Raw genomic sequence first — 113078 nt, forward strand, 5'->3', positions numbered from 1 at the left:
GAAAACACCAAATCAAGTGCATAAAAAAGACCTGGCGCTTTCGCACCAAGTCTTTCATTAAAACCGTCAACCTATTTCAGGATGGGACAAAATAACTAATTAATTATTTACGTTTAGTCGGCTTAACACGCTGATTGTGTTTTTTAACTGCTTTACGAATTTGGTTGATTTTAGCGCGTTTATCTTTGCGTTTTTCAGGCATAACAGAAAGCTTAGTTTGTGTTTCGCGGCCTAATTTAACGGTTTTACGCAAGTAGTTTACTGTTTCTAAATCATACTCCATCCAACCACCTTGTGGCACGCGCTTATCAAGCTCTAGTTTACCGTAACGAATACGAATAAGACGAGATACTTCCGCATCTTGAGACTGCCATAAACGACGAACTTCACGGTTACGTCCTTCATTTAACGTTACGTTAAACCATCGGTTAACGCCTTCACCACCCATAGGGGTTACAGTCGTGAATTTGGCTGGACCATCTTCAAGCTCAACACCGCGTAGTAAGTTTTTAACCGTTTCATTGGTTACTTCACCAAATACACGCGCAGAGTATTCACGCTCGACTTCATAGCTTGGGTGCATTAATCGGTTTGCCAGTTCACCATCGTTTGTAAAGAGCATCAAACCTGATGTATTAACGTCTAGTCGACCAACCGCAATCCAGCGATCGCCATCAATACGCGGAAGTCGGTCAAATACAGTACGACGTCCTTCAGGATCTTTACGTGTACTTAACTCACCTTCTGGTTTGTTATACATAATCACACGACAGATTCGGTCTGCTTTTTCTTCAATTTTTACACTGTGTCCGTCCACACGAATCAAATCGGTTTCTTCAACACGGTCACCTAACTTTGCCACTTTACCGTTTACACTAACGCGGTTTGCATCAATGTATTTTTCCATTTCACGGCGTGAGCCTACGCCTGCACGGGCTAAGACTTTTTGTAACTTTTCACCTTGTATAATACTCATTCGGATGGTTCTCTCACAGAAGGATCGCTCAATAACTGGTTAATTTTACTTTGCTGCTCTGTTGGCAACGCAGGTAAATTTTCAAGCCCAGTTAACGAAAAATAATCTAAAAATTGCTTAGTAGTTGCATATAAAGCCGGCTTACCCGGAACCTCTTTATGCCCTACCACTTTAACCCACTCTCTTTCGAGTAAGGTTTTAATAATATTCGAACCCGTAGTAACACCTCTTACTTGCTCAATTTCGCCGCGTGTAATGGGCTGCCTGTATGCAATAAGTGATAATGTTTCCAGTAAAGCACGCGAGTATTTTGGTGCACGTTCTTGCCACAAGTTATTTAACCAAGGGCTTAAACTACTGCATGCCTGAAACCGATACCCACTACCAACCTCAACTAAGCGAATACCACGAGTTTGAAAATGTTCTTGTATTGTATCTATTGCGTCATTTATTCGTGCCATAGAAATAGCTAAATCTATTAATACGATGTCTTTAAGGTGGCGTTTACTAACAGGCTTATCTGCAACAAAAATAGCTGCTTCAATGATCTCAACTAGTTGTTCATCACTAATTCGTCGACCCGCCATACACACTCTTAACAAATAAAAATACACAGCCATCTATTATGACAGAACAACACCAAACTAGGAAAATATATCTATCAAATAACTAAATTTAAAACACAAAAAAGCCAGTGACTAGCACTGGCTTCTTTGTTGCTTATTAAAATGACAACTATTAGCTGTGTTTAATGGCTTCTAATGCATCATCTTCAGCTACTGCGTTACCGTATTTTTTAATGTAACCCATAAACTCGCTTTTACTGATCCGCTTATCTTGGTTTTTATCCATATAACCAAAATGATTTGAAATATCATCATCGTTACCTTCAACTACCGAGATATAGCCATTGCTGTCGTTATCTAGACTTGCAAAGCTGCTTTCAATTTTATCGAATTTAGCAATTTCAGCTTTAAATGCCGACTCACTTACTTCAGAATCAGTAGCTACTTTACCATTGTTTAACTTCATGTAAGTGTTAAATTCTTTGCGGCTAATTTCGTTATCCATATTGGTATCAATATTTGAAAAATGACCCCAAATGCTATCGTCATCAGCTTCAACTTTTGAGATGTAGCCATCGCTGTCATTATCTAAACTTGCAAAGTCACTATCTATTCTTTCAAGACCTTGATTAGATGAACAAGCCGCTAGGCTTAATGATGCTAAAATAGTGGCTGCTAATGTTAACTTTTTCATAAGACGTATCCTTCGTAATTAATTAAATGTCACTTTAACTAATACAAATCTAATGCCAATAATAGTTAACTTATAATAATCAATAACTTAATCTCATTCGGTATATTTATTAAGCAGTTTCAATAAGTTAAGCTTGCAAGCTTTGCAAACTACCTTGTAATTTTTGCAAAAAAATACCCGGTAAAAACCAGGTATTTCAATTTTACTTATATAGTTAAGCTAACAATTAGATTGCTGCGTTTTGGTAGCGCTTAACAAACTCAGTAACGTTTTGACCATTACATTTTAATGAGTTCAGGTTACCAATTTTTTGACGAACAGGTGCTAAACCTTGTTTTAAAGCCGTCATACATAGTTGAGTTTCTTGTTGAGCGTCTTTTGCAAATACTTCTACTTTCTCAACTGATGCGTTGCTTAATGTCGTTTTTTTAGCAATATCACGAATATCTTCGCCATTACATAAAATGCTTTTAGAAAAACGAGATAGGTAAATACCGTGCTGGGCAGCTTCTTTACGAGCAACGCTAAAGCCTTCGTTTGCACTTAGTACGCATAACTTAGACTCAATTTTGTTATCTTGGCTAAAGTAAGTATTGCTTTGTGCTGACGCAGTTGCAGATGCTAGTAAAGCAGTGGCTAAAAGTAGTTGTGTTTTCATGAGAGATCCTATTTGAACGAGCTAAACAAGTGAATTTCGCGCATTATATATTCAATAAAGTTAAGTTCAATTGAATTTTTTATTTATTTAAATAATTAATATTGTATTCACAATGTTTAAACTTTACCCATCATTTGATCAACATTTACGCAGCTATTATCTCAATTCAGTCATGTTATGTACGCGTATTTACTGATACAATTTAATCTATTAAATAGAACCAATTTTAAGGTAAATTTTATGAAAGTGATTTCTTTCAATATCAATGGTCTGCGTGCTCGTCTTCACCAATTACAAGTAATTATCGACAAACATCAACCAGACGTTATTGGCTTGCAAGAGATTAAAGTTCACGACGAAGCATTCCCATTAGAAGATGTACAAAAAATGGGATATCACGTCTACTTTCATGGTCAAAAAGCGCATTATGGCGTAGCTATGTTATGCAAAAAAGAGCCTAAATCGGTCTTAAAAGGTTTTGCCACCGATACAGATGAATCGCAAAAACGCATGATAAGCGTCACTATTGAACAAGAAAACGGTCGCGACCTTACTGTCATGAATGGCTATTTCCCACAAGGTGATAATATTAATCACGAAACTAAATTCCCTTATAAACGTCAATTTTATAAAGATTTAATGACACACCTTGAAACCAACCACACACCCGATCAAGATGTAATTGTCATGGGTGATATCAACATATCACCCACCGATTTAGATATTGGTATTGGCGAAGTAAATGCTAAACGTTGGTTAAAAACAGGTAAATGTTCTTTCCAACCGGTAGAGCGTGAATGGCTTGCAACACTACTTAATTGGGGTTTTAAAGACACCTTTAGAGAGCAAAACCCCGAAATAGACGATCAATACTCGTGGTTTGACTATCGCTCTAAAGGGTTTGTAGATAATCGAGGACTTCGTATAGATGTCGTCCTTGCAACCAATGAACTTGCAGCACGTTGCATAGATACCGGTATTGATTACGAACTTCGCGGTATTGAAAAACCGTCAGACCATGCCCCTATATGGTCAACATTTAAGTAATTATTATGCTCAGCCTAACAATGCAGGGACTGCTTTGGTCCCTTGTAATTATCATTGCTATTTTAAGCTTTGATAAAAAAACATATAAAACATTACTTAATACGCCAGTCCGTCAAACTGGCGTGCTTGCGTGTGCGTTAGTGTTTGCAATGCTTTGGCGAATAAAGGCAGGAATTTTAACGGGCCTTGATTTGCACATACTAGGTGTTACGGCCGCGACATTAATTTTAGGCTGGCGATTGACTATTTTAAGTAGCCTACTTGCCACAGCACTGCTCGCTGCCTTTGGTCAAATTGAACTTGAGCTGTTACCAGTACAACTGCTTATTGGTGCGTTTATTCCTATTTTATTGAGCTATCTTGGCTTTATAATTAGTTACCAATATTTACCTCGTCATTTTTTTGTTTATATATTTGTTTGTGCGTTTATAACCGCGGGATTTATAGCCTGTATAAAAATAAGCCTAGGTGCTTTATTTTACTTAGCTATAGGGCAATACAATTGGCAAGAACTTGCAGATAACTACGTTTATCTAAGTGCCATAATCTGGTTTCCTGAAGCAATGCTCAACGGCATGGCTATAACGATTATGATCACCTATCGCCCGCATTGGGTAAAAACTTTTTACGATAAGGACTACCTAGGCTCATGAGTCTACAATATCAATGCCCGCTGTGTACCCTAGCACTTTTAAAAGCTGATTCAACACTTCGTTGTGCTAATAACCATAGCTTTGATTTTGCCAAAGAAGGTTATGTTAATTTACTGCCTGTGCAACAAAAAAACTCAAAACAACCGGGTGACTCACTTGAAATGGTACAAGCCAGACGCGCATTTTTAGAGCGTGGTTATTATGGCTTCTTGCAACGAAATCTTAGCGACATAGTTAGTAATATAAGTGCAAATACAGTAATTGACTTAGGATGCGGCGAAGGATTTTATACCCAAGCAATAGCAAGTAAAACAAATGCTATAGTATATGGTGTCGATATTTCAAAATCAGCGGTTAAATATGCAGCAAAGCGCTACCTTAATTGCCATTTTAGTGTGGCATCAATCAGCCAAGCGCCCTTTAAAAGCCAATTTGCCGATGTACTTTTTAGCGTATTTGCACCTTTGTTTGAGCAAGAGCTCGAACGCCTTGCAAATCAAAACGCAACACTAGTGGTTGCAAGCCCAGGCCCTTGTCATTTAAAAGAGCTAAAATCGTATATATATTCAGAAGTAAACGAACATACTGAAATATCCACTCCAAAAGGGTTTCAAAAATCGGAACAGATCCTTTTAACAGAGCATGTAGCACTTAGCTTTACTGATATTAAAAACTTAATAATGATGACACCATTTGCATGGAAATTTAGACCCGAGCACTGGACAGCACTCGAAGAAAAAGGTGAACACACTGTCACCTTATCATTTTATATTACTCAGTTTACCAAAATAGATAATGGTATAACTCTCTAAAACTGCTCTTTAGTAAATGCCCTGTCCATTTTTTCAAACATATCTTTAAGTAAATTGGCAAGCTCCATATAACGGGGCTTGTTTTCACTTAACTGCGCTTGATATCCATTAGCTGCCATTTTAGTGTACAGCTCGTTATACCATTTTTGCATCGCAGGCTCTAAAGGCGTTTGCGCTCGCTTACCTAACCAAAATAGACCTTGTAATGGTAGAGATATAAAAAATAACGCACTCGCAATGGCTTGTGGTAAAAAATCAGAGCCTAAGTAATTTAGCTGAAAAAACAATGTTAGCATGGCTAAGATTGGCATTACTGTAATGGCAAGCTCAGTCGCTCTGATCACTCTAAACTCTAAAAACAAAGGCGCAAGCTCTCTGCGCATTGGCCATTTTTTACCATACAAACGGCCTGTTTGTAGTTGTGACATCACACTTTTTTGCATCATGACTCCTCACAGATACTGCTTTTAAATACAATAGAAAAACGAGCTATACCCAAAGTGTAACACAAAATGAAGGAGTTACACTTTCTCAGTAAAAGAGCTTAAATTTACCCTTTAATGGCGAACTATCCTAACTTAAACATCTTAAATAAGGTAAAGTATTTAACATTGCGTTAACTACTTTGCAATTGAACATTCAATTGTTTTAGCTTTATTTAATACCGTAAGTGTAACGATTACGTATTAACGTTTACTTACTAAATTTGTTTATGGAAATTGAATCTATGCCAACAACCTCCCCTAAAGCCCAACATGTTTTAGTTTTAAACTGTGGTAGCTCTAGTTTAAAGTTTGCCATTATTGATGCAAACGACGGTCACGAAATTATCTCAGGCCTTGCTGAGCGCTTAGGCGCCAAAGCACCCTCTATTAAATACAAATTTAATGGTGCTAAAACAGTTATCGACTTAGCGCCTAACCAAGCACATGCTGAGGCTATAAATACGCTTGTAAGCTTAATAAAAGATCACAAACTTGATGAGCAACTTATCGCAGTAGGCCATCGTGTTGTGCATGGCGGCGAGCACTTTACGCAATCTGTATTGATTGACGAAAAAGTAATTGCAGGCATTACGCAGTCAGCAACGCTTGCACCGCTTCATGGGCACGCTAATTTACTAGGTATATCATCGGCGCAGGCATCGTTTAAAGGTTTGCCACAAGTCGCGGTGTTTGATACTGCATTTCATCAAACTATGAGCGAAGTTGCCTTTCTTTACGCTCTTCCATATAAGTTGTACACCGAGTTTGGTGTTAGGCGTTATGGTTTTCATGGCACAAGTCATTTTTATGTTGCAGAGCAAACAGCAAAGTTACTAGAGCAACCTATCGAGCAGAGTAATTTTATTAGTGCCCACTTAGGCAACGGTTGTTCTGTATGCGCGATTAAAAATGGTAAGAGTGTTGATACCAGCATGGGACTAACGCCTCTAGAGGGGCTGATAATGGGCACACGTAGCGGCGATATTGACCCTGGTTTATTTAACTTTTTAACCACCCAACTTGATTACACAGCCCAGCAAATAGATAACCTACTAAACCAAAAAAGTGGCTTGTTAGGTATTAGCGAGCTTTCTAACGATTGCCGTACTATTGAAGAAGCCGCTATAGCCGGGAATAAAAAAGCGATACTCGCAATTGACATGTTTTGCTACCGCCTTTCAAAACAAATTGCAGCGTATATGGTCCCATTACAGCGCCTTGATGCTGTGATTTTTACGGGTGGTATTGGTGAAAACTCAGATATTATTCGTGAAAAAGTAATTACGCAACTTGCCTTTTTAAGCATTAAGTGTAATCCGCAAGCCAACCTTAATGCGCGCTTTGGTCAAGGCGGTGTTATTAGCTGTAAAAATTCACACGTCAAAGCAGTTGTAATGCCAACTAATGAAGAATGGGTCATTGCCCTTGATGCTGCAAATATCGTGAAGGAGCTTTAATATGGCACGTCGTATTATGTTAATTCCTGTTTCTACCGGTGTTGGTTTAACGTCGGTATCAGTTGGTTTAGTGCGTGCACTTGAACAAAAAACAGTTAAAGTTAACTTTTTTAAACCCATCGCTCAGCCACGTTCAGGTGAAACAGGCCCTGAAAAATCAACACAAATAGTCACTCAAGGCTCACCTATTAACTCACCAATGCCTTTTGCACTTGATTATGCAGAGCAAATGATTGGCGACGGTAAAGGTGATGATCTACTAGAGGAAATTGTTGAACGCTTTGAAAGTAAAATAAACGACGACGAAGTCGCTATTATTGAAGGTATGGTACCTACTCGTCGCCAACCTTATGCTGGGCGTGTAAACCGCGAAATTGCGCAAACACTCGGCGCCGAAATTGTATTTGTACTTACCCCTGGTAATTACACCATTACTCAAATAGAAGACCGCCTTGAAATTGCAGCAGGTAACTACGGTGGTATCGATCATCCTCGCGTACTGGGCTGTATTTTTAATAAAGTAAACGCGCCACTTGATGAAGAAGGTCGTGCACGCGCCGATTTAGTAGACTCATACAAACCTGAAGAGCTTGAAAACGAGTTAAATCGTTTAGCCTCCCTGCCTATTTTTAAAAATAATCCGTTCATGTTACTTGGCGCAATCCCGTGGGATTTTGACTTAGTAGCGCCGCGCGTAAAAGACTTAAGTGCGTATTTAAAAGCAACAATAATTAACGAAGGCGATATGCTTCATCGTCGCCTGCGACGTATTACTTTTTGTGCTCGTACGGTTTCAAATATTTTAAACTATTTTACGCCAGGCGCTTTATTAGTAACACCGGGCGATCGCTCTGACATACTTGTTGCTGCATGTTTATCAGCTATGAATGGCACCAAACTTGGCGCCATATTGCTTACCGGTGGTTTTGAGCCAGAGCCACGTATTATGGCCTTGTGTGAGCAAGCCATGCAAACCGGTTTACCAATACTTGCAACCGATGCAGACACATGGCGTACATCATTATTACTGCATAACTTCAATATGGAAGTACCAAACGATGATGACCAACGTATTGAAAAAGTAAAAGATCACAACGCAGAGCATATCAATTCAAGCTGGCTAGATACTCTAGCTAAAAGTGTAGGTAAAACTCGCAAGTTATCACCGCCCGCATTTCGTTACTTACTTACCACTAAAGCGCGTAAAGCAGGTAAAACAGTTGTTCTGCCAGAAGGCAATGAACCTCGTACAATTAAAGCGGCTGCTATTTGTGGACAACGCGGGATTGCTAAAACTATATTACTGGGCGATCGCGAAGAAATAATGCGTATTGCGCAACAGCAAGGTATTGAGCTAAACGAACATGTAACTATTATCGAGCCAAAAAGTATTATTAATGATTATATTGCGCCTATGGTCGAAATTCGTAAAAGCAAAGGCCTAACTGCCGTAGTAGCACAAGAGCAACTACAAGATAACGTCGTACTGGGTACAATGATGCTTGAGCAAAGTAAAGTGGACGGTTTAGTATCGGGCGCGGTAAACACTACGGCAAATACAATTCGCCCACCACTGCAATTAATTAAGACAGCGCCAGGGTCATCGCTAGTATCATCTGTATTTTTTATGCTACTACCTGACCAAGTGTTAGTTTACGGTGACTGTGCGATTAACCCAGACCCTAATGCTGAACAGCTTGCAGATATAGCGATTCAATCTGCCGACTCTGCAGCTGCATTTGGTATAGAGCCACGTGTTGCCATGATCAGCTACAGCACGGGCACTTCTGGTACCGGTGCCGATGTTGAAAAAGTACGTGAAGCCACAAAAATTGCAAAACAAAAACGTCCTGATTTAATTATCGACGGTCCACTACAATACGATGCCGCTATAATGGAAAACGTAGCTCTTAAAAAAGCACCTAACAGCCCTGTAGCCGGTAAAGCGACTGTATTTATATTCCCAGATTTAAATACGGGTAATACTACATATAAAGCAGTGCAGAGAAGTGCCGACTTAATAAGTATTGGCCCTATGCTGCAAGGTATGCGCAAACCTGTAAACGATTTAAGCCGTGGTGCATTAGTTGATGATATTGTGTATACAATAGCTTTAACTGCAATTCAGGCAGCACAAGCAGAAGCGCAAATTACTCAATAAACGCAACGTGTATTTTTTATAGCCTAGCTATTATTTATTTAATAATTAACTAGTTAGGCTATTTATACCCTGCAACCCCCATACTTATCCACAGAAATTGTGGGTAAGTTTGTAATCTCTATTAAAACCTACTCCCAAATGCCTATTTTAGTCTCGGTTACACCTTTAACTTGAAGGCAATAATCTATACTATTAAGCTATCAATAATGCTGTATCGCAGGCGTTTAATGTCAAAACAAACATTACAATTACACAGCACAATTTTATCTATACATAGTTTAGATGTAGATGCCGACATACCTGCGGCACTTTTAAAGCAATCTTTATTTTTTATTTCTAAAACCCATGATGAACTTTCAATTGTATGCCCAAGCGATTTTGAAGTAAAAAGCCTGGATACCGAACCAGACTGGCAAGCTTTAGAGGTTGTAGGTCCACTTGGCTTTTCGTTAACCGGAATTATGGCTAATATTTCAGGCGTATTAGCGCGAGCTAAAATTTCTATCTTTTCAATCTCAACCTACGATACTGATTATATTCTCATAAAAAAACACACTGCAGACAATGCTATTTCAGCTTTAAGAAAAGAGGGTTATAACGTGGTGGAAAATTAACTTATGAAAGCTCAAAAAATTGACTATTTAGCTCAAAATAAAACGCCTCTTAACGCAATAAATATTACCAGCCCATTTACAGGTAAAGTAATTGAACTGAAAGAGCACCCAGAACCTTTTTTTCGTTTTGGCACTCTGGGCCCTGGTATTATGGTGCAACTAACAAGTCATAAAATTTTAGCACCGTTTGATGGAACTTTATTACAAGTAAAAAATGCAGGCACTGAGTTTATTCTACAAGCTAATAATGGTCTAAAAGCCTTGATTAACTTAACTATCCCTGATTCGCAATCAATTACGCATACCCATATTGCACAACTCAATGGTAGCAAAATATGCAAAGGTCAACGCCTTGCTTATTTTGATTTACGAGAACTTGATACTCCAATGCTTGCTAGTTTAATTTTACTAAACGGCCATAATCTTGGCACATTTCATTACTCACATTCGCATGTAAATGCGGGCGAAGACACCCTATTAACTATTATTAAGAAGAACTAGATTTATGATCACTCTATACGGTATTAGCAATTGCGACACGATAAAAAAAGCAAAAAAATACTTAGCCGACAACAACATCGAATTTACGTTTCATGATTACCGCAAAGATGGCGTAAATGAGCAAATGGTAAGTGATTTTGCAGATAAACTCGATTGGGAGCAACTCGTCAATAAACGTGGCACAACTTATCGCGCACTAACTGATGAGCAGAAACAGAGTTTGACTAAAGAAAGTGCTATCCCATTGTTAGTTGAACAACCTGCAATGATCAAACGCCCAGTACTGGTAAACAATGGCACTTACCATTTAGGTTTTAAAGCAGCCCAATACGACGAGATTTTTAATAATGACTAATGATGTAATTAAACTCGCCCAAGCACTAATCCAACGTGAATCAGTAACGCCCGAAGATGCTGGCTGCCAACAAATGATGAACGATCGCCTTGCTGCGATTGGCTTTAATATAGAGTCATTATTTTTTACCGACACACTTAATACTTGGGCTCGAAAAGGCACACAATCGCCACATTTTTGTTTTGCAGGTCACACTGATGTTGTACCAACAGGTCCTGAAAAAAATTGGCAACATCCGCCGTTTTCAGGATTAATAAAAGATGGCCTATTACATGGGCGTGGTGCTGCCGATATGAAGGGCTCATTAGCTGCAATGCTTGTGGCAACCGAGCGCTTTGTTACTAAACATCCAGATCATAAAGGCTCAATTTCTTTTTTAATCACCTCAGACGAAGAAGGTCCATTTGTAAACGGGACTACTCGCGTAATTGATACATTAGAAGCACGCGGTGAAAAAATTGATATGTGTCTTGTAGGCGAGCCCTCATCACGCGATGTACTCGGTGATGTGGTTAAAAATGGTCGCAGAGGTTCACTTACCGCTTTTTTAACCGTTAAGGGTATACAAGGTCATGTGGCCTACCCGCATTTAGCACAAAACCCAATTCACTTAGCGACGCCAGCACTTACTGAACTTAGTCAAACGGTGTGGGATAACGGCAACGAATACTTCCCCGCCACCAGCTTTCAAATTTCTAATATTAATGGTGGCACGGGTGCGGGTAATGTTATTCCGGGTGAGCTCGAAGTACAGTTTAACTTTAGATTTAGCACGCAAGTAACGTATGAGCAATTACAGCAACGTGTAAATGACATTCTACAAAAGCATGACTTAAATTATGAATTAAGCTGGATAGTAAATGGCTTACCTTTTATTACCGAGCACGGCCCGCTTGTTGATGCCACAGTTAAAGCGATTAAATCAGTAACCGGTTTAACCACGAATCTAGAAACCACGGGTGGTACATCTGACGGTCGCTTTATTGCTCAAACTGGCGCTAAAGTAATTGAACTTGGTCCACGTAACGCCACTATTCATAAAGTGGATGAATGCGTAAGTACCGATGATTTAATTGCCCTTACCGACATTTACGAGCAAATATTAGAGCAACTTTTAGCATAATGGATGTAACTAAACCAACACCAATGATGTGTATCACAGGGCAAAGTGATACACATTTAACTGATATACAAAATCATCGCTTGCACAGCGCTATTATTAACGACTTTTTAGCGCTGCAAAGTGCAGCACAAAAAGCAGGATTTGAGCTTACTATTGCCTCAAGTTTTCGCGACTTTAATCGTCAATCAATTATTTGGAATAATAAGTTTTTAGGTATTCGACCTGTTTATAATAAACAGCAAAAGGTTGTAGATTTAACTAAATTAAATGATGTAGATAAATGCATAGCAATAATGCTCTACTCTGCATTACCTGGGGCAAGCAGGCACCATTTAGGCACCGATTTAGATGTGTTTGATAAAGCTGCGGTAAGTGATGATTATAAACTACAGCTAACACCTGATGAATACCTGCAAGGTGGGCCGTTTGCGCCTTTAAGTAATTGGCTTGATACTAACTTAGATAAATTTGGCTTTTATCGCCCTTACCAACATGATTTAGGCGGCGTCGCACCTGAGCTTTGGCATATAAGCCATATCAAGCAATCACAATTGTTAGTGAATACGCTTAGCGAGCAAGTACTTTTTGAATGCATAAAAAATAGTGAACTACAGGGTAAGCAGGCAATACTTGATAACTTACCTGCTATTTATAAACGCTTTGTAACAAACGTGAGTCCACCATAAAAGAAGGTTAACTTAAATGATATTAAACCTTCTTTTTATTTAAAATAAATACCAGCACAGCGCCTAATATTAACGAGCTTGCTACTATAAATTCCATTGTTACCTGCTCTGATAAAAACAAGACCCCGGCAACGGCTGCAAGTACAGGTACACAAAGCTGCACAACAGCAGCTTGGGTACTTTTAAGCAGTGGCATAGCCACATACCAAACACTGTAACCAATTCCAGACGCTATCGCACCCGAGGCACATGCAAGCAAAACCCCTTCAATACTCATATTTTTTAAATAACTCATACCAACAAGTAATAAAACAGGGATAGCCACTAAGCTTCTTATAAAGTTAAACCCCGTAGTACGTAGTGGCGATACGCACACTTTACCGCGAATACTGTAAATACCCCATGCCACACCACTGAGTGCCATAAGTGATGCACCTAATAATGAAGGTACAGCAGCAGATGGCAGCATTAAATATACAAACCCACCTAGCGCCACTATAAACGCGCACCACTGAAGCACACTCAACTGCTCTTTTTGATATATACCCCAGCCAATCATAGTGAGTTGCACGGCTGAAAACAAAATAAGTGCACCGGTTCCTGTATCTAGCTCAAGGTATGCAATCGAAAAACAAAGCGCGTAAATAAGAAGACTAATACTGCTTCGCCAGCTTCCTTTATCACTTAAAATAGCGGGGTTAAATGTACCTTTTCGTTTTAAATTATGGGTATAAATAGCCATTATAATGCCCAAACATGCAGCTCCGCTTAGTAAACGAATAACAGTAAAATTCCAAGCATCTATATAGCCTTCGGCTAAAGCCATTCTGCAAAAAAGAGAGTTTGCGGCAAACGCGATTAAGGCAATAATTGTATACAATGTAGCTTTCAAAAAAATTCCTTAGCAATCAAAAACGAGTCACAGCATTGTTTAAATTAATAATCTAATTAACCCTCTAAGCTTAAAGTGTAACTATAAAAGCCTACAAACGCTTTACTGAGCGACACATTTAAACAGGATTGATACAACTGTGCAAAGGGAGTGTTGTATTTAATAGACCACCTCATCTGTATAAGCATTTCACTTAACAAGAAAAGTTCACGCTTTGTTCACCAATGTCATTTTATATTTCCTTATTGACAGGCAGTTTTACTCTACGATTTTTTACAATATTTCACACATTCAAATAAAAATAATATGTTAATGTATGCAAGTAAATTAAGAGGAGTGCGCAGTGCGCCTAAGTATAATTTTAAGCTTTTGTTGTATTTTAAGTGGGTGTAGCACAATGGGCTTTAATGACCTATTTAATGACTATGCCACGCAAATGACACCAATAAGAAATGCGATCGAGAAAAACAATATCGAAGAAGCGCAATCCCTTATTGCCAATAATAGCACCATGCACAGCAGCTACTTACTCAACCAACTTGAGCAAGCTCGCTTAAACGACTTAGCCAATACGCCACAAGAGGCACAAAGTAAATTTGAGAACGTGTATACGCAAATGCAAAAAAAACGCGAAGCCGCCAAAATACAAGTAAGTGCGGGGCTTGAGCAAAGCAATGCGTTATTTACTAACGACTCAGCAATTACTTATGTACCACCGGCTTACGAAATGAGTATGCTTCATAGTTATAAAGCACTTAACTACGTGTATAAAAACGATGTAGAAGGCGCTTTGGTCGAAATTCGCCGTGCTAATAAAGTACAAGTTGATGCACTAAGCGAAAATAAAACAGATGGCGACTCAACAGTTAAGGAAGCGCAGCAGCACTACCCTAGCATGGGCAATGTAACCAGAGATGTAAAAAATGGCTTTCAAAATGCCTACACATTTTATTTATCTGCTTTGCTTTACCAAAGTGCTAAACAGTATGACGATGCTTATATTGATTATAAAAAAGCACTGGCTATACAACCTAACAATATTTATTTACAGCAGGACGTAATGCGCCTTGCTAAAAAACAAGGGTTTGACCAAGACCTAAGCGAATTAAAAAAACGTTTTAGTGATGCACCCACTATTTCTGCAACACAAGGCGAAGTAATTGTTTTATTTGAACAAGGCTTAGTACCAAAACAAGATGAATTTAAACTGCGCTTACCCATTTATTCATCACGCGGCGATGCACGCTTTTACAGCCTTGCAATGCCAGTATATAAAGATAATGCCTATGTACGCCGCCTTAATAATATAAACATAGATGCACAAAGCTTAGAGCTGAGCCCATTAGTACACATTGAAGCACTTGCAGCAAAAACATTAGAAGATCAAATACCTGCAAAAGTAGCTCGCCAAGTACTTAGATTAGTAGCTAAAGAGAAAGTGCGTGCAGAACTTGCTCGCAGTGCCGGTGATGTAGGTAACATACTTGCTAATATTTATAATTTGGCTTCTGAGCAAGCTGATACACGCAGTTGGCTTACACTTCCAAATCAAATAAGTGTTGCAAGGCAAAGCCTAAATACAGGTGAGCATTCTCTGCATATAGGCACACAAGCACCTATAAATTTTACCGTTAGTAAGCAAGGGTTAACGTTAATTTACTTAACCTCCGTTAATAACTACTTTAATTACCACGTAGTTCAACTTTAGGAGCCATCATGAAATACATAGCGCCATTATTAGCAGTCTTAATGCTCAGTGCATGTTCCAGCAAACCGGTTACATCGGGTATTTCTGTTGAACAAAATAAAAATCAGTTTAATGAGCAATTACGTGTAGATAACCCAGAGCTCGGTAAAAAGCTGGCAATTACTGATGTGAAAACACGTCAAACCAACCAGTTAACCGATGTAGTAGTGACACTCTCGAGCCAGTATAAAAAATCACAGTATTTGCAGTATCAATTTAATTGGTTTGATAAAGACGGCTTTGTTATTAAAGGCAATCATTCACCTTGGCAAGCACTCACCTTATTTGGTTTTGCAAAAACACAATTACCGGGCTTAGCACCTAGCTCTGATGCGGTTACCTTTTCTTTAGCAGTAAGAGAAGTGTCTACCGAATCACAAGAATTTAAAGATTAAAGGAAACAACTATGATCATCAGTAACAAATTTAAAACAGTATCAACTTACGCTCTAGTTGGCTTGAGCGCTTTAGTGTTAAGTGGCTGTGCTAATAAAGCCGTAGTAAGTTATGGCGATGCACAAGCAGTAGAAACGACAGATATTAATTTTGGTTCTACCGACTTACAAAAAGTAGCGAGTCAAATGACCGACTCATTACTCAGCTCACCTGTTGTTGGCACAATGACCGCCAATAAACGCCCTGTAGTATTTGTTGAGCGTATTAAAAATAAAACCAGCGAGCACATTGATACAGAATCAATCACCGATTCAATCTCAACACAAATGCTACGCAGCGGTAAGTTTCGTTTTGTAGATATGACCCGTGTTGAGTCAGTACGTGAGCAATTAACGTTTCAAAACGAAGATGCCCTTGTTAACCCTGCAACAGCCGTTGCATTTGGTAAACAAATTGGCGCGCAATATATGTTATATGGAAACTTATCAAGCATCGTTAAATCAAATGCCGATAAATCAGACGTATACTATAAATTTACAATGCGTTTAATGGATATGGAAAGCGGCCTAGTTGAATGGGCTGATGAAACTGAAATTCGTAAAACTAAAGAAAAATCAACCTTTGGCTGGTAGCTAATACCAATCTGCTTATATATGGGGTCTATTTAACGTTAAGAAAATTACGCTAGTACTAGGCAAAAATTTTTGTATCTAGTTGTTCTAAATAAAAAATTTTTAACGACGTTATAGCGCAATTTAATTCGTTAAATTGATCAAAGATTTATGCAGGTTGGTATAAAAGGAGCAAGTTATGAAAGCAATTACTGTAATTATGTGCGCTTTACTTACAATAAGCGCGCCTACGTTTGCTAAATACGAGCGCAATAAAGCAGTCCCTGTGCAGCAAGTTTTATTTGGTGACGTAAAATCGGTACGCAATATTACCGAGCAAGAAATCATTCAAGACAAAAACAACGGCTGGAAAACCTTCGGCGGCGCATTACTCGGTGGTGTAGTAGGCAACCAGTTTGGTGGCGGTAGCGGCCGCACAGTAGCAACAATATTGGGCTCGGTAATTGGCGGCAGTGTTGCACATAATAGGCAGCAGCAAAGCCATTATCAGCAAAATCACTTTGTAGAGTTATTAATACAAGTTGAAAATGGCGACCAGTTTATGGTTGTTCAAGATCAAGACCAATCAATGCGTTTTAGTAAAGGCGATAACGTAAGATTAGTGTATTTGAACGACAACACAGTGCGTGTAGATAAAGCGTACTAGGACGTGCTGAACTTTGGTGGTTGAATTTGCAGCAGAATGTTTGGTATTTAGACAAGGCAGAGCCTATGAACTGTGGTTGTTCCCTATAAATAGGCGATAACGCAGCATAAATGCCAAACATGCGCTGCCCGAAGGGTTCTGCCTAGCGGCAATTAACTCTTTGTTGCTCGGTTTTTACTTAGCCCACTAGGTTACAAACCTCGCGTCGCGATTTAATCCCCCCTAGATTGAACAAATTTCAATCCACAAAGTGCAACACGCCCTGCTAATATATTCATGACTAAAGTAAAAAAGGAGCCAAATTTGGCTCCTTTTTTATTATTTTTTTAATAACTATACTTGGCGATAGTCTTTAAAAAAGCGCTTCATTTTTAACATCGCATCGGATAAATCATCTTTGCTTGGTAAAAATACCAATCTAAAATGATCCGGCTCAGGCCAATTAAACGCCCTACCATGCACAAGTAATATTTTTTCTGCTTTTAGCAAATCGTACATCATTTTTTCATCATCTTTGACGTTAAAAAGTGCTGTATCTACTTTGGCAAACGCATAGAGCGCGCCTTTAGGTTTTTTACAACTAATGCCTTCAATATCATTTAATCCGCGCCACGCAATATCACGCTGCTCATACAAGCGCCCACCTGGGTTTATTAGACTATCAATTGATTGCACGCCGCCCAACGCCTGTTGAATTGCATATTGTGCAGGTACATTAGCGCACAAACGCATAGATGAAAGTATTTCTAGGCCTTTGCGTAAATCATCCATTACCGAAGTACGACCGCTTAACACCATCCACCCCATTCTGAGCCCCGCTGCACGGTATGTTTTTGCTAAACCATTAAAAGTAATGATTGGTACATCATCACAAAGTGAGCCGATTGAAGTATGCGTTATATCATCGTATAAAATCTTTTCGTAAATTTCATCGCTCAGTAATAGCAGTTTATGTTCACGCGCTATATCAATTAATTGCATTAACAAATCATCACTGTAAACCGCACCAGTGGGATTATTAGGATTAATTAATACCAGCGCTTTAGTTTTAGATGTTATTTTACTTTTTATATCTGCAATGTCCGGAAACCAATCTTGCTCTTCATCACATAAATAATGCACCGGATTACCACCCGATAACGTGACCGAAGCAGTCCAAAGTGGATAATCTGGAGCAGGAATAAGCACTTCATCGCCATTATTTAATAGCGCTTGGGTGATCATCTGAATAAGTTCGCTTACGCCATTACCAATATAGATACTATCTACATCTAAATTATGTAATCCACGTTGTTGGTAATGCTGATAAATAGCCACGCGGGCTGAATAGAGGCCTTTAGAGTCACAGTAACCTTGGGCTGAATATAAGTTGCGGATAATATCGCGGTGCATGTCTTCTGGCATATCAAAACCAAAGGCGGCCGGATTACCTATATTCAATTTTAATACTTTTTGACCTTCGTCTTCCATTTTTTTAGCTTGCGCTAAAACCGGCCCACGAATGTCATAACATACACCTTCTAATTTGTGACTCTTTTTAATATCAGACATTTTTACCTCTTTAGGGCGTATTGACTTTATGGATTAAATTTGTTCAACCTAGGGGCGATTTAATCGCGGCGCGAGATTTGTAACCTAGTGGGCTAAGTAAAAATTGAGTAACAAAGAGAAAATAGCCCCTAGAAAGAACCCTCTGGGCAATGCGTGTTTGGATTTTATGTGTTGTTATCGCCTATTTATGTGGAAAAACCACACTGCATAGGCTCTGCCTAACCTAAAAACCAGACACTCGTTGCAAATTCAATCCCGAAAGATCAACACGCCCTAGTGAATCTTTAGACTAACCTAGTAAAGGCGTAAAATGCCAGTGTATTTAAGCGCTTAATACTGAAATAAATTCACGTTTGGCTTATATCTTTAACGAGATGCTAACCATTCATTTAGCTTAGTTTGAGAGCCTGTTACTTGAGCCATTAAACTATCAGATGCGTCGATGGCTTCAGCTAAGTTATCTAGGTTTAAATTTTGTTCAATAACGCGAGACACTTCAGCAAGGCTTGAAGCACCAAACTGCGCAGCGTTAGATTTTAAGCTATGAGAATGACGAATAGCCGCTTCTCTATCTTTTCCAATGGTTGCTAACACTTCAGAGCCTAAACGTTCAAACTCCGAGCAGCAAAAATCAAGTGTGTCAGCAAACTGCTCACCCAATAATGATTCCATACTCTCTAATGCTGATGTATCTATATTTATTTCGGTCATATTTTAAGCCCTTAAAACAATCCATGTAAATTACAGTTTAATAGTACTACTTTATATTGATGCATAAAAAAAACCAACTTAATTACCTTATAAATGTATAATTATGAGGATCATACTGGCAACAAAAAGTTTATTAAATGGCACGCACACTTTGTAATCATTGTAACTTTGCACTTAACACCTGTATTTGCAGCGCAACTACAAATATAAATAACAAAGTTACGGTTATTATTCTACAACACCCAAGCGAAGAAAAAATAGCAAAAAATACCGCTAAGCTATTGAATTTATGCCTAACTGATTGCCAAATAATCAAAGGTGAAAATAATGATGACTTTGCCATACTAAAAACACTGCCAATCAGCTCAACTGTTTTGCTCTACCCTAACGAAAATGCTATAAATTTAGACGATAGCGTTGAGCAACCAAGTATAAAAAACATCACTCATTTAATAGTGGTTGATGGCACATGGAAAAAAGCCTATAAAATTTTACAGCTCACCACATTGCTAAATCAATTCAAAACGGTCAGTTTTAAACAGTTACCTAAAAATCGTTATGCTATTCGTAAAACACCCCGAGCCGACAGCCTATCCACACTCGAAGCCGTAGCGCATAGTTTATTTTTAATAGAGCAGCTAAATCCTGCACCACTTTATAATGTGCTTGATGAATTAATACAAAAACAAACCCAACATATGCCCGATCACGTAAAAGCACGTTACTTAGATTAAACACGGTGCCATGAATTTAAATGTGTAGTTACCTAAACAGACTAAAACGTGGCTTTACTCGCCAAGGCCCCGACTATCGCTTTGACGACCAAGTCGATTTTAGCGATATAAGAGATACCTTTGGTTTTAGATCAATGGTGGTAGGTAAATGGGTAACCAAAGAAGAGCGCTACATTAGCGCTAATTTAATTTACGATGCGCTGGCCGACCTTGCCCAAATACTGCATTTACCGCCCAAAGCTATTGGCCTGCGCGGGAAGCTTAATTTTGCATTTGGCCATGGTGGTCAAAAAGGCGTGCAAGCGCATTATAATGCGGCCTCTCAAACGCTTGCTCTTGCAAAAAATGCAGGCGGTGGCGCACTCGCTCACGAATGGTTTCATGCGTTTGATCATCACATAAGCGAGCATTTATTTGCAGCAAAACCACGATTTGGTTTTGCCTCAAAACTATGGCTTTCAAACACGCCTAATTTATCGCACCCACTTAATAATGCTTTAAACAATTTTTATAAATATGTATTTTTAAATGAGGATGGTGTGGATGCTAATAGCTTTGTACAAACATGCATAGAACACGATAAAGCACAAAACATGAATTATATGAGCATGCCAGAGGAACTTGCAGCACGTTGTTTTGAAGCGTGTATTGAGCAGCATTCACATATAAAAAATAGCTTTTTGGTGGGAGGCTTACAAAGTAGTAATTTAATATACCCAAACGCTGAGCATATTAATAAAGCAAATGAAGCGCTTAATCAGTATTTTGAACTACTGGGTTACGCGCTTCATAAAATAGACGAGTAAAGCCTATATTTGGTGATTATTTATCGTCACTAATGCGGCTTGCTACCGCACTGCTTTGATCTTTATACTTTGCGTCTTTACGAATGTTGTAAGGGTTTTCGCATGGGCCTGAAAGCATTTCAAAGCTCATTGCACCAATTTTCATCAGGGGGCGAAGTGCCAGTGGTAATTTACCTGAGTTGTAAAACTCTAAAACAATATTACCGCTCCAGCCTGGGTCGATTCTGTGCGCGGTTACATGCACCATTAACCCTAAACGCGCAAGCGATGAGCGTCCATCTAACCACCCTACTATGTCTGCTGGCAACGTTACTTTTTCGTGTGTAATAGCTAATGCAAGTTCACCTGGGTGTAAAAAGAATGCTTCACCTTCATCAAGCACTATTTCTTCACTCATGATTGATTCCATGGCTTTATTTAACTGATCTTTTGGGCCACTTAAATCGACGTATGCTGCATTATGCGCATTAAAAGTTCTAAATTTATTACCCAAGCGCAAATCGGCAGTCACGCCTGAAATCATCTCGCTCGTTGGCGCAGGCTCAATAACAATGCGACCGTCGCTTAGGTATTCATTAATATGTGTGTCTGAAAGTCTCATTATTTACTAATCTTCCGTAATCACAATTTCAATCGCATTGTGATGCTGTTGATAATAGAGCGTGCTGGCTATAAGCCTCGCTGCTGCGCTGTATGTTTTGCTTATTGCCGCGTCGTTATCGTTGGCAATAAGTTTCCCTTGCTCAGAATACTCGCGTACATCTATTGCAAGAGGAATATGGCTAAGTACGGGTACACCGTGCTTGTGTGCAAGCTTTTGTGCGCCGTCTTTACCAAATACGTGGTTAGCTTCACCACAGTGGCTACAAATGTAGTGACTCATGTTTTCTATTAAGCCTAGCACCGGTACGTTTACTTTATTAAACATGGCAATGCCTTTTTGCGCATCGGCTAGCGCTAAGTCTTGCGGTGTCGTTACAATAACAGTGCCGCTCGCGGGAACTTTTTGACTCATTGTAAGCTGAATATCACCGGTACCTGGTGGCATATCCACAATTAAGTAATCAAGCTCGCCCCAATCAGTCTCGTTAAGTAACTGGCTAAGTGCGCCTGACGCCATTGGTCCGCGCCATACAGTGGCGTCATCGCTTGGCACTAAAAAACCGATTGATTGCGCTTTAATGCCGTTTGCATCAAAAGGCTGTAGCTGTTTGTTATCTTTAGTGGCGGGCTCTGCGCCCACCAAGCCTAAAAGCATTGGAATAGACGGGCCATAAATATCAGCATCTAAAATACCCACCTTTGCGCCTTCGTTTTTAAGGGCGCCCGCCAAATTCACAGCGGTAGTCGACTTACCTACTCCGCCTTTGCCTGAGGCAATAAGCACAATATGTTTAATCGCTTTAAACTTAGCTGCTTCTTTAATGATAACCTTGGCGCTAATTGTTACTGGCACATTTAAGCTTTCACTTACGTGTTGCTCAACTAAAGGCATTTCTGATTGCCCAGCAAATGGCAGGATTAATTTAATATGTAGTGATTTATCGTCATTTTGAGTAATAGTATCAATGAAGCTTTCGTCAATACCGACGGCAAAAGCCGCACTACGATATGCCGCTAAGGCAGTAATAATCGGTTGTTTTTGCACCGATTTAGAAGAGAATAGTTTCGACAGTCCAAACATAGCAATTAAATAGCGTTTCTTTGATGAAAAGTGCCACGGAATTATGTAACATTCAGGGCATTAACACCAGTCAATTAATAAAAATCCATAAGCTGTGCACACTCTAAGCAGATAGCTTGTAGATAAATTAATGATAATTGCCGTTTGTATAATAAAAACGGCGTTTTATCCTCAATTCGGAATGATTATGACGCAGCGAAAGATCCTGATTACCAGCGCATTACCTTATGCAAATGGCCCTACTCACTTAGGTCATTTATTGGAATATATTCAAACTGATATTTGGTCACGTTTTCAAAAGTTACAAGGCCATGAAGCTTATTATGTTTGCGCAGACGATGCCCACGGCACGCCAATTATGCTTAATGCGCAAAAGCAAGGGATCACGCCTGAAGAAATGGTAAAACAAGTGAGCATAGAGCGCCAACGCGACTTTGCTGACTTTAATATCAAATTTGATAACTACCACAGCACCCACAGCCAAGAAAACAAAGAATTTAGCGAACTTATCTATAACCGCCTAAACGATGCCGGTCATATTAAAAAGCACACTATTTCGCAATTATTCGATCCAGAAAAAGGTATTTTCTTACCCGATCGTTTCGTAACAGGTACTTGCCCAACATGTAAGTCTGAAAACCAAAACGGCGATAGCTGTGATTCGTGTGGTGCTACATACAGCCCAACCGAACTCATTAATCCGCGCTCTGTCATGTCGGGCGCTGAGCCTGTGCTTAAAGATTCTGAACATTACTTTTTTGACCTGCCAGCATTTGAAGGCATGTTAAAAGAGTGGCTACACTCGGGCACTATTCAGCAAGAAATGGCTAACAAGCTAGACGAATGGTTTACCGATGGCCTGCAACAGTGGGATATTAGCCGTGATGCGCCTTACTTTGGTTTTGAAATTCCAAATGCACCGGGCAAATACTTTTACGTTTGGTTAGATGCACCTATTGGTTACATGGCGAGCTTTAAAAACCTATGTGACAAAAAAGGCATCAACTTTGATGCGTTTTGGGCTGAAGGTTCAAACGCTGAGCTTTATCACTTTATTGGTAAAGACATCATTTATTTCCACAGCTTATTTTGGCCAGCAATGTTAGAAGGCGCTAATTTTAGAAAGCCAACTAACGTATTCGCTCATGGTTTTGTAACTGTAAATGGCGAAAAAATGTCTAAATCGAAGGGCACGTTTATTAAAGCGCGTACTTATTTAGATAACTTAAACCCAGAGTACTTACGTTACTACTACGCAGCAAAATTAAGCAGCGGTATTGTTGATCTGGATTTAAACCTAGAAGACTTTGCACAGCGCGTAAATTCAGACCTAGTAGGTAAAGTAGTCAACATAGCGAGCCGTTGTGCAGGCTTTATTACTAAAAAGTTTGATGGCAAGCTAAGCAGCACTATTATGCAACCAGAGCTGTTAGCAGAATTTCAAGCGGCTGCACCTAGCATTACAACACACTACGAAAACCGCGATTACAGCCGCGCAATTCGCGAAATAATGACGCTTGCCGACAAGGCAAACCAATTTATTGATGGCGCAGCACCTTGGGTATTAATTAAAGACGAAACTAAGCAACAAGAAGCACACGAAGTGTGTTCTCTTGGTCTTAACTTGTTCCGCGTTTTAATTACTTACTTAAAACCTGTGCTACCAGAAATGGCCGACAACGTACAAACGTTTTTAAATGACGACCTTGCATGGGACAGCGTTCAAAATGCGCTAGTAAGCCACCCTATCAATAAATTCAAACCGTTAATGCAACGTGTTGAAATGGATAAAGTAAATAAAATGGTTGAAGAATCTAAGGAAAGCTTAGCACCAAAAGTAACAATTGACCCTAACAGCCCACTTGCAAAAGAGCCTATTAGCGACGAGATTGAGTTCGATGATTTTGCAAAAGTAGACTTACGCGTAGCTAAGATTGCTAAAGCAGAGCACGTAGAAGGCGCAGATAAACTACTTAAGCTAACACTTGATTTAGGCGGCGAAACTCGCCAGGTGTTTGCGGGTATTAAATCGGCTTATGCACCTGAGGATCTTGAAGGCAAGCTAACCGTTATGGTTGCTAACCTTAAGCCTCGTAAAATGCGCTTTGGTATGTCTGAAGGCATGGTATTAGCAGCAGGCCCTGGCGGAAAAGAAATTTATATTCTTAACCCAGATGACGGCTCAGAGCCTGGTATGCGCGTAATGTAATATTACTCATACAATAAAAACCGCTGATACATCAGCGGTTTTTTTATGGGCAAAAGTAATGTTTAGTCATATATTAAGCCTAGCCGTTTATACAAACGCCTTTGCATTAAATAAAGTGAATTGTAATTATGACCCAAGTTTTAGATACCAACAGAACAAAAGTAAGTAGCCAAATAAAGCAACACAAGTTAGTCGCCATACTGCGCTTAAAACAACAAGCCGATGTAGCACCATTAATTGATTGTTTAGGGCCTGTTTATCTTTCGAGGTTAAATTTGCAGCAGACTGTTTGGTGTTTAGGCAAGGCAGAGCCTATGTAGTGTGGTTATTCCCCATAAATAGGCGATAATGCAGCATAAATGCCAAACAGGCGCTGCCCGAAGGGTTCTGCCTAGGGGCAATTTACTCTTTGTTGCTCGGTTTTTACTTAGCCCACTAGGTTACAAACCTCGCGCCGCGATTAAATAGCCCCTAGATTGAACAAATTTTAATCCTGAAAGGTCAACAGGCCCTAATAAATGCGGGCATAAACTCATTAGAGATCACTTCAAACACACCTGGCTTTGAGCAAGAAATAGCAAAAGCGCGTGCAGCGCATAAAAACGCACTTATTGGTGCAGGTACAATAATAAATACCACCCTTGCCCAGCAAGCTATTGATGCTGGCGCGCAGTTTATCGTAACGCCAAATACCAACAAATTGGTTGTCGAACTCGCCCACCGGCACGGGTTACCCGTACTAATGGGCGCGCTAACACCTACCGATGTAGCAAATGCAATTGAATATAACGCTGATATTATTAAAGTATTTCCTGCTGGCAGTATGGGCGTTGGTTACTTTAAAGCATTAACAGGCCCATTTTCAGAGGCACAACTAATGCCTGTTGGCGGTGTTAATTTAGATAACTTATCACAATGGTTTGAAGCAGGCGCTTGTGGTGCTGCAGTAAGTGGCGATTTTTGTAAGATATTAAATACCGAACAAGAACGTAGTGACCTTACCAAGCTTGTAAAAAACTATATAAGTAAACTGCCTAAATAGGCAGTTATACTTTAACTATAAAATTAATCATCTTTTTTAATTGAGCCTTTTCAATACGCGGTCTTTTCTTGGTAGGTAATAGTTATCGTAATCAAGAGACACTATAACGCGTTCTGCTTTTCCTAATAACTCATTACGCGGAATTAAACCTATGACACGCGAGTCAGCGCTATTGTCGCGGTTATCACCCATTGCTAAATAATAATCATCAGGAATTGTAATTGCATCAAACCCCGATAAACGTGAAGGAATATTTGCCACTCTTATCGAATGCTCTAATCCGTTTAAATCTTCGATTTTATCAAGCGAGTCTATGTTGCTTTGCTTATCTGCATAATTAAGTTTTTTACCATTAATAATGAGCTCATTATTTTCAAGCGCAACGGTGTCTCCTGGCACACCAATTACACGTTTAATTAAACGGTTATCGGCAGCTTGTGAGTCAAAAACAATAATATCACCGGTTTGTGGGTCCGCTAGTTTTAGTAATTTTATGTGCGTAAATGGGACGCGAATATCGTAGGCCATTTTATCAGTAAGTATTCTGTCACCTTCTTGAATTGTTGGCTTCATTGAGCCTGTTGGCACTTCGTACCAATCAGCAACAGCGCTTCTAAATACGCTCATCAGTGCAATAAATACGATAAGAGAGCGGTTATTTTTCCAAAACTTATAAACTAATTTCATGCCTATTCCCTTCAATTGAACAAGTCTTTAATTGAGTAACTGTTTATATGACTTTGCTAATTAGCTGCAGTTCAATCAATGATGTAACAAAACATGTTTACTCAAAATATAAATGATCGATTAAATTTAGAGCGTCGTAACATTTAACGAAACCAACGGGTATTAACTTAAAGGAAAATAAAATGTTTAAGAAAATTACTACTGCATTATTGTTTACAACTGCAAGCCTTGGATTTACTTCAGCGGCTTATGCTGATCATCACGGTATGAAAAAAGACGTTGTTGAAGTAGCCGTTGAAAATGGTTCGTTTACTACCCTTGTTGCTGCTGTAAAAGCCGCAGGCTTAGTTGAAACGCTGCAAGGTAAAGGACCCTTTACTATTTTTGCACCAACAGATGCTGCATTTTCTAAATTACCTGAAGGCACTGTTGAAATGCTACTCAAGCCTGAAAACAAAGATAAGCTTACGGCGGTATTAACTTATCACGTATTGTCTGGAAAAGTGATGGCAGCCGATGTAATGAAGGTAGATAGCGCTAAAACACTACAAGGCCAATCAGTTATGGTTAAAGCCGACAGTATGGGCGTAATGATAAATGACGCTAAAGTTGTAAAAGCTGATGTAAAAGCAAGCAATGGCGTAATTCATGTTATCGACACAGTACTACTTCCAAAAGAGTAGTCATAAAAGAATAAGCCAAATAAAAAAGCATAAGTAAGTACTTATGCTTTTTTATTTATTTTTTTCATCACATAACAAATTATTGATTTAGTTTTTCTTTCGCTTCTTTTACTTTTTCAAAATCTAAACCAAGTTCGTCAGTCGCTTCTTTAATAAGGTGCGGTTGAGTCATTACTACTGCCATTAGTTGCTGTAGTTTTTCTGGCGGAATACCAAGCTCTTGAACAAGCGCCATTGCCATCATTGGGTTTTGAGTAAACGCTTCAAACAATGCTTTTACTTTTTCGTCGCTTACATTGTGCTCTTTAAGTATTGCTAGTATTGGATTCATTATTAAACCTTAAGTGTTTTTTGTAGGGCTTAGTATATGGGCTAAACCCTAAAATTAAAGAGTTACTCTACAAGTAAAACCACTTTTCCTGCGTTTTCATTACGCTCTAAAATAGCATGGGCTTCGTTTGCGTCGCTCCAATTCAATGTTTTATACAGGTTAAAGTCGTACTTTTTAGTGGCAATATCATTGTAAAAGCGTGCTACAAAGTCGTCGCGTACTTGGCGTTTAAAATCAATGCTGCGGTTTCTAAGTGTTGATGCATGAAACGAAATACGTTTGCGTAAAAGCGCCGCAAAATCAACCTCTGCAAAACGTCCATCTAAAAATGCAAGCATCACAATTTGGCAATCCATCGCTGCAATAGCGGCATTTTTATTTAAGTAACTCCCCGACACCGGATCTACAATTGCATTTGCTGTTAAGTCATTTGCTTTCATATATTCTACAAAGTCGGTGGTTTTGTAGTTAATTGCATGATCGGCACCGAGTTCTTTTGCGTGTTGGCATTTTTCGTCAGTACCTGCGGTAATAACAACGGTAGCACCTGCGCTTTTAGCCATTTGAATTGCTGCACCGCCCACACCACTAGCACCTGCATGAATAAGCGCTGTTTGCCCTTTTTGCAATTTACCAAGCTCAAATAACGCGCCAAATGCTGTTAGGTACACTTCGCTTATTGCAGCGCCTTCAGCCATTGTTACATCATCGGGTAATTCCATAAGCTGCTTTGCATCAACGGCTACATATTCACTGTAAGCGCCGCCTGAGCACAACGTAAAAATACGTTTGTTTAGCCAAGTGTTATCTACATCTTTACCGAGCTCGGTGACTGTACCCGCACATTCTAAACCTAAAATAGGGCTATCTCCCGCAGGGGCCGGGTACTTACCTTGGCGCTGCATGCTGTCTGCACGGTTTACACCTATTGCTGCAACTTTAACAAGTACTTCATGGCTCTTTAAAACCGGTTTTTCGGTTTCACTAAATGCAAGATTACCATCTTCATGAGAAATATATTTCATTGTTGCTCCAAGTTTAAAAACTGTAATAACATATAGATGGGGATGAACACAGGTTCAAACAACCTCAAAAGCGCCAACTTTGTTTGTAAGGATAAACATCGGGTAGATAACCATTATGTACTTGTTGCTGACAACCTTGCCAAAACGTCGCTAAAAACAAGTTACTGTGCTTATTATTAAAATAATTAAACGCAATCTCGTTGGCGCTAAAAAACACCTTAAATTGGCTCGGAAATATATCGTTTTCAGCTATATCAAAATACGAGTTTCTACTTAGCTCTTCAAGTGCATTTTGGGTTTGTGGCACCTCTCTAAAGTTGCAATCGGTTAGTGGGCAAATTTCGTCAAAGTCATAAAACACAACTCGCCCCCATCGCGTTACGCCAAAGTTTTTCATTAGCATGTCGCCCGGAAATATATTAGCACCCGCTAATTCTTTAATTGCTTTACCGTAGTCATGCATAACTCGTTCTAAGGTTTTGTTATCGCATTGGGTAATATATAAATTAAGCGGAGTCATTTTACGCTCAACATAAACGTGCTTTAAAATAAGTGCCTTGCCAGATATAACCATACTGCTGCCAATTTGGCTTTTCATCTGCTCAAGCAGTTCATCGCTAAAACGGCTTAAATCAAACGCTAAATATCTAAATTCGTGTGTGTCGACCAAACGACCAACCCTATCGGCTTGTTTTACAAAGTTATACTTTTCTTTCACCTGTGCTTTGGTGGCTGTTTTTGGCGCACTAAATTTGTCTTTTATTACTTTATAAACGTAATCTAGCCCTTCAATAGTAAATACCAGCATTACCATACCTGGCGTCCCTGGTGCTGTAACATACTTGAAGTTGGCTGGGCTATTTTTAGTCGTATCAACCTTGTGCCGATAAAACTCAGTTTTGGCGTGCTTTATGAAACCAATGGCGTTAAATAATTCAAAGCGTTGTTTGTGTGGCATTAACACACTTAAGTAATCTACATAACGAGCGGGTTTATCGGTATCAACCATAAAATAGGTGCGTGCAAAACCAAATAATAAACTTAATTGATCGGCGCCCATCATTACAGCATCAATCTTTAGTCCCTCATCGGTATTTAAAATAGCGATAGCAAAAGGCATGTTGTCGCCATTTTTAGCAATGCAGCGCCCAATTAAATAACAGGCTTTGTTTCTAAAAAATAATGAATTGGCGTATTCAATATAACCGTCGTTTAAATTTATAAGTTCGTACACCTGTTTGCATTGCTGCTTAGCGCCTTGCATTAACGTACTTTGTAATGTGGCTACATCGCGTTCTAACTGGCTAAACGGCACTCTAAATACTTGATTAGTGATAAGCGTTTTAACGGCATTATTAAACCCATTATGGAGCGATACCCTGCTCACTAAGCTTTCATAAGAGCGCGGCTCACTACGATACTTTGCTTTTAATACAAACAAATGCACAGTACGAATTTTTTTATCGTCCCAAATTGCGCCAAACGTTGAGTTAAAAAAGGTATGCGCAATAGGTTTATTTTCGTGATTTTGTACCATATCGCCATAAATATTTTTAGCTAATTGCCACGTTTGCGGGCAAGTAAGTTCAGCGTAAGCAATAACTCTCACGGCTTCACTCACGTTTTTTACTTCGCGCTCGTAAACCTGTAAACGTTCACGCATAGCACTTTGCACACTGTGGTACTTTCGTTGTTCAAAACGGCTTTGTGCACCCAGTGTAATATTTAAAAATTGTGAAAACATCGCCTCAAATCCAGCAAAAACAGATCGTGCAAGCTTCCTGGCTACAACATGTTGTAGCGCATTATTCGATTGATTTGTTAACCTATTTTGCATAAATACAGCACTTATATTGATGCCAGTTATGGCGGTTATTTTTTATTAATGGTTTACACCTTAGCAAGCAGGCTTTAATTTAGATAATTAATAAAGCATATAATTTAAATTGATCATATGAATATAAGAAACGTCGATCTCAATCTTTTAGTTTACTTAAATGTACTCATTGATGAAAAAAGTGTGTCGAAAGCTGCAAATAAGCTCGCGCTTACGCAACCTGCTATGAGTAACGCATTAAAACGTTTGCGCGATTTATTTGACGACCCGCTACTTGTGCGTGCCGCAGGCTCTATGACACCAACAGCAAAGGCACTTGCATTAAAGCCTGAAGTTGAGGCGCTCTTAAAAATGGCCGAAGCAATTACGCAGCCTAGTGATCAATTTAACCCTGCAACCGCAGAAGTTACGTTTAGAATAATGGCAAACGACTACATAGAGTCGACCTTAATAGCCCCTTTTATAACCGCGCAGCTTAGTAAAAGTCCTGGTATTAATTTTGATGTATTAAGCCCAAGCGACGTTAACCTGCAAGACATGGAAAAAGGCACTATTGATTTAGCAATAAACCGCTTTAATGGCCTTCCACGCTCGTTTCATCAAGCCAGTGTTTGGCGCGATAATTACTGTTGTTTAACCCATCCTAAAAATACATTTTTACACCAATCAGGGTTAGAAGACTACTTACAAAAAGAACACATTTGGGTAAACCGTGCCGGCTGGGGGCCAGAGGCCGCTGTTACTAATAAATCAGGAAAGCAAAAATTAGGCTGGGTAGACGAAGCGCTTTGGCAGCTAGAACAAACTCGTAAAATTCGTGTGTTCACTCGCCACTATATGGTTGCAAGCCTGCTTTGCCAATCAGAGCAACTTATTGCCACCCTACCACGTCGCCAAGCTAAATTATTGACCTCTCATACTGATTTAGTAATCAGCCCTGTGCCATTTCAAATAGTGCCTATTGAGGTAAAAATGATATGGAGTCCACTGCTACACCATGCGCCAGCACATCAATGGTTAAGGCGTGAGTTGTTAGCATTTGCTAAAACGATTGCAGATAGGTAACTAAATATGAATTGTTTATCCATTTACTTAGGATCTGCTGACCTTTTAAGGTTGAATTTTCAGCAGCCTGTTTGGTATTTAGGCTAGACAAAGCTTAAGTAGTGAGGCTTTCCCCTTAAATAGGCGATAACGTAGCATTAGTGCCAAACAGACGCTGCCCAAAGGGCTCTTCCTAGGGGCTCTTTACTCTTTGTTGCTCAGTTTTTACTTAACCCACTAGGCTACAAATCTCGCGCCGTGATTAAATAGCCCTTAGTTGTTAACACTACAGTTAATCAGTAGAATTAGTAAATAATCTGGGCTCTGATTAAATAGTTTGAAGTTCTGCTTACAGTCATTAAGTCAAACACCGACTCTATATAATAAAAACTTAAGGACGCATTCTTATAAATATTGATTACTCTACTTATTCAGTTAGTGAATTAAACGAAGCACTTGAAAGTATTGATGCGCATAAATATCCAGAAAACTACAAACGACTTAAAGATGAATTAGCTAAACCAAATCGTGACGAGCCGAAAGCTGCGCAACAAATAGTAATAGTTGAAAATAACACTAAGAAAACAAGTAAAGCGCTCCTGTGTATTGTTTTAGGTTTGTTTATCCTTTTACGCAGCTATTTTAACTACGAAAGTGGTGTAATTTATAAGAGATACAATGGGCCGGCAGTGGCATCTTTAGAAAGTAGCCCGAAAAAGTTTTATTTATTTCTTTTTTTCACAATGGGTGGCGGAGGTTTTATTACGGCATATGGTATTCATACTTTATTTTCTAAAAAAAGAAGACAATGATAAACAAACTTAATAATAAGAATAACGATACTGCAAATAAAATTTTTGCTGTATTTCAAAAATCCTATGCTATTGAGGCTAAACTGATCGGCGCGCTTAACTTTCCTCCCCTAGCGCGTAATGTTAAAGGTATAAAAAAGTCAGAAACAACCTTTTATAGCTACAGCGAAAATGAATGCTTAGCAGCAGTTATTGAAGTAGATATAAACAACGAGTGTCTAGATATTTGTAGTTTAACCGTTGACCCTAGCTATTTTAAAAAGGGTATCGCAAGTAAGCTAATAAATTATGTTTTAGCAATGGATGATTTATCTCATGCAATAGTGGAGACTGCGGTTGCTAATACTCCTGCAATAAACTTATATAAAAAGCATGGTTTCGTGGAATTTAAAAGATGGACTCCTTCACATGGTATTGAAAAGCTGGCTATGTCGGTCGTAATTTAAATCAGTATTTCAAAATAGGTAATTTATAAATGGATAGTGCATCAATAATTGCGTGGAGTGTTTTGTTTGGTGGCATAGGTATTGGCTACCTTACTTACGGGCGAAGAAAAAAAGCCGTAGTACCACTTTGTATTGGTTTATCGTTATTAGTGTTTCCGTACTTTATGACCAGTGTAAGTATGTTGCTTATTGTAGGCGCTATTTTAGTTGCCATTCCCTACTTTGTTAAAATTTAACATTACTACTGTTATTGCTAAGGCTAAATAAAATACACGCGAAAAATAAAAAAGCGCCATGGTATTCAACTTTGGGAAAATACCATGGCGCTTTTGGGGTAGTAGAAATAGGAATGTACCTACACTGCATGACTAGCAAGCTTAGTACCAACTTCATGAAACAATTAAAGTTCAATAAAAACAATTAATTAATATATGTTCTCGATACCTCTTTTATTTCCCTTGTTCCAATTTTGTGCACGCTGCCACGAATTTGCACCAAATTAATTGGCATTATTTAAGGTTGTTTCAGCATTCTATTAACCATTAAATCTTATTATTGATAAAATCAATATCAGTTATTGAAAACAACAATTTTATTAATAATACACTTAGCGCTAGAGTGAAGTTAAGCCAACAAACTAAGAGTAATTATTATGACAACAACTTCTTTCACACGCCAAGATGGATTATTCATCGATGCTAACTTGCATCAGTTCATTGAAGAGCAGTTATGCACTAAAGCTAACACCACTGAAACTTACCAAGCATTAGCTACTTTAGTTGATGAGTTTGGTTGTAAATGCCGCAAAACAAAACATCAACCTAATGATGTATTAGAGGTAGATACATTATTAAACGCATACCAACTTAAAAATCATCCACTTTGCCATGTTGATGCACAAACTACGGAAGCCGTTTTAGACGAATATTGCTGCCAGGTTCCTGCAATTATTGTTGTTGCATTAATGGATACGCTTAGTGGTACTCAGTGCGATGAACCTGAGGCACATGAGATTTATCATCGTGCAGCGCAGTTAACCAACCGCCCTTGTATGCACAGAGTAAAAACTGCTTCAGCAGCTTAATAATGGATGTATTTAAAAGTGCTCGATAACCTTCTTTGCAAAGCCAGTACAAGTTAAGGTTGTCGAGTTATGAATTCGTGAGTTATCGGTGTGTTCTTGCGCTAAATCAAAGGTTACTTCACCGCTTTTAAATGTTTGCTCTAACGCATTTTCTATGAGTAGTGCGGCTTCGTTCCACCCCATAAATTTAAGCATTAATACCGCACTTAAAATACTACTGCTGGGGTTTGCTTTATTTTGCCCTGCTATACGTTCAAACGTGCCATGCGTAGGCTCAAAAAATGCGACATCGTTATTTAAATTTGCAGCGGGCATTATGCCAACACCGCCAACTTGTGCACTGAGCATATCCGCTAAAAAGTCACCATTTTGATTAGTCGTCACCACTACATCAAATTGCTCTGGGTGCATTAAACATTGCTGCAGCATGTTATCGGCTATGACTTCTTTAATAATTAAGGGCGCTTGATGTGCTCGCTCTATTTGCAACCAACGCCCATTTTCATGTGCAGTGGCATTAAATTCGTTTTGTGCAAGTGCAAACCCCCAACGCTTGAATGCCCCATCGGTAAATTTAAGTACATTGCCTTTATGCACTAGCGTTAACGATTCACTATCGTTTTTTATTGCATAGTTAATGGCATAACGCACTAATCGCTCAGAGCCTTCTTTGGATATATTTTTAATACCAATTCCGCACTCTTGTGAAAACCTTAACCGGGTTACACCCATTTCCTCACATAAAAAATCGAGCATTTTTTCACTTTCTACACTGCCTGCTTGCCACTCAATACCTGAGTACACGTCTTCGCTGCTATCACGAAGTACTGTTATGTTTGTTAAAAAAGGATTTTTTAAAGGAGAAGGAAGTGCGCTAAAGCCTTTTATAGTGCGCATATTTACAAACAAATCCATTTCTTGCCTGAGTGCAACATTAAGCGATCGAAATCCACCACCCAGTGGTGTGGTTAACGGCCCTTTTATGGCAATTTTACAGGCACGTACTGCGTTAATTGTTTCTTGTGGAAACCAATCACCGTCATACAGCTTTGCGGCCTGCTCGCCATTATAAACTTGCATCCAATGAATTTTCCGTGCGCTTTTATAACAATGCTCAATTGCACTATCAACAACGTGGCGCATTACCGGCATAACATCTAGACCCACGCCATCGCCATCAATAAAAGCTATGATAGGTTCTAACGGTATTTGCCAGTCTCCTTGCGCATTAATAGTGATATTTTGGCCGTGTTCAGGAACTTGAATATGCTGATACGTCATGGCTAAAACCTAACTTAAAATAACGATTAATTGATTAAACCATGCTTAGCTAGGAGTGTCTGTATTTGTACTTTTATAGTTACTATCATTTAAAAAAATAAAGAATTAGGCGTGATTATTTATCCATTTAGTTGGTCTTGTATATTAGGATTTTCGTACCAGTTATTAATTACAGTGGAGCATTTTAATGAAATTCTTTTTTGTACTGCTACTATCAATTAGCTCTTTTAACGCATTAGCCCTTGAAGTAGTCATACATAACCTTAGCTCGCTCTCAAGTAATGCTCAAAACACAGTATCTACATGGGTTAATCAAAGTGTTGAAAAAACACAAAATACACTGGGACCTTTAAAACAAACCACATTGCCTATTTATTTAAAACCACAATATTTTGCTTTTGAGCCTGTGCCTTGGGCTACAGTTAAACGCAATAACCCCGATGGGCTTGAACTACATATAGATCGCTACGCTAGTCTAAATGCATTCACTAAAGATTGGACGCTATACCATGAACTTTCGCATTTATACTTGCCGCTACTTCCCTACTCCGGTTTTTGGCTAAGTGAGGGTTTTGCCAGTTATATGCAAAACGTAATAATGCGTGACAGCGGTATAATTACCCAGCCGCAGTTTGTACAACGTTTAAATGCAGGATTTGATCGTGCCCGCCTGCAAGCCAAAACTAAGACACAGCCACTTAATAAGCTCTCTGCTGATATGTGGAAACAACGTGCCCAACAACGTGTTTATTGGACGGGTGCAGCTTTTTTTGCCCAGGCTGATTTAGAGCTACAAAAACAAGGGTTATCTGTGGCGGGTATAATAAAACAGTATCAAGTATGCTGTAGACCCGCTCGTTCAAATGCTAAAACATTTATAAAAGAGCTAGATAAGCTATCCGGTAGTAGCGTTTTTTCAACGCTATATGCAAAATATAATACTCGTACTGATTTTCCTGATATTAGTGAAGAGCAGCTAAACACGCTTTAAAAGCTGCTCTGTTTTATATAGTTACTATATTCAACAAGCCCTTGCGCGTTAAAGTTGGTTGAGTACTTGTTCATAAAACCATGCAAAAAATTTGTTTTATAACACTTAACATCCGCTTTGGTGCTTAAAGCTTTAATAACTTCATCAACATTAAAGTGACTCTCACTCGTTGGAAATATGAACTCACAGGGTACTTTTGCATCTAACTCTAAATAATTACGAATTTGCGACGGATAAAAGCCAATTAACTTTTTAAGGTGTGTATTGCCTGTTAATAACTGTGCCCGCCATGCTGCACTTGCCCCTGCACTAAAAGCAATACACGTGGTTGGCACTTTTAAACCTTCAAAGCATTTTTGAAGTTTGTCGGTGTATTTATCATGGCCACACTGCTGCATAAAATTATTGTAACTATCTTGTTCACTTTCAATAACTTGAATCTTGTTATTGAAAGGGTCAACAATAACTATATTTGGACTAATTGCCTGTGATAACCTTCTTAAAGCAGGGGTTAAGCCATAAATATCACTCACTATTAGGTAATTCATACTTATCCTTTGGTAACTAAAAATGGCTGTTGTAAGCAGTTGATAAGATTTATTATAAATATTTTTACAAAAATAGCTTGCACACAATTTATATATAAGTTACCTTCCCTCTCTGGTTTAAAGAAACCGCCGCGGTTAACCATTTACCCTGATCCAGTAAGCCCCGCAAAACGTATATTTGAAAGCTAAGTTATTGTACGGCGAGAACCCCTTGAATAATACCGAGATGATTTTTTACTATCATCGCAAAAGTGTCATAAAGATCGTCAACACTGTAATGAAGCTAAACACAACATCGTTAATTTATTAACTGCAATTTGCTATAAAAATATAGCGCAGAATAAATAACAAGAATAAAGTGAGTTTTATTATGTCTTATAAATATAATGGGTCTATGATCCAAATCGCACATCCAGTGCAATCAATTTCAGTAAACAAACATCGTGTAATCTTTAGTGATACGCAAGGTTTAAAAAATGCATTGTTTCAAAAAGCGAGTGATGCGCGCCAGTTTGTTAAGTGGCTAAAAGCTAACTAAACAACACATACCTTTAATTGCCTTTTATTATTGCAATTATCGATAAGATATTATGCCAGCCTCGTTGCTGGCATTTTACTTTTTAGCTCTTTATTGGTTACAATAGTTTTACAATAATAATTACTGGTAGCTGTTGTAATGCTCCGTATATTTTTAACCTTTTTACTCTTTTTTAGTTTGAGCCCAATAAGTAATGCGAGAACCATAAACTGGCTAGCGCATGACTTTGCACCATACTATATTTTAAATGGCCAATATCAACACCAAGGCCGCGACGAAAGCATAATTTCATTACTTGAAAAACAACTGCCTAATATTACCTTTAATCGAATGCTTATTCCCTCAGGTAAAGTAATTCAAGAACTGTCTAATAATTCACACAATGCGTGCGCACTATCGCTTTATAAAAACGATTACAGAAAAAAGCATATTTACTTTACAGACGAGAGCTCAACAACGGGTCTTTCACCTTCAATTGCCATGCACAAGAGATTAGCCAAAGCGCTAAATATAGCGGACTCAAATGAAGTCTCGTTATTGGATTTAATACAAGATAAAAAACTAACTCTTGGAGTCTCTATGAGCCGCTCTTATGGCCAAGAGATAGATACATTAATAAACAGTACGCCCAATATAGATTTAGTAATTAGACCAACCCGCGATAGCCTAGCGAGCCTTACATATATGCTTAACCTAAAACGAATTGATATTTTGCTGGGTTACCCAAGCGAGCATTACTATTTAGCTAAATCAATGCACTTTGCAGAAAATTTAACGCAACGTCCATTAACCGAATCACCCGCGTTAAGTTATGGTTTTATTGGCTGTACTAAAAACGAGCAAGGCGCAGAAGACATTGCCATTCTTAATGAGCAGCTCAAAGTCATTAAAAAAACGCAGGCTTATAACGATTTGCTCATGCGCTGGTTACCTAAGCATTTAAGGCCGCTATTACAGTCACGTATTAATAGCGCAAAATAAGCAAATTCGAAGTCGCTTAATTTGAGTTTCTGTTAAGCAAAAAAAACGCCACAGTAAGTGGCGTTTTTATATTTAATAATGGTATTACTGACGAACGCCTTCTATTGATAAAATAATATCAACATGAGTAGATGCAGGTCCTAAGTTGTAATCTATACCGTAATCGGTAAGTTTAAGGCTGGTTTCGCCCTCAAAACCTACGCGATAGCCGCCCCACGGATCTTTACCTTCGCCCACTTTATCTATTTCAAAGGTAATAGTGTTGGTTACGCCATGCAGCGTAAATTCGCCGGTTACGTCGGCCTCTTCACCATCTTCATCAAATTTAATGCTCGTGCTTTTGAAAGTCGCTTTTGGGTATTTATCCACATTTAAAAAATCTTTACCATGTAAGTGCTTATCACGCTCTGCATGGTTAGAATCAAGGCTTGTGGTATCAATATTTACCATAATCTTTGATGCATCAGGGTTTTTAGCATCATAACTAAATGTGCCGTCAAAAGTATTAAAACGACCATATAACCAGCTGTAACCTAAGTGTTTAATTTTAAAGTTAACAGATGCGTGCCCGCCTTTTGTATCAATTACATAATCAGCTGCATTAGCGGCTGTTGCCGATAACATCATTGCAGCCGAAACGGCCATGCTTACTAATAGTTTTTTCATTTTAATCATCCTTTAATGGTTTGATCATTCTGATTAAGGTTTTATCTTTATCGATAAAGTGATGTTTTAACGCCCCTAGTGCATGAAGTACTGCAAACCCTATTAATGTGCATGCACCATAATAATGTACTTTTCCTGCAATATCGGCTTGGTCATCAAAAGCAAAATCAAGCGCTGATACGTTAAATAAGGTAAACACTTCTATTGGACGTCCGTCTGCGGTTGATATCAAATACCCTGCAACAACAATAACGGCCAAAATAATATACATAACAATATGCGCCGTATGGGCTAAGTGGTTCATGCCTTTACTTTCACCTAATGGTTTAGGTTGTGTAGATAAAGCACGCCATAAAATTCTAAATAAAAATACGGCCACAAGCGTAATACCAATGCTCTTATGTAAATCGAGCGAGCCTTTATACCAGCTATCGTAATAAGTAAGCTCAACCATATATAAACCCAAACCAAACAAGCCAAAAATAGTCAGCGCCATGAGCCAATGTAAAATAATGGCGACAAGCCCGTAAGATAAAGGTGTATTTTTAAACATGTGTGAGTTCCTATAATGCTATGACGTTACAATATAGTGCACATCCGTAAATGAAAATAACATTTACAAACACTTTACGTGCGTATACGCACAGAACTTTGATATTCAAAGTCAGTTTTAAAAGAAGAGGATTAAACAGATAAGTTTATAGGGTTGATTGCTCGCTCAAGCTGACATAAATTAAGCTCTCGGGGCTTACTTGCAAACAGGTAACAAGCCCTTCTTTAATGAGCTCTAGCATAGCAATAAAACTAACGACTACACCACTTCGCCCTTCATTTGGCGTAAAAAGCGTATTAAAAACCACCGCCGAATTTGCTTGCGATAATTGCTGTAATATTTGACTCATTCTCTCTCGCGTTGAGAGCACTTCAGCAGTAATTTGGTGATGCTCAAACGTTTTTGCGCGCGCCATTACATCACTCAACGCCAGCATTAAGTCTTTAAGTTCAAGTTCGGGGAGGTTTTGACTTGTGTCTTCACGTATTGGCATAGCGGCATGCGCTATAAAAATATCACGACCAACACGAGGAATGTCATCGAGATTTTCAGCGGCTTTTTTAAATAGCTCATATTCTTGTAAACGCTTAATAAGCTCAGCGCGAGGATCTTCTTCCTCTTCTAGCTCTTCGTGTACAGGTAATAATAAGCGCGACTTAATTTGTGCAAGTAACGCAGCCATTACTAAATATTCACCAGCAAGTTCGAGTTGAAACTCGGTCATCATTTCAACGTAACTTACGTACTGCTCTGTAATACTAAAAATAGAAAGTTCGAGCACATCAAGCTTATGCTTTTTAATTAAGTACAGCAGTAAATCGAGCGGACCTTCAAAAGTTTCTAATATTATTTCGAGCGCATCGGGCGGAATGTATAAATCTTCGGGTTTGTCTACAACCGCTTTACCATGCAAAAAAGCCAGTGGCAGCTTTTGCTGCACTGGCTTTTCGATATATTTAATATCAGCGGTACTTTCGCTCACGCTTTATTACTCAAACGGGCTTGTATCACCACAGCCAACACGCAATATTTTAACGTCATCTTCCGACAGATCGATTACTGTTGTTGCTTGCTCTGGCAAATAACCACCGTGAATAATTAAATCAACATGCTTATCTAATCGCTCTAAAATTTCATCAGGATCTGACTCTGTAAACTGCTCACCTGGTAAAATTAAAGAACACGACATTAACGGCTCACCAAGTTCGGCAAGTAACGCACAGGCTATTGGGTGCTCAATTACACGCATGCCAATGGTTTTTTTCTTGTCGTTTAATAAACGTTTAGGGACTTCTTTTGTGCCTTTAAAAATAAAGGTATATGGCCCTGGCGTATTATTTTTTATTAACCTAAATAGCTGATTATCTACACGTGCGTAAGTAGATAGCTCCGATAAATCACGACAAACTAGCGTAAAATTATCGTTTTTTTCAATACCACGAATACGCTCTATGCGCTCTTTGGCTTGCTTGTTACCAATATTACAACCGATGGCGTAGCCCGAATCAGTTGGATAAACAACAACGCCGCCTTGTTTAATAATATCAACGGCTTGACTAATCAATCTCGGTTGCGGGTTATCAGGATGAATATGAAATAATTGACTCATGTTAATGCCCCTTCTTCTCCTTCCCAAGCTTGCCAAACACCTTGGCAGTCTTTAGGTAGGTATAAATTTTTGCCAAGCTCTAAATAGCTTGTCGGAAAATGAAAATCAGACCCTTGTGAGCAAAGTAATTCGTACTCACGACTGAGTTCACCTAAAAATTGACGTTCGCTTGGCGCCTGTTGAGGTTGTGCAACTTCCATTGCGTCCCCTCCTACACTTTTAAATTCTACTAATAACTTACGTAGCCACTTATTTGACATTTGATAGCTACTTGGGTGCGCAAGTACCGCAACACCACCAGCGGCATGAATAGCCTCAATGGCAGTTTGCATAGTGCACCAGCAGCTTGGTACGTAGCCTGTTTTGCCACGCCCTAAGTACTTTTTAAAAACACCCGGAAAATTTTTGGCAACGCCGCGCTCTATTAATGCGCGTGCAAAATGGGCACGTGTAATTTGCGCGTCTTTTGCCAGCTCTTTAGCTTGCTCGTATATGCCATCAAAGCCATTTTTTGCAAGGCGAACACCAATCTCTAGCGCTCTATCTTCTCGCTTTTGCTGCTGAGCTGATAATAAAGAGGTAAGGTCAATATTATTAATATCAATATTTAAACCCACAATATGAATTTCAAAACTTTCCCATTTAGTCGACACTTCTGTACCCGTAATTAATGAAAGCGGTAATTTTTCGGCTTCAATAAATTGCTGCGCAGGCTTAATAGCCGCCACAGTGTCATGATCGGTAATAGCAAACACATCAATATTTTTATCAACAGCGCGATGCAATAATTCTTCAACCGTTAAACGCCCGTCTGAATGTGTGGTATGGCTATGTAAATCATATTTTATCAAAAGAAAACTGCTTAAAATTAAGGGTTAATGGTGTTTATGTAAGTATAACAACTTTTTTGACTAAATTGTTTTAAATAAACACTTGACACAAAAGCATAAGATACGTTTTACTGTAGCCACTTTCAGACACATTAAGAATTAACAATAATGATCAATTCAAACTTAAACACTATTTGGTGGTGGCACTCGTAATTATCGGGTGATGAATTGTCATGTCTAACAAAAATTCAAAACCCGCAACTATGCGGGTTTTTTTATAACTAAATTTTACGAAACGTATACGTTAAAAATATTTAATAAATTTTGAGGCAGAAAAACATGAATAACGGTCTTACTCTTACACATCGTTGGTGGTGGCGCCTGATATAGCGGGACGGTAATGATCTGTTTGTAATTTAGATATCGTTATTCAAACCCCGCATTGCTAAAGCATTGCGGGGTTTAATTTTTTGAGGGAATGAGGTTTGATTTTTAGTCATATAACTACCACACCAGGCGAAGTAACAAGCATTACGCAAGTACGCGACTATATTAGTAGTCCTCTTGCATTATACGCGGCACTTGATAAGCCTAACTCACTACTGCTTGAATCGGCTGAGATTGATTCTAAAGACAGTGTAAAAAGTTTAATTTTAGTCGACTGTGCCCTGCGCATTGTATGCCAAGGTAAAACAGTAACCGTTACTGCAAAGTCAAATAACGGGCAGCAACTGCTTAGCTACTTACATGCTAATGTTAAAAGCTGTACAGCCACGCTAAACGATACAACACTAACGCTTGAGTACATGAGTGCAAACAATGATATTGACGAAGCAAGTAAGTTGGTTGCAGACAATGCATTTAGCGCTCTTCGTACGTGTATTAACAGTATTAAAAGCACAACTAACAATCCATTTTCGTTATTTTTAGGCGGTGTATTTGCCTACGATATGGTAGCAAACTTTGAGCAGTTAAGTGATGTGCCTGATGGCGAAAACACATGCCCTGATTACGTATTTTATTTAGCCGAAACGCTAGTTGTTATTGATCATCAAAAACAAACAACTGAACTCATTGGTAATGTGTTTAATGGTCCAGACGTACATGCTAACTGCTTTGAAGTAGGTAAAGAGCTAGAACGATTAAATACACTTTGCGATAACGCAGCTGAATTTAGTGCAGATATGCAAAGCGGCGAGTGCGATGTGAGCGTTGATATAGACGATGCGACTTACTGCGAGCAAGTAGTAAAACTCAAAAAGAATATTGTTGATGGTGATATTTTTCAGGTAGTGCCGTCGCGAACATTTTCACTACCTTGTCCTGATCCCCTTCACGCTTATAGCCAACTTAAAAAGCAAAACCCTAGCCCGTATATGTTTTATATGCGCGATGAAGACTTTGCATTATTTGGCGCGTCTCCTGAGTCGGCCCTTAAGTACGACGTAAGTAATAAGCAAGTAGAAGTATACCCAATTGCGGGGACTCGCCCGCGTGGTAAATTTGCTAATGGGCAAATTAACCCAGACCTAGACAGCCGCATTGAGCTTGAACTAAGAAACGATCAAAAAGAGCGCGCCGAGCATTTAATGCTGGTTGATTTAGCCCGTAACGACGTTGCACGCATTAGCGTTGCAGGTACTCGCTTTGCTAAAGAGCTATTAAAAGTAGACCGCTATTCACAAGTAATGCATTTGGTGTCACGCGTTGTTGGTACACTCAAACCCGAGCTTGATGCACTGCACGCTTACCAAGCATGTATGAACATGGGCACGCTTGTTGGTGCACCAAAGGTTCGTGCTGCTGAGCTTGTTCGTCAAACAGAAGGTAAACGTCGTGGTAGCTATGGCGGCGCAGTAGGTTACTTAACTGGTGATGGCGCAATGGATAGCTGTATTGTTATTCGCTCAGCTTTTGTTAAAAATAACAAAGCGTATGTGCAAGCCGGTGCCGGTGTGGTGTTTGACTCAGATCCTATTTCAGAAGCAAACGAAACTCGCGCTAAAGCACAAGCGGTTATTACCGCCATTAAATCTACGTATAAGGCGGTATAAAATGAGCAAAGTAAATCCTATCAAAATCTATTTTTTAGATAACTTTGACTCATTTACATACAACCTTGTTGATGAGCTGACGATGCTTGGCTGCGAACTGGTTGTTTACAGAAACAACATTAGCGCTGAGGTTATTTTTAACAAAATGCGTCAAGAGCAAGGCCAAGTGCTATTAGTACTTTCGCCAGGTCCTGGCACACCAAGCGATGCAGGCTGTTTAATGGAGCTTATTGAGCTCTCTAAAGGTCACTTCCCAATGCTAGGCATTTGTTTAGGCCAACAAGCATTAACACAAAGTTACGGTGGAGTAATCGGTCACGCGGGTGAAACCGTACATGGTAAGTCTTCAATTATTACTTTAGGCGATCATCCTGTATTTGAAGGTATGGGCAATACAATGCCTGTTGCACGTTATCATTCATTAATGGCAACAAAAGTGCCTGATAATATTAAAGTAATTGCCCAGTACGAAGATATCCCTATGGCTATATATCATCATGATGACAACGCATTGGGTTACCAGTTTCATCCAGAATCAATACTAACGCCAAACGGCGCAATGCTACTTCAGCAAAGTGTCGCTTACTTAACACGCGCTAAATAAAAGAGGACATTATGAGTACACAACCAGAACAACCCATAAATGTTCAACACGCTATTGAGCAATTAATTACGGGGCAATCATTAAGCTACGCAGACGCCAAAGCGTTTTTTGATGAAATAATGCAAGGTAATATGAGTGAAATTGAGCTAACCGCCCTACTTATAAGCCTTAAAATTAAAGGCGAAGTAAGCGACGAAATTGCAGGCGCTGCGGCCTCAATGCGCGAAAACGCCGTTGCTTTTACTACCAGCAGTACGCAACTTGCCGATAGCTGTGGCACTGGTGGCGATGGTTCTAACACAATTAATATAAGTACAACGGCTGCTATTGTAGCCGCTGCTGCCGGTATTAACATGGTAAAACACGGTAATCGCAGTGTATCGAGTAATTCAGGCTCAGCCGATTTACTCAAAGCACTGGGCATTAATATAGATATGAGCCCAGAGCAAGCGGCAAAATGTCTTGAGCAAACCAATTTTACCTTTTTGTTTGCACCGCACTACCACAGTGGCGTACGCCATGCGATGGGCGTGCGTACAGCGCTTAAAACACGCACTATTTTTAATATTTTAGGCCCACTTGCTAACCCAGCGGCACCTGATGTGCAATTGTTAGGTGTATATAACGAAGCGTTGTGTATGCCAATGGCACAAACACTTAAAACCCTTGGCACAAAGCGCGCGATGATAGTTCACGGCTCGGGCACTGACGAAATAGCTCTACACGGCCCAACAACGGTAGTTGAGCTAAATAATGGCGAGATTACACAGTACACACTAAACCCAAGCGACTTTGACCTTGCAAACTATTCACTTGAACAACTCGCTGGTGAAGGCCCACAATACAACGCAAATGCTAGCCTCGCCATCTTGCAAGGCAAAGGCACAGATGCACATAATGCTGCTATTGTGGTTAACGTAGCTGCCCTTTTATACCTAACAGGTAAAGCAGAAACGTTAAAAGAAGGGGCAAAACAAGTACAAACATTATTAAGTTCAGGGCAAGCCATGAACACACTAAGTGCAATTATTGAGGTAAGTAATGGCTAATGTATTAGACAAAATTGTTGCTGATAAAAAATTAGAACTAATTGAAAGAAAAGCCACGCGTCCGCTTGAAAGCTTTATGCATCTTGCAGTGCCTACAAGTCGTAGCTTTTATAAAGCACTTGCAGCACCTGGCATACAGTTTATTTTAGAGTGTAAAAAAGCATCGCCTTCAAAAGGGTTAATTAGAGACCCGTTTGATTTAACTGAAATTACCTCAGTTTATAAAAAATACGCTACCTGCATGAGTGTGTTAACTGATGCTAAATATTTTCAAGGTAGTTTTGATTACCTCGAATTTGTGCGCAGCCAAGTAGAACAACCGCTTATCTGTAAAGATTTTTTTATAGATGAGTACCAAGTGTACATGGCACGTATTTATGGCGGTGACGCTATATTACTGATGCTTTCGGTACTCGATGACGAAAGCTATAAAGCACTGCATGCCGTTGCCGATTCACTTAATATGTCGGTATTAACCGAAGTAAGTAATGAAGAAGAAGTACACCGTGCACTTGCGCTTGATGCACAAATCATTGGCATTAATAACCGCGACTTACGCGATTTAAGCACCGATTTAGCCACTACCGAAAAACTACGAAAGCTTATTCCAGCTGATAAAGTGGTTATTTCGGAATCTGGCATTTACACCCATCAAGACGTGAAACGTTTAGCTCCATTATGCGATGGCTTTTTAATTGGCAGCTCACTTATGGGCGAGCGTGATTTAGAGCAAGCATGTCGCCGTGTGATTTTAGGTGACAATAAAGTATGTGGTTTAACGCGAACTCAAGATGCACAAGCGGCATATAAAAACGGTGCTGTTTATGGTGGTTTAATTTTTCATCCTAAATCGCCACGCTATGTTGATTTAGATTGCGCAAAAGAGCTTAGCCAAAGTGCCCCGCTTAATTTTGTGGGTGTGTTTGTAGATGCCCCAATTGATCAAGTTGCTCAATACGCAAGTGTGCTAAAATTGGTGGCAGTTCAATTACATGGTCAAGAAAGTGACGATTACATCGTTCAATTGCGTACACAGTTACCTACCGGCTGCGAGATTTGGAAAGCCCAAGCAATAAAAGATGCATTGCCAACGCCTGTAAATGGCGTTGACCGACACCTTTACGATACACACAGCGATACACAAGCTGGCGGTACAGGTAAAGCATTTGATTGGTCGGTGCTTCATGATGCAACCACACCGTTTATGCTCGCTGGAGGCTTAAATCAAGACAATATTAAAGATGCGCTTTTTAAAGGTGCCTTAGGCCTTGATTTAAACTCAGGCGTTGAAGAATCTGCGGGTAAAAAGTGCCCTAACAAATTACATAATGCTTTTACAAGCATCAGAAATTATTGAGGTTAAAATGCAAAATCCAGCTTATTTTGGCGAGTTTGGCGGTATGTTTGTACCCGAGTTACTTGTCCCTGCGCTTAAGCAGTTAGAAAACGAATTTAACAAAGCACAAAAAGATCCTGAGTTTCAGGCTGAGCTAAGTAAATTATTAAACGAGTATGCGGGTCGTCCTACCCCACTTACTTTAACGCGCAATTTAGTTAAAAACCCAAAAGTAAAACTGTATCTAAAGCGTGAAGACTTATTACACGGCGGCGCACATAAAACCAACCAAGTACTTGGCCAAGCGTTACTTACTAAGCGCATGGGTAAAAAACAAGTAATTGCTGAAACAGGCGCAGGCCAACACGGCGTTGCAACCGCGCTTGCATGTGCATTACTGGGTTTAAAATGTCGAATTTATATGGGCGCAAAAGACGTTGAACGTCAGCAACCAAACGTATTTAGAATGAAGTTAATGGGCGCAGAGGTTATTCCGGTAACAGCGGGTTCTGGCACATTAAAAGATGCAGTAAATGAAGCCCTGCGTGACTGGTCAGCTAATTATCAAGACGCGCACTACCTACTAGGCACAGCTGCTGGTCCTCACCCATTCCCAACAATTGTACGTGAGTATCAAAAAGTTATTGGTGAAGAAGCTAAACAACAAGTACTTAAAGCCGAAGGTCGTTTACCTGACGCTGTAATTGCCTGTGTTGGTGGTGGTTCAAACGCAATTGGTATGTTCACCGACTTTATTGACGAGCCAGGCGTTAAATTAATTGGTGTTGAGCCTGCTGGGAAAGGGCTTGATACAAATGAGCACGGTGCAACAATTTGTAAAGGCACTAAAGGTATATTACACGGTACTTACACGTACATTATGCAAAACGACGATGGCCAAATTGAAGAGTCTTACTCTGTATCAGCGGGTCTTGATTATCCTGCGGTTGGTCCTCAGCACGCATTTTTACACGAAACCGGTCGAGCGCAATACGTGGGTATCACAGATACAGAAGCGCTTGATGCGTTTCAATCACTTGCTAAAAACGAAGGGATCATTCCGGCGCTTGAATCAAGCCATGCGCTTGCTTATGCACTTAAGTATGCAGAAGAGCAAACCGAGGAAAGCGTTTTAGTTATTAATTTAAGTGGTCGTGGCGATAAAGATTTAGCACACGTTCACAATGTACTATCTGAAAGAGGTCAGCTATGAGCCAAGTAAAAACGGATCGTTACGGCAAAATGTTTGCAGCGCTTAACGAGAAAAAACAAGGTGCGTTTGTACCATTTGTAACAATTGGCGACCCAGGTAAAGAGCAAAGTGTTGCGATTATTAAAAGCCTAATTGACGGCGGCGCTGATGCACTTGAGCTTGGTATTCCGTTTTCTGATCCGATTGCGGATGGCCCTGTAATTCAAAAAGCAAATATTCGCGCACTTGATGTGCACATTAACACGCAAGATTGCTTTGATGTTATTAAAGAGATACGCGAGTATAACGCCGATATTCCAATTGGATTATTGCTTTACTCAAACCTTGTTTTTAAGCGCGGCATAGAAGCATTTTACAAAGATGCAAAAGCGGTAGGTGTAGACTCTATTTTAGTGGCTGACGTGCCTCTGCATGAATCTAAAATATTTAGAAAGTCAGCAATGGATAACGGTGTAGACCCAATTTTTATTGCCACACCTAATGCAGATGACGACACTCTTCGCCAATGCGCCTCTTACGGTCGTGGTTATACGTATTTACTATCGCGCGCTGGTGTTACCGGTACCGATACAAAAGCACAAATGCCAGCGGGTAATATTGTTACTAAATTAAAAGAATACCATGCAGCTCCTGCTCTTTTAGGATTTGGTATTTCAACGCCAGATGATGTAAAAGCGGCACTTAATGCAGGCGCAGCAGGTGCTATTTCAGGCTCTGCTGTAGTTAAAATTATTGAAGCTAACCTTAACGATTTAGACGCAATGACAACGCAGTTAAAAGCATTTGTTAGTGAAATGAAAGCCGCAACCGCATTATAAAAAGTGTAAATTTACGCATTAAAAAAGGGCAATTAAATGCCCTTTTTTGTTTTTTAAAAGCAAATTAGTGAGCTTGGTGTTTACCCTCTAAAATCTCTTCAATAAATTTAGCATTAAATGCTTCTAAATCAGCTGGGCTTCGGCTTGTTACCAAACCTTGGTCTACACATACTTCTTGGTCAACCCAATTAGCACCTGCATTAATTAAATCGCTTTTAATACTAGGAAAAGAAGTAATAGTGCGGTCGCGCAATTTATTAATTTCAGCTAATAACCACGGTGCGTGGCAAATAGCAGCAACGGGTTTGTTTTTTTCTGCGCCAAAAAAGCCATCAATAAATGCTTTAGCATCTTTATCTTGGCGTAAACTGTCTGGATTAAATAAACCACCAGGAAGCATAAGCGCGTCGTAATCAGCAGGATCCGCGTTTGTAACTAGTTTATCTACTGTTACTTTATCGCCCCACTTGTCTTCATCCCAGCCAGTAATTTGGCCTTCTTTAATTGATACTATTTCGATGTTCGCACCAGCATCAAGTAATGCGCTGCGTGGAGATAAAAGCTCACTTTGCTCAAACCCATCAGTGGCTAAAATTGCGATTTTTTTGCCTTGTAAACGTGTGCTTGTTTGTAATGTACTCATTGAGATCTCCTTATTTTCTTAAAAGGTATATTTAAAATACACAATCAAAAAAGCACGATGCGTGCCGATAACAAGCAATTGAAAATAAAGGATTTAATTTAAGTAGGATTTATAATGCCATGTAAATTATTTAGAGATTATGAATAATGTACATAGAGGAGATATAAACACGGCTTTGATACTCGGTGATTTAAATACAGAAGCTTCGCTTCTCGCGTGAGCAAGCTCAACGCCTACAACTAACGCTCGGCATTATGTTTATTTTGTAGACGCACAACTTGTTGGCGTGATGGGCAAAGCCCATAATTTTATGTTTAATAACTCCACGCAAAGCTCAATCAACGACCAAGCTAAGTAATGCTATTTAAAGCAGATCTTTTAACGCCTTAGCTGGTTTAAAAACCGCTTTATTTGCGCCTTCTATTTCAATTGCATCCCCTGTTTGTGGGTTACGCCCAGTACGCGCTGGGTAATAACTTAGCGCAAAGGTACCAAAGCCATTAATTTGAACTTGATCGCCCTCAGAAAGCGATTTAGTAATGACTTTTTGCAAGCTTGAAAGTGCCGCTTGAGAATCTTTTTTTGTTAATTCACTTTTGTGTGCAATGGCAGCAACGAGTTCTGCTTTATTCATTTTAGGCTCCTAAATACACGCCAAATCAGTGTTGGTTAAGCGTGGGAATATGATGATATGAAAAATACCAAACCAAATTGGTAATAAAGCCACGCAGGCTAAGGGTTACAGGGCAACAAGTCAACCTTGTAGTTGCTAAGCTTTATGTGGTAAAAAGCCTTTGACTCTTTTTTGTATAATTTAGGTAGTATATGCACGCATTAATTGAATACATTCCACTCATACTGTTTTTTGCAGTGTTTAAACTCGTCGATATTTATTGGGCTACCGGTTTATTGATGGCCACTACGCTTATTCAGGTTGCTTATAGCTACTTTAAACATGGCAATGTACCTACTCGTCATTGGATATTTTTTGGCATTGCTGCCGTGTTTGGTACGCTAACGCTGGTACTTCATGATGAGCAATACATTAAATGGAAAGCAACACTGATATATGCAGGTTTAAGTTTAACGTTACTTGTTAGCCGTTATGTACTTAATAAAAATCTCGTTAAAAAAGCGCTTAGCTCAATCCTCGAAAACGCTAATGATACAAAGCAAGCCATTGTTGTCCCAGAACCATTATGGGATAAGCTTAACCTAATGTGGGTTGTTATAACTGCTGGTATAGCGGCACTAAACATTTATATTGCATACAATTTTTCGCTCGATTTTTGGGTTAACTTTAAAGTGTTTGGTTTAATGGGTATTACTTTTGTAAGCATTTTTGCCACCATTATTGCCTTGTACAAATACCTCCCTGATGAAGAGGAAACAGCAAAGTAAGCCCCCTCGTCATAAAAGTGTCGTCTTAGCTTGTTAGCTTATTAAAAAAAGCAAGTTGAGACGACCTTGAACGCTAACCAATACCGCTGGTTTGAATTTACCCTCATTTTTATATTACTGCCCTTGTTGGGTTTTGGATTACGCGAGCATTTAGCTAATTGGCTTATCCCTGCGCTTATTATACTTATGAGTGTGTGTTGTATGTTGCTACTAGGCGATCCCCATTTTAAACGGTTTAGACTCACAAGCCTTGGGCAATTTTCTGCTGTTAAAAGGCGTGTGTTTAGCTTCTTTTTTTTAGGTGCGCTGTTCTCAGGCATGTTTTATGGGATTATTCATCAAGGCAACTGGTTTACCCTTCCCCGTAACTCGTTTAATGATTGGCTTTTACTGCTGGTGCTGTATCCAATACTGTCGGTTATTCCTCAAGAATTAATATTCCGAACGTATTTTTTTCATCGTTATAAACGCATCATGCCAAAAAAAGCAGTGCGTATTGCAGTCAGTGCGAGTGTATTTGCGTTGGCGCATATAGTGTATGCAAATTGGATTGCAGTAGCCTTAGCCTTTTTGGGCGGTTTACTGTTTGCGTATACCTACGCACAAAGCCGATCAACGGTCGTGTGTGTTATTGAACACAGCTTATGGGGGCTATGGATGTTTACACTCGGGATTGGCAGCTACCTCGATTCAGGCGCATTTAACTAATATAACAAACATTAAAAAATCCGATACTAGAAAACTAATACCGGATTTCGAATAGTTATAAAAACACTTCACTCATCGCAAAAAGCGCTGAGCTGTAAGGCATATGCTGAGTTTTTAACTATTTAATCTAATGGTTAAAATAACGACTCAAACTCACCATTTGGAAACAAAACACCAGGAATACCACGTACCGCAGTAACATCAGCTAGTTTAGTATCACCAAAATATAAACCGCCACTGTAATTACGGCCCTTTTGCTTTACATCTAACCAACGTCCATTTTCGCCTTTCGCTATTAGATTAATGTTGCCACTAACATCACGAATACGTAAATCTAACGCGCGATTTTGTATGCTAACAAATATATCTGTAGAGGTAAGTTCTGATAGGTTTTCCACATCGCCTACGTACGCAAATTTAAAATCGCTTGCACCACTCAATGGAAAATCTAATTCAAAAGTAAATGCTAAATCGTCATTATCTTCACCAACAAAAGGCGAAGCCTCTACTGCTGTGATATGAAATGCAGTGTTTTGAATGTCGCTTACGTAACCACCATTAAAATCAAAAGTAGATAACGTGGTTGACTCCTCACCTAGTGAATTAACAAAACGATTTAAGTTTACTGATAAATCACCTTCGAGTTTACCTGCGGCTTTATTGATAATTACGTTGGTGGTTACCTGTGTAATACCCGTATCGGCTTCTGGGTTTAATTCACTTTGAGCATCTATGCCATCAAACTCAATCAGCAACTCACTTACATCCACACTTAATACCGTAGTACCATTTGTGACCGTTGCGCTCATTACACCTTCGATTTTATTACCTAATACACCACTTACTCTGAAAGTTGGAATTGATAAATCAATGGTTATAGGTAACTCATCATATGTGCCAGTAATAGCCCAAGTATAAGGTGATTGGTTGTAATCAATATCTAAATCACGAAGCTTATATTGCCCTGATGGTGTAGAGCCATCAGCTAGTGGTGAATAATTTGTGATAACTTCGTTTAAAGCATTACTAAGTGCATCAAGGGTTCTTTGTGTATCTTCATCAAACGCACCTTCAAGCTCAGTAAATTTTGCGTCTAATTCATCTGAATAGCTTTTTTCTTGAAGTCTTGCAACACCAATTATATTTCGCGTATCAACAAGTAACTCTCTTGAGTCTAAGCTTTGCACTTCTGCTGAGCGAGCCTGCCAATTTGCAAATGTAGTTACACTTGCAATCGTTTGCTTAACTTGACCAGCTACATTTTTCAGCAAAGCATTACCTTGGTCGCTAAATAAGTTGTCTGTAACATACTGCGCTGCTAAGTCGCTGTAATCTTGCCATGCTTGCTGGTCAGTCTCCAAGTTAGTAAATGCATTAAAAGCACTTTCAACACTAAACGAACTATCAGCAACACCAGCTAAAATTGCCGCGTAGGTGAAGGCATTTGTCACCATTTCTGCTTCAACACTTGCATTTAAATTACTGTGCGTTAAATGATAAAAAGGCGTGGCTGATAAACTCGCCTGTGTAGCACTAAAGCCTTCTTCTGTAATTGCTTTACTCAATGGCGATAAATAAACCTTATTTACACCCGGTGCACTAAATGCATCCGCTTTGTAATTAAGGGTAACGGTTGTCAATTCTTGGTAGTCAATTAACCGGTTTGCGTTTAAGTCATTTACATCACCACGCACAGTTCTGCCACACCCTGTAAATCGCGGACAAGGTAGAGCTGTATCGCTAGGTATAAACTCAAAACTATTAAAAGTAAGTGGAGTTACACTTACACTCGCAGTATTGATGTTTTCGACTTCAATTGATTCTTGCACCACCCCATCGCTATCTAAAACATTAAGCGTGCCCTGTGGTGATTGCCAATTAGATACATAAAAACTCACAGAAGAAGATGTAGCAATTTCACTCACTGCAACAGATTCTGAACTGTCACTGTCTGATGAAGAACCACAACCTGCCAATGCAATAGCGACCCCTAAAGGTATAATTTGTTTTAACATCTTCATTCCTTAAAACTTAATGTTCACGTACCAATTCACATTCGCATAATAGGCTTTATCTAAATCTAGGCTATCAGTTTGTAAATTAAGACCAAAATATTCGTTTTCTATACCAACTAAAAATGCTTCGCTTTTTGTTTCGTAGCCTGCTTGTACTCGCCAATGATCCCAAAAGTGAATACGGCCTTTTAATTGGCTAAACGTGTCTTTATCGTAACGTTTTAAAGTTAACTGAGTTGAGAATCGGTCGTTTATTCTATAATCGGCAAATGCTTGTAGTCGCATTTCCATTTCGAAATCATGAGATACCGTATTTCCAAATGCAGATGTTTTTAATGAAACTGTTGGCTGAGTAATAATATCGCCGTTATCATCTTCGCTAAATGGAATTTCAGTCGTTTGACCCTTTACAGAGCCGCTGTCTTCGTACTCTGTTTTATACAGCAAATCTTTTACGCTAAAACCAACTTTAAGCTCATCATTTACTTGCCAATCGGCAAAAATATCTAGGCTATAGCCTAGCCCTTCAGGCTTTTGTGAAGGTGTAAATTCTTTAAATAAAATATCTTTTGAAAAGTTGTAATCGACAGTTACAGCACCTTCAACTTCATCACTAAAAATCTCACCATTTACAGTGGCATCTTGATAGTGTGAGCTGGCAAAAACAGAAAGCTTAGGTGTTATTGTTAATGCATTTTTATCTAAAAATTTAAAATCATAAGATACGAATACACCATTAGACGTTGCTTGTTTAGCATCGAGGTAATAGGTATAAAATCTATCTTCAAACTCTAAGTCATTCTTTTCGGTATGAGTATATTTAGCTGTATCAGGATCAAAGTTAAGAACATAGTCATAACGACTTTGTAAACCTACCTTAAAATTACCGTAGCCAACACCCACTTCAAAAATATTATAGGTAAATGCACTGTCACCCGATTTTAATGGTGCATCAAAATCATCTACAAAGGCTTGTACTGGTTGTGCTTCAGTATAAATTTCTGCGTCAAAATGAGTAAATATTTGAAATTGGTTATCTGCGGAAGCAAGAGGAGAAATAAAAGCTGTTGAAAATCCTAACAAGAGAATTTTTTTTTTCATAATTTAATCGCTTTCTATAAAAAAAGGGAAAAGCGCTGCTTTCCCCTTTTATAGTTTAAATATTACTTAGATGAATCAATTAAATCAACATCAGTGTAATCAACTACATCACCATCAATGTAAGTAATTGAAAGACCATTAGTTGTTTTAGCTGCAGTACCAAAAGACATCATCATCTCATTGTACATAGCCATAACGTCACCAGTGTAACCTGCACTTTCATTACCAGTAATAGACAATGTGTAACCCATTGCATTATTTACTGTAATATCTAAAGCACTTGCTTCTTCCATGTCGCTGTCGATGAATGTAGTCATTACTTTAAAGTCTACATCACCAGAAACACCCTCTAATGTAATAGAGCCTGAATCTGTTGCATCATCAGCAGTAAGACTTAACATACCAGTAAAGCCAGAATCGCCATCCATGATTTCAACATGGTTAGTGGTTTCAGTCATTAAGATTTCTGCATCATCTACATTATCAGCATTTACTGCACCGTCAAATGTGAATATTAAACATGAATCAATTTGAGTAGCATCAATTGTGCCTGCAGCAAAATCAACACAATCTTCAAGTGCTTGTGCTTGTGTATCAGCAGTAACAAGTGAAACAGTTGCGTCATTTTCACCCATTAATGTAGCGCCCCAAGCAACAACTAATTGCTCGCCTTGGTATGAAGCTGAAGCACTGATCATTTCACCGGTAGTTTCGTTCTCTAATTCTAAAACTAACGCATCTAAGTCATAGTTATATGACCAATCAGGTTGACGAGTAGAAGTACCTTCACCTGAGTTACCCATTTCAGCTAGTTCATCAATTACGTCAGCAAGAACATCTGCTGCATCGATAACCGCTTGACCGCCAGTGTTAGTAAGCACAGTCATAGTCGATAATGACTCTGATGTAGCTTTAACAGAAGTTAGTACTTCAAGTTTAGCAACCGCCGCTTCAGCAACAAGTTGTAGGTTATAAGCTGTTACAAATTGCTCGCTAGCTAGTTCACCTTGAGCTACAGCAGCTGTTTGCATAGCTGTAAGCGCATCAATCATTGCTTGTGCGCCTTCGCCTTCAAGGTCTAGGTAAGCATTAGCAGCAACAAGTGCTTGCTCAATAGCAATTTCAAGTGCATCAACAGCAGCAGCAAAATCAGACGCAGCAGTAACAGCAGTCATAGCAAGCTCAAGAGCTTCAGTTGCGTTTGCGGCTGTATCTACCATTGCACCTTCTGCGTTAGCAAGTGCGCTTGTAGAAGCTGCTTCAGCTGTGTCTGCTGCTGATTTTTTCTCATCAGCAACGTCTGCAGTGTCTTCAGCAACTAGTTTTGCAGCAGCAAGAGCAATATCAAACGTTTCAATCGCTGCTTCTGCTTCCGCTACTAGTGCAGCTAATGCAGCGTCGTATGCAACGGTGTCAGTTACAGCAACACCTGCATCTGTTTGTAAAGACGTTGCAGAATCAAGAATCTGTTGGTAATCAGAGCTTTGAGTAACTAACGCTTTTGCAGCAGTTACATAACCTTGTGATTTAACAAAAATAGAACCCGCTTTAGCTGTTAAACCAGCAGTAGCAGCTTCATTTTTCAGTAATGTTACAGCGCTTACAAATGCAGCTGCGTTATCAGCTGTAAGAGCATCGCCACCCATTGCTTGAACATCAGCAAGTGAACTTTGAGCTGTTTCAATATCCATTTCTAATGCAGTAAGTGCAGTTTGTGAAGCTGTAACTTCTACTGTTAAAGCAGCTGCTAGAGCTGTATAAAAATCATCTCCAACTGTACACTCTGCACCAGTACAACCAATTACTTCTAGTGCTTTTTTAACTTTTACTGCAGCGGCTGCAAGGCCGGCATCAGTTGCTGCACCATTTTTAACAGCTTTGTCTTTAGCTGCTTTTGCTTTTTTAGCAATACCTACTGAATTAGCGGCAAACGCATCAATTTGTGCTTGTGTTGCATTAGGGTTGTTAATAGAGAATGCCGCTTTTAAAGCGTTTTCAATTGCAGTTTCATCACCCGTTGCTACAGCAACAAAAATGTTTGCAGTATTTGTAATTGCTGTTTGTAACATTGTAGCTATTGCAGCAATGCCAGCGTCAGTATTACCTTTAAACTGGCCTGATTTAATACCAGCTTTAATGCTGCTCATTACATCACCAATTGAAGGTAAACCTTGAATTGAAGATGAAAGCTGTGCAATTGCTAAAATACCGTCAGTAAGTTCTTCTTCGCCATCAACATTGCTTAAATCTACAGCGCCGCCGTTAGATAAATCGCCAATAATAGCAGAAAGTAAAAGTGCTGCGTCTTGACCCATTACTTGTACAACAGTGTTTAAGCTAGCTGTAGCAATAGCGTCTTCATCTACACTTGAACCTGAGTCAAGAAGAAGACCCGCCACTAACGATGTTAAAAAAGTAACATTAGCTTTATAAGAACCTAAAACATTGGCATCGCCAGCTGCACCGCTCGCTCCAGATGTATCTGCTTCAACAGCTGGAATAAACTTAACAACAGAAAGCTCTAGGTCAGTTTTGTACCATTCGCCAAACTCAATATCAGTATCGCCATCATTTTCGTCGTCAACTTCTGGCGCTTCATCGTAAGTGCCACAACCTACGTAAGCATCACAACGTAAAAAGCTATCATCGCCTTCTTCAGACGTTTTAACAGTAATGTAAACAGGTCCAGTAAAATCATCATCTAGGTAGATGCTGTAACGACCGTTTTCATCAGTTAGCACTTCAGGGTTAGCGGCAATTTTACTTGCTTCTACCGCTGCATCTGCAGCATCTTGTGATAGTGCTTCTTCAGAAAAAGACTCAGCCTCTGCTGAAGCAGCTGAGCGAAATGCAACAGGAACGCTTTGACCAGATGCATCTAAAGTCATTACAGTTACTACAGCATTTTTCATTGAACCTTTAACTGCTTTACCTGTTACTTCAATGTTAAATTGTGCATCGCCCGTTGCAGTGAAAGATTCTACAGGTGTAACAGGAATATTTCTGTCGTTATCAGAACCACATGCTGTTAAGCCTAATGTAAGTGCAACTGAAGCTGCAATAGGTGTAAATTTGATCGTACGCTTTACCATTTATTTCTCCTTGATAGCCTGGAATGAGTATCAGAAATTAGTTTAGTTGATAGTGATTTATGTAAGCTTTTATATTCAAAAAGCATCAAAAAAGTACACAATCATAACTTTTGTTACTAGAACATTAAAAATACCATTAAGCTATATAGTTATGCTACATATTTATACGTTTTATAGAAGTATTTATCTTTATTCTATGAGCTACTTCTTTATCAGCATCTCTATTATTCAATAACCTATAGACACTCATAAAGAACCAGCACATATTGATACAATATATTCACTTTATTAAATGAATATTACATATAATCTAGTTTGTTAATTATATTCTTCAAGTAAATGCGGTGGATGAGAGCGAAAAAAGACGATAATTCGAAAAATTAATGAAAAAGGATTATTTCTAACGAGTGTGAGTAGGTTTTACTTTAGCTAAGCAAACGTTTATAAAATTTGTTTGCTTAACTAAAATAAATGTTTAGTTGCGCTTAACTTCACCAGTGATTAGTAAGGGACTCTTACAACCCCTTCCATTAATACACGTGCACTTCGGCTCATACTTGCTTTGGTAACTAGCCAGTTGCCAGCATTATTTTTAGCCTCAGCACCTACTTTTAGCGTGCCCGACGGGTGACCAAAGTTAACTTCACTCAATGCACCGCCACCAGCGGCTATATTTACGAGTGTGCCTTCAATTGCTGCGGCAGTGCCAATAGCTACAGCGGCTGTGCCCATCATGGCATGATGCAGTTTACCCATCGACATTGCGCGCACGAGTAAGTTAATGTTGGCAGCCTCAATAAATTTACCGCTAGATGCAGCGTAATCTAAAGGCGCTGCAACAAACGCAACCTTTGGCGTATGTTGGCGAGCCTGTGCTTCAGTAATGTTAGTGATTAAGCCCATTTTAACGGCGCCATAAGCGCGAATGGTTTCAAGCTTTTCAAGCGCTGCAACATCGTTATTTATATCGTCTTGCAGCTCTGTGCCGGTATAACCAATATCAGCGGCGTTAATAAATACAGTAGGAATACCTGCATTTATCATGGTTGCTTTTAGAGTACCAACACCTGGAACCTCTAAGTCATCAACTACGTTACCTGTTGGAAATAACGCGCCATCGCCATCAGCGGGGTCCATAAATTCAAGTTTTACTTCAGCTGCAGCAAATGTAACGCCATCGAGCTCAAAGTCGCCGGTTTCTTGTACTTCGCCATTGGTCATAGGGACATGCACTAATATGCTTTTTTTAATATTAGCCTGCCACACACGCACAATAGCAACACCGTTATTAGGTACTCGGTTTTTATCGACCAAACCATTACTAATGGCAAAAGCTCCGACTGCTGACGTTAAGTTGCCGCAGTTACCGCTCCAATCCACAAAAGGTTTATCTATAGCCACTTGACCAAACAAGTAATCAACATCGTGATCAGCTTGCTCACTTTTACTTAGGATTACGGTTTTACTGGTGCTTGATGTAGCGCCGCCCATTCCATCCGTTTGTTTGCCGTACGGATCGGGGCTGCCAATAACACGCAGTAATAAATTGTCGCGCGCCTCGCCTGCTACTTGAGCAGGCTTTGGCAAATCAGTTAAATTAAAAAATACACCTTTACTGGTGCCGCCACGCATATAGGTTGCAGGCACTTTAATTTGCGGTTTAAACATAATGCTTGCCCTTATGCAGATTGCGTGGCTTCTAAAAAGTCTTGAGCAAAGCGTTGTAACACACCACCAGCTGCGTAAATAGAAAGCTCTTCTTGGGTATCTATACGACATTTCATAGGCACAGTAAGTACTTCACCGTCTTTGCGGGTAATGCTTAAATTAACTGTGGCGCCTGGTTTTAAATCACCCGTTACATCGTACGTTTCACTGCCATCCAGCTTTAGGGTTTTACGCGTTGTGCCTGCTTTAAATTCAAGCGGTAAAACCCCCATACCAATTAAGTTAGTACGGTGAATACGCTCAAAGCCCTCTGCTGCTATTACTTCAACGCCTGCAAGTCTTACGCCTTTTGCAGCCCAATCGCGCGACGAACCTTGACCGTAATCGGCACCGGCTACGATAATAAGCGGCTGTTTACGCTCCATGTAGGCTTCGATTGCTTCCCACATACGGGTATTAGTGCCTTGTGGCTCTAGGCGAGCGTAAGAACCTTGCTTAACGTCGCCGTTTTCATCAAGCACCATTTCATTAAGTAGTTTTGGGTTTGCAAATGTTGCGCGCTGCGCTGTTAAATGATCGCCCCGGTGCGTTGCGTACGAGTTATAGTCTTCCTCTGGGACGTTCATTTTGGTCAGGTATTCGCCAGCAGCGCTGCTTGCCATAATTGCGTTTGATGGCGATAAATGATCCGTTGTAATGTTATCGCCAAGTACTGCAAGCGCGCGCATACCAGTCATAGTGCGCTCACCCGCAAGTGCACCTTCCCAATAAGGAGGACGACGAATGTAGGTACTTTCTGGGCGCCAATCGTAAAGTGGATCGTTATCTTCACCGTAATCTACGGTTAAATTAAACATAGGCTCGTATACTTTTCTAAATTGCTCTGGCTTAACGCTTTGCTTAATTACCGCATCGATCTCTTCATCTGATGGCCATAAATCTTTAAGCGTAATATCGTTGCCTTGTTGATCTTGCCCTAGTATCCCTTTTTCAATATCAAAGCGAATAGTGCCTGCAATAGCGTACGCAACAACTAAAGGAGGTGACGCTAAAAATGCTTGCTTAGCATAAGGATGAATGCGTCCATCAAAGTTACGATTGCCAGAAAGTACAGCCGTTGCGTATAAATCACGTTCGATTACTTCTTTTTGAATCTCAGGGTCAAGCGCCCCGCTCATACCATTACAGGTAGTACACGCAAAACCAACAATGCCAAAGCCAAGTTGCTCAAGCTCTGTTAGTAGGTTTGCATCTTCAAGGTATGATTGCACTGCTTTTGAGCCCGGTGCTAATGAAGTTTTAACCCAAGGTTTGCGCATTAAACCCTTAGCATTTGCATTACGGGCAAGGAGTGCAGCGGCAATTACATTGCGTGGATTACTCGTATTAGTACAGCTAGTAATCGCGGCAATAATACATGCGCCGTCTGGCATTAAGCCTTCTTCATTTTCAACAACACCCGAAATACCTTCTTTAGCTAAATCGCTTGTCGATACACGGCGGTGTGGATTAGATGGACCCGCAATATTGCGCCCCACGCTTGATAAATCAAACTTAAGCACACGCTCATATTTTGCGGTTTTTAAGCTATCGCTCCAAAGGCCTGCTGTTTTTGCGTAATTTTCTACAAGGGCAATTTGTTCTTCTTCACGCCCTGTTAAACGCAAGTAATCTATTGTTTTATCATCGATATAAAACATGGCGGCAGTTGCGCCAAATTCAGGCGTCATGTTCGAAATGGTTGCTCTGTCGCCAAGTGTAAGCGCATCGGCACCTTCACCGTAAAACTCTAAATAAGTAGAAACAACACGTTGCTCGCGTAAAAATTCAGTAATGGCTAACACAATATCGGTTGCGGTAATACCGGGTTGGCGCTTGCCTGTTAGCTCAACACCAACAATATCAGGCAAGCGAATATATGAAGCACGGCCAAGCATAACGCTTTCAGCTTCAAGCCCGCCTACACCCACAGCAATAACACCCAGCGCATCAACATGAGGCGTGTGGCTGTCGGTGCCAACTAAAGTATCTGGAAATGCAATGCCATCTCGGTTTTGAATAACCGGCGACATTTTTTCAAGATTAATTTGATGCATAATGCCGTTACCCGGTGGAATAACATCAATATTTTTAAACGCAGTTTTTGTCCAGTTTATAAAGTGAAAACGGTCGTCATTTCGTCTATCTTCAATGGCGCGGTTTTTTTCAAATGCGTCAGGATCAAAACCGGCATGCTCTACCGCTAGTGAATGATCCACTATTAACTGCGTAGGTACTACCGGATTCACTTTAGCCGGATCGCCGCCTTTTGCTGCAATTGCATCACGAAGCCCAGCTAAATCAACAAGTGCTGTTTGGCCTAAAATATCGTGGCACACTACGCGCGCCGGATACCACGGAAAATCTAAATCTTGCTTTCGCTCAATTAGCTGGTTAAGTGCATCGGTTAACATGGCAGGGTCGCATCGGCGTACTAGGTTTTCGGCAAATACACGTGATGTATAAGGTAGTGTGGCGTATGCACCTGGCTTAATTGCATCCACGGCTTCTTGCGTATCGTAATAGTCGACGTTTGAGCCCGGTAGAGGTTTACGGTATTGGGTGTTATTAATTATGGTCATGGTAAGGGTTCGCTAATTTGGTGACGGTGTTTGCTCACAGCTAGCGTGTTTAATGAAAAGTTTGAGAAAAACTGCTCGCTAGTGGCTATGTGCAATAAAAAAGTGAGCACATGCGTGCTCACTCATTTTTTAACGTGACTCTATTGGTGTGTAACTGCGTGCGTCAGGCCCAGTGTAATCGGCACTTGGGCGAATAATACGGTTGTTAGCGCGCTGCTCTTTTACATGTGCTGTCCAGCCCGTAACACGGCTCATTACAAATATTGGCGTAAATAATTTAGTTGGAATATCCATAAAGTGATAAGCAGATGCATGAAAAAAATCGGCATTACAAAAAAGTTTTTTCTCGCGCCACATAATCTCTTCACAGCGAACAGACACAGGGTAAAGCACATGGTCACCCACTTCATCGGCTAGTTTTTCAGACCACTTTTTAATAATAACGTTACGCGGATCAGACTCGCGGTAAATAGCATGGCCAAAGCCCATTATTTTGTCTTTGCGTTCAAGCATGCCCATTACTTCTTGCTCAGCATCTTCAACACTTGTAAAACCTTGAATCATATCCATAGCCGCTTCGTTGGCGCCGCCATGTAATGGCCCACGTAACGTACCAATCGCACCGGTTACGCAAGAGTGAATATCAGAGAGTGTTGATGCACACACACGAGCCGTAAACGTAGAGGCGTTAAACTCGTGCTCTGCGTATAAAATTAACGACACATTCATTACTTGAGCAAACAATTCACTTGGGGCTTTATCATGTAACAGCGTTAAAAAATGTGCGCCAACAGAGTCATCGTCAGTTTGCGTTTCGATGCGTACGCCGTCGTGTGTAAAGCGGTACCAGTAACAAATAATACTTGGGAACACAGCAACCATACGGTCGATTGCATCATTGGCTTGGCTAAAATCATTTTCCATTTCAAGGTTACCCAACATAGAGCAACCCGTGCGCATTACATCCATTGGATGCGCGTCTTTAGGAATATTTTCAAGCACGGTTTTAAGTGCATCCGGTAAGCCGCGTAAGCTTTTTAGTTTTGCTTTATATTCTGCCAATTCGCTAGTTGTAGGTAACTCACCACGAGAAAGTAAAAAAGACACTTCTTCAAACTGTGCTTTTTCGGCAAGTTCGCTAATATCGTAACCACAATACGTTAACCCCGAACCGCTTTGCCCAACTGTACATAATGCTGTTTGCCCTGCTACTTGTCCGCGTAAACCAGCGCCGCTCAATGCTTTATCGACCATGATCTTCTCCTATCTATAATTTGTGTGTGTTTTTATTAGTGTTTATTTACTTGTCAGATTTTGATGAAAAAAGGGTGTCGAGTGTGTTCTCGTACGTGTGGTAATCTAAAAAGTCGTATAGCTCTGCACGTGTTTGCATATTTTCTATTTGGCTTTGTTGCGAGCCTTCATTCAAAATAGCTGAATAAACATTTAATGCAGCTTTATTCATTGCTCTAAACGCACTTAATGGGTAAAGCACCATTTTAACGCCCACATCACTTAACTGCTCTTTGGTATAAATAGGCGTTTGACCAAACTCGGTAATATTTGCCAAAATTGGAACGTTAATCGCTTTTGAAAATGCTTGGTAATCGGCAAGGTCGTGTACGGCTTCGGCAAAAATAGCGTCAGCCCCTGCTTCTACACATGCCGCTGCGCGGTCAATTGCTGCGTTTAATCCTTCTTTTTGAAACGCATCGGTACGCGCCATAATATAAAAATCATTATCGGTTTTTGCATCAACCGCCGCTTTAATACGGTCAACCATTTCGTCTTGGCTAACAATTTCTTTATTTGGACGATGACCACAACGCTTCTGTGCTACTTGATCTTCTATATGAAAACCTGCAGCACCGGCTTTGGTCATTTCTTTAACGGTGCGTGCAATATTAAATGCGCCGCCCCAACCTGTATCTGCATCAACTAACAAAGGTAAATCGCTCGCACCGGTAATACGACGAATATCTTCAAGCACATTATCAAGACTGGTCATTCCTAAGTCAGGCATACCAAAAGAAGCGTTGGCCACGCCCGCACCTGAGAGGTAAATTGCTTGGTGACCCATTTTTTCAGCCATCATCGCGGTGTATGCGTTAATAGTCCCTACAACTTGTAAAGGGTGATTATTAGCAATAGCGTGTTTAAACTTTAATCCTGCTGACATTACTTTCTCCTCACTTTGAACGGTTGCTACGTGGAGTAACTTATAGTTTTAATCTGTAATTATGACTGTTTAACTGCTCTGCTTAGCTTTTAGCAGCTTCTTTTTTTGCGACTAATATCAATCTGTATGGGTATGAGGTCTATTTAACGATAAGAAAATCGTTCTGTAACTAGGCAATAATTTTTATGTTTAGTGGTTCTAAATAAAAAATTTTTAACGACGTTACGGAGCGATTTAATCCGTTAAATTGTTCGAATACTCATATTGATTGGTATACATCAAATTTGGTTTGAATATTTGCTTGCGATGCACTTATATGTCGCTTCATAAGCATTTCGGCCAGTTCGCCGTCGTGGTTTTCAATGGCGTTAATAATAGCTAAATGCTCATCAAACGCTTTTGATACACGCGGCCCCACCATGCCCATTTGTACTCGGTACATGCGTATTAATTGATAAAGCTCATTACACAGTAAATGAATTAAATGCGCGTTTTTACTGCCTTGAATAATACGGTAATGAAAATCTAAATCGCCGGCTTCTTGATAATAAGACTCGCCCTCTTTAACACGTTGTGTTTGTAGGTGCTGATTAAGTAATTGCTTTAAGCCTTTTACTTCTTCGGGTTCCATATTGTCGGCAGCAAGCCTACATGCTAAGCCTTCAAGTGAGCTACGAACTTGGTAAACTTCAATCAAGCGCTCAGCGGTAAGGGCAACTACTCGGCAACCTACGTTAGCTTTACGCTCAACAAGGTAGCAACTTTCTAGGCGATTTAACGCCTCTCTAAGCGTTGCACGGCTTACACCATAACGTTTGGCAAGCTCAGGCTCTGATATTTTACTGCCTTGAACTATGCTGCCCTCAACAATCTCACGGCGCATATCTACAAATACTTGATCTGATGCGGTAGTTATAGGCGCTTCGTTTAAAAATGTGTGTGTCATAAGTTATTTTTTAGATTGTCGACAATTAATGTGGTTACTATGGGCTTATTAAAAAATCATGTCAACCCTTAAGCCTATCAAAACGACTAAAAAACACACCCATTGTCGACACTATTGATCTAAAGTCGTATTAAGTACGCTTTAAAATAGGCCGAACCAATAAAGTGTCGACATAGCAATAAATTGGATGTTACGTTTTTAAGCGCTGAAAATGCGTTATATAAATGCTATTATCGCGCTTTATTTTTATAGTATGAGCTAACGCGTGAACGCCAACACTTTTATTCCTGAGCACTTTATTGACGACGTAAAAACCTATTTACCAGCGCATCTAAACTTAGATGACTTTTTAAATGCGTGTCGCAGGCCGCTCAGAAAATCTATCCGCGTTAATACATTAAAAATTAGCATTGAAGAATTTGTTAAACGTGCAACTGAAAAAAATTGGCTACTAACGCCTATCCCATGGTGCAGTGAAGGCTTTTGGCTAGAGCGCCCAAGCAATGAAGAACAAAACCTAGCCCTTGGTAATACCGACTTACATCTAAGTGGTGCTATGTATGTACAAGAAGCAAGTTCAATGCTGCCCCCTATTGCCTTAAAACAAAGCATTAAACTCGCAGACTCTCAAAATAATTTCGTGCTTGATATGGCATCAGCACCGGGGTCTAAAACCTCACAACTAGCTGCGCTTATGAATAACCAAGGCGTGCTTGTTGCAAATGAGCTTTCGTCATCTCGCTTAAAGGTACTTAGCGCAACACTCAAACGTATGGGCGTTGGTAACTGTGCGCTCTCGCACTTTGATGGCGTTATATTTGGCAACTACATGTTTGAATGCTTTGATAGCATATTGCTAGACGCGCCCTGCTCTGGCGAAGGGACTGTACGTAAAGATGCCGACGCTCTTAAAAATTGGTCAATAGAATCAAACATACAAATAGCCCAAGTACAAAAAGACTTAATTAAAAGCGCATTTTACGCATTAAAGCCAGGTGGCACCTTAGTATACTCAACTTGTACACTTACCCCGCTCGAAAACCAACAAGTGTGCGATTATTTACTCAGTGAGTTTGGTGACTACATAGCACCGCAATCCCTAAGCGACTTATTTGAAGGTGCAAGTAAAGCCACTACCGCTGAAGGCTATTTACACGTATGGCCGCAAACATTTGATAGCGAAGGCTTTTTTATTGCTAAATTTAAAAAACACGCAAGTTGCGATAACCCAAATCAAACTGTTAAAAAAGGTGCGTTTCCGTTTAACGAGTTTGATAAAAAACAAAGCGCCTCGTTTATGCAATCGCTTAAAAAGCACTTTGGGTTAACTAACCTGCCTGGCAGCTTAATGCAGCGTGATAAAGAACTGTGGTTATTTCCTGAGGGGTTTGAAGCCGCACAAAACAAAATTAAGTACGCACGCTTAGGTATTCAAATTGGAATTATTCATAAAAACGGCGTAAGGCTGACGCACGAGTTTGCAACCGTATTTGGCAACGAATGCAAAACGAATATATTTGCTTTAAATAACGAGCAAGCAAATGATTATTTTCAAGGTAAAGATATACGCTTAACTGAAGTAACTCAAACTATAGGCGAAGTAGTATTAACACTGTGCGGCTGCCCTATTGGGCTGGGTAAATGGCAAAAAAATAAGATCAAAAATTCACTACCACGAGATTTAGTGCAAAATACGCAGTTAATAAGCTGGGTTTAAACCAAAGTACAAATCACGCATAATTAATCTAATACTTTGTTATCAAATGTAACCAGGTGGCGAAATTAGTTATGCTTTATTGAGTAGCTTTACTATAGTTTTAAGTACTTTCTTCTTCTCCCTAACGAACCAGAAAGTTTTTAGTTAACGCTAGACTCAATTTAGAGTCACTTTATGGCCCAGAGCAAAAATAGCTCTGGGCTTTTTTGATTAATAGAGTGTTTGCTTACCAAAAAAGTAAAAAACACTACACTATTAGAAGTAGTTAAAAATCAATAAGCCTTTTTGCATTAGTATTTTAATAATGCATTTCACCAGTTAAGAACACCAAGCTACTATTTTAGGCATATTTAAAATGGCCTTATTCTAATTGTAAAGCAATTTCTTTTTACAGCTATTAATATGCCCTAATATTAACTCAGAGCTATAGTGTTATGCTGACACCCTATGAGCTGGAAACTATACTAGCTTCCACATAAATCCATCGCTAATTATATTGCCCACAACAAACTATATTTACTGAAGCCTTGTTTCGTGCAGTTGAGAGAGCAACTAAGTTGAAGGACTAATTAAACTGCGAGTATTTATCTAGCTAAACTTAGCAGCCTTGGTAATCTTTCAAAATAGAGGTTTTGATCCTGATTATAGAGCCGACCTGTTGAAGAAGATATACAAACCGACTATCGTCAGTATAGACAATATCTACAACACCACTTTCGTTCGCCATTAAACACGTCATATCTGCCCAGCCATTGTTTTGTGAAGTATTTAATAGCACTTTACCATTAGGCTCTCCCCCCCAGCTTACTGAACCCGCAATAGTGAGCGAATGGTCAGGGGCTTGTTTCATACTCAAAAAAGCAGAGGATGAAGGTTCGTTAACTATTTCAGTAAAGGTACTATCACGTTCGTTAAACTTGTAAATTACAGCCTTCTCAAGTGAACCTAAAAGGTATAGAGATTCATCAATATACTCAAGATTGAAAGCCCAAAAGCCACTTGGAGCTTTTACCGTTTTGATTAAGCTTCCATTATCAACATCATGAAAGTACATCATTTCCTCATCATCAATATGATATGTCACTATAAAGTCATCGGTTTTTATAAGGGCACGATAAACTCTATTATGATTAGTCGAAAATACTTTTTCACTGGTACTTTGTTCAATATTCTCATCAAGAGACGGTGATAACTTATACAAACCACCATTGTCCCCATCCTTGTATACATAAATATTTTCTGATATTGAAATTTTCCTTGAATAACTTTGCCCCCAAAAAGAACCACTATCATTTCTACTTTGAGAACTGTCTATTCTTTGCACATTAATAAAATTGTTATTTTTATCTGCAGTTATCAAATAGTCTTGGGGCAAATTCCAAGGAGATAAGGTAGCGAAAACAGCCTCATCGTTAGTTTCCACTGACCATGAGTGTCCAGCTAATAACCAGTCTCCAGAAGTTCTAGGGAAAATATTTATAAATTGGTTTGGTTGATTCAGTTCCATTAATACCAAGCCATTATCCATACTAGCAATATATAGCTTTTCATTATCAATATGAATATCAGTGCCTACAAAGTTACTTGCGTTATAAGACTTCTCATAGAAATTACCCGATTTTCTATCATGTTGATATATACCCCAGTAATCACTAAACCATATGCTACCCTTAACCGCACTCGGCATTCCAATTGGTTTAGTTATAGATTTACGCCACTTCCTATAAGGTAGTGATGTATCATAGTTTACAGACACCTTCGAACCTAATGACAACCCAAAAGGTTCTACAATTAACTCATACAGGCTTACATTCCAAGTACTCCCTAAAGCTATAAAATTCTTATTATCCAATCTGTTATCAATAAAAACATTTACTATATTTTTATTAGCTAGATCTGCGTTTATAGGTACGTGAGAATTGAGGTCGTAAACTCCTTTAGTTGTGAAAACAAAAGCGTTTGCATTACCACTTATTCGCGCAATGCGTAGGATATTCTCTTTAAAGGTGTGTTCAAGTCTGTGGCTACCATCAAGAAGATTTATTCGGTACAAATTAGTGCCATTATAACCATATATATAATCTGGACTCTCATCAAAATAAACCCCTTTTAATTTATCAATTGAAAGTGGCTTTTTTGTAACATCACCAGAAATATCTATACACCCTAATTGAGCCTCTAATGCCGCAAAACAAGTAGTACCTGCTTGCGATGTTGAAAATAACTGAAGAGTAGTACTTCGGTAGGTATTTAACTTTAAACCTACAGGGGACCACATAACATCATTTATGAGTTCAAGAACCTGTTTTTTTGTTACAGCTAGCAAAGTGTCGTTGTGAACTAAAAGACCAGTAATATTATAGTTTGTAAGTCCTTTTACAAATGGCTGCCAGCTATCTCCATAATACTTCCATACTCCTGTAACATCAGAAGATGCATAAACCTCGTTTTTATACTCAACAATACTACTGAAGGCACCTCCCCCTCCCCATCCAATTCGCATAATGTCAGGTTCAGTTGTATTTTCTGAAGCAACTGAAAGATCAGGTTTACTCTTAAAAAAAATTGAAAACAGAGTTTCTTTATCATAAAGGTTATTTTTAATTAGATAGGAAATTATGGCTTGAGTACTACTAGGAAATAGAATAAATAAAGTTTGTAATATTTCTATCCTCTTTGAAGGACTACGCTCCTCTAAAGATAATAAACGTTTATATTTACTATCAGAAATAGCTTCGAGAAATCCATTTTTGTACAGCTCAATAGTTGTTTTTATTTGCATATCATTCAAATAAATAATGTCATCACTTTTTGACAATGAAGCTATGGCATCTGTGAGTGCGTGTGAGTGCGCCTCATTCGCAAGTAAAGTAGATAAAAGTCTATCACCTAATTGGTGTTTTGATTCATCTTGAAAACTTTTGGAATAACCTTTACTTATAGACAATAAAAATATAAAAAAAGAAATAGTTAAAAGTTTAATTAATATAGCGCTTGATTGGACTTTCATTAGAAACTCCTCTTTATGCTTAGTCAGATTGAAAATGGATTGCTTAGTTAGCTAGAGACAGCTAAGTAGTAGACATGTTGATAAGTGTCTTCATTGAGTTTAGTAATACCTTAGAGAGTACACAAGCCGAAAGTATATTAATATTTTTATTAAGAAGGTAATGCCCAAAAGTTACTCTATTTATTTTCAGCTAAAAACTTATCAATAGCTAAGCAAGCTGAAGCATATGAGGCCTAATATCTAAGCTAGATAAATCAGGTCCTTTTAAGGGAGAAAAACACTGAGTATATTTGGTCCATCCAGAATTCGATCCAATATATTTTTACCAACAATTAGTGCTGGTAAACATAGCCCAGATCTTAAAGCATAAAAAAATCGACTTCTAACCGCTGGGAAAATAAAGATGCTAGCGTTAGGTGTAGCATTGAGAAAGCTAAATCAAACTTGTTATAAATCGATAAAGAATCAAAAAAAGAATCAGTCCGCATTGGCTTTGTACTCGGTTCTGAGAGGGGGTATACATTTTAGCCGCAGTAATCTTTAAAAATGTAACTACTTCTAATCACTTCAAAACGAGAACCGAATTGTAGCGATAAACATATTGTAGGTAAACGATTAATTTTCTCTGCGAACATAAAAATCTCATAAAATTTATTGCCATACTTAACTGAAGAGTTAAGCTCGGCCACATACAATGCTCTATATTTTGGGGAAAGTTGCTGCCAGTTCATTAACGCTATTTGAATAATGCCAAGCTGCACATCAAACTTGTACGGCCCAAATTTTTTAGCCTGCTGAATATACTCATATACTCGTTCTGTAGGCCCTTCTTGATAACTAACTACTTGCGCTAGTGCAATCCAAGTTTCTGACCATGTTTGCCTTAACTCTAATGACTTTAATAAATCTTTTTCTGCTTGTTGATAAACCAAAAGCTTATTCTTATTTTGCTCGCTAGTTACAGCTAGATTGAGCATTTTTATATAAGCACTTAACTGCCAGTAATGAGGCTGTAAAGGGTCTTGGCTTGTTGCGTATGTAATTGCCTTATCTGCAAGCTCTAGCTCTTCAGGAGTAATTGTGCTTACAGGCTGCTTTAAAATATTGACTGCATTAAAATACCATGTATTTGCACGCATACTTTGTAAACTCTGATAACCTATAACTAATGTAGCAACTGCAAGTATTGCAATTTGTGTGAGGCGGTTTGTATTTAAATTACTCATTAAACAACGACTCAGTTAAACGCATTGGGTTAGTAAAAAATAAATCATGTGCATCATTTTGACCAATTAGCTCACTAACTATTTGCTTAGATTTACTCAAAATAGGCGGCCTGCGCTTAACTGAATGGGCATCAGATGCAACATAAGTTACTAAACCGTTTTTTAGCATATCTATACTAATATTTTTTGCAGTTTCGCCCCATGCACCTTCAATGCTTGACGCTGTTAACTGAAACTCACACCCTAATTGCTTTAAACGATTAATATAAAAGGGATTTACTTGAATATCACGATTACGCTCAGGATGAGGAATAATCACTTTTATATTTTGTTTGGCTAGCCAATTTATAAACTTATCGTAACCTTGCGGTACATGAGAGTGTGGTAGCTCCAATAGTAAATAATTTACTGAATTAAGCGTACCAATGAACGGGAGTTTATTACCAAGCACCAAACTCATTAGCTCTACATCAAGCCTAACTTCAGCGGCTACAGCTAGCTTAATATTAATATTATTTACTAATGCCTGTGCTTTCAAATTAGCAAGCTCGCTATACAATTGTGAGACCGAGTTATTAAATCTCCCAATATGTATATGAGGCGTGGCAACCATATGGGTAATACCATCATTTTGTGCAATAGTTAATAGTGCTAAAGATTCCATTAAATCTTTAGCACCATCATCAATTCCTGGCAAAATATGAGAATGAATATCAATCACTGCTTTACCATTTTACTATGCATTTGGCTGCTCAGGCTTTTGTGAATAGTCGTAATAGTCGTAATAGCCATGGCTGTGTTCGTCTTTACTTTTACCCATATCTACTTGGTTAAGCACAATACCTGCAACATGCGCTTTAGCTTCAAATAAACGCTCAATACCCGCTTTAATAGGTTTTATACGCGTAATATCCGCTTTAACAACATAAATTACTGAGTCTGTACTTTGCGCTATAACTAATGCATCACTCACGGCTTGTGTCGGTGGTGTATCAATGATTATATAGTCGTATTCAGCTCTAAGTCTCTTTATTACTTCACTAAAGCGTGCGTTAGATAAAAGTTCTAACGGGTTACTAGGAATTTGGCCACTTGGCATAATAACTACGCCCGATTCTACATCAACATGTACACATTCAGTTAACTGTTCAGTACCCACTATTAAATTGCTTAACCCTGGGTGAAATACCGGAATATCAAAGCGTTTAGCAATACTTGGCTTGCGTAGGTCAGCATCAATTAATAATACTTTACCCATTTGTGCAAGCGACATCGCTAAATTAGCTGAAGTGGTCGTTTTCCCCTCCCCCGATGAGCTAGAAGTAACTGCAATTACTTTATGATCCCGCTCTAACTGAGTTAATAACAAACTAGTTCTAAAAGTACGTACCGATTCTGCAAAACGCCTATAATTATCCTCAAGGTACGCATGTATCGGAAATACACTCTTTTTAGGCATCGGTACGTGCGGTAATAACCCTAACATACGCTGAGCTAACTTGTTTTCAACATCATTTTTAGTTTTAACAGTGTCATTAAGCGCATCAAATATAATACTCATAACTAGTGCAAAGCCTAGGCTTGCAAAAAAGGCAAGTGCAACAATGAGCTTTTTATTTGGTTTTGATGGGTCTCTAGGCGTATATGCACGGTCTGTAAAGCGCGCAGTTGCAGAGCTAAAATCACTAGTAACTTCAGTTTCTTTTGAACGTGATAAAAACGTATTAAATATATTTCGATTGGTCTCTACTTCACGCTTCAATTGATTATATTGAGTCTCTTTACGAGTAATATCTTGATATTCAGCACGTATTTTAGCTAAATCCCCCTCGAGAGCACTCACAGTGCGCGCAATTCGGTTTAACTCTTTTTCAATACCTGTTACAAGCCCTTTTATCTGTTTATTCAAATTACTTTGAACGGTTGCAAGTTCTGCTTTCGCAGAAATAATGCGAGGGTGTTTAAGGCCATACACCTCACCTAGCTCACTTAGCTTACGCTCAACTATGACCACTTCTCTTTTAACATTTTGGATAACTTGGTGTGATGTTATTTCCGGCATACTGCCTAACAGATCCAGGTTGTTATTACCATATTCGCTAATTACCCTGTTGATACTTTCAAGGTTGTTTTTTTCTTTACGCGCAACAATTAACTGCTGAGAAATCTGCTCAAGCTCTTGTGTGGCAAGTCCTGCTATACCTTCAATATCAACTAATTTTTGTTTCTCTCGATAAGCTTGCAAACGCTCTTCTGAGTTATCTAACTGAATGCGTAATTGCGCTAGACGTGTGTTTAACCAACTTGATGCTTGTTGAGTAATACCCATTTTGGCACGTATTTGGCTTTCGATATAAACTTCACCAACAGTATTAGCTACAAGCGCAGCTAATTTTGGGTCACTCGACTCAAAACTTACTCTTACTAACTGAGTTTTAGAGATTGGTGATACTGTTAGACGAGATCTAAATGCGGCCAATAAGCCAATCATTTTACGTTCAGCCTGTTCTTGCGGAGAATATACTGTAGTATCTTTTTTATTTAAAAAAGGCAAAGATTTTTTAACAAAAGATTTGAACTCCCCAATAGCTGAAGGTTTTCCAATAAAGTCGCTATGGCTTTTTAAATCCAGCTTAGTTATAACTTCACGGGCTATACTGTCTGACTTTATTACTTCAAACTGAGTTTGGTAATATTCTTTCTTATTAGAATCTAAGCCATATATTTCTTGAAAACTAACAGCTTTAGCCTGTTCTGCTTCAATTAATAATGTAGCTGTGGCTACATACTTAGGAACTAAGGTAAGTGAAACCATAATAGTAAGAAGTGTAACTATTATAGAAAACCCTAAAATTCGCCATTTAGCAAGCTTTACAACATTGAGATAAGCACCAAAGTCAATAATCTCTTCATTATTGCTTATACTTTCATTTATTTGGTTCATTAAATACTGCCTTATAGATTGCTTAAAACAAGCGTTGTTCAATTTTTATAGTATCGCCCGCTGCAATTTGGCTATTTAAGCTACCTTTTTGTTGCTGCTGTTTAGTCTGCTCTTTAAAAATATAAATTTTATCAATAGAGGCTCGCTCAGTTAAACCACCCGCTAGGGCGATGGCTTGGTTAACTGTCATAGCCGGCTGGTAAGGGTAAGCCCCTGGGTTTTCAACTTCACCATGTATGTAAAAAGGCCTATATTGAACAACCTGAACGTAAACATTTGGATTAACTAAGTAGTCAGGCTTTAATCCCTGAGTGATAACCTGCTCAACCTCAGAAGTGTTAAGACCTGCAAGTTTCACTTTTCCTAAAAACGGGTAGTTGATCTCTCCACTATTCCCTAATAATGCAGTAACTTCTAAATCAGGCTGTCCAAATACTTTTATTTCAACCTTATCGCCTGCACCTAATACATAACTGTGTGCAGTTTGAGCAAAACAAACGCTACTTAAAAATAGCAGCGTTAAACTAAAAATAAACTTCATTAATTAGCCTTTAATGCAAATGTAAAATTGATACCTACAATAATACGATCAAATTCTATTGCGCTTTGGGTAGAATCTTTATCAATAAAGTCTACATAGGTAGATACCATCCCGAACTTACTCGCAACATAGTTTAAACCTAAACGCGCGCTTTTAGTTTTATCTTTACGACCAATATCGCCAGTGTATTGCTCATTAGTATAACTAAGCCCCGCTAGTGAGCTTAAATAATCGCTCCAGCTATGAGTCCAATTAACACCATATATACTTTCTTTAATGTAATCGCCCTGCACTAAAGGATCTTTAGCTGAGCGACTAGTTTTAAATTGCACGGTAGAGTAACTAAGTGGTTGCCAACTAACGCCAGCCTCCCAACTTAAACCACTAAAGCTTTCACGCTCATTTGAGCTAAAATCTTTATTTTGATAACCCAACTTAAATGATCCTGAAGTAACGGCTGTCGCTTCCCACTCCATACCTATTAGTATTTTCACGTCGTCACTATCGCGTGATATACCATTAGCTTGCAGAGAGTCGTAACGATAGTTTTCTTGTTTAACCTCTAAAAAGGTACGAGTTGATGCTTGAGTATTATAGTAGCCAGTTACGCCAATTAACGATTTATCATAATCACGATATTGCGATACTTCTCTAAAGTTTTGATATTTCTTACTAAAAAAACCAGCTTTCAAAGCAACTTGTGCTTTTGAGCTTTGTGCACCATATTCGTATCGCGCTAAGACATTTTGCTCCTGATATTTAACTAACTCATTAACAGCATCACCAAGACCTTCAGTTAAGCCACTACCTCGAGGTTCATATAGCCAATCGGCATCACCGTTAATATCTAAACGATGTTGGCTAGTAAATTCTTTATGCACACCAGCACCAATATTTACTTGAGTGAAATTGTCAGCGGTATCTTTATTATGTAACGAGCTACTTGAACGCAAATCAAGATTATAGCTGTCTGGGCCATCTTCAATCGCCGCTTTTATATTAGGAGTAATAGTCCAGATTAATCGCGACTCTTCGTTTTCTGGTGTGCTAAAAAAATTGTTGTTACTGCTAATACCTGTTTGTAAAGTCGGTGTAATTTCAGCACCATCTTTAGTGATAACACTACCAGGCTTTAAGTTAGCTGCTACAGGTGTAGCCACAACCACAGTTAAAAAAGCACTTAATGAAACTAGTTTTTTAGTATGCATTTGCATTTTTAAATCCCTTAAAAATTGTTATAAAAATAATTTTAACATCAAACCATAAAGACCAGTGTTTAATATAATGTAAATCAAATTCAACACGTTTTTCCATTTTATCAAGAGTATCGGTTTCGCCGCGCCAGCCATTAATTTGCGCCCAACCTGTAATTCCTGGCTTAGCTTTATGGCGTAACATATAAAACTCTACTTTTTTACGGTATTCCTCATTATGGGCAACAGCATGAGGCCGTGGCCCTACAATAGACATATCGCCTTTCAAAACATTTATAAATTGCGGCAACTCATCAAGGCTTGTACGGCGTAAAAAACCACCTAAAGGTGTTATACGTGCATCATTTTTAGTAGCTTGTGTAACCACTGCACTGTTTTCGGTAACACTCATTGAGCGAAACTTCCATACTTTAATTTTACGCCCATCTAATCCGTACCGGTCTTGCTTAAAAATTACAGGCCCTTTAGATGTAAATTTAACAGCAAGAGCAATTGCAATAAGAATAGGAGATATCAACGTTAATATAATAGAGGCTACAATTATATCCTCAGTGCGTTTCATAAATTCGCGCGCGCCTATAAAAGGCGATTCAAACACACTTAATGTGTCAACATCACCAACATGTTCAATACGTGCATGTATTAAGTTAGATATTAAAAAATCAGGAATAATATGTACATCAACCGTAGTATCGCCTAGTTGGCGCAAAATATCAGCAATGCGTTTATCTGCCTTCATAGGTAAAGCAATATACAAAACATCCATTTCCCCATTACGCGCTGCATCGACCGCATGCTGGATCCGCCCAGCTACATCGTGCTTAGTAGAATTTTCAAAAAGGCGTTCTGGTTGTCTATCATCAAAAAAACCTAAAAATTTAAAGCCAAGTTCATCATTTTTATTTATTTCATCATATAAATTAACGGCTGATTCTGTTGCTCCAACTATTGCAACATTACGCAAATTTAGCCCGAGCTTTCTTCTATTTCTTTTAAATAAATATACACCTAGGCGCCAAGTATACAAAAAAACAATACTAAGCAAAAACCACAGTCCCAAACCAATTCGAGAGAGCGAATCCGTAAATTTAAAAGTAAAAGATATAAAGAGCAAAACAGCAAAGGCCATGAGTAAAGCACCCCAAGCACAAAGCACCATAGTTCTAAACTTCCCAGCACGCCAAGAGCGATAAGCCGAGAATATTTCAGCACAATAAAGAAAGGTTAATGCTACGCTAAGAACTGATACCATATATATTGGATTTAGCTCAAAGCTATAGAATAAAGCTGAGCATTGAAAGGCTAAAAATAATGCAAAAATATCGAATAACCGATAAAAATTAGCATCAGACGAGCCCGTTGGCTTGAACGTCCGTGAAGATTTCATACTATGTATCCCTATAGGTATCTTTATATAAATTTAGAATTACTAAACTCTCTTAATTCTACCTGAGCAAATAAGTTCATTCAACTAAGTTAGTAATTATGACTACATTAATCTTAAACAACAAACCATTAACTAACCAGTTAATGGCAATAAATAAACAAATGAAAATGCTCATAAACTTTATTAAACAAATTATAAATATTTACTCGAAGAGTTTAATTATTGAATCCCATAAACCAAATGAATAATTTTCAAGTATATTAATCCCCAAAGCAGATTTAACAATATAAATAATTAACATAAGAAAAACAATTGCCACAAACGTAATTAAACTAATAAATAATATTTGTAAAAACCAAGCTACTTTTTCTTCATTTTCACTAAGGTCTCTTCTGTTTCTACCTGCTAACAAAACATAGTAGTACCTATATTTGAAAAACTTTACTACCCCTCTAAAATCAATTGTATGGCGTCCCCACTGTCTGGCACCTATAGCAATCTTGAGATGCACCAACTGCTCTTCTGTAAAGCTATTTTGTACACTTTCAGGCATTCTATTAAGTAAACTGCAAATGGCGGGATCTCTCTTAATATTAGACAAATAAAACCTCTGAAAATTAATTGACTATTAAATTATAAAAAAACTTTGGAATACCTATCACGTACCTTTTAAAAAGTCGTTTAGGTTCTGATAAAAGCCTATATAACCACTCTAACCCTAGCTTTCTAAGGATCTCGGGCGACCTTTTAACTTTTCCAGCCTGAAAGTCTATTATAGCTCCACCACAAATTATTATTGAGGGGACCTGAATTTTGGACAATAACTCTGCCAGCTTTTCTTGTTTTGGCATCCCCATAGCAAGAACAACGCAATTAAGAGCGTTTTCTTGAGCGTTTAACTTAAAATTTTTAATATATACATCTTCATCTTGAAAACCATTTTCAGTAATGACATCTTCAGTCTTAAAAAGATTAAAAGCACCTTCACTTAACCACGGTTCAGAAGTACCAAAAGCAAAAAAATTAACGTCGCGGTCAGACTTATTAATAGCGTTAATAATTTTAGGAATAAAATCTGTTCCGTTTAAATTATCTTTAGGGTCTATACCTTTATATTTGCAAGCTAGCTTGACACCTATACCATCTCGAAGGAGGTAAGATAGAGAGAGAAACTGCTCATAAATGGCTTCATCACTGTGCATTAGATTTATGCTATGTTGATTTACAAAACCTAAAGAGACTGGCCTATTAGTCGTAATTAAGTTATCAATAAAAGTATCTAAATCTTTACTCTCTAAATAGCTAATTTTATTTAGAATTTTTTCATTACTCATTTCGGCCACCACTTCTATCTGTTTTCACCCACTTTTTCTGTCTTTTTGTAATAAAAGTTTTATAAACAGTTAGCTTAGAGAAAATATATTTATACATTAATAAAATATCTTTAGTTTGTATAATATGCCTAGCAGCTACAAACCAGACTAAACTTAAACTAAACAAAAGAGTAATTAATGAAGTAACCGAAAGTAAAAAGGGCATAAATACATTAAATAACATGAATACAAAGCATAAAAAGGTACTACCAAACACAATAAACAACCATAAAACTGTGGGCGGTAACATGGCATCTAATATAGTAAAGCAACTCTTGATTTTAAACGTTAATAAAGCTTGCAAAAATTTCTTTGGGAGCATACTAATGGAGCTTAAATGTCCATGCTCCCAACGTGTTCGTTGGCTATCAGTTCCGGCTGCAGAAGTAGGAAAATAACTAATAACCAAAGAAGAGTTATCAAAAATTACTGCCTCGTTCATAGCATTAAGCTTTAACCCTAACTCTAAATCTTCAACAATACTGCCAGATGAGAAAGAAACTTGTTCTAATACACTCGCAGGGAATGCCATCCCAGATCCTTGTAGTTGGCAGTTTATATTAAATAGCGCCAATCCTTTTGGCCTAATGACATTTTTAACAAACCAAGCAAACTCGGCTACTTTAATTTTTATATCTGCATGCTCCGGCGATTTCATAATGTATGCCGATTGAATGACAGAGTTTTCATCAATACATCGTTTAGCTAATTTATTAAAGCTTCCGCTCGTAAACTCACAATCAGCGTCAAACACAATAACAACTTCAGGTGATAGAGCTTGTAAATAATCAACTCCAGCTTGAATAGCATAACCCTTACCTAAAAGTTCATTGTTGTTTCGTATAACTACTGTAGCGCCTAATGCCTCAGCAATAGGCGCTGTAGCGTCAGTACAGTTATCTGCAACAACTAAAACTTTAGATAAAGAATTAACTTCACTTTTCAATTTTACTAAAGTGTCTTTAATAATCATTTCTTCATTGTGTGCAGGTATAACAATGTATACTCCTTCTAGTTCATTTTTATTAAAATCAACTTTATTAGCGACGCGTTTATTTAAGAGACCTAGTAGTAGTTCAGCTGATAAAAATAAGCTTGGAAAGGTTATAAATAGCAATATAAATAAACTTGCTATTACACTAAAAAAAGTAATCATTTATCACCTTTTATTAATAACGCTAATTTTCTAGCCTCTGTCTCAATATTATGTCTTTCATTTACAGAAGCATACCCAGAAGAAACCATATTTTTAATCTCGTCGTCTGGCATATTAATAAAGCTTTTTATAGCTTCCTTTATAGCTACTACATCACCGGCATGAAATAAAATCCCCTGTTTATTATGTGTTATTAGTTCTGGGATACCTGCTATGTAAGTTGCGAGCACTGGGCGCCCAACGGCTAAAGCTTCCATAATTGCTACTGGGAGCCCCTCGGCAAAACTGGGCAAAATCATTGCATCAGAATGCAATAGCAAATCATGAACTTCATTAGAGCTAATCCATCCGGTAATTTTAACATTATCTTGTAAGCTGTTATCTGCAATATATTTGTCTATATCAGCTCTCATCTCGCCATCACCAGCAAGAACTAATTCTACATTCTCACCTTCATCTAAAACTTTTTTCAAAGCTTTAAGCAGCAATAACTGTCCTTTTTGCTCGCAAAGACGGCCAATACATAATAACTTTTTTACATTGTTACTTACTGGAGGAGCTGGTTGGCCCTTTAAAAAATCCGAATCTAAACCGCAGTGGACAATTTCAACTTTATCCCAATCTTTGAAATCAGCCCACCTAAATAATTGCGAACGACAGTAGCTAGTAATTGCAACAACAAACTTTGAATGACTTATTTTTTCTTTTAGATGCAAGCCTAGTGGCTTATCAAATTCTTCTGGTCCATGCACAGTAAAACTATAATCAATACCCGAGAGGATACTCGCTAGCATTGTTACTTCTGTCGAATTTGTACCAAAATGTGCATGTATATGTGAACTCTTCACTACTTTTGCATAATTAGCTAACGTACATGCCTCCATAAGGTAGACTATATGATAAAGCATGCCTCTTTCTGACATTTTAGACATTTTTAATGCCAATTTTAGTGCTTTAGCAAACTTTTTTGGTGAGCTAACAAAAGACTTTAAAAACGCCGGTAATAACGCTGCAAGCCCGCTATTAAGGACATAATTTGTTTTAGCCTGCTCTTCTATATCAACGCTATCTTTTAATTCAGTATCCCACCCCCTAAGTGAAACTCGTTGTACGTTAAAACCATTATTTTCCAGCTCTAATATTTCTCTACGTATAAAAGTATGGCTTACTTTCGGATACTGGTTTATAAAATATGTAATATTCACTTATTTTCCTTTATATGTAGTATGGTAAACATACGTTCTAAATATGAATGTCTTTTCTTCCATACCTTAGTAATAACTATTCCTACTAAAAATGACATCAATACAGCTAGTCCAGGAGAAACAGAACTAAAAATTTTATTTAATAATGACAATGTTTGAAAATGTGTTAGATAAATAAACATCGATGAAAAAGCTACAATAGTAACTATTTTATTTATAACTCTTGGGAGAAGAATATAAGGTAACCATATTGTAAACAGCGAGCCAAAATATAAAAATAAAACTCTACTACTCCATCCGAAATAGATTAGATCCATCAATATTATACTCAATGCTGAAGTAGTAATCATTTTCAGTCGAATGTTTTTACTAAGTGCAGCCATGCCTCCGGCGAAAAACATATAGATCATTAAGTGAGGTAGTCTATCTAAATAATAAGATGTATCCCACGTTAACCTACAGATAATAGAAACTGTATAACTTACTAAAAAGCCAACCAGCATGAAATAATAAGGGCTTTTATGAAAAACAAAAAACTTAGTGTTTATATAAAAAACAATTGAAAAAAGTAAATATATTTGTATTAAAACTTCGATAAACCAGAAGGTTAAACCATTGGCATAATCAGGGCCATAAAAATTAGAAATTAATAAAAGCCCTCCTATATGAAACTCACCTAACACACTATATAAAAAAACAGTGTAAAGCAGAGTGGGTAAAACTATTTTCCATATAAAAGAGAAGTATATACGATAAAATTTTTTAGCATTAAACTCAGCGTTAGTTACCTTAGAGTCTATTGCTTTCTTTGCAGTAAAAAGAACAAAGTTAAAACCAGATAAAAAAATAAGATAATAAGCCCCGCCGGCTATGCCAAGCCAATGAAAATGACCAGCAACAATAGAAAATATCGATATTGCTCTTAATAATACTGAGATATCTAACTTGGAAATATTCATATAACCGCCCTTTTACATGAATTTTTTTTAAAAAAGAAGCCACCCAATAAGCCCCAAAAATACCAGTTATAGGATAGATAAAATAACATATTGTCTGAATAGCCAGCGACTAAGTAAGATATTACTAAGCCAATAATAATTGACGTCCCTTTTTTATCCTTTTTAAACTGTATTAAGAGGCGCTTCATAATAAAGGTAAAGATTAGAAGATAAGCGAATAGTCCTAAGAACCCCATATCAAAGGTGATTTGTACATATGCATTATGTGCATCAAATCCTTTACTTTCTTCTAATGGAAAAAAATCTAAAAAATAATAAGAAAAAGTGTCATAGCCGTGGCCTAGAAATGGTCTTTCTGCTATGTAATCCCAAGAGGCAAACCAAACCACTTTTCGCCACTCATAAGAATTTAAACTTTCGCCCACATCTAAGCTATCTACACCAGAACCTGAAAAAATATCCAATACTCGATCTTGCACTTCAGGTATCAATAAAAGCATTAATAATGATAAAAATAAATATAATAGGTACCTTCTTTCAATTAAAAGTGCATATACGGAGAACATTATAATTAATGCTAACCATGCACTTCTAGTTTTAGTCATAACTAAGCAAATTAGACTAATAAATAAAATGATTTTTACTCTTCTAATAAATTGTTTTGAAAAGATAAAAAGTCTAGTTTTTATACAAAAAAAACAAAGTGTAGTGATTAACACCAAATAAAAAGCAAATATATTCGGGTGAGAGAAGCTACCGAACAGTCTAAATCCATTTCTGGTAGTACTTCCCTCAGGAAATAACAATTCAAAAAACACAAAGATAAAAGGAACTATAGAGCTATAAATTGTAAATCTTAAAAAGAACTTTAAATCATGATCATCTTTAACAAAAAAGTAGACAAAACAAAACATTGCCCAATATGTCAAGATTGAAAAAAAAGAGCGCAGTGACTGAACTTTATCTGGTGACACGATAATAGATGCCATGCCTATGCAAATGAATGCACCCCATACATATAAGAAAGACTTAGGTAAAGCAAACTTATTATTTTTACAACAAATAAAAAATAACACTACCACTAAAAGGTTAAGCAGTGCCCCCAAACCAATACCACCAATTTTAGTAAACTCTAAAACTGGGTCTAGTGACGCTCTAAAAAATAAAATAAAAAATAGAGCCGGAGAATGTAAAAAAAGCCTATTTTTAAACACGCTCTAATGCCTTCTTGATTCGGCGTAATATAACTCTAAACTCAAAAGTAATGAGTAATATAAGTAGCTCACTTACTTTTACATTAATCTGTGAATAGTTACACATAGCTACTATCCTAGATGATCTTTCTTTCAGGTTTGAAGGTTTATGTTTTAAATTTAAGCGTTCAAAAGCTTTTCTGATGTTATTTGCTTTTTTTTCCGAAATCCGTTCTAGGCCATGGTTCTGAACTATTATATAAGAATTCTTTTTTATATTTTTAAATATCCCATATTGTTTAGCCAATCGTATCCACGTATCCCAGTCTTGTAGTGCAGGCATTTTTTCATCAAAGCCATCTATTTTTAAAAAATAATCCCGTTTAGTAAATACTTGGTTACCAATGTAATTGAGCGATCTAAGCATGTCATAATCGACACATTCTGAATTATTATGCGTAAATTCGCCATTTTCACGAACCTCTAATACACCATCGAACAAACCTGCTATGTCATTAGTATTTTCTTGCTCTAATTTAAACCAATACTGAACAAAACTATCAATTCGCCAATTTTCAAAATAGTCATCGTCATCTAAACCAGTAATAAAATAACCTGTGGCTAAAGATAACGCTTTATTTCGCCCATAACATGCTCCTTTAGACTTACCGGTTTCATTGATAGTGCTCAGTAATAAACCTTGTTCTTGCATCTCTTTTAAATAAGCGTGAGTACCGTCTGTCGAACCATCATCAGCAACAATAATCTCAATATTTTGATAAGACTGGGCCAAAACGGAGTCTACTGCACGCTTTAAAAGCTCAAGTCGATTATAAGTTGTAATGTAAACAGTGACTTTTTGTAAATTCATTCTCAAGTTCCCGATGCGAGATTTATAAATAATTATTTTATTTTCTTTTAATCAAGTTAAGAGAAAGCATTCTTAATAGCTTACCAGCAAGGCCAAGAATATTGATCCGCCAGCCTTCAAAGGTGTAAACTTTAAACATTCCAAAAAGGTAACTTTTGATCCCTAAAAGCTGTTTTCTTTCAAACAATATATTTGAATATTCTTTTAAAAATTTATCATGTGATAACTTCATACTTTTTATTACTTGAGAACTAAAGTTGCTTCTAAAATAGTTACCTGTTGAATCGATGTTTTTTCTTAGTGAGATTGCATGGCTGTGGTAATACAAAGCAAGGTCATCAGTGAGGTTGTCACCATGATGCTGTTTTAAAACCAAAGGCTCATTTTTCATGTATACAGATGCATATTGAGAAAAACGTAAAATAAAATCAAAGTCTTCTGAGTGGTTAAACTTAATATCAAAACAGCCAATCTTTTGCGCCAACTTTTTATTAAAAAGCATCACACTGGCTGTGCCAATAAAGTTTTCCTCTATAAAGTTTAATTGAAATTCTTCACCTTCAACTTCTCGATCAACTAATTTAGAGACTAGTCTTGAATTGTTATACTTTGAGTTAATATCCTCTTTAGAATCGATATGATAATCAGTACAAATTAACCCTACTTTTTCTGAGCATTTGGAAATTATAGATGCTTGTAGTGATAGTTTATTGGGGTACCAAAGATCGTCTACATCCAAAAAGGCTATCCAATTTCCCTCGGCGGCTGCTATACCAACATTTCGCGCAGAAGACACCCCACCGTTCTCTTGATCTATAATTTTTAAAGGGACTTTACTTACTTTCTCACACTCATTAAGTACTGTTAAAGAATCGTCTTTTGAACCATCATTAACGACTACAATTTCAAACGGTTGTAAAGTTTGATTGTTAATAGAGTTAATGGCGCTTCTAATGAATTTTTCACCATTGTAACAAGGTATAACAACGCTAATTTTCATTATTTACTCATTAAAAGTTTTGGATAGTTTTTTGCCAAGTCAATATCACTTTGCTCAAATGTAGTTTGATATGCGTTCTTACCCTCTATAACGCCTGTTACAGGGTGAACGATGAAGCCATAATCCTTTGCGAAGTTACTCGTCTTATCACTATAAGAGTAAATGACTTGTTTTTTATCAAGCAAAGCAGCCAATACCATTGAATGGAATCTTGTCGAAATCACAATTTCAGCTTTAGCTAATGAAATTAGAACATCATCTTTGTTGTATTTAACCACTTTAATCTTATCTAAGTATTCATTATTGACGCGATTTAAAATTAAATTAATTACTTCTAAGTCAACAGAATCCTCAAAGCTAACAAATTCGATTGTGTAACCCAAAGCAATATAAAAACTAACCCATTGCTTTATTTCATCGATATATGGTGTTGATGAAATATTACCTTTACCGTCCTTTTCTACCTTAGTGACTGAAATTGAGACGCACTTTTCACTCTTAATAGATTTATATTTGTCTACTGGAAAACCCATCACAATATCTGGCATTTTTATGCTTTTTTTTGTACCAGTTTCAGCAATCAAGGAGTGCGAAAAAGAGTCCCTTAACAACCATTTATCGACCCATGCATTTAGACTTTTTAGATAACCTAAATACTCACTTTTATCACGGTAGGGCCCTAGGTTTGCACCGACTATAAAGTTATGACCTCCAAAAATTTTATTTAATATGCAAAAACGAACCTTTTGTCGAATCATATTAAAATGTTTATCTTCTTTACCCATAACTACGCTCCCACCAATGACAGCGAAGTCAGCTTTAAACTTCCATCTTAATGGGAGAGCGCGGCCATACTTAATAAACTCAACTTTTTTTGAAACGAACTCTGGTTGCGTTTGGTTACCATAAAAGAAATAACGTTCGTAGTTTGTGTTATTTATAATTGACGCGAACATTAAATCATCGCCCAAGTTTTTATTATTATAGCCATACACTATAAGAACATTATTCATTTTTTATCCGTATATATATAATAGTAAATAAGATTAAATATAACGAAGCTTCAGTAATCATGAAACTTAACGTATAGTTAATATGATAATTCGCCAGCAATAAAGCTGAGAGTAAGTCAATTAAATAAAAACCTGATGTAATAATTAAAATTGGAAATAACATCAACTTTAAATAATCAAAAATTTTAATTCCCATTATACGAGAAATAATAATAGGTTGCATAATACCTCTAATAACACAAAGCGATATACAAACACCATATGCAGCACCTAAAACCCCGAAGTAACTGATCATTAAAAGGCTTATTATAATTGTCAATAAACTCTCACTAATTGTAAGATAGGATATTGATTTATATTTATCTTTTGATATCAAAATAGCAGTACATGGCCCTTGCATATTAGCTATAAAAAAGCCAAATGAAATTATTTGCAATGCTGCTAACGTAACCTCAGAAAAATCGCCTAACCAGACTCCTAAGAACCACTCACCTTGAAAAACTATATTTAGATATATAGTTAAGGAAAGAGTTGTCGCAACAATAATACTCAGTTTAAACTTAGAATTAGTAGATTCTATATCATCTATATATTTGCTAAAGTAAGGCGTTAAAAGATAATTAATAGATGAGGATATTTCTACATATATTTCCATCAGCCGTCCCACTACACGAAGTGGCACTACGGAAACACTACCGATAATAAAACCTACCAATAAAATCGGCGAGTTGTTTCGTATGTAATCGTTTAGCCTTAAAAAAAACAGCCTAGATCCTCTCACCTTTAAATAATTGAAGGAATCCATAGAAACTGACGATAATTTATAGTCAGATTTGAAACCCGCTTTATAACTAAGGATTAATCTACAAACAAACTCAAATAGTGCAATTATGAAGAATGTGATAGCAACTGATATTATCCCAAGGTCATAATTGATCACTAATAATATGGTTATCCCTCTTGCAAGATTTGAAATAAATCGGACTAGGTTTGTAGAAACGACATAAAAATTTCCTATTAAGTATGACTGGAATGCACCAGAAACAAAATTCAGTGCGAAATTAGCAGCTAAAAATAAGATTATTAAATAGGTATTTACATTACTACTAAATGAAAAATTTATAACATTATTTGATATTAGAAACAGACTGATTAATACCAGTAAGCTAAATAATAGAGCTAAGATGAAGATACAAAAAAATGAAGTACTTATTAAAGGTCCTCGCTGAAATTTCTCCCGTTCTACTGATATTGCTCTGGCTATAATTGATCCGAGGCCAAATTCAAATAAAACAATATGTGACAACACAGCCATTAATAGAGACCAGACTCCGAAGTTATGATCCCCAAAGTAATGTAGCATTTCTCTAAATACTAAAAGTCCTATAAAAACTTGAAATATAATATTTACTACATTAAATATAGCACCACTTATGAGCTTATTTAACAAATCCAATTCCTTTTAAGTGGTGCTGTAAATAACATTTTGCAAAATTCGTCACGTAACCAGTTAAACTAAATGTCATTTGATTTTTTTATAATAAATAATTTGTTACTCGTTAATTAATGTTTTAACTGCTTTAGTAAACTCTTTACCCATATGGCTTGATTGCATTGCATATTCTACATTGGCCAACATATAACCTAATTTAGAACCACAATCATGAGATTTACCTTTTAGATGGTAGGCTTCAAGTGTTTCTAGGTGGCGTAATTGCAGTAAAGCATCAGTAAGTTGTATTTCACCGCCAGCTCCAGGAGGGGTGTATTCTAGTAAATCCCAAATTGCTGTAGATACAACATAACGACCTGTAATAGCTAAATTGCTTGGCGCTTCATCGTTATTTGGTTTTTCTACCATATTTTTAATGGTTGCATTTTCGCCTGCATTTATTTTTTTACCAGCTATATCAACTACACCATATTGATGCACTTGCTCTTGCGGTACGGGCTCTACCATTACTTGGTTGTAGCCTGTTTTGTCGAATCGGTCGATCATTTGGCTTAAATTGTCGGTTTTTGAATTTGATTTGTATTTATCAATAATTACGTCGGGTAGCATTACTGCAAATGGGTTATTACCAACAATTGGGCGCGCTGCTAAAACAGCATGGCCTAAGCCTAGTGGTGCTGATTGGCGAACAGAAATCACGGTTACATCTTTTGGTACTATTGAGCGAACCTCTTCTAGTAAACTACGCTTTACGCGCGCCTCTAGTGTGGCCTCTAGCTCAAAGCTTGTGTCAAAGTGGTTTTCAATCGAGTTTTTTGAAGCGTGTGTAACAAGCACGATTTCTTTAATACCAGCTGCTACGGCTTCGTTAACTACGTATTGGATTAAAGGTTTATCTACCAGAGGAAGCATTTCTTTAGGGATGGCTTTTGTGGCTGGTAACATACGCGTGCCAAGGCCAGCTACAGGTAATACTGCTTTTAAAACTTTCACTTTAATTCCTTTCATTATTTTTGCTAATCAACAAAAAAAGGAATTATTAAGCTAAAATTCCTTTTCGAGCGTTTCACATGCCGTGTGACATTGCTATTATACACAACACAATAATGCACTCAATAATAAAAGAGTACTTTTTGATTGTTTTTTTGTTAATTTTATGTTGCACCAAAAGTAAGCTGCATTGCACCACTTTAGTGCCTAATGCTTTTTAACGACCTATCCTTTTAAAGATACTAATACTATACTAGGCTTGTTTAGCTATTATGGAACACAAACTTAAGGAACATTTGTGCGTTTAGGGTTTAACATTTTATTATTAGTGTCTTTTTTTGTATGCGCACAAAATACGCTTTTGTATTTACGCAATAGCGATATAATTGCGCGCGCTCAAAAACAGTATGGTGATGAAGGGCATAAACGTATAAAAAATTGGCTGAGTTTTATAGATGAGTCAGCTGATAAAAGTGAATGGCAAAAAATCCATTTAGTGAATGACTTTTTTAATAAACACATTAAATACAAAACCGATGATGAGCTTTGGCACCAAAAAGATTATTGGGCCAGCCCACTTGAGAGTTTAGGCGTTGGTATGGGTGATTGTGAAGACTACGTAATTGCCAAATACTTTACGTTAATAGCACTGGGCGTACCCGAAGATAAAGTACGTTTAATGTATGTACGTCAAAAAACAGTTAATCAACCTCATATGGTACTTATTTATATTGAAACTCCTGATCAAATCCCCTTTGTTTTAGGCAATTTTAACACTAAACTACTACCCGCTAATAAGCGCCCTGACTTAACACCTATCTATAGTTTTAATGGCCAAGGTTTATGGTTAGCCAAATCAAAAGGGTTAGGTAATAAAGTAAAAAATAGCCGTGGTGTTTCTGCCTGGAACACCATGTTAGAGCGAATTGAACAAGGTGAGCTTGCGCCCGCCAAAAGTGATAAAGGAACACCGAGTTATGTCTCGACTTTTTAAAAATGGATTAAGTTTAAAAACCCAAGTATATGGCCTTATTATATTGATTTCGGTACTTTCTTTTTTTGTACGCGTAATTACTGACGTTGATACCACTCGCCAATACTTACAAACACAAATGGGTAGCCACGCGCAAGATACAGCAACAAGCTTGGGGCTTTCAATATCGCCCTACCTTGAAGAAGATAGCTTAATGATTGCCCAAACCATGGCAACCGCTATTTTCGACTCCGGTTATTACAAACAAATAAAATTTACTAACGCCGATAATAAAATAGTTTTTGACCTAACAAGCCCAAAACGCGTTGAATCTGTGCCTAATTGGTTTATTACAGCAGTAAAGCTTAAAGCCCCTACTATGCAATCAGAATTAAACAATGGCTGGATTATGGCTGGAGTGCTTGAAGTAACAAGCCATGTTGGGCAATCGTATTTAACGCTATGGGAACATACTAAACGCAGCTTTTATGGTTCTTTATTATTATTGGTAGCGTCGCTTGCAGTAGCATATTTAATACTACGTGCAGTGTTTAGACCTTTAAAAGCAGTGGAAAACCAAGCACACTTGGTTACGCGTAAACGCTTTACATTAAACGATGAAATACCAGTTGCACGCGAGCTACGTACTGTAACTAAAGCCATTAACAATATGGTAATGAACTTACAAAGCACCTTTGACTCTTTAACAAAGCAAACACAAGCACTTACCGATGAAGTATATGTAGACTCACTCACAGGACTGGGTAACCGCCGTTCGTTTGAAAATCACTTTAACTCATTGGTCGACGCCATTACTAGCGACACTCCAATCACTGCAATGATGATTACTCTCCCCTCACTTGCTAATATTAACCAAACTGTAAGTTACCAAGATGGTGACGAGCACGTACATGATGTAAGCGTTACTTTGCAAAATGTGATTGGTGCTTTAATCAACTCTAAAATATTTAGACTTAACGGTAGTACTTTTATTGCTTTAGTCCCATTCGATATGCAATTTTTAAGTAGAACACGCCTCGATATAAATGATGCCTTTAGTAAACAAAAAAACAGCTTACACGTGAATGGTTTTGCTAACTTAGCGTTAGTAAGTGTTGATAAAGGCTCATCTATCGGGAGTGTGCTTTCGGCGCTTGATACTGGCTGTACTATTGGCGATTCGGCTGTAAATAAAGTAGATAGAGATACTTTGTTTAGTGTTAAAGAGTGGCGTTCGCTTATTCAGTCAATTATTGCTACTGGTGAAGTTAGTTTTTCGGTGCAGCCAGTTAAACGCACCAACTCACAAAACAAGCAGTGCTATTTTGAGGTGTTTGCTCATTTTACGCATGAAGGCGAAAAGGTTAATAATGGCCATTTATTTGCTATGGCCGAAAAGCTTAACTTAACCGAAGAGTTAGACAAAAAAATAATTCGTAACTTTGTAAACGTTAAAGAGCAACACCCAGACGATACATTTGCGTTAAATATTAGTAAGGCTTCGTTGTATTCAACTGACTTTATTGAATGGCTTACTCTTTATGCTCACACTAAAGCAATTATTAAAACAAACTTGATTTTTGAATTACATGAAATTAGCTTGCTTTATAATGTGCATGTTGCCTCTTTACATATTGATGCAATAAAAGATATTGGCATAAGTGTGTGTATTGAACACTTTGGTACTAGTTTAACCTCGTTTAGATACTTGCAAGGGTTGGATATAGAATATATAAAAATAGATGGTAGCTACATTCAAGATTTATTAGATAACACCCAAAGCCAATTTTTTATTCAAACAGTTAATAATATTTGTCATGGCTTTGGTATTAAAGTTTTAGCTTGTTTAATTGAAAAACCTGAAACTTTAAAGGTACTTGAAGATTTAGGTTGCGATGGCGTACAGGGCAATTTAATAATGCCGCCAACTAAAATAATAAAAACTAATGATAATGGCGCAAATAAAGAGTTTACTTTTTGCACCGATGCGCTAAAATTTTGTAATTAATACTCTACCAAGGGACAAGAGATGAAATCATTTATATTAGCCAGCTTAATCGCGGGTGCAACTGCAATTACAGTTTTACCAAGTTATGCACAAACGGATACTGATGCAGTAGTACAAACTGAAGGCATGACTAATTTAGTAAACGTTTTAAATAGCGCAACCGCAGAAACAGCTCCAGATCAGCTTAAAGCAGACTTAGTAGCGGCTATTAACGGCGTATGTACGAATTGTACTGCAGCCCAAGTTGACTCTATGATGACTGTAGTTGTAGACGCTATTGGTGCTGATAGCCCACTTATTGCTGATTTTTTAGCTGCACTTGTAGCCGCTGGCGTTGACAGCGATACCGTTACACTTGCTGCTATTACCGCTGGCGTTGATGCCACTGTTGCCTCTGAAGCAACAGCAGCTGGCCCAGGTGGCACACCAGCTCCTGCTGCTCCGGTAATTGTTACTTTACCAACAACTGCTGTACCGCAAGGTGCAGGCGGCACAGGTGGCGATGCAGGTATATCTGAAGTCGGTAACTAACCGTTAATAAAATAATAAAAACGCAGCCTTTTGGCTGCGTTTTACTTTATATGGCTTATTTTTTTAGCCCTTCTTTTTAGGCTCTTAGTTTAGAGAATCCTGTGAATCGTTTTATATTTTTTTTACTCTGCGCAATTTTATTTTTGCTGCCCTTACCACTAGGTAGTTACCGCCCTTGGGCAATTTTAGCAATGGGGATATTAATTAGTGCTACCTTTTTCATCCATTTAGTTTTCAGCAGTATTAATAACGAGCACCCTTTATACCCACCTTTATATTCTTGGCCCTTATTTACTGTACTCGGTATAGTTGCGGGCGTATGCGCAGTACAAATGTTTACCGTAAGCGTAGACCCGTTTCAGACTAAACAAATGCTAATTAAAACTAGCTTTATGATTTTGTTTTGTTGGCTTGTATTTATTTATTGCAATAGCGAAAAGCGTATTAAAAATTTAATATATGCAATTATAAGTGCTGGCGTTTTTCAGGCTTTATACGCTACTTATTTAAATTTGTCGCCTGATATAATTAGCCCGCTATTCGGCTATAAACATACCGAACGTGCTATTGGTACATTTACCTACTCTAACTTTTTAGCTAACTTTTTAGCTTTATGTTTGTGTTTAGGTATTGGTGTTTTAGTTAGCGAGCTAAAACGCTCAACTAGCGATTATAAACAAACATTAAAACAAACACTTCGGGCGTGGACTGAAATACTTTTGAGCTCAAAAATAATTTTACGTATTTCGTTAATTATTATTATTGTGGCGCTTATTTTAACCCGTAGCCGTATGGGTAACTCGGCGTTTTTTATTGCATTAATGGTTGTTAGCTTACTCGCGTTTTTTATTTACAAGCAAAAACCTAAAGCGTTTAAACTACTTATAATAAGTTTTTTTATAATCGATTTGATTATCATTGGTGCTATATTTGATGTAGAAAAAGTTAAACAGCGTATTAGCGAAACCAGTATTTCATCAGAAACCCGTGACGAAGTTGTGCGTGATTCAATACCCCTTATTTTAGATAAGCCTTTGTTGGGCTCTGGTGGTGGTACATTTTATACTGCGTTTCCGGCGTATCAGTCTGAGCCTTATTCGGGTTACTATGATAACGCCCATAACGATTACGTACAGTTTGCAGTAGAGCTGGGTATACCTACTACAGCCGCACTGGGCTCACTTATACTTTATTGTTTATGGTTATGTATAGCGACTATGCGAAAACGTAAAACAGCGTTGTTTCAGGGCGTTGCTTTTGGTTGTGCCATTGCAATTATAGATATGCTGCTGCATTCGTTGGTAGATTACTCTTTGCAAGCGGGTGCAAACTCAATGTTGTTTATGACTATTTTATGTTTGGTGATATTAAGTAGTAAATTACCCGCGTCTAAACGAAGTCGAAAAGAGCATAGCTAAATACAAAGCCAAGCAATTACCTAATATAGAGTGATTAGAAGCTGCGCTTCTCACGCGAGCAAGCTCAGCGTCTACGCCAACAATTCACGGTTAACTTGAAAAACTCCGCTTGTTGGCGTGACAAGTAAAGCCTGTAATAAGTAATTTATGCACTAAGAGGTTAAGAGGCGCTTCGCTTTTAGAGAAGAAAATAAACACTAAACGCGGTTTTTATTGGTATTATGCCTTCTCATTTACCCCTCTTTAACTTCTCTTTGTGCAAATAGATCTTTAATTGATTTATTGGTGAATGGATTAAATAATTTAAGCGTGGCTTTCGTAACAAGCGTACCCGTTATAAGTGATTTATTCACTAAGAGGTTATGAGGCGCTGCACTTTTAAAGAAGGAAATAAACACCAAACGCGTTTTTTATTAGTATTATGCCTTCTCATTTACTCCTCTTTAGCTTCTCTTTGTGCAAATAGGTTTTTAGCTGATTTTGAATAAATTAAGCGCTGCTTTCTTAACAACCTTACTCCGTAATTAGTAATTTATTCACTAAGAGGGTATGATTTAGAGGAAAAGTAAAAACGAAACTATATCCTGATTAGCTGTATTTTTTCTCATTTACTCCTCTTTCGCTTCTCTTTGTGCAAATAGGCCTTTAATTTATTTAATTATTGATTAAGAATTACTGTTCTTCTAAATCAAACTCAGTTAAATGACCATCGCCATGTATAAGTTGGTAGCGGGCTAAATTTCCTTGCTCTAGTGTTATTAAACTAATAGCTGAGTCGCTCACTAAGTATTTTTGCCCTTCACCTATGGTTTGGTGTTTATCTACTTCCATATGCCAACGTTTGGTAAAAAAGTTTAAGGGACTTTTTGGGCCGTATAAAATTGAGTCGAGCTTATCGAGTATGTTTATTAACTTACGCGGAAATTCGTTTTTAATACCACTGGCGGTAAGTTGCCAAATTCGATTGGGATGATCGCCAAAACGCTTCTGCACCGAAAAGCAAAATGAGTAATGCACGTCTCCCGATAAAATCAGGGTTTCGTTTGGGGTGTCGGTTCGTCTAAAAGTATCGAGTAGCTTTTTGGCTGAACCTTCGTGTGCCATCCAGTTTTCTACGTCTACCATGAGAGGTTGGCCACATATATTAAACATGGCTTGAATGGCTTCTATTGATTTAACACCAAACACGGGGGCTGGCGATACAATAATAACTTGGTCGTGGCTTAATAGGCTTTCCTCAAGCTCTGTGAGGCGCTCCCAATCAAGTAGCCCTGAAGGTTCGTTAAAGTTTTGCTCATTTCGCCAGCGGTGCGTACGTGTATCTAGCACCACTACTTTGGGTATTGTAGTCAGTTCGTAATGCCAAAAACTAAAATCATTTAGTGGTTTATCAAATACTTTAAACTGCCATAAATTATTAGCAGTACGGCTTTGCTTAAAAGGTGTTAGCAACTCGCCTGTTTTATTTAGTGCATCGTTCCCCATTCCTTGGAATAGCCAATAACTAATTAAACCGTTATTAATGATTCGTTTACTACTTGGGTTTTCATTTATAGCTTGCTCCCACCCAGCGGTGAGGTTCCAATCATCGGTTACATCGTGATCGTCAAACATCATTAATGTAGATACATTGGCAAACAACCGCTCTACTTCACTCAAGCCTTTTGCATAATCAATCAATGCTGTTTTTTCAGCGTTAAAAATAGTTTTGTTTTGCTCGCTTTGACCTAAATACGTTGTGTTTTGTATATCGACGCATTGCCAAGCAGCAGCACTAAAATTTAATAAATAAAGTGCTATATATTCTTCAAAGTGGATAAGGTGGTTATACGCTTTTACACTTGAAAAGTGAGGTTCGTCTTTTTTTAGCCAATAACCTACACCTAACTTTGAGCGTTTTTGCCACGGCGTTTTTGGTAGGAACACATGGCGATTATAAAGTTGCTCATTTATATCGTCGGGTAGCTCAATAGCAAGTGGTTGCTCTTTATAAATACCTAAGGCTTTAATTAACTGATGAACAGCTAATAACATGGGGCCAGCTACGTCGTCGGCATAAACCTGATCACCACTGAGTAATAGCAATTGCGCGCCTTGATTATTATTACCACGCTGAGTATTTTGCCAATGGCTTGCAGACACTAAGCTGTCTTTTGCTGGATGATGTGCATTACGGCACGAGCCATGCAAAATATCACTGAGTTTATTGGGAATTACAAATGCAGGCGTTGTTTGATTGCTATAGCACCACGGCGATAAATCGATTGCTGTATCGTCAATTATGAGTTCATAGCTTAATAAGCTATCTACAGGAAGTTTATTATCTACTGGCTTTATAATCACGAAATGCAGGTACAAATGTTCTCCTAAAGAAACAGTGTGTTGATCGCTATAACATTCGTAATTTATAAGTGTTATTTGGCAGTTTGCAGGCTTGGAGGTAGCAAACTGAATGCAGACTCCAGTTTGCTCTGCACGGCGCACCATTGGCCCCATTAGTAAAATAGGAAGGTTTGCCGTGTGAGTAATCATGTATTTAGCCTTTAGCTGCTAATTTAAATAAAGAATAAAAGTTCTCGGTAGTCGCTTTAGCAAGTTCATTAAAGCTAATGCCTTTAAGTTCGCTAATGTAATAAGCAACATCTTCTACGTACGCTGGCTGATTTGTTTGCCCACGATGCGGTACCGGCGCTAAATAAGGCGAGTCGGTTTCTATTAATAATCTATCTAGCGGTATTTGTTTTACTACTTCTTTTAATTCAATAGCATTTTTAAAGGTAACAATACCCGATATAGAAATATAAAAGCCCATGTCTATGGCTTTTTTTGCCATATCCCAGTCTTCAGTAAAGCAATGCAGTACGCCACCGCAGTTTTCGGCTTTGTGCTCACGCATTAAGTTAATCGTGTCGGCGCGGGCATCACGAGTATGAATAATTAACGGCTTTTGTAATTCGTTAGCCACTTCAATATGCCCAACAAAGCTGGCTTGCTGCACTGCGTGAATATCTTTTGAATAGTAGTAATCAAGACCCGTTTCGCCAATGGCTACAACTTTTTCGTGTGAGGCTAAGTCGATTAGTTGCTGTTTATTAAGGGCGTCTTTTTGATCAAGTGGATGTACACCGCATGAGGCTGATACATCGTCGTAATGCTTAATTTTATCAAGCATGCTTGGAAACTGATCAAGCGTTACGCTTACACATAAAAAATGCTCTATTTGCTTTGCACGCGCTTTATCAAGAACTTGGTCAAGGTTTAAGTCTAATTTATCAAAATCAAGACGATCTAAATGGCAATGAGAATCTACAATCACTATAAGGCCTGTATTATGTTCAGGGTTTAAATTTGTTCGTTTAATTTATTATGTTAGCAATTAAAAGAACCCAATATAGGGCGGTGTTAATCTCAATGAAAAACCGACCCTATAACTACATGGTATATGTTTGATCGCCTGAGTTTAACATAGTCCCAAGTAGCTTTTCGATTTTAGCGTTTAGGTTTGTTTTATCGTCTAAAAAGCTAATACCAATACCTGGAGGGTTAGAGCTTTGTGCCCCTTGTGGCGTGATCCACGACACTTTACCTGTTACTACATCATCTTCTAAGGCATCGGGCAAGGTAACTCTAAGTGCTAATGAATGCCCTGCTTCGTAACGCATATTAGTACGTACAAATAAGCCACCTTTTTTTAAGTAAGGCATATAACAACGGTATAACTCGTCTAAATCGTCTATGTCTACTAGTAATTCTTGCATGATTAATCCTTTTAAGAATTTCGCAATGTGTATGCTAATCGTGATACAGCAAGCGGTAAATTAAGGCCAAGTACTTGTGTGTTATTTTGTAAAAACTCGCCTAATGCATTTTGCGCACTTTGATAAGCGTTAAAACTCATACCTTGCAGTAATTGCTGCTTTAGTTGCACGCTTAAAAACAAAGTAAATATACGAACAAGCTCAGGCTGTTTATTTATTATATCGACTAACGCTTTGAAATTATGGCTTTGTTTAAACTCAGTTGCAAACTTATAAAGTGTATCAATATTTTTTAGCTGGTCTTGCTGTTGCCAATGCTTTACTTGCAGCGGTTGGTTATAAAAAAGTGCTAACCAACTAAAGTTAGGAATATCTAATGCCTCTAGCCATTGCTGGGCAAGTGCTGTATTAGTTATTTTTACATCACTTTTAGCACATCGACTTAAAATAGTTGCAGGAAGCTGTTCTGGTTGGCTTGTGGTTAATATTAAAAAGCGGCTATTAGTTGGCTCTTCAAGTGTTTTTAATAATGCGTTAGCTGCTGCTGTGGTCATTTTTTCGCAATTTTCGATTATTGCTACTTTATTGCCATTTTGCGCTGCTGAGTGATTCATAAAATCACTAATACCACGTATATCGTCTACACCAATACTTTGTCCATCAACTTGCGTTAAGCGCTTGTCGGGATGAGTACCCGCAAGAGTAAGTAAGCAGCTTTTACACTGTCCGCAAGGTGTTAGCATACTGTTTTTCGCAGCTACTTGCTTAGCTATATTTTGGCACAATAAAGCATTGCCAAGCTCATCACTTAACTCAAATTTACCTACGCCAACAGGCCCACAAAATAATTGCGCATGATGAAAACGCTCTGCACGATAACTTTGCGCTAAACGTGCTTGAGTATCATGTAGCCAAGGCAATGGCATATTATTTTAGGCCTTCAAAAAATGAATGCAGTACATTGGTTATATCGCGATGTACTTTATCAATACTTTGGTTTGCATCGACCGTTTTAATGGTGTTGTCGTCATTAGCTAGTTCAACATAACGCATACGTGTACGTTGAAAAAATTCAATGGCTTCTTGCTCAATACGGTCTAGCTCACCACGCCCTTTTGCACGTTCAAGGCCTATCACTGGGTCAATATCAAGGTAAATAGTTAAATCAGGCTTTAAGCCCTTTAATACCATTGACGAAAGTGAAGCTAATGTATTTGAGCTAATACCACGCCCGCCACCTTGATACGCCTGGGACGATAAGTCATGACGATCGGCAAGTACCCATTGGCCTTTATCAAGCGCTGGGGTAATAACATTGTGCATTAGCTGCGAGCGAGCTGCGTACATAATAAGCAACTCGGTTTCAAAGGCAATTTCTTCTTCGTGCTCTGCTTTTACAAGCGTACGAAGCGATTCAGCCAGTGGCGTGCCGCCAGGTTCGCGGACATTAATGAAGTCTATTTTTTGTTTGTTTAAAAAGTCTTGGCATAACGAAATAGCGGTTGATTTACCTGCGCCTTCTAGCCCTTCTATTACTATAAATTTTGATTTCATAAAAACTTAATTCTTTGTATTTAATATATACGTTTTAACTGCCGCGTTATGCTGCTTTAACGTGGTTGAAAATTGGTGGCTGCCATCGCCTTTTGATACAAAGTAAACGTATTCACTTTGCGGCGGATTAACTGCAGCTAAAATAGCGGCTTTAGATGGCATAGCAATCGGTGTTGGCGGTAAGCCATTAATACGATACGTATTGTAAGGCGTATAATCGCGTAAATCTTTGTATTTAATATCGCCATCAAAATCGGCGCCTAGTCCGTATATTACGGTAGGATCGGTTTGTAGGCGCATATTAGTGTTTAATCTATTAACAAACGCTGATGCAATTAACGGACGTTCGCTGGCAAGGCCTGTTTCTTTTTCAATGATTGAAGCCATTATAAGTGCTTTGTATGCTGTTTTGTAGGGCAGATTAACAGCGCGCTGCTGCCAAGCATCGTCTAACGTTTGCTCCATTTTTTGCGCGGCACGTTTTAATACACTGCTTGCGGTATCGTTATTATGATAATGGTAAGTGTCGGGAAATAACCAGCCCTCTAAGTGCTTATTATTACCCAGTATTTGTGTACTTAGTTCATCACTTTTTAGATCGTTTTGTAAATTATTGGCCTTTTTAATAGCACTTAGTACTTCACGTAAGTTTTGCCCTTCAATAATAGTAAAACTAAAATTGATTTGCTGACCTTGGTTAATTTTTTTTACATTATTAATAACGCTATCGGCTGTTAGCTCGTAAAGCCCCGCTTTTAAGTCGGTAAGTGTGGGATCTAATTTGGCAATGACCTGATAACGCCAGCAACTCTCTACCCAGTTATTAGCTTGCCATTGCTGACATAATTTATTAAAGCCAGTGCCATGCTTAACTTCAAATTGTGTGTTTTTAGCTACCTTTAGCGGGCTATTTATTGTTGCTTGTAATTGCTGGTAACCAATAGCAGTGGTTACAACAGCTAAAAAAAGTACCGATAAAATAACTTTTAACACTCAGCCTCCTTGGCTAATAATTTAGTTAGTAATGCGTGGCTGTCATCTGTATTAAATACTTGTTGCTCAATACGTTTAACAGGCACTGCTCCCATTAAGCTATTACACACAAATACGGCGTCTGCTTGGGTTAAATCTTCTACTTTTACGCGTTTAAATTCAACAGGCAATTTATCACATAACGATTGTAGATAAACGCCCTTTATTCCGCACTCATCAAGCAATGGCGTAAACACACACTTATTTTTAATCGCAAAAATATTAGCTGCTGAAGCTTCAATTACATTGTTATTGTAATCAAGCACTAACACATCGTCGCAGACTTGCGTTTGCATCGCTTTTTTAACTAGCACTTGTTCAAGTCGGTTTAATGTTTTAAGACCCGCTAAATATGGCTGCGCCGCTAATTTAATCGGGCTTATTTCGAGAGTTACACCCTTTTTAGCAAGCGCTTCGTAATTACTAGGGTAATCTAATACACTCAATAAAATAGTAACATTGCACTCACTTGGCAACCCATAACCACGGCCGCCTTCGCCTCGCGTTACAAGTATTTTAAGCACGTTTAGTGGTGCAGTTTTTATATGCAAAGCAATTTGATTTTCAAGGCTATTAAAGTCTAGCTCAGGAAACCCCAAACGCTGTGCGCATTCAATCAAACGTGCTTTATGATGAGCCCAGTACTGTACTTGCCCATCAACAACTTTAGCCGTTGTAAAAAAGCCGTCACCGTAATTTAAGCCCCTGTCACGCGTGCTTAAAGTACTGTTTTGATCTACTGCTATTATTGTTTGCATTTTATTTGGCATATAAAAAAAGCCCAGTTAAACAACTGAGCTCTTATAATTTGATTCGTTGTTAAAAAAGATTATACCTTTTTAAATAGCAACGAGCCATTAGTACCACCAAAACCGAACGAGTTACACAGTGCAAAGTCTAACTTTGCATCACGTGCAGTGTGCGCAATATAATCTAAGTCACACCCTTCGTCTGGGTTATCAAGGTTGATAGTTGGCGACACTTTTTGATCTGTCAGCGATAAAATCGAAATAATCGATTCAACCGAGCCAGCAGCACCTAACAAGTGACCCATCATCGATTTAGACGAGCCTACCATTACATCTTTGGCTGAATTACCAAATATAGACTTAACAGCGGCAGTTTCTGCTTTATCGCCTGCATTTGTAGATGTACCGTGTGCGTTAATGTAACCAATTTGCTCAGCGTTTACTTGCGCATCATTTAGTGCGTTTTGCATTGCAAGTGCAGCGCCCGCACCATCTTCTGGTGGTGATGTCATGTGATACGCATCGCCGCTCATACCAAAGCCTACAAGCTCAGCATAAATTTTAGCTCCACGTGCTTTAGCATGTTCGTACTCTTCAACTACAACAACACCAGCACCGTCAGAAAGCACAAAGCCATCGCGGTCTTTATCCCAAGGGCGAGAAGCCGCTTGTGGATCGTCGTTACGTGTTGAAAGTGCACGTGCAGCATTAAAGCCACCCATACCAATTGGTGTACAGGCTTTTTCTGCACCGCCGGCAACCATTGCATCTGCATCGCCGTAGGCAATCATACGCGCTGCATGGCCAATATTATGCAAACCAGTAGTACAGGCAGTTACAATTGAAATATTTGGACCACGCAGTCCATGCATCATTGATAAATGACCTGAGATCATATTAATAATGGTAGACGGCACATAAAATGGCGATAACTTGCGCGGACCACTATTTAATAGCTTAATGTGGTTTTCTTCAATTAACGTAAGCCCACCAATACCTGAACCTACAGCTACACCAATGCGTGCTGCGTTTTGCTCGGTGATTTCAAGGCCTGAATCTTTAAAGGCTTGAACACCCGCTGCAATGCCGTACTGAATAAACAAGTCCATTTTTTTAGTATCTTTCGCTGACATGTATGCAGTTGCATCAAAGTCATTTATTAAACCCGCGAATTTAGTACCAAATTTTGATGTATCAAAGTGCGTTATTGTTTGAATGCCACTTTTACCATCTAATAAGCCTTGCCAGGTTGATTGAACATCATTACCTAGCGGCGTCAACATTCCTAAGCCAGTTACGACGACTCGACGTTTAGCCACGGTTTGCCTCCAATAAGGGATATTTTACAAGGGGGTGATCATACCCAAGCTACCTCAAAGTGCTAGTCCCAAAATAGATTAAAAACGCATAACACAATCAAAATTAATTTTTAGCTAAAATTGAGCATCGAGATTTAAGTTTTGAATCATGAACTTTGAGGTGGTTTGGATATAAAAAATTAAAGGCAGCGGATGCTGCCTTTAACGTGCGATTAATTACTCAGCGTGTGCTGTAACGTAATCGATAGCAGTTTGTACTGTAGTGATCTTCTCAGCTTCTTCATCTGGGATCTCAGTATCAAACTCTTCTTCAAGAGCCATTACTAGTTCAACAGTATCAAGAGAATCTGCACCTAGGTCATCTACGAAAGAAGATTCATTTTTAACTTCTTCTTCTTTAACACCTAGTTGTTCAATGATAATTTTCTTTACGCGTTCTTGGATATCGCTCATTCTTCTTTCCTTTATTAAAAACGCCGATGCGTTATTTTCAGATTGCCGCGTAGTTTACGCGGCATAATTCTCTGATTCAATGATTTGACCATAAATAATTGTCTGGTCAAACCTCTGAGTGTGTGTTTTGTCTTTTATCGCTTATTTTCGCAGCGATTTCAAGTATGTTTAAAGCAAGTTCACAAATAATTCAATGTTTTTGAGGTAACTTACTTAACTTTATCAAGCAGTAATTTAGGTACTATGGTTATTAAACCATGTACATCGCGCCATTTACATGCAAAGTTTCGCCTGATACATACGCAGCCGCGTCAGATGCTAAATAACATACTGCAGCCGCAATTTCGTCAGGTTGACCTAAACGCCCTGCTGGAACATTTGCAAGTGTTGCTGCTTTTTGCTCGTCAGTTAAATTATCAGTCATGTCTGTTTGAATAAAACCAGGTGCAATTACGTTAACGGTAATACCACGTGATGCAACTTCGCGCGCTAGTGACTTAGAAAAACCAATTACACCCGCTTTAGCCGCTGCATAATTAGCCTGACCTGCATTACCCATAGTACCCACTACTGAGCCAATGTTAATAATACGGCCTTTCTTTTTCTTCATCATTGGACGAAGTACCGCTTTAGATAAACGAAAAACTGAGCTTAAATTAGTGTCGATAATATCGTCCCACTCAGTCTCTTTCATACGCATTAATAAGTTATCACGTGTAATACCTGCGTTATTTACAAGTACGTCAATATCGCCTAAATCAGCTTTTATTGCAGCAAGTGTTGCTTCAATAGATGCAGGGTCGGTTACGTTTAATGCATAACCTTTACCACTGTCACCTAGGTACTCACTGATTTTAGCTGCGCCTGACTCACTTGTCGCAGTACCTGCAACTTTTGCACCTTGTGCAACTAATGTTGTTGCAATTGCTTTACCAATACCACGGCTGGCGCCAGTAATTAGGACAACTTTGCCCTCTAATGAAAATAAATTAGACATTTTATATACTCTTATTTAGCTGCATCAATTGAAGCGGCGTCGTTTACTGAGCCACAGATCATTGCTTTATCAATTCGTTTAGCAAGTCCTGTTAATACTTTACCAGGACCAAATTCGTAGCTTTGTGTTACATCTTGCGCAACCAGGGCTTGTACTGTTTCTGTCCAGCGAACTGGGCTGTAAAGCTGGCGCACTAATGCATCTTTAATTGCATCAGCTGACGTTTCAGCTTTTACATCAACATTATTAATTACATCACATTTAGGTGTATTAAATGTTAAAGCGGCTAAATCTGCTGCAAGCTTTTCAGCTGCTGGCTTCATTAACTCACAATGTGAAGGTACGCTAACCGAAAGTGGTAATGCACGTTTAGCACCGGCATCTTTACATGCTTGCGATGCTCTATCTACTGCCGCTTTATGCCCTGCAATAACAACTTGACCAGGAGAGTTGTAGTTAACTGGCGATACAACCTCACCTTGCGCTGAGGCAGCACAAGCCGCTTTAATTTCTTCATCGCCTAGGCCAATAATAGCGGCCATTGAACCTACGCCTGCTGGCACGGCTTCTTGCATGTATAAACCACGGTTTTCAACAAGCTTTACGGCTTCGCTCAAGCTTAATACGTCGCTACATACTAGCGCTGAGTATTCACCTAGGCTGTGACCCGCCATAACAACGTCGGCATCTGGGTTAGCTGCTAACCAATCACGGTAAATAGCAACACTTGCAGTTAGTAATGCAGGTTGTGTGCGTTGGGTTTGATTTAATTTTTCTTCTGGGCCATTAAGAACTAGCTCTGCTAAGTCGTAACCCAGTGCATTTGACGCTTCTGCAAATGTTGCTTTAACAATGTCAGAACTCTCTAGTAGTTCTTGTAACATACCAACGCTTTGCGAGCCTTGACCTGGGAATAGAAGTGCAATTTTTTGTGCCATACTTTGCTCTTTTTAATTAAACAAATAAATAATGAAATACACGGCACATCAATTATTGATTAACCGCCGTGTCTTTAGAATGTGTGTTTTCGAAAATAGCGGCTATTTTATCAGGAAGTTGACGTTCAACCTCTTTTACCGCTTCATCAATAGCTGCTTGAAATGCTTTAGCTGACGCATTTCCATGGCTTTTAACGACAATACCGCGCAATCCTACCAGAGAAGCACCGTTATACTGGTCGGGGTTCACCCTTTTATAGAGTTTTTTTATTATTGGACGCAACATAAACGCCATACATTTATATAAAAGGTGCTTTTCGAGTGCGGTTGTAAACTTATTCATAATAAGCTTGGCAATGCCTTCGCATGTTTTAAGTGCCACGTTGCCAACAAATCCTTCGCATACAATAACATCAGCTTTACCCGAAAAAATATCACTACCTTCGCTGTAACCAATATAATTTATATGTGGGCTTTGCTGCATTAGTTGTGCAGCTTGTTTAATGTCGTCGTGGCCTTTAATGTCCTCAGCACCAATGTTTAATAAACTAACGCGAGGATTGTCCAAACCAAGTGCTTGTCCGGCAACAATAGAGCCCATAATGCCAAACTGATAGAGCATTTGCGCATCACAATGCACATTAGCACCTAAGTCGAGTAAATATACTGGGTTTTTAAGCTCTGTAGGAACAGATGAAATGAGTGCGGCACGTTTAACACCTGGCAGCATTTTTAATACATAGTGAGCCATAAAAAATAGAGCGCCGGTATTACCTGAACTAACACATGCTTGAGCCTCGCCCGATTTAACTAAATCTAGGGCAACACGCATAGATGAGTCTTTTTTTGAACGCACAGCAATTGCAGGTTCACAGGCATTAGTGACTATTTCACTACAATGACGAATTATGAGTCTAGGATGAGGTAGAGAATCGAGAGATTCGAGTTCTTTAGATATAACGTGTTCATTGCCACATAAAATGAGAGTTAAATTGGCATGAGCATTTACCGCACAAACGGCAGCAGGAATAGATGAACGGGGGCCGTAATCGCCCCCCATCATATCTAACGCTATGGTTAGATCTTTCAGCATATAAGTAATCTCTTATTTAGAAATTACTTGAACGCCTTTGTAGTAACCATCTGCAGTCACATGGTGACGACGATGAGTCTCACCAGATGTTTGATCTACAGTTAAAGTTGGACCACTGATCGCATCGTGTGAACGGCGCATGCCGCGTCTTGCACGAGACTTTTTGCTTTTTTGTACAGCCATAGTCTTCTCCTAAGAATCTTTCTTAAGTTGTTTCAAAATATCAAATGGATTAGGTTTATCATCTTCCGCCTTTAATACACCAAAGCTGGCAGGCTTTGCTGAATAACTGCATGAAGCTTCGTTGTGGGTAGCCACTAATGGAATTGCTAAAATTAGCTCGTCTTCAATTAAATCAAAAACGTTAACTTCACCATTTTCATCAAGCGCTACTTCATCGTAGTCTTCTGGAAAAATATCTAACTCTGTATCTTCACCTACTGGTGAGTATGCAAAGTCTTGAACCAAATCCAACCCTAAATCACCATTACAACGTTGACAAATGACAGTAACGTGTGTGGACAAATTGCCTCTAATCACAGCGAAACCTTGATCATCGTTTTTGCAATGTATTTTTACCGCTATTTCACCTACTTCTTCCTGCACAACTTTCTCTAAACGAGTAAGTTTTTCAAGCGGTACAATTCCGTCATACTTTAAACGGTGCTGCGCTGCTTTGCCTGGATGAAGAGTGATGGGAATTTTCACCTTTTGCATAGGGGCTGCATCATATAGATAGTTAGTTTGTTAGTCAAAGTAAAAAACCATTTTTACTTGGTTTTTAACGTGTTTTACTCTCGGATCTGATTTATCCTAACTCAATCTGAATTATCGTAGGAAAACAGTCCGTGAAGCATCCACTCATTTTAGCGTCAAGCTCGCCTTTTAGGCAGTCTTTATTACAAAAATTTAATTTACCATTTGATACGTTTTCACCAGACGTTGACGAATCAGCACTTGAATGCGAAACACCTACCGAACTGGTTAAGCGTTTAAGTGAATTAAAAGCCTCAGCGGCTAATAAACACTTTAACAAAGGGTTAGCTATTGGATCAGACCAAGTCGCTGTGTTTAATAATCAAATTTTAGGTAAACCACATAATAAACAAAATGCCGTAAAACAACTAAATTTATTTAGCGGTAATACTGTAACATTTTTAACTGGGCTTTGTGTTTACGATATTGTAACTGGCACTAAAAAAACGTGTGTTGAACCCTTTGATGTTACTTTTAAAATCCTCAGTGATGTACAAATTAGTGCTTATTGCGATGCTGAGCAGCCTTATAACTGTGCTGGCAGCTTTAAAAGTGAAGGGTTAGGTATCTGTTTATTTGAAAAACTAAGCGGAGACGACCCTAATAGCTTAATTGGATTACCATTAATTAAACTCAGCCAATTACTGGCTGAGTTTGGTATTGATGTGCTTACTGCTAAAAACAAGTTTTAGTTAAGTAAATTAGCCAAGCAAAACCTGTTGCAGCTGCAGATAGTTATCTACCGTTGCAACAGGACTAAGCTTATTTAGCTGCTGTGCGTTATGTACACCCATTGTTACACCAATTCTATCCATGCCAGCAGCTTTTGCCATGGTCATGTCTATTTGAGTGTCACCAATCATTACAGCGTCTTGAGCGCTTATGCCAAGTTCTTCAAGCAATTGATACAACATATCTGGGGAAGGCTTTGATTGCGCTTCGTCGCTTGTACGCGTTGCACTAAAAAAATGTCTAAGTTGGCTTTCATCAAGTAAACGCTCTAACCCACCTCTACCTTTGCCTGTTGCAACCGCTAAAACAATGCCCTGCTCTTTTAAGGCATTTAAAACGCTGACAACATCAGCAAATACAGGCGTGGGAGTAGTATCCACACTGTATTGATATTTATAACCTGAAATTAACGTTTGGTGCTGCGCTACATTATCAGGAAATAAAACGTCAATTGCTTTTTCAAGCGACATACCAATAATGTTTTTAATGGCTTCGTCACTAGGTGGCACTATATTAAGTGACTCGGCGCTACTACGAATACAGTTAACTATTTTAGTCACTGAATCCATAACAGTGCCGTCCCAATCAAAAATGACGAGCTTATATTTTTTAATTGGGGCTACTTTTATCACAGTTTCGCATCCCGTAGTTTTAGTAGTGTATTTTTAAGCGTTTTATCTAGCGGTGCTTCTACTCGCATCGTTGTTTCGTTTTTAGGATGATAAAAAGTTAAATCGTGTGCGTGTAAAAATAATCGGTTTAAACCAACTTTACGCATAGATTCATCAAAACCCTGATCGCCGTATTTATCATCGCATGCTATTGGGTGACCTTTACATTGCGTATGTACACGAATTTGGTGCGTGCGCCCTGTAACAGGCGATGCTTGGACCAATGAGCAATCGTTAAAACGTTCAAGTACTTTAAAACGAGTATGTGAAGGTTTTCCCTCAGTGTTATCTACACGTACTACACGCTCGCCCGACTTAAGTGTATTTTTACGTAGCCCTTCAGTTACGTTTTTAGTTTTAGAGTCCCACTGCCCTTCTACAAGTGCCCAGTAATTTTTTTCCATTGTTTTTTCACGAAGTTGTTCATGCAATGCCGTTAACACCGAACGGCGCTTCGCTATAAGTAAACAACCCGATGTATCACGGTCAAGCCTATGAACTAGCTCAAGGCTGCGCTCTTCTGGGCGAAGTGCGCGTAGTGCTTCAATTAAACCATAACTTAAACCACTGCCACCATGAACAGCCATACCTGAAGGTTTATTTATGACGATAAGGTATTTATCTTCAAATAAAATATCGTTTTCTAGGCGAGTTACTTTGTCTAACTTTGATGGTACAAACTCTTCACGCTCAGCAACTCTGATAGGTGCAATACGCAGTACATCGTCAAGCTGTAGTTTATATACAGGCTTAATACGCTTCTTATTAACGCGTACCTCACCTTTGCGCAAAAGTTTATAAATAGCGCTTTTAGGCACCCCTTTTAAATGGGTAATAAGAAAGTTATCAATACGCTGACCTAAATGGTCTTCGTTGATCGTGACATAAGTTACTTGTAAGTCGTTTTTTTCTGACATTGCCTAATCACTAATTTAAGTAAAATAATTTAGTTGCTAACACTGTAATAATAGTGGGATAATCAGCAGCGCAAATATTTAGTATTTGCAAATAACAACGGTGCTTTTTAACACATTAAAACATTCGTGATGCACATTCTGGGTAGCCGATCATACAGATCCGAGTTAAGTTTTCCAAAGCTTTTATGCCTCCTCAGTTAACACGTGCGATCAATTAACGGCAATGCGCGTAATATATTGCTGGTTAAGTTTGAACATGAAGCGATTTTTAACGTGCTAGAGAAAGCAATGAACAGATAATTTGTCTGATAGTGACGACGTAAAAAACGTCGTTCAGCACTAGCTCAATTATTGTAGTACCGTATAGCAGCTTATTTAGAACTAAAAAAATCTAATAAATAAGCGTTCATTAACATCGGCAGCGATTTTTGCTCTTAAAACGGATATTAGCGATACATCAGTATGTATTGCTCACCAACTTAATGAGCCCTACGCGCCTAATATGAATGATATTTAGTAAGATTAATATGACAGGCCGACTTCTGGGTAAAACTTGTAAACGTAGCTGAAAAGCCGACAGTTTTAGCACCATTAAGAATTTAATAGCGATAATAATCGCTATTGTTTGCCAGCATTTAAAATACTGCATACGGGAAACAGAGCCGTTCCGTTAAAGACCCAGTCGTGAGGCTGCACATTCTAAAAATAGGGACAACTGAACAGGCGAGAAAAACATCGTCATGTCAGCGACATAAATAAGTAGAGTAACAATATGAAACGTATGCTAATCAATGCAACGCAGCAAGAAGAAATGCGCGTAGCACTGGTTGATGGCCAGCGCCTTTATGATTTAGATATCGAAAGCCCAGGTCACGAACAGAAAAAAGCCAATATTTATAAAGGCAAAATCACTCGCATTGAACCATCTCTTGAAGCAGCATTTGTTGATTACGGTGCTGACCGTCATGGTTTCCTTCCTTTAAAAGAAATTGCACGTACTTACTTCCCTGCAGGTTACACTTTTCATGGTCGCCCAAACATCCGCGACGTAATAAAAGAAGGTCAAGAAGTTATAGTACAAGTTGATAAAGAAGAACGTGGCCAAAAAGGCGCAGCGTTAACTACTTTTATCAGTGTTGCTGGTAGCTATTTAGTTCTTATGCCTAACAATCCTCGTGCTGGCGGTATTTCTCGTCGTATTGAAGGTGATGAGCGTACTGAACTTAAAGAAGCATTAGGTCGTTTAGAACTTCCTAAAGGTATGGGCTTAATTGTTCGTACAGCGGGTGTTGGTAAGTCATTTGAAGAACTTAACTACGATTTAAAAGCATTATTAGTACATTGGGATGCAATTAAACAAGCAGCTGACAGTGCTAAAGCACCGTTTTTAATTCACCAAGAAAGCAACGTAATTTTCCGCGCAATACGCGATTATTTACGTCGTGATATTGGCGAAATTTTAATTGATAAACCACGTGTTTTTGAAGAAGCTAAAGCGCACATTGAACGTTTTCGTCCTGACTTTATGAGCCGTGTTAAGCTTTATCAAGGCGACACTCCTTTATTTACGCATTACCAAATTGAAAGCCAAATTGAATCTGCGTTCCAGCGTGAAGTACGTCTTCCTTCTGGTGGTTCAATTGTAATTGACCCAACTGAAGCACTTACATCTATCGATATCAACTCGTCTAAAGCAACTAAAGGCGGCGATATTGAAGAGACTGCACTTAATACTAACTTAGAAGCGGCCGATGAGATTGCACGTCAATTACGTCTGCGTGACTTAGGCGGTTTAATTGTAATCGACTTTATCGATATGACGCCTCCACGCCATCAGCGTGAAGTAGAAAATCGTTTAAAAGATGCTGCTCGCCCAGATCGTGCTCGTGTTCAAATTGGTAAAATTTCACGCTTTGGTTTACTTGAAATGTCGCGTCAGCGTTTGCGTCCTTCATTAGGTGAAGCAAGCCAAGGTCCATGCCCACGTTGTAGTGGTCAAGGTACTATTCGTTCAAACGAATCAATTGCTCTTTCTATTCTTCGTTTAATTGAAGAAGAAGCAATTAAAGACAACACAGCACAAGTAAATGCACAAGTGCCTGTTGCCGTTGCCGCTTATTTGTTAAATGAGCAACGTCGTAGTGTTCACCGTATTGAAAAGCATCACAAATGTGACGTAGTGATTATTCCAAATCAACATATGGAAACACCACATTACGAAGTTATGCGTTTACGTAAAGACGAAACACTTGAAACAGTAAGCTACGGACAAGTTGTTGCACCAGAGCCTGAAGTATTTGAGATGTCAAAATCACCAAGTACTCCAGTACGTGAAGAGCCAATGTTGAAAGGCGTAGTAATGCCTTCTACTCCAGCTCCACAAGCAGCTCCAGCTAAAGCAGCAGCACCAGCGGCTGTTGTACAAACTAAAACTGAAGGTGGCTTACTAGCTGCTATTGGTAATTGGTTTAAGTCGTTATTTGCAAGTGAATCTGAAGAAGATAAAAAAGAAGCTGTAGAAAAAGAGCAGCAAGAAGCGCGTAATAACGCTCGTCGTGGTAACGATAATCGTCGTCGTAATAACAATCAACGTCGTCGTAATAATAACCCGCGCACTAATAAACCACGCAACGAGCGCCCTGCAGCTGAAGAGGAAGTTAAAACAGACTCATCAACAGCAAGCACCGAGACTCAAGAGAGAAACGAGAACCGTAATAAGCGTCGTCGTAACCCTAACTCTCGTAAGCGCCCAGAGCATAAAAGCGAAGAAAAAGATCAAGTTAAAACTGAAGCTCCTGCAAAAGCAGCAGTAGAAGTAGAAACTGATTCTAAGCCTGCTCAAGCTGCAGAGCCTAAAGAGCAAAAGCCTAAAGTTCGCCGTCAACGTCGTAACATACGTAAAAAAGTACGTCTGCAAGATGAAAACGCTGAGCAAGCTAACTCAACAGAGCAAACACCTGAACAAGCGGTAGTGACTGACACGCCACAAGTTCAAGAGCAAGCACCTGTTGCAGAAAAGCAAACACAAGCTCCGGCAGAAAAAACAGCGCACATTAAAGAAGAGAAAGTTGACACTGTTGATTCTAACGATGAAACAGCAACTACTGAAGACGAGCAAGAGCAAACACGTACACGTTCACGCCGTTCTCCTCGTCATCTTCGTGCATCAGGTCAACGTCGTCGACGTCCTGAAAGTGAAGCAGAAGTTAAATCTGACGAAGCCCCTGCTTTTGTTCCAGTTGCTGATCAAGCTGCTGCAGAATATGAAGCAGAGCTTAAAGCTAAATCTGAAGAAACACCTGTGGATGCAGCGCAGCAAATTGAACAAGCCGTCGCGGTTGAAGACTTAGCAAAAGTTGAAGCTGTAGAAGAGCCTGCTAAAGTTGAAACTCCAGTAGCAACTGAAGAGCCTGCTAAAGTTGAAACGCCAGTAGTAACTGAAGAGCCAGCTAAAGTTGAAACTCCAGTAGCAACTGAAGAGCCAGCTAAAGTTGAAACTCCAGTAGCAACTGAAGAGCCAGCTAAAGTTGAAGCGCCAGTAGTAAATGAAGAGCCGGCTAAAGTTGAAGCGCCAGTAGTAACTGAAGCACCAGCTAAGGTTGAAACTCCGGTAGTAACTGAAGAGCCGACTAAAGTTGAAACGCCAGTAGTAACTGAAGAGCCAGCTAAAGTTGAAACTCCAGTAGTAACTGAAGCTCCAGCAAAAGCAGAGAAATCAGCACCGCATGTTAAAACATCGGTAACTCAAGGGTCTGCAAGTGCGCCAATGGCACAGCCTACTCCTGTAGCTGATAGCGAAGTAAAGCATACATCTGTAGCAATGGCTCACGATAAACGTGAACTAGTGCCAGACAGTGGTTTACGTGCGGGTTCTATCAAACCTGCTGGTCGTGCAAGTTCTGCAATGACTAAAACAATGAGTGTTGATTAGTAACTAACACTTATTAAAAAGCCCCGCTATTTAATAAATAGCGGGGCTTTTTTGTTTTAATGAGTTGAATAATCAGAAAAATGGCTTCACGCCCATAATACGTAATTTATGAACAAAGAGGTTCAGAGGCTCTGCGCTTTTAGAGGGAGTAATACAACTAAACCTGGCTAACTTGAAAAAGCTCCGCTAATAAACCATGCCTTGTGTTTTCTCATTTATTCCTCTTTCACTTCTCTTTGTGAAATAGATCTTTAAGGGGTTTATTAGCAAAGATATTAAATAACTAGATGCGGTGCTTCTTGCGTAAGCAAGCTTCACGCCTTGTACCTACAGCCGAAATTTAACACCGTGAATAAGATTAACGAGTAGACGCTCAACTTGTTAGCGTGATGGGCAAAGCCCGTAAAAGTAATTTGTTCACAAAGAGGTTAAGAGACGCTGCGCTTTTAGAGGTAGTAAAAAGGCTAAGCCTGCCAATAAAGCATGGCTTGTGTTTTCTCTTTTACTCCTCTTTCACTTCTCTTTGTGAAATAGATCTTTTAGTGGTTTTGTTAGCAAAAAAATTAAATAAAAAGAAGCGTTGCTTCTCGCGTAAGCAAGCTTTACGACTTCAGCCGAAATTTAAAACCGTGAATAAGATTAGCTTGTGTTTTCTCATTTACTCCTCTTTCACTTCTCTTTGTGAAATAACGGAGTTTTTCAAGTTAGTTGTCGCATCAAATTAAATTTTATGCCGCCCGCATTGCTTCTTTTTTCTCTGGATTT

Annotated in this window: 107 protein-coding genes; 42 read left to right on the forward strand and 65 right to left on the reverse strand. The window is 38.5% G+C overall.

All coding sequences use genetic code 11. From position 1 onward, the window contains the following. Positions 1–103 precede the first annotated feature (103 nt). The 4 genes from rluB to WNY98_RS14540 all read right to left on the reverse strand — a co-directional run bounded on the left by rluB (position 104) and on the right by WNY98_RS14540 (position 2894). Entirely contained in the window at positions 104–976 is an 873-nt protein-coding gene (gene rluB, locus WNY98_RS14525) for a 23S rRNA pseudouridine(2605) synthase RluB (protein ID WP_007582584.1), read from the reverse strand. After that, positions 973–1563 (reverse strand): SMC-Scp complex subunit ScpB, encoded by a 591-nt coding sequence (gene scpB, locus WNY98_RS14530; RefSeq protein ID WP_024590449.1) that lies wholly within the window; start codon positions 1561–1563, stop codon positions 973–975. The genes rluB and scpB overlap by 4 nt, the downstream gene beginning before the upstream one ends. A gap of 151 nt (positions 1564–1714) precedes the next feature. Beyond that, positions 1715–2236, reverse strand: a complete 522-nt coding sequence (locus WNY98_RS14535; protein ID WP_076923917.1) for a major outer membrane lipoprotein — start codon at positions 2234–2236, stop codon at positions 1715–1717. Positions 2237–2462: 226 nt separating this feature from the next. Next, a complete protein-coding gene (locus WNY98_RS14540) occupies positions 2463–2894 on the reverse strand; it encodes an exonuclease III (RefSeq protein ID WP_342878225.1) in 432 nt (143 codons plus the stop codon). A gap of 240 nt (positions 2895–3134) precedes the next feature. On the opposite strand from WNY98_RS14540, the gene xthA reads away from it, so the two are divergent. From xthA to WNY98_RS14555, 3 genes are read left to right on the forward strand one after another with little or no spacing between them, the layout of a single operon-like run. Then, positions 3135–3941: an exodeoxyribonuclease III gene (xthA, locus tag WNY98_RS14545; RefSeq protein WP_342878226.1), complete on the forward strand. Its 807-nt coding sequence runs from the start codon at positions 3135–3137 to the stop codon at positions 3939–3941. 5 nt (positions 3942–3946) lie between these two features. Next, positions 3947–4594 carry an energy-coupling factor ABC transporter permease gene (locus tag WNY98_RS14550; protein ID WP_076923916.1) on the forward strand — a complete coding sequence of 216 codons (648 nt, stop codon included), beginning with the start codon at positions 3947–3949 and terminating at the stop codon, positions 4592–4594. Further along, entirely contained in the window at positions 4591–5406 is an 816-nt protein-coding gene (locus tag WNY98_RS14555; RefSeq protein ID WP_342878227.1) for a putative RNA methyltransferase, read from the forward strand. The genes WNY98_RS14550 and WNY98_RS14555 overlap by 4 nt, the downstream gene beginning before the upstream one ends. Here WNY98_RS14555 and yfbV read toward each other — a convergent pair. Continuing rightward, positions 5403–5849: a terminus macrodomain insulation protein YfbV gene (gene yfbV / locus WNY98_RS14560; protein WP_342878228.1), complete on the reverse strand. Its 447-nt coding sequence runs from the start codon at positions 5847–5849 to the stop codon at positions 5403–5405. The two genes, WNY98_RS14555 and yfbV, sit on opposite strands and share 4 nt — an antisense overlap. A 284-nt stretch (positions 5850–6133) precedes the next feature. Here yfbV and WNY98_RS14565 point away from each other — a divergent pair, with 284 nt between their 5' ends. The 7 genes from WNY98_RS14565 (at position 6134) to WNY98_RS14595 (ending at position 12788) form a co-directional block, all read left to right on the forward strand. Then, complete coding sequence (locus tag WNY98_RS14565) at positions 6134–7348, forward strand: acetate kinase (protein ID WP_342878229.1); 1215 nt, start codon at positions 6134–6136, stop codon at positions 7346–7348. Between the two features lies 1 nt (position 7349). Then, positions 7350–9509 carry a phosphate acetyltransferase gene (gene pta / locus WNY98_RS14570; protein WP_342878230.1) on the forward strand — a complete coding sequence of 720 codons (2160 nt, stop codon included), beginning with the start codon at positions 7350–7352 and terminating at the stop codon, positions 9507–9509. Between the two features lie 227 nt (positions 9510–9736). Beyond that, positions 9737–10123, forward strand: coding sequence for an ACT domain-containing protein (locus WNY98_RS14575; RefSeq protein WP_197185032.1), 387 nt, complete (start codon positions 9737–9739; stop codon positions 10121–10123). 3 nt (positions 10124–10126) lie between these two features. Then, entirely contained in the window at positions 10127–10624 is a 498-nt protein-coding gene (locus tag WNY98_RS14580) for a PTS glucose transporter subunit IIA (protein ID WP_076923911.1), read from the forward strand. A gap of 4 nt (positions 10625–10628) precedes the next feature. Next, complete coding sequence (locus WNY98_RS14585; protein ID WP_342878231.1) at positions 10629–10979, forward strand: ArsC family reductase; 351 nt, start codon at positions 10629–10631, stop codon at positions 10977–10979. After that, positions 10972–12102 (forward strand): succinyl-diaminopimelate desuccinylase, encoded by a 1131-nt coding sequence (dapE, locus tag WNY98_RS14590; RefSeq protein ID WP_342878232.1) that lies wholly within the window; start codon positions 10972–10974, stop codon positions 12100–12102. Before WNY98_RS14585 ends, dapE begins: the two co-directional genes overlap by 8 nt. Next, positions 12102–12788, forward strand: coding sequence for a M15 family metallopeptidase (locus tag WNY98_RS14595; RefSeq protein WP_342878233.1), 687 nt, complete (start codon positions 12102–12104; stop codon positions 12786–12788). Before dapE ends, WNY98_RS14595 begins: the two co-directional genes overlap by 1 nt. A 22-nt stretch (positions 12789–12810) precedes the next feature. Here WNY98_RS14595 and WNY98_RS14600 read toward each other — a convergent pair whose 3' ends face one another. Then, entirely contained in the window at positions 12811–13680 is an 870-nt protein-coding gene (locus WNY98_RS14600) for a DMT family transporter (RefSeq protein WP_342878234.1), read from the reverse strand. Positions 13681–14023: 343 nt separating this feature from the next. On the opposite strand from WNY98_RS14600, the gene WNY98_RS14605 reads away from it, so the two are divergent. From WNY98_RS14605 to WNY98_RS14620, 4 genes are all read left to right on the forward strand, one after another. Further along, the gene (locus WNY98_RS14605) at positions 14024–15388 is read left to right on the forward strand and encodes an adenine DNA methylase (RefSeq protein ID WP_342878235.1); all 1365 of its coding nucleotides are present in this window, start codon (positions 14024–14026) and stop codon (positions 15386–15388) included. Between the two features lie 8 nt (positions 15389–15396). Next, positions 15397–15822: a YcfL family protein gene (locus tag WNY98_RS14610; protein ID WP_007582549.1), complete on the forward strand. Its 426-nt coding sequence runs from the start codon at positions 15397–15399 to the stop codon at positions 15820–15822. Between the two features lie 11 nt (positions 15823–15833). Further along, positions 15834–16454, forward strand: coding sequence for a penicillin-binding protein activator LpoB (gene lpoB / locus WNY98_RS14615; RefSeq protein ID WP_002959677.1), 621 nt, complete (start codon positions 15834–15836; stop codon positions 16452–16454). 178 nt (positions 16455–16632) lie between these two features. After that, positions 16633–17100, forward strand: a complete 468-nt coding sequence (locus WNY98_RS14620; protein WP_008134100.1) for a glycine zipper 2TM domain-containing protein — start codon at positions 16633–16635, stop codon at positions 17098–17100. A gap of 333 nt (positions 17101–17433) precedes the next feature. Here WNY98_RS14620 and WNY98_RS14625 read toward each other — a convergent pair whose 3' ends face one another. Beyond that, the gene (locus WNY98_RS14625) at positions 17434–18651 is read right to left on the reverse strand and encodes a pyridoxal phosphate-dependent aminotransferase (RefSeq protein WP_342878236.1); all 1218 of its coding nucleotides are present in this window, start codon (positions 18649–18651) and stop codon (positions 17434–17436) included. Between the two features lie 366 nt (positions 18652–19017). Continuing rightward, positions 19018–19362, reverse strand: a complete 345-nt coding sequence (locus tag WNY98_RS14630) for an Hpt domain-containing protein (RefSeq protein WP_197185038.1) — start codon at positions 19360–19362, stop codon at positions 19018–19020. A 137-nt stretch (positions 19363–19499) separates the two neighbouring features. On the opposite strand from WNY98_RS14630, the gene WNY98_RS14635 reads away from it, so the two are divergent. Both WNY98_RS14635 and WNY98_RS14640 read left to right on the forward strand, forming a co-directional pair. Then, positions 19500–20096, forward strand: a complete 597-nt coding sequence (locus tag WNY98_RS14635; protein WP_342878237.1) for a tRNA-uridine aminocarboxypropyltransferase — start codon at positions 19500–19502, stop codon at positions 20094–20096. A gap of 20 nt (positions 20097–20116) precedes the next feature. Further along, positions 20117–20902 (forward strand): CLCA_X family protein, encoded by a 786-nt coding sequence (locus tag WNY98_RS14640; protein ID WP_342878238.1) that lies wholly within the window; start codon positions 20117–20119, stop codon positions 20900–20902. Positions 20903–20918: 16 nt separating this feature from the next. On the opposite strand, the gene dcd is transcribed toward WNY98_RS14640, so the two are convergent. Both dcd and apbC read right to left on the reverse strand, forming a co-directional pair. Beyond that, a complete protein-coding gene (gene dcd / locus WNY98_RS14645) occupies positions 20919–21503 on the reverse strand; it encodes a dCTP deaminase (RefSeq protein WP_076923901.1) in 585 nt (194 codons plus the stop codon). Between the two features lie 6 nt (positions 21504–21509). Continuing rightward, positions 21510–22586 (reverse strand): iron-sulfur cluster carrier protein ApbC, encoded by a 1077-nt coding sequence (apbC, locus tag WNY98_RS14650; protein ID WP_342878239.1) that lies wholly within the window; start codon positions 22584–22586, stop codon positions 21510–21512. Positions 22587–22773: 187 nt separating this feature from the next. Here apbC and metG point away from each other — a divergent pair, with 187 nt between their 5' ends. The 3 genes from metG to WNY98_RS14665 all read left to right on the forward strand — a co-directional run bounded on the left by metG (position 22774) and on the right by WNY98_RS14665 (position 25837). Then, positions 22774–24795 carry a methionine--tRNA ligase gene (gene metG, locus WNY98_RS14655; RefSeq protein WP_342878240.1) on the forward strand — a complete coding sequence of 674 codons (2022 nt, stop codon included), beginning with the start codon at positions 22774–22776 and terminating at the stop codon, positions 24793–24795. 128 nt (positions 24796–24923) lie between these two features. After that, on the forward strand, positions 24924–25115 hold the full coding sequence (locus WNY98_RS14660; RefSeq protein WP_342878241.1) for a hypothetical protein: 192 nt from the start codon (positions 24924–24926) through the stop codon (positions 25113–25115). A 155-nt stretch (positions 25116–25270) separates the two neighbouring features. Then, positions 25271–25837: a bifunctional 4-hydroxy-2-oxoglutarate aldolase/2-dehydro-3-deoxy-phosphogluconate aldolase gene (locus WNY98_RS14665; protein ID WP_342878287.1), complete on the forward strand. Its 567-nt coding sequence runs from the start codon at positions 25271–25273 to the stop codon at positions 25835–25837. A 36-nt stretch (positions 25838–25873) separates the two neighbouring features. Here WNY98_RS14665 and lepB read toward each other — a convergent pair whose 3' ends face one another. Beyond that, on the reverse strand, positions 25874–26524 hold the full coding sequence (gene lepB / locus WNY98_RS14670) for a signal peptidase I (RefSeq protein WP_342878242.1): 651 nt from the start codon (positions 26522–26524) through the stop codon (positions 25874–25876). A gap of 182 nt (positions 26525–26706) precedes the next feature. On the opposite strand from lepB, the gene WNY98_RS14675 reads away from it, so the two are divergent. Beyond that, on the forward strand, positions 26707–27207 hold the full coding sequence (locus WNY98_RS14675; RefSeq protein ID WP_342878243.1) for a fasciclin domain-containing protein: 501 nt from the start codon (positions 26707–26709) through the stop codon (positions 27205–27207). A gap of 79 nt (positions 27208–27286) precedes the next feature. On the opposite strand, the gene WNY98_RS14680 is transcribed toward WNY98_RS14675, so the two are convergent. From WNY98_RS14680 to aceK, 3 genes are all read right to left on the reverse strand, one after another. Beyond that, positions 27287–27538 (reverse strand): DUF2999 family protein, encoded by a 252-nt coding sequence (locus WNY98_RS14680; RefSeq protein ID WP_007582532.1) that lies wholly within the window; start codon positions 27536–27538, stop codon positions 27287–27289. 62 nt (positions 27539–27600) lie between these two features. Then, positions 27601–28563 carry a zinc-binding dehydrogenase gene (locus WNY98_RS14685; RefSeq protein WP_342878244.1) on the reverse strand — a complete coding sequence of 321 codons (963 nt, stop codon included), beginning with the start codon at positions 28561–28563 and terminating at the stop codon, positions 27601–27603. A gap of 64 nt (positions 28564–28627) precedes the next feature. Further along, on the reverse strand, positions 28628–30400 hold the full coding sequence (aceK, locus tag WNY98_RS14690; protein WP_076923895.1) for a bifunctional isocitrate dehydrogenase kinase/phosphatase: 1773 nt from the start codon (positions 30398–30400) through the stop codon (positions 28628–28630). A 117-nt stretch (positions 30401–30517) separates the two neighbouring features. On the opposite strand from aceK, the gene WNY98_RS14695 reads away from it, so the two are divergent. The 4 genes from WNY98_RS14695 to WNY98_RS14710 all read left to right on the forward strand — a co-directional run bounded on the left by WNY98_RS14695 (position 30518) and on the right by WNY98_RS14710 (position 33786). Next, positions 30518–31465, forward strand: a complete 948-nt coding sequence (locus WNY98_RS14695) for a LysR family transcriptional regulator (protein ID WP_342878245.1) — start codon at positions 30518–30520, stop codon at positions 31463–31465. A 787-nt stretch (positions 31466–32252) separates the two neighbouring features. Then, positions 32253–32702, forward strand: a complete 450-nt coding sequence (locus WNY98_RS14700) for a GNAT family N-acetyltransferase (protein ID WP_342878246.1) — start codon at positions 32253–32255, stop codon at positions 32700–32702. A gap of 29 nt (positions 32703–32731) precedes the next feature. Further along, positions 32732–32938, forward strand: coding sequence for a hypothetical protein (locus WNY98_RS14705; protein ID WP_007582523.1), 207 nt, complete (start codon positions 32732–32734; stop codon positions 32936–32938). Between the two features lie 416 nt (positions 32939–33354). Then, the gene (locus WNY98_RS14710) at positions 33355–33786 is read left to right on the forward strand and encodes a hypothetical protein (protein ID WP_076923892.1); all 432 of its coding nucleotides are present in this window, start codon (positions 33355–33357) and stop codon (positions 33784–33786) included. A gap of 12 nt (positions 33787–33798) precedes the next feature. Here WNY98_RS14710 and icd read toward each other — a convergent pair whose 3' ends face one another. Next, complete coding sequence (gene icd / locus WNY98_RS14715) at positions 33799–35067, reverse strand: NADP-dependent isocitrate dehydrogenase (protein ID WP_342878247.1); 1269 nt, start codon at positions 35065–35067, stop codon at positions 33799–33801. Positions 35068–35254: 187 nt separating this feature from the next. Here icd and WNY98_RS14720 point away from each other — a divergent pair, with 187 nt between their 5' ends. Then, positions 35255–36058 carry a hypothetical protein gene (locus WNY98_RS14720; RefSeq protein WP_342878248.1) on the forward strand — a complete coding sequence of 268 codons (804 nt, stop codon included), beginning with the start codon at positions 35255–35257 and terminating at the stop codon, positions 36056–36058. Here the strand turns inward: WNY98_RS14720 and WNY98_RS14725 are convergent. Further along, positions 36055–36606 (reverse strand): hypothetical protein, encoded by a 552-nt coding sequence (locus tag WNY98_RS14725; RefSeq protein ID WP_342878249.1) that lies wholly within the window; start codon positions 36604–36606, stop codon positions 36055–36057. The genes WNY98_RS14720 and WNY98_RS14725 overlap by 4 nt on opposite strands. A gap of 370 nt (positions 36607–36976) precedes the next feature. Here WNY98_RS14725 and WNY98_RS14730 point away from each other — a divergent pair, with 370 nt between their 5' ends. Both WNY98_RS14730 and WNY98_RS14735 read left to right on the forward strand, forming a co-directional pair. After that, the gene (locus tag WNY98_RS14730; RefSeq protein ID WP_002961566.1) at positions 36977–37144 is read left to right on the forward strand and encodes a hypothetical protein; all 168 of its coding nucleotides are present in this window, start codon (positions 36977–36979) and stop codon (positions 37142–37144) included. Positions 37145–37282: 138 nt separating this feature from the next. Beyond that, positions 37283–38125, forward strand: a complete 843-nt coding sequence (locus WNY98_RS14735; protein WP_342878250.1) for a transporter substrate-binding domain-containing protein — start codon at positions 37283–37285, stop codon at positions 38123–38125. 84 nt (positions 38126–38209) lie between these two features. On the opposite strand, the gene WNY98_RS14740 is transcribed toward WNY98_RS14735, so the two are convergent. From WNY98_RS14740 to WNY98_RS14760, 5 genes are all read right to left on the reverse strand, one after another. Then, positions 38210–38791, reverse strand: coding sequence for a YceI family protein (locus WNY98_RS14740; RefSeq protein ID WP_342878251.1), 582 nt, complete (start codon positions 38789–38791; stop codon positions 38210–38212). A 1-nt stretch (position 38792) separates the two neighbouring features. Further along, positions 38793–39344: a cytochrome b gene (locus WNY98_RS14745; RefSeq protein WP_342878252.1), complete on the reverse strand. Its 552-nt coding sequence runs from the start codon at positions 39342–39344 to the stop codon at positions 38793–38795. A 145-nt stretch (positions 39345–39489) separates the two neighbouring features. Next, positions 39490–40326 carry a ScpA family protein gene (locus tag WNY98_RS14750; RefSeq protein WP_024599354.1) on the reverse strand — a complete coding sequence of 279 codons (837 nt, stop codon included), beginning with the start codon at positions 40324–40326 and terminating at the stop codon, positions 39490–39492. A gap of 6 nt (positions 40327–40332) precedes the next feature. Continuing rightward, positions 40333–40953, reverse strand: a complete 621-nt coding sequence (locus WNY98_RS14755; protein WP_024599353.1) for an L-threonylcarbamoyladenylate synthase — start codon at positions 40951–40953, stop codon at positions 40333–40335. Beyond that, positions 40950–41804: a PHP domain-containing protein gene (locus WNY98_RS14760; RefSeq protein ID WP_024599352.1), complete on the reverse strand. Its 855-nt coding sequence runs from the start codon at positions 41802–41804 to the stop codon at positions 40950–40952. Before WNY98_RS14760 ends, WNY98_RS14755 begins: the two co-directional genes overlap by 4 nt. A 464-nt stretch (positions 41805–42268) precedes the next feature. Between WNY98_RS14760 and WNY98_RS14765 the strand changes: the two genes are divergently transcribed. The 6 genes from WNY98_RS14765 to trpA are packed head-to-tail and all read left to right on the forward strand — an operon-like array spanning position 42269 to position 48857. Continuing rightward, complete coding sequence (locus WNY98_RS14765; RefSeq protein ID WP_294121088.1) at positions 42269–43837, forward strand: anthranilate synthase component 1; 1569 nt, start codon at positions 42269–42271, stop codon at positions 43835–43837. Between the two features lies 1 nt (position 43838). Beyond that, positions 43839–44441, forward strand: a complete 603-nt coding sequence (locus tag WNY98_RS14770) for an aminodeoxychorismate/anthranilate synthase component II (RefSeq protein WP_342878253.1) — start codon at positions 43839–43841, stop codon at positions 44439–44441. An 11-nt stretch (positions 44442–44452) separates the two neighbouring features. Next, positions 44453–45490, forward strand: a complete 1038-nt coding sequence (trpD, locus tag WNY98_RS14775; protein WP_342878254.1) for an anthranilate phosphoribosyltransferase — start codon at positions 44453–44455, stop codon at positions 45488–45490. After that, entirely contained in the window at positions 45483–46847 is a 1365-nt protein-coding gene (gene trpCF / locus WNY98_RS14780; protein WP_342878255.1) for a bifunctional indole-3-glycerol-phosphate synthase TrpC/phosphoribosylanthranilate isomerase TrpF, read from the forward strand. The genes trpD and trpCF overlap by 8 nt, the downstream gene beginning before the upstream one ends. Positions 46848–46854: 7 nt before the next feature. Next, positions 46855–48039: a tryptophan synthase subunit beta gene (gene trpB, locus WNY98_RS14785; RefSeq protein ID WP_002961582.1), complete on the forward strand. Its 1185-nt coding sequence runs from the start codon at positions 46855–46857 to the stop codon at positions 48037–48039. Further along, positions 48036–48857 (forward strand): tryptophan synthase subunit alpha, encoded by an 822-nt coding sequence (gene trpA / locus WNY98_RS14790; protein WP_024595006.1) that lies wholly within the window; start codon positions 48036–48038, stop codon positions 48855–48857. Before trpB ends, trpA begins: the two co-directional genes overlap by 4 nt. A 64-nt stretch (positions 48858–48921) precedes the next feature. Here trpA and WNY98_RS14795 read toward each other — a convergent pair whose 3' ends face one another. Both WNY98_RS14795 and WNY98_RS14800 read right to left on the reverse strand, forming a co-directional pair. Beyond that, positions 48922–49500 (reverse strand): type 1 glutamine amidotransferase domain-containing protein, encoded by a 579-nt coding sequence (locus WNY98_RS14795; RefSeq protein ID WP_024595007.1) that lies wholly within the window; start codon positions 49498–49500, stop codon positions 48922–48924. Positions 49501–49864: 364 nt separating this feature from the next. Beyond that, on the reverse strand, positions 49865–50134 hold the full coding sequence (locus tag WNY98_RS14800; protein WP_182737625.1) for an HU family DNA-binding protein: 270 nt from the start codon (positions 50132–50134) through the stop codon (positions 49865–49867). A 191-nt stretch (positions 50135–50325) separates the two neighbouring features. Here WNY98_RS14800 and WNY98_RS14805 point away from each other — a divergent pair, with 191 nt between their 5' ends. Next, positions 50326–50901 (forward strand): inner membrane-spanning protein YciB, encoded by a 576-nt coding sequence (locus WNY98_RS14805; RefSeq protein ID WP_033028426.1) that lies wholly within the window; start codon positions 50326–50328, stop codon positions 50899–50901. Between the two features lie 66 nt (positions 50902–50967). Then, positions 50968–51609, forward strand: a complete 642-nt coding sequence (locus WNY98_RS14810) for a CPBP family intramembrane glutamic endopeptidase (protein WP_342878256.1) — start codon at positions 50968–50970, stop codon at positions 51607–51609. Positions 51610–51743: 134 nt separating this feature from the next. Here WNY98_RS14810 and WNY98_RS14815 read toward each other — a convergent pair whose 3' ends face one another. The 8 genes from WNY98_RS14815 to WNY98_RS14850 all read right to left on the reverse strand — a co-directional run bounded on the left by WNY98_RS14815 (position 51744) and on the right by WNY98_RS14850 (position 65231). Next, positions 51744–53624, reverse strand: coding sequence for a hypothetical protein (locus tag WNY98_RS14815; RefSeq protein ID WP_342878257.1), 1881 nt, complete (start codon positions 53622–53624; stop codon positions 51744–51746). Between the two features lie 9 nt (positions 53625–53633). Then, positions 53634–54725 carry a hypothetical protein gene (locus WNY98_RS14820; protein WP_165742904.1) on the reverse strand — a complete coding sequence of 364 codons (1092 nt, stop codon included), beginning with the start codon at positions 54723–54725 and terminating at the stop codon, positions 53634–53636. Positions 54726–54787: 62 nt separating this feature from the next. Next, positions 54788–57817, reverse strand: a complete 3030-nt coding sequence (locus tag WNY98_RS14825) for a hypothetical protein (RefSeq protein WP_342878258.1) — start codon at positions 57815–57817, stop codon at positions 54788–54790. A gap of 501 nt (positions 57818–58318) precedes the next feature. Continuing rightward, positions 58319–59485, reverse strand: a complete 1167-nt coding sequence (gene prpF, locus WNY98_RS14830; protein ID WP_342878259.1) for a 2-methylaconitate cis-trans isomerase PrpF — start codon at positions 59483–59485, stop codon at positions 58319–58321. An 11-nt stretch (positions 59486–59496) separates the two neighbouring features. Continuing rightward, positions 59497–62106 (reverse strand): Fe/S-dependent 2-methylisocitrate dehydratase AcnD, encoded by a 2610-nt coding sequence (gene acnD, locus WNY98_RS14835; protein ID WP_342878260.1) that lies wholly within the window; start codon positions 62104–62106, stop codon positions 59497–59499. Positions 62107–62235: 129 nt separating this feature from the next. Next, positions 62236–63360: a 2-methylcitrate synthase gene (gene prpC, locus WNY98_RS14840; RefSeq protein ID WP_342878261.1), complete on the reverse strand. Its 1125-nt coding sequence runs from the start codon at positions 63358–63360 to the stop codon at positions 62236–62238. Between the two features lie 46 nt (positions 63361–63406). Next, positions 63407–64285 carry a methylisocitrate lyase gene (gene prpB / locus WNY98_RS14845; protein ID WP_342878262.1) on the reverse strand — a complete coding sequence of 293 codons (879 nt, stop codon included), beginning with the start codon at positions 64283–64285 and terminating at the stop codon, positions 63407–63409. A gap of 259 nt (positions 64286–64544) precedes the next feature. Continuing rightward, a complete protein-coding gene (locus tag WNY98_RS14850; RefSeq protein WP_007582477.1) occupies positions 64545–65231 on the reverse strand; it encodes a GntR family transcriptional regulator in 687 nt (228 codons plus the stop codon). A gap of 265 nt (positions 65232–65496) precedes the next feature. Between WNY98_RS14850 and rsmF the strand changes: the two genes are divergently transcribed. Continuing rightward, on the forward strand, positions 65497–66948 hold the full coding sequence (gene rsmF / locus WNY98_RS14855; protein ID WP_342878263.1) for a 16S rRNA (cytosine(1407)-C(5))-methyltransferase RsmF: 1452 nt from the start codon (positions 65497–65499) through the stop codon (positions 66946–66948). Between the two features lie 598 nt (positions 66949–67546). Here rsmF and WNY98_RS14860 read toward each other — a convergent pair. The 18 genes from WNY98_RS14860 to galU all read right to left on the reverse strand — a co-directional run bounded on the left by WNY98_RS14860 (position 67547) and on the right by galU (position 88486). Further along, positions 67547–69958, reverse strand: a complete 2412-nt coding sequence (locus WNY98_RS14860; protein ID WP_342878264.1) for a hypothetical protein — start codon at positions 69956–69958, stop codon at positions 67547–67549. A gap of 524 nt (positions 69959–70482) precedes the next feature. Next, the gene (locus WNY98_RS14865; RefSeq protein WP_342878265.1) at positions 70483–71184 is read right to left on the reverse strand and encodes a VpsP family polysaccharide biosynthesis protein; all 702 of its coding nucleotides are present in this window, start codon (positions 71182–71184) and stop codon (positions 70483–70485) included. After that, positions 71177–71905 (reverse strand): CpsB/CapC family capsule biosynthesis tyrosine phosphatase, encoded by a 729-nt coding sequence (locus WNY98_RS14870; protein ID WP_101216707.1) that lies wholly within the window; start codon positions 71903–71905, stop codon positions 71177–71179. The genes WNY98_RS14865 and WNY98_RS14870 overlap by 8 nt, the downstream gene beginning before the upstream one ends. Positions 71906–71920: 15 nt before the next feature. Beyond that, positions 71921–74128 (reverse strand): polysaccharide biosynthesis tyrosine autokinase, encoded by a 2208-nt coding sequence (locus WNY98_RS14875; RefSeq protein WP_342878266.1) that lies wholly within the window; start codon positions 74126–74128, stop codon positions 71921–71923. Positions 74129–74150: 22 nt separating this feature from the next. After that, positions 74151–74669 (reverse strand): polysaccharide biosynthesis/export family protein, encoded by a 519-nt coding sequence (locus tag WNY98_RS14880; RefSeq protein ID WP_101216705.1) that lies wholly within the window; start codon positions 74667–74669, stop codon positions 74151–74153. Then, complete coding sequence (locus tag WNY98_RS14885; protein WP_342878267.1) at positions 74669–75883, reverse strand: outer membrane beta-barrel protein; 1215 nt, start codon at positions 75881–75883, stop codon at positions 74669–74671. The genes WNY98_RS14880 and WNY98_RS14885 overlap by 1 nt, the downstream gene beginning before the upstream one ends. Then, complete coding sequence (locus WNY98_RS14890) at positions 75867–77270, reverse strand: undecaprenyl-phosphate glucose phosphotransferase (RefSeq protein WP_342878268.1); 1404 nt, start codon at positions 77268–77270, stop codon at positions 75867–75869. Before WNY98_RS14890 ends, WNY98_RS14885 begins: the two co-directional genes overlap by 17 nt. 202 nt (positions 77271–77472) lie before the next feature. Then, complete coding sequence (locus WNY98_RS14895; protein ID WP_342878269.1) at positions 77473–77871, reverse strand: 3-phosphoshikimate 1-carboxyvinyltransferase; 399 nt, start codon at positions 77869–77871, stop codon at positions 77473–77475. Positions 77872–77887: 16 nt separating this feature from the next. Beyond that, positions 77888–78604: a WecB/TagA/CpsF family glycosyltransferase gene (locus tag WNY98_RS14900; RefSeq protein WP_101216861.1), complete on the reverse strand. Its 717-nt coding sequence runs from the start codon at positions 78602–78604 to the stop codon at positions 77888–77890. Continuing rightward, a complete protein-coding gene (locus WNY98_RS14905) occupies positions 78597–79799 on the reverse strand; it encodes a glycosyltransferase family 2 protein (protein WP_182715292.1) in 1203 nt (400 codons plus the stop codon). Before WNY98_RS14905 ends, WNY98_RS14900 begins: the two co-directional genes overlap by 8 nt. Beyond that, a complete protein-coding gene (locus WNY98_RS14910) occupies positions 79796–81004 on the reverse strand; it encodes a glycosyltransferase family 4 protein (protein ID WP_342878270.1) in 1209 nt (402 codons plus the stop codon). The genes WNY98_RS14905 and WNY98_RS14910 overlap by 4 nt, the downstream gene beginning before the upstream one ends. Next, a complete protein-coding gene (locus tag WNY98_RS14915; protein WP_342878271.1) occupies positions 81001–81963 on the reverse strand; it encodes a hypothetical protein in 963 nt (320 codons plus the stop codon). Before WNY98_RS14915 ends, WNY98_RS14910 begins: the two co-directional genes overlap by 4 nt. Beyond that, the gene (locus WNY98_RS14920; RefSeq protein ID WP_342878272.1) at positions 81960–83177 is read right to left on the reverse strand and encodes an O-antigen ligase family protein; all 1218 of its coding nucleotides are present in this window, start codon (positions 83175–83177) and stop codon (positions 81960–81962) included. Before WNY98_RS14920 ends, WNY98_RS14915 begins: the two co-directional genes overlap by 4 nt. Then, a complete protein-coding gene (locus WNY98_RS14925) occupies positions 83170–84027 on the reverse strand; it encodes a glycosyltransferase (protein ID WP_342878273.1) in 858 nt (285 codons plus the stop codon). Before WNY98_RS14925 ends, WNY98_RS14920 begins: the two co-directional genes overlap by 8 nt. A 37-nt stretch (positions 84028–84064) precedes the next feature. After that, entirely contained in the window at positions 84065–85027 is a 963-nt protein-coding gene (locus tag WNY98_RS14930; protein WP_342878274.1) for a glycosyltransferase family 2 protein, read from the reverse strand. After that, the gene (locus tag WNY98_RS14935; protein WP_101226480.1) at positions 85027–86040 is read right to left on the reverse strand and encodes a polysaccharide pyruvyl transferase family protein; all 1014 of its coding nucleotides are present in this window, start codon (positions 86038–86040) and stop codon (positions 85027–85029) included. Before WNY98_RS14935 ends, WNY98_RS14930 begins: the two co-directional genes overlap by 1 nt. Then, on the reverse strand, positions 86033–87490 hold the full coding sequence (locus tag WNY98_RS14940) for a polysaccharide biosynthesis C-terminal domain-containing protein (RefSeq protein WP_101226479.1): 1458 nt from the start codon (positions 87488–87490) through the stop codon (positions 86033–86035). The genes WNY98_RS14935 and WNY98_RS14940 overlap by 8 nt, the downstream gene beginning before the upstream one ends. Before the next feature lie 102 nt (positions 87491–87592). Next, positions 87593–88486 carry a UTP--glucose-1-phosphate uridylyltransferase GalU gene (gene galU / locus WNY98_RS14945; protein WP_101217161.1) on the reverse strand — a complete coding sequence of 298 codons (894 nt, stop codon included), beginning with the start codon at positions 88484–88486 and terminating at the stop codon, positions 87593–87595. Between the two features lie 295 nt (positions 88487–88781). Between galU and WNY98_RS14950 the strand changes: the two genes are divergently transcribed. The 4 genes from WNY98_RS14950 (at position 88782) to WNY98_RS14965 (ending at position 93413) form a co-directional block, all read left to right on the forward strand. Further along, a complete protein-coding gene (locus WNY98_RS14950; protein WP_342878275.1) occupies positions 88782–89477 on the forward strand; it encodes a transglutaminase-like cysteine peptidase in 696 nt (231 codons plus the stop codon). Further along, complete coding sequence (locus tag WNY98_RS14955; protein ID WP_342878276.1) at positions 89461–91464, forward strand: EAL domain-containing protein; 2004 nt, start codon at positions 89461–89463, stop codon at positions 91462–91464. Before WNY98_RS14950 ends, WNY98_RS14955 begins: the two co-directional genes overlap by 17 nt. Positions 91465–91485: 21 nt before the next feature. Next, positions 91486–91995, forward strand: coding sequence for a hypothetical protein (locus tag WNY98_RS14960; protein WP_342878277.1), 510 nt, complete (start codon positions 91486–91488; stop codon positions 91993–91995). Between the two features lie 101 nt (positions 91996–92096). Next, entirely contained in the window at positions 92097–93413 is a 1317-nt protein-coding gene (locus WNY98_RS14965) for an O-antigen ligase family protein (protein ID WP_342878278.1), read from the forward strand. A gap of 672 nt (positions 93414–94085) precedes the next feature. On the opposite strand, the gene WNY98_RS14970 is transcribed toward WNY98_RS14965, so the two are convergent. From WNY98_RS14970 to yceD, 14 genes are all read right to left on the reverse strand, one after another. Next, entirely contained in the window at positions 94086–95945 is a 1860-nt protein-coding gene (locus WNY98_RS14970) for an alkaline phosphatase D family protein (RefSeq protein ID WP_342878279.1), read from the reverse strand. 4 nt (positions 95946–95949) lie between these two features. Continuing rightward, a complete protein-coding gene (locus tag WNY98_RS14975) occupies positions 95950–96729 on the reverse strand; it encodes a YchF/TatD family DNA exonuclease (protein WP_342878280.1) in 780 nt (259 codons plus the stop codon). A gap of 115 nt (positions 96730–96844) precedes the next feature. After that, positions 96845–97171, reverse strand: a complete 327-nt coding sequence (locus WNY98_RS14980) for a PilZ domain-containing protein (RefSeq protein ID WP_002962367.1) — start codon at positions 97169–97171, stop codon at positions 96845–96847. A gap of 11 nt (positions 97172–97182) precedes the next feature. Then, positions 97183–98097 (reverse strand): DNA polymerase III subunit delta', encoded by a 915-nt coding sequence (locus tag WNY98_RS14985; protein ID WP_342878281.1) that lies wholly within the window; start codon positions 98095–98097, stop codon positions 97183–97185. 1 nt (position 98098) lies between these two features. Further along, positions 98099–98725: a dTMP kinase gene (tmk, locus tag WNY98_RS14990; protein ID WP_007585737.1), complete on the reverse strand. Its 627-nt coding sequence runs from the start codon at positions 98723–98725 to the stop codon at positions 98099–98101. Positions 98726–98731: 6 nt separating this feature from the next. Continuing rightward, positions 98732–99718 carry an endolytic transglycosylase MltG gene (gene mltG / locus WNY98_RS14995; protein ID WP_342878282.1) on the reverse strand — a complete coding sequence of 329 codons (987 nt, stop codon included), beginning with the start codon at positions 99716–99718 and terminating at the stop codon, positions 98732–98734. Beyond that, a complete protein-coding gene (pabC, locus tag WNY98_RS15000) occupies positions 99712–100527 on the reverse strand; it encodes an aminodeoxychorismate lyase (RefSeq protein ID WP_342878283.1) in 816 nt (271 codons plus the stop codon). The genes mltG and pabC overlap by 7 nt, the downstream gene beginning before the upstream one ends. 59 nt (positions 100528–100586) lie before the next feature. Further along, positions 100587–101825 (reverse strand): beta-ketoacyl-ACP synthase II, encoded by a 1239-nt coding sequence (fabF, locus tag WNY98_RS15005; protein WP_076923842.1) that lies wholly within the window; start codon positions 101823–101825, stop codon positions 100587–100589. A gap of 216 nt (positions 101826–102041) precedes the next feature. Then, entirely contained in the window at positions 102042–102278 is a 237-nt protein-coding gene (acpP, locus tag WNY98_RS15010) for an acyl carrier protein (protein WP_002962377.1), read from the reverse strand. Between the two features lie 250 nt (positions 102279–102528). Continuing rightward, entirely contained in the window at positions 102529–103275 is a 747-nt protein-coding gene (fabG, locus tag WNY98_RS15015) for a 3-oxoacyl-ACP reductase FabG (RefSeq protein WP_076923841.1), read from the reverse strand. Positions 103276–103286: 11 nt separating this feature from the next. Beyond that, positions 103287–104213, reverse strand: a complete 927-nt coding sequence (fabD, locus tag WNY98_RS15020) for an ACP S-malonyltransferase (protein ID WP_342878284.1) — start codon at positions 104211–104213, stop codon at positions 103287–103289. A 52-nt stretch (positions 104214–104265) separates the two neighbouring features. Further along, on the reverse strand, positions 104266–105306 hold the full coding sequence (gene plsX, locus WNY98_RS15025; protein ID WP_170071094.1) for a phosphate acyltransferase PlsX: 1041 nt from the start codon (positions 105304–105306) through the stop codon (positions 104266–104268). Positions 105307–105318: 12 nt separating this feature from the next. Continuing rightward, positions 105319–105489, reverse strand: a complete 171-nt coding sequence (gene rpmF / locus WNY98_RS15030; RefSeq protein ID WP_002962381.1) for a 50S ribosomal protein L32 — start codon at positions 105487–105489, stop codon at positions 105319–105321. A 9-nt stretch (positions 105490–105498) separates the two neighbouring features. Then, positions 105499–106023 carry a 23S rRNA accumulation protein YceD gene (yceD, locus tag WNY98_RS15035; RefSeq protein ID WP_007375269.1) on the reverse strand — a complete coding sequence of 175 codons (525 nt, stop codon included), beginning with the start codon at positions 106021–106023 and terminating at the stop codon, positions 105499–105501. 131 nt (positions 106024–106154) lie between these two features. On the opposite strand from yceD, the gene WNY98_RS15040 reads away from it, so the two are divergent. Beyond that, positions 106155–106754, forward strand: coding sequence for a Maf family protein (locus WNY98_RS15040; RefSeq protein WP_294118110.1), 600 nt, complete (start codon positions 106155–106157; stop codon positions 106752–106754). A gap of 9 nt (positions 106755–106763) precedes the next feature. Here the strand turns inward: WNY98_RS15040 and WNY98_RS15045 are convergent, their stop codons facing one another. Together WNY98_RS15045 and rluC are read right to left on the reverse strand one after the other, a co-directional pair. After that, complete coding sequence (locus tag WNY98_RS15045) at positions 106764–107426, reverse strand: HAD-IA family hydrolase (RefSeq protein ID WP_342878285.1); 663 nt, start codon at positions 107424–107426, stop codon at positions 106764–106766. Further along, the gene (rluC, locus tag WNY98_RS15050; protein ID WP_182194361.1) at positions 107423–108382 is read right to left on the reverse strand and encodes a 23S rRNA pseudouridine(955/2504/2580) synthase RluC; all 960 of its coding nucleotides are present in this window, start codon (positions 108380–108382) and stop codon (positions 107423–107425) included. Before rluC ends, WNY98_RS15045 begins: the two co-directional genes overlap by 4 nt. A gap of 772 nt (positions 108383–109154) precedes the next feature. On the opposite strand from rluC, the gene rne reads away from it, so the two are divergent. Beyond that, a complete protein-coding gene (gene rne / locus WNY98_RS15055; protein ID WP_342878286.1) occupies positions 109155–112313 on the forward strand; it encodes a ribonuclease E in 3159 nt (1052 codons plus the stop codon). Positions 112314–113078 lie beyond the last annotated feature (765 nt).

The sequence above is a fragment of the Pseudoalteromonas sp. AS71 genome (assembly GCF_038900275.1).
Taxonomy (GTDB): domain Bacteria; phylum Pseudomonadota; class Gammaproteobacteria; order Enterobacterales; family Alteromonadaceae; genus Pseudoalteromonas.

Bases quoted from the DNA above. Each gene is read 5' to 3' on its own strand.
- prpB (WP_342878262.1), bottom strand. From the start codon at position 64,285: ATGTCAGCAGGATTAAAGTTTAAACACGCTATTGCTAATAATCACCCT.
- WNY98_RS14970 (WP_342878279.1), bottom strand. From the start codon at position 95,945: ATGATTACTCACACGGCAAACCTTCCTATTTTACTAATGGGGCCAATG.
- WNY98_RS14700 (WP_342878246.1), top strand. From the start codon at position 32,253: ATGATAAACAAACTTAATAATAAGAATAACGATACTGCAAATAAAATT.
- WNY98_RS14885 (WP_342878267.1), bottom strand. From the start codon at position 75,883: ATGCAAATGCATACTAAAAAACTAGTTTCATTAAGTGCTTTTTTAACT.
- WNY98_RS14930 (WP_342878274.1), bottom strand. From the start codon at position 85,027: ATGAAAATTAGCGTTGTTATACCTTGTTACAATGGTGAAAAATTCATT.
- WNY98_RS14820 (WP_165742904.1), bottom strand. From the start codon at position 54,725: ATGAAAAAAAAAATTCTCTTGTTAGGATTTTCAACAGCTTTTATTTCT.
- WNY98_RS14745 (WP_342878252.1), bottom strand. From the start codon at position 39,344: ATGTTTAAAAATACACCTTTATCTTACGGGCTTGTCGCCATTATTTTA.
- acpP (WP_002962377.1), bottom strand. From the start codon at position 102,278: ATGAGCGATATCCAAGAACGCGTAAAGAAAATTATCATTGAACAACTA.
- lepB (WP_342878242.1), bottom strand. From the start codon at position 26,524: ATGAAATTAGTTTATAAGTTTTGGAAAAATAACCGCTCTCTTATCGTA.
- trpA (WP_024595006.1), top strand. From the start codon at position 48,036: ATGAGCCAAGTAAAAACGGATCGTTACGGCAAAATGTTTGCAGCGCTT.
- WNY98_RS14925 (WP_342878273.1), bottom strand. From the start codon at position 84,027: ATGAATTTACAAAAAGTCACTGTTTACATTACAACTTATAATCGACTT.
- WNY98_RS14625 (WP_342878236.1), bottom strand. From the start codon at position 18,651: ATGTCTGATATTAAAAAGAGTCACAAATTAGAAGGTGTATGTTATGAC.
- plsX (WP_170071094.1), bottom strand. From the start codon at position 105,306: ATGCTGAAAGATCTAACCATAGCGTTAGATATGATGGGGGGCGATTAC.
- WNY98_RS14880 (WP_101216705.1), bottom strand. From the start codon at position 74,669: ATGAAGTTTATTTTTAGTTTAACGCTGCTATTTTTAAGTAGCGTTTGT.
- WNY98_RS14610 (WP_007582549.1), top strand. From the start codon at position 15,397: ATGAAATACATAGCGCCATTATTAGCAGTCTTAATGCTCAGTGCATGT.
- WNY98_RS14770 (WP_342878253.1), top strand. From the start codon at position 43,839: ATGAGCAAAGTAAATCCTATCAAAATCTATTTTTTAGATAACTTTGAC.
- WNY98_RS14565 (WP_342878229.1), top strand. From the start codon at position 6,134: ATGCCAACAACCTCCCCTAAAGCCCAACATGTTTTAGTTTTAAACTGT.
- yceD (WP_007375269.1), bottom strand. From the start codon at position 106,023: ATGCAAAAGGTGAAAATTCCCATCACTCTTCATCCAGGCAAAGCAGCG.
- dapE (WP_342878232.1), top strand. From the start codon at position 10,972: ATGACTAATGATGTAATTAAACTCGCCCAAGCACTAATCCAACGTGAA.
- WNY98_RS14815 (WP_342878257.1), bottom strand. From the start codon at position 53,624: ATGTTAAAACAAATTATACCTTTAGGGGTCGCTATTGCATTGGCAGGT.
- rne (WP_342878286.1), top strand. From the start codon at position 109,155: ATGAAACGTATGCTAATCAATGCAACGCAGCAAGAAGAAATGCGCGTA.
- WNY98_RS14695 (WP_342878245.1), top strand. From the start codon at position 30,518: ATGAATATAAGAAACGTCGATCTCAATCTTTTAGTTTACTTAAATGTA.
- prpC (WP_342878261.1), bottom strand. From the start codon at position 63,360: ATGGTCGATAAAGCATTGAGCGGCGCTGGTTTACGCGGACAAGTAGCA.
- WNY98_RS14580 (WP_076923911.1), top strand. From the start codon at position 10,127: ATGAAAGCTCAAAAAATTGACTATTTAGCTCAAAATAAAACGCCTCTT.
- WNY98_RS14890 (WP_342878268.1), bottom strand. From the start codon at position 77,270: ATGAAATCTTCACGGACGTTCAAGCCAACGGGCTCGTCTGATGCTAAT.
- dcd (WP_076923901.1), bottom strand. From the start codon at position 21,503: ATGAGACTTTCAGACACACATATTAATGAATACCTAAGCGACGGTCGC.
- fabD (WP_342878284.1), bottom strand. From the start codon at position 104,213: ATGGCACAAAAAATTGCACTTCTATTCCCAGGTCAAGGCTCGCAAAGC.
- WNY98_RS14905 (WP_182715292.1), bottom strand. From the start codon at position 79,799: ATGATTACTTTTTTTAGTGTAATAGCAAGTTTATTTATATTGCTATTT.
- pta (WP_342878230.1), top strand. From the start codon at position 7,350: ATGGCACGTCGTATTATGTTAATTCCTGTTTCTACCGGTGTTGGTTTA.
- WNY98_RS14935 (WP_101226480.1), bottom strand. From the start codon at position 86,040: ATGAATAATGTTCTTATAGTGTATGGCTATAATAATAAAAACTTGGGC.
- WNY98_RS14630 (WP_197185038.1), bottom strand. From the start codon at position 19,362: ATGACCGAAATAAATATAGATACATCAGCATTAGAGAGTATGGAATCA.
- trpB (WP_002961582.1), top strand. From the start codon at position 46,855: ATGCAAAATCCAGCTTATTTTGGCGAGTTTGGCGGTATGTTTGTACCC.
- WNY98_RS14575 (WP_197185032.1), top strand. From the start codon at position 9,737: ATGTCAAAACAAACATTACAATTACACAGCACAATTTTATCTATACAT.
- apbC (WP_342878239.1), bottom strand. From the start codon at position 22,586: ATGTTTGGACTGTCGAAACTATTCTCTTCTAAATCGGTGCAAAAACAA.
- WNY98_RS14710 (WP_076923892.1), top strand. From the start codon at position 33,355: ATGACAACAACTTCTTTCACACGCCAAGATGGATTATTCATCGATGCT.
- WNY98_RS14825 (WP_342878258.1), bottom strand. From the start codon at position 57,817: ATGGTAAAGCGTACGATCAAATTTACACCTATTGCAGCTTCAGTTGCA.
- lpoB (WP_002959677.1), top strand. From the start codon at position 15,834: ATGATCATCAGTAACAAATTTAAAACAGTATCAACTTACGCTCTAGTT.
- WNY98_RS14980 (WP_002962367.1), bottom strand. From the start codon at position 97,171: ATGCAAGAATTACTAGTAGACATAGACGATTTAGACGAGTTATACCGT.
- pabC (WP_342878283.1), bottom strand. From the start codon at position 100,527: ATGCCAAATAAAATGCAAACAATAATAGCAGTAGATCAAAACAGTACT.
- rpmF (WP_002962381.1), bottom strand. From the start codon at position 105,489: ATGGCTGTACAAAAAAGCAAAAAGTCTCGTGCAAGACGCGGCATGCGC.
- WNY98_RS14585 (WP_342878231.1), top strand. From the start codon at position 10,629: ATGATCACTCTATACGGTATTAGCAATTGCGACACGATAAAAAAAGCA.
- WNY98_RS14725 (WP_342878249.1), bottom strand. From the start codon at position 36,606: ATGAATTACCTAATAGTGAGTGATATTTATGGCTTAACCCCTGCTTTA.
- WNY98_RS14900 (WP_101216861.1), bottom strand. From the start codon at position 78,604: ATGAGTAATGAAAAAATTCTAAATAAAATTAGCTATTTAGAGAGTAAA.
- xthA (WP_342878226.1), top strand. From the start codon at position 3,135: ATGAAAGTGATTTCTTTCAATATCAATGGTCTGCGTGCTCGTCTTCAC.
- WNY98_RS14985 (WP_342878281.1), bottom strand. From the start codon at position 98,097: ATGCCATTGCCTTGGCTACATGATACTCAAGCACGTTTAGCGCAAAGT.
- WNY98_RS14635 (WP_342878237.1), top strand. From the start codon at position 19,500: ATGGCACGCACACTTTGTAATCATTGTAACTTTGCACTTAACACCTGT.
- scpB (WP_024590449.1), bottom strand. From the start codon at position 1,563: ATGGCGGGTCGACGAATTAGTGATGAACAACTAGTTGAGATCATTGAA.
- trpD (WP_342878254.1), top strand. From the start codon at position 44,453: ATGAGTACACAACCAGAACAACCCATAAATGTTCAACACGCTATTGAG.
- WNY98_RS14960 (WP_342878277.1), top strand. From the start codon at position 91,486: ATGAAATCATTTATATTAGCCAGCTTAATCGCGGGTGCAACTGCAATT.
- WNY98_RS14875 (WP_342878266.1), bottom strand. From the start codon at position 74,128: ATGAACCAAATAAATGAAAGTATAAGCAATAATGAAGAGATTATTGAC.
- WNY98_RS14805 (WP_033028426.1), top strand. From the start codon at position 50,326: ATGCACGCATTAATTGAATACATTCCACTCATACTGTTTTTTGCAGTG.
- WNY98_RS14755 (WP_024599353.1), bottom strand. From the start codon at position 40,953: ATGAGTCAATTATTTCATATTCATCCTGATAACCCGCAACCGAGATTG.
- WNY98_RS14795 (WP_024595007.1), bottom strand. From the start codon at position 49,500: ATGAGTACATTACAAACAAGCACACGTTTACAAGGCAAAAAAATCGCA.
- trpCF (WP_342878255.1), top strand. From the start codon at position 45,483: ATGGCTAATGTATTAGACAAAATTGTTGCTGATAAAAAATTAGAACTA.
- WNY98_RS14620 (WP_008134100.1), top strand. From the start codon at position 16,633: ATGAAAGCAATTACTGTAATTATGTGCGCTTTACTTACAATAAGCGCG.
- WNY98_RS14675 (WP_342878243.1), top strand. From the start codon at position 26,707: ATGTTTAAGAAAATTACTACTGCATTATTGTTTACAACTGCAAGCCTT.
- acnD (WP_342878260.1), bottom strand. From the start codon at position 62,106: ATGACCATAATTAATAACACCCAATACCGTAAACCTCTACCGGGCTCA.
- WNY98_RS14705 (WP_007582523.1), top strand. From the start codon at position 32,732: ATGGATAGTGCATCAATAATTGCGTGGAGTGTTTTGTTTGGTGGCATA.
- WNY98_RS14550 (WP_076923916.1), top strand. From the start codon at position 3,947: ATGCTCAGCCTAACAATGCAGGGACTGCTTTGGTCCCTTGTAATTATC.
- WNY98_RS14680 (WP_007582532.1), bottom strand. From the start codon at position 27,538: ATGAATCCAATACTAGCAATACTTAAAGAGCACAATGTAAGCGACGAA.
- aceK (WP_076923895.1), bottom strand. From the start codon at position 30,400: ATGCAAAATAGGTTAACAAATCAATCGAATAATGCGCTACAACATGTT.
- WNY98_RS14740 (WP_342878251.1), bottom strand. From the start codon at position 38,791: ATGAAAAAACTATTAGTAAGCATGGCCGTTTCGGCTGCAATGATGTTA.
- rluC (WP_182194361.1), bottom strand. From the start codon at position 108,382: ATGTCAGAAAAAAACGACTTACAAGTAACTTATGTCACGATCAACGAA.
- WNY98_RS14860 (WP_342878264.1), bottom strand. From the start codon at position 69,958: ATGAAAGTCCAATCAAGCGCTATATTAATTAAACTTTTAACTATTTCT.
- WNY98_RS14915 (WP_342878271.1), bottom strand. From the start codon at position 81,963: ATGAATATTTCCAAGTTAGATATCTCAGTATTATTAAGAGCAATATCG.
- WNY98_RS14955 (WP_342878276.1), top strand. From the start codon at position 89,461: ATGTCTCGACTTTTTAAAAATGGATTAAGTTTAAAAACCCAAGTATAT.
- WNY98_RS14540 (WP_342878225.1), bottom strand. From the start codon at position 2,894: ATGAAAACACAACTACTTTTAGCCACTGCTTTACTAGCATCTGCAACT.
- WNY98_RS14535 (WP_076923917.1), bottom strand. From the start codon at position 2,236: ATGAAAAAGTTAACATTAGCAGCCACTATTTTAGCATCATTAAGCCTA.
- yfbV (WP_342878228.1), bottom strand. From the start codon at position 5,849: ATGCAAAAAAGTGTGATGTCACAACTACAAACAGGCCGTTTGTATGGT.
- WNY98_RS14865 (WP_342878265.1), bottom strand. From the start codon at position 71,184: ATGAGTAATTTAAATACAAACCGCCTCACACAAATTGCAATACTTGCA.
- prpF (WP_342878259.1), bottom strand. From the start codon at position 59,485: ATGTTTAAACCGCAAATTAAAGTGCCTGCAACCTATATGCGTGGCGGC.
- WNY98_RS14730 (WP_002961566.1), top strand. From the start codon at position 36,977: ATGTCTTATAAATATAATGGGTCTATGATCCAAATCGCACATCCAGTG.
- WNY98_RS14660 (WP_342878241.1), top strand. From the start codon at position 24,924: ATGACCCAAGTTTTAGATACCAACAGAACAAAAGTAAGTAGCCAAATA.
- tmk (WP_007585737.1), bottom strand. From the start codon at position 98,725: ATGAAATCAAAATTTATAGTAATAGAAGGGCTAGAAGGCGCAGGTAAA.
- WNY98_RS14685 (WP_342878244.1), bottom strand. From the start codon at position 28,563: ATGAAATATATTTCTCATGAAGATGGTAATCTTGCATTTAGTGAAACC.
- metG (WP_342878240.1), top strand. From the start codon at position 22,774: ATGACGCAGCGAAAGATCCTGATTACCAGCGCATTACCTTATGCAAAT.
- icd (WP_342878247.1), bottom strand. From the start codon at position 35,067: ATGACGTATCAGCATATTCAAGTTCCTGAACACGGCCAAAATATCACT.
- WNY98_RS14800 (WP_182737625.1), bottom strand. From the start codon at position 50,134: ATGAATAAAGCAGAACTCGTTGCTGCCATTGCACACAAAAGTGAATTA.
- WNY98_RS14850 (WP_007582477.1), bottom strand. From the start codon at position 65,231: ATGACACACACATTTTTAAACGAAGCGCCTATAACTACCGCATCAGAT.
- WNY98_RS14735 (WP_342878250.1), top strand. From the start codon at position 37,283: ATGCTCCGTATATTTTTAACCTTTTTACTCTTTTTTAGTTTGAGCCCA.
- WNY98_RS14595 (WP_342878233.1), top strand. From the start codon at position 12,102: ATGGATGTAACTAAACCAACACCAATGATGTGTATCACAGGGCAAAGT.
- fabG (WP_076923841.1), bottom strand. From the start codon at position 103,275: ATGTCTAATTTATTTTCATTAGAGGGCAAAGTTGTCCTAATTACTGGC.
- rluB (WP_007582584.1), bottom strand. From the start codon at position 976: ATGAGTATTATACAAGGTGAAAAGTTACAAAAAGTCTTAGCCCGTGCA.
- WNY98_RS14555 (WP_342878227.1), top strand. From the start codon at position 4,591: ATGAGTCTACAATATCAATGCCCGCTGTGTACCCTAGCACTTTTAAAA.
- WNY98_RS14720 (WP_342878248.1), top strand. From the start codon at position 35,255: ATGAAATTCTTTTTTGTACTGCTACTATCAATTAGCTCTTTTAACGCA.
- WNY98_RS14640 (WP_342878238.1), top strand. From the start codon at position 20,117: ATGTGTAGTTACCTAAACAGACTAAAACGTGGCTTTACTCGCCAAGGC.